Origin of the sequence: Wenzhouxiangella limi (assembly GCF_010499265.1) — a bacterium.
Lineage (GTDB): Bacteria > Pseudomonadota > Gammaproteobacteria > Xanthomonadales > Wenzhouxiangellaceae > Wenzhouxiangella > Wenzhouxiangella limi.
In genome coordinates this window covers 295661-379492 of record NZ_JAAGSC010000043.1, presented here as the reverse complement: position 1 = coordinate 379492, position 83832 = coordinate 295661, and the positions used below count along the sequence as shown (strand labels likewise).

Below are 83832 nucleotides of genomic sequence, written 5' to 3'. Positions count from 1 at the left end.
TCGCGGATGGCGAAACGCAGGCCTTCTTCCATCGCGATCGGCGCGATCAGCTCAACCTGCATCTGCACGTTGTCACCCGGCATCACCATTTCCACGCCTTCCGGCAGCTCCACCGAACCGGTCACGTCCGTGGTCCGGAAGTAAAACTGCGGCCGGTAGCCCTTGAAAAACGGCGTATGACGACCGCCCTCTTCCTTGCTCAGGACGTAGACTTCGGCCTCGAACTTGGTGTGCGGGGTGATCGTGCCCGGCTTGGCCAGCACCTGGCCGCGCTCGACGTCGTCGCGCTTGGTGCCCCGGAGCAAAACGCCCACGTTGTCACCCGCCTGACCCTGGTCGAGCAGCTTGCGGAACATCTCCACGCCGGTGCAGGTCGTCTTGGTCGTGTCCTTGATCCCGACAATCTCGATCTCGTCGCCCACCTTGACAATCCCGCGCTCGACGCGACCGGTCACCACCGTGCCACGGCCGGAAATCGAGAACACGTCCTCGATCGGCATCAAAAACGCCTTGTCCAGATCACGCTCCGGCTCCGGCACGTAGGTGTCGAGCGCCTCAACCAGCTGCAGAATCGACGGCACGCCAATCTCGCTGTCGTCGCCTTCCAGCGCCTTGAGCGCAGAGCCCGTGATGATCGGCGTATCGTCGCCCGGGAAGTCGTAGTCGCTCAGCAACTCGCGAACCTCCATCTCCACCAGCTCCAGCAGCTCGGCGTCGTCAACCATGTCGGCCTTGTTCAGGTAGACCAGAATGCACGGCACACCCACCTGGCGGGCCAGCAAAATGTGCTCGCGCGTTTGCGGCATCGGACCGTCGGCGGCAGAGACCACCAGAATCGCACCGTCCATCTGGGCCGCACCAGTGATCATGTTCTTCACATAGTCGGCGTGACCAGGGCAGTCCACGTGCGCGTAGTGACGAGCATCCGACTCGTACTCCACGTGCGCCGAGGCAATCGTGATCCCGCGTTCGCGCTCTTCGGGCGCATTGTCAATCTGGTCGTAGGCACGAAACTCGCCGCCGCGGGCCTCCGCGCACACCTTCGTCAGCGCCGCCGTCAGCGTCGTCTTGCCGTGGTCCACGTGACCAATCGTGCCCACGTTCACGTGCGGCTTGTTGCGTTCAAACTTTGCCTTGGACATGCCTCTTAAACTCCGTTCCCTGTTGATATCGACCTGTAAATCCGGACCTGGTGCCCACGACTGGACTCGAACCAGTGACCTCTCCCTTACCAAGGGAGTGCTCTACCGCCTGAGCTACGTGGGCGCGTTCAAATTGTTGGAGCGGGTGATCGGGATCGAACCGACATCATCAGCTTGGAAGGCTGAGGTTCTACCATTGAACTACACCCGCAAAGCGTTCCGGTTCACCTCCAACTTGATGCCGAATGATGGTGGAGGGGGCAGGATTCGAACCTGCGAAGGCATAGCCAGCAGATTTACAGTCTGCCCTCGTTGACCGCTTGAGTACCCCTCCGCACGCTTCGACGCTTCAAAACCAGCAAAATACGTCAAATCCAGACGAAGCCCGCAATTGTCGCGTATTGCTCAATGCGAGTCAACACCTGTTTTGCAGATCCTGGCGCGAGACCGACGCGTCTCGCTGCAGGCAGACGCTTCAGACGTTGAATCGGAAATGCATGACATCGCCCTCGACCACCCGGTAATCGCGGCCTTCGAGGCGCAGCCGGCCCGCCGCCCGGGCGCCGCTTTCGCCGCCGCAGGCGACGAAATCCTCGTAGCCGGTCACTTCGGCCCGGATGAAACCTTTCTCGAAATCGGTGTGGATACGCCCGGCGGCCTGGGGCGCGGTCGCACCCCGACGCACCGTCCATGCCCGCACCTCCTTCGGTCCGGCGGTAAAGAACGTCAGCAGGTCAAGCAGCGCATAACCGGCCCGGATCAGGCGATGCAGGCCCGGCTCGGTCTGGCCGAGATCAGCCAGGAATTCGGCCTGCTCCTCGGGGTCGAGCTCGGCCAGTTCGGCCTCGAGGGCGGCACAGAGCACAACCACTTCGGCCCCCTCTGCGGCCGCATGGCGCCGGACCGCTGCAACCTGTTCATTGTCTTCGGCCGCGCGGTCGTCGACATTGGCCACATACAGCACCGGCTTGGCGGTAATGAAATGCCAGGATTTCAGCACCTCGCGCTCCTCGCTTTCGGTTGCCAACGTGCGCAACGGCTGTCCGGCGCCGAGATGCGCAACCACCCGCTCGAGCACCGCCTCCATTTTTTTGGCTTCCTTGTCGCCTGATTTCGTCTGACGACTCGCGCGCTCCAGCGCCCGCTCGGCCGACTCGAGATCGGCAAGCACCAGCTCGGTATCGATGGTCTCGATATCGGCCAGCGGGTCGACCTTGCCCGCCACGTGGGTGACGTCGTCGTTGACGAAGCAGCGCACGATATGGGCAATCGCGTCGGTTTCCCGAATGTGGGCGAGAAACTTGTTGCCCAGGCCCTCCCCGCGCGAGGCCCCGGAAACGAGCCCGGCAATGTCGACAAACTGCATCATGGTCGGCACAACCTTTTCTGGCCGGGCGATGCCGGCCAGCGCCTCGAGCCGTGGATCGGGCACCGCGACCATTCCCACGTTGGGCTCGATGGTGCAAAAAGGGTAGTTTTCCGCCGCGATTCCAGCCCGCGTCAGGCAGTTGAACAGGGTCGACTTGCCCACGTTCGGCAAACCAACGATGCCGCACTGAAAACCCATTAGCGTTTTTCTCCTTTGTGCTGTTCGGGATCGGCTGCCGCGGGATCCGGCGGCGCGGTATGCAGGGCCTGCAGCGCACGGTCGGTCTCACCGCGCAGCAGCGTCGGCACGATATCAATCGCCCGATCAATCGCCTCAATCATGCCCCGCTCGTCCTCGGCTCCGGCCCGGCTGAGCACCCAGGGCGTGACCGCCTCGCGCACGCCGGGGTGACCGATACCGATCCGCAGCCGCCAGAACCCCGGATCTCCGAGGTGCGAGAACAGGCTGCGCAGGCCGTTGTGCCCGCCATGGCCACCGCCCAGCTTGAGCCGCACCGTTCCCGGCGGCAGATCGAGATCATCGTAGGCGACCAGGATGCGGTCGATTGGAATGTCGAAATAAGCGGCCACCGCGCGCACGGCACGGCCCGAGTCGTTCATGAAGGTATCCGGCTTGAGACCGACGACATCGACAGCGCCCAGGCGCGTCTTGCCGGCATCGCCGTGGAACTTGCGCTCCGTCTTCAACGCCAGGCCAATTCGGCGATCCAGGGCATCCAAAAACCAGAACCCGGCGTTGTGCCGGGTTCTGCTGTACTTGCTGCCGGGATTACCCAGCCCGACGATCAGCCAGCGGGTGCTCACTCCGGATGCGCCCGAACGGTGAGCGCCCTAGTCCGGCTTTTTCTCGTTTTCAGCATCCGCATCGTCGGCCGACTCATCGCCTTCGCCTTCACCGGCCTCATCGGCCGCCTCGGACTCTTCGATCGTTTCCACCTCAGGGGCAATATCGGCGGCCGCGTCAGCCTCAGCGGCCAGCTCACCAGTGCCCTGTCCTTCGCGGATGTAGATGGCAGCGACGACGGCAGCATCGTTGTCTTCGGAAACCTCGAGGGTCGGAATGGTCACGCCGGCCGGCAAGCTAATCTGGCTGAGCAGGACGCTCTCGCCGGGCTCCAGATGGGTCAGGTCGATTTCGAGATATTCGGGGAGATTTTCCGGAGTGGCCGCAATCTCGACCTCCGTGATCTGGTGCGAAACCACCACGCCCGCCTGCCGCGCCGCCGGGGACTTGTCCTCGTTGACGAAATGCAGCGGCACATCGATCCGCAACTCCTGCCCGGCCGAGACCCGCAAAAAGTCCACGTGGGTCAGCAGCGGTTTGAATGGATGGGTCTGCAGGTCTCGCAGCACCACGCTCTGGCGCTTGCCGTCAGCAACCACAATGTCCAGCACCGAGGAGCGAAAAGCCTCGTCCTCGATGGCGTGGATCAGGTAGTTGTGGTCCACGATCAGATTGACCGGATCACGATCGCCTCCGTACAAAACAGCCGGCACTTTGCCCGTGCGACGCAGGCGGCGGCTCGCACCTTTCCCCACATCGGCACGCAGTTCGGCCGAAATTTCAAAATTCTTGCTCATGAGTGCACTCACTTCGGTTGCAACAACCGGTTGCGACAGGATTGAAAAACCCGAACGCCCGCGACCAGGCAATCAGGACAGCCGCCTATTATAGCCCGGACTGTCCGACGATGGAACCACTGGAAGCATTTCCACGGCGGCCATGAAACCTTCCTGCTAGGATAACGGTCAATAGACGCTGCATGGATGACCCGTCCGCGCGTTATCCACAGCAGACTGTTTCCACTAACCCTCAACTTCAAAGGATTGGTTGACCGAAGATGAACGATCGACTGAGAACCGTTTCCATTCCTCGCAGCAGCGGCGCCGAGATCGATGAAGATGCCCGTAAGGTTTTGCGCAACACCTGGAATCTGCTGGCGTTGACGCTGCTGTTCAGTTCGTTCATGGCGTATCTGGCCATGACCAACAACTGGCCGTATCCCGGCGTCCTGATCACGCTGGTCGGATATTTCGGGTTGTTGTTTCTGACCACCGCGCTGCGTAATTCGGCCTGGGGTCTGCTTGCCGTCTTTGCCCTGACCGGCTTCATGGGCGCCACCTTCGGACCGATCATCAACAGCTACCTGACGGTCTTCAGTAACGGCCACGAGCTGGTCATTGCCGCCTTTGGCTCCACGGCCGTGGCCTTCGTCGGCCTGTCGGCGTTTGCAGTCACCACGCAACGGGACTTCAGCTTCATGGGCCCGTTTCTGTTTGTCGGGATCCTGGTGGCCTTTCTGGCGGGCCTGGGCGCCATCTTCTTCGAAATGAGCGCTCTGGCGCTGGCGGTGTCGGCCATGTTCGCGCTGCTGATGTGTGGGCTGATCCTCTACCAGACCCAGCAGATCGTGCGCGGGGGCGAACGCAACTACATCATGGCCACCGTCACCCTTTTTGTATCCATCTACAACCTGTTTTCCAGTCTGCTGCACCTGTTCGGCTTTTTCATGGGCGAAGAATGAACCGATGGACGGCGGCGCCGGCAAGGCCGGTGCCGTCGCCCGATCAGCTTAAAGCAGCTCAGGACGGGTCTTGCACTGAGACCTTGCGCGGGATGAAACCCTCGATCAGCAGCAGTATCACCCCCAGCACGATCGCGCTGTCGGCGACGTTGAACGCCGGCCAGTGCCAGCCCTGGTAGTGCACATCGATAAAATCGACCACGTAGCCGAGGCGGATTCGGTCGATCATGTTGCCCAGCGCTCCGCCCAGCACCAGCGCCAGTGAAACCGGTAGCAGGCGCGCCCGATTGGGCAGGGTCTTGAGCCAGACCAGCAGCACAGCGCTGACCAGAACGGCGACGACCGTGAAAAACCAGCGCTGCCAGCCACCGGCGCCGGCCAGAAAACTGAAAGCCGCACCGTCGTTGTGGGCCAGGGTCAGGTTCAGCCAGTCGGTCACGACCCGGGGACGATAAAGTTCCAGCGTCTGTGTCGCCAGATGCTTGGTCCACAAGTCGAGCATCACGAGCAGCGCGGCCAGCGCCAGCCACAGCAAGTATCGGGGCCAGCCCATGCCGCTTGCCGCGCTCAAGCCCATTCCCTCGTCTCGGGATCGCCGCTGATGTTGCCGATACAGCGACCGCACAGTTCGGGATGGGCAGGATCCTGCCCCACGCTGTCGCGATGGTGCCAGCAACGAACGCATTTCGGGTTCCCGCTGGCGCGCACGCAAAATTTCAGTTGCTGACCATCGATCACGGCATCGCCAGATTCGTCCTCCACCGTTCCCAGACGAACATCGGACGAGATGAACAGAAACCGCAGTTCGTCTCCCATGCGGGCCAGATCGTCGGCGAGCCGCCCCCCGGTCTCCAGCGTGATCTCGGCGGCCAGTGACGAACCGATGGCCTTGGACCGACGCAGCTCTTCCAGGCGCGGGCCGACCACTTCACGCACGGCCCGAAGGCGGGTCCAGAACCCTCGCTGCTCCGACGGCATCTCGACGAGATCGTCGTACCAGGTCGCCAGCATGACCGAATCGGCCCGCTCGCCCTGCATCTGTGCCCAGATCTCCTCGGCGGTAAAGCAGCACAACGGAGCCAGCCAGCGCACCAACGCCTCAAGGATATGCTGCATGGCAGTCTGCGCCGAACGACGGGCCGGATGATCGGCCGGCAGCGTGTAGAGGCGGTCCTTGATGATGTCGAGGTAGAACGCGCCCAGATCCACGCTGCAGAAATGGTGCAGGCGCTGGTAAATGGAAAAGAATCGATAGTTGGCGTAGGCCTCGGTAATCTCGGCCTGCAGGCGGGCGGCCATGTCAACGGCATAGCGATCCAGCGGCAGCAGCTGGTCCGAAGGCACACCGTGGACGATCGGGTCGAAGCCGTCGAGGTTGCCGAGCAAAAAGCGCGCGGTGTTGCGAATCCGGCGGTAGGCGTCGGCGACGCGCTTGAGAATCTCGTCAGACACCGACATTTCCTGGCGATAGTCAGCCGCCGCGACCCACAGGCGGAGAATGTCAGCACCCAGCGTGTTCATAATCTGCTGCGGCGCGATCACGTTGCCCTGCGACTTCGACATCTTGCGGCCTTCGGCATCGACCGTGAAACCGTGGGTCAGCACCTGGCGGTAGGGGGCGCTGCCATGCATCGCCACCGAGGTCAGCAGCGAGGACTGGAACCAGCCGCGATGCTGATCGGAGCCCTCCAGGTACAGGTCGGCGGGCCGGGCCAGGCGCTCGTCCTGCTCGAGCACGCAATAATGCGTCACCCCGGAGTCAAACCAGACGTCGAGAATGTCGCTGACCGGCTCGTAGCGCTCGGGGTCGGCGCCCAAACGTTCGACGATACCGGCCCGGTACCAGACGTCGACGCCTTCTTGCGCCACAATTGCGGCGAGCTTTTCCAACAGCTGCGGCGTATCGGGATGGGGTTGCTGGCTGTCACGGTCGATCAGCAGTCCCAGCGGCACACCCCAGGTGCGCTGGCGCGAAATGCACCAGTCGGGACGGGTTTCGATCATGCCGCGGATACGCGCCTTGCCCCACTCCGGCACCCAGCGGACCCGATCGATTTCGGCCAGGGCATCGGCGCGCAGACCGGCCTGATCCATGGAGATGAACCACTGCGGCGTTGTGCGGAAGGCGGTGGGGGTCTTGTGGCGCCAGCAATGCGGATAGCTGTGCTCGAAACTCTCGGCCGCCAGCAGACTGCCGTTGCCGCGCATATGCTCGACCAGAACTTGATTGGCTGCCCAGACGAACTGACCGCCGACCACCGGCGTGTCATCGACGAAAATGCCGCGTCCGTCGACCGGATTGTAGACCTCCAGGTCGTAGTGCCGGCCGACTTCGAAATCCTCCTGGCCGTGACCGGGCGCCGTGTGCACCGCGCCGGTACCGGTCTCGGTCGTGACGTGGTCGCCGAGAATCACCGGTACGCGCGCGCCGTTGTAGGGGTGCTTGAGTTCCATATGTTCCAGCGTTGCTCCCGGGACCCGACCCAGTATCTCGATCTGGTCCAACTGCAATCGGGCGCAAACCGGCTCGTGCAGCTCGGCCGCCAGTACAATCTCGACCGTGCGGGTTCCCTGGCGGGCGCGCACCAGCTCGTACTCCAGCTCGGCGTTCAGGCAGACCGCGCGGTTGGCCGGAATCGTCCACGGTGTAGTCGTCCAGATGACCACCCCGGCACCGGGCTGCAGCCCGTGGACGCCGAAGCGCTCGCCCAGCGACTTTTCATCGACCGCCGGAAAGAGTACGTCGATCGCCGTCGAGCCCTTGTCCTGATACTCGATTTCGGCTTCGGCCAGCGCCGAGCCGCAGTCGAAACACCAGTGGACCGGCTTGACGCCGCGCTTGAGATGACCACGCTCGACGATGCGCGCCAGCGCGCGCAGCATGTTGGCCTCGTAGCTGAAATCGCGGGTTGCATAGCGCTGTGACCAGTCGCCCAGCCCGCCCAGGCGCTGGAAATCGGCCGACTGATTCTCGATCTGGCGATCGGCGTATTCCCGGCATTTCTGGCGGAATGCCGCAGCGTCGATCTTGTGTCCGACCTTGCCCACCTTCTTCTCAACCTGCAACTCGATCGGCAGACCGTGACAATCCCAGCCCGGCACATACGGCGAACGGTAGCCGGCCAGCAGGGCCGAACGGACGACGATGTCTTTGAGAATCTTGTTGACCGCGTGTCCGATATGAATATCGCCGTTGGCGTAGGGCGGACCATCGTGCAGCACGAAGCTCGGCCGATCGGCCGTCGCCTCCTGAATCCGTTCATACAGGGCCTGTTTCTGCCAGTCGGCAAGCATCTGAGGCTCACGGGCAGCCAGCGAGGCCTTCATCGGAAAAGCCGTTCGCGGCAGGTTGATCGTATTTTTGTAATCCATGGGATTGGGCTCGAGATTCAGGAGATTCAGGAAACGACGGTATCGGCCGCCAGCACTCGCCGGGCCAGCGCGGCATCGACCTGCATCTGGCGCGTCATGGCGGCCAGATCGGCAAATTTTTCCTCGCCGCGCAGACGCTGCCGGAACTCGATTTCCAGCTGCCGACCGTACAGATTGCCATCGTAATCGAACAGGTGGGCTTCGAGCAGCCATTCGGTACCGTTGACGGTCGGCCGGCGACCCAGGTTGGCCACACCGGGATGGTTATCCAGCCCGGCACCGCTGATGCGAACCGCAAACACGCCCTGCAGCGCCGGTGGCACCGGCGGCCGCAGATTGACCGTCGGAAAACCCAGGGTGCGCCCCAGCTGCTGACCGCTCAAGACCCGCCCACCCAGCGCGTAGGGTCGTCCCAGCAGGGCAGCGGCCGCGTCCAGCTCACCGGCGGCGAGTAATCGTCGAATCCGGCTCGACGAGATCTTTGCCGAATCCCGACAGACCGGCTCGATGACCTCAACGCTGAAACCCAGCTCCTGGCCCAGCCGGGCCAGCAGATCCACGTCGCCGGCCGCACGCGCGCCGAAACGGAAATCCGCGCCGACCACGACGTGCCGGGCACCCGCACCCTTGACGACCACATCGCGCACGAAGAGCGCCGGATCGAGCGCGGCGAAAGCGCGGTTGAAGCGCAGCATGAACAGCCGCTCCAGACCCAGCCGACGGCAGCGGCGAATCCGGTCGCCAGGCCCCATCAGCCGGGGAACGGGTGCCTCGGATCGAAACAGGGTGGCCGGAAGCGGCTCGAAACACATCAGCGCGGGCACCAGATCCGGCGCGCGGCCGAGCACCGCGGCAATCAGCGCCTGGTGACCCAGGTGCAAGCCATCAAAGTTACCGATCGTCAGCGCGACCGGCTCACCGGGCTGAACACGCGGGTGGAGGTTTCGAATGAGGTCCATGGCAGGGGTCAAATTCTACCGGGTTTAGCGACAAGGTGAGTTGGCGAAAGAGGACCCGGCCGCCGGCGCTGTCATCGCGAGCCTTGCTCCGGACCGTTGTTGATCAGCGGCCGCGCAAGCTGCCCAGGGCGCATTCCCAGCGCCAGCATTGACCCGCCGTAGACCGCGGCACCAGCCGCCACCGCCAGCGCAAGCCACCCGGCCCGGCCGCCGGGGCCGTAAGTTGCCAGCACGACGGCGTCGGGCACGATCCATTTCACCGCCAGCATCATCAAAAAGCAGGCCGGCAGCACCTGACCCAGACGAGCCCACGGCAACCGCGGTGCCAGGCCGGGTTCGCGCAGATTGCGCCACAGCAGGCTTGCATTGAGCCAGGCCGAAGCGCTTGAGGCCAGCGCCAGGGCCACGTGTGCCCCCGGATGAGCGGCCAGGGTCGCCAGCAGACCGGCCGAGAAGTCGCCCCCGGCCAGATAATGCGTCAGCGCCAGCACGAAAACCACATTGAGCAGCATGTTGGCGACCAGCGCCATGACCGCGATGCGCACCGGCGTGCGCGTGTCCTGGCGCGAGAAATAGGCCGGGGCAAGAATCTTGACCCCGATGAAGGCGGGCAGGCCCAGGCAATAAACCATCAGCGCCAGGGCGGCCATGCGCACGTCGGTCATCTCGAAAGCGCCGTAGTGGAACAGGGTGACGTTGACCGCCTCGGCCAGCACCGCCAGCCCGCCGGCGGCCGGCAGCCCGACCACGATCCCCAGCAGCACCGCCCAGTCCAGCGTGGCCCGAAACTCGCCGACCCGCTTGCGCGCGTAAAGCCCGGCCAGACTGGGCAGGATGACGGTCGACAGGGCCACCCCGAACAGGCCCAGCGGGAACTCCATCAGCCGGTCAGCGTAATAAAGCCAACTCAACGAGCCGGAAATGAGCAGCGAGGCAATCAACACGTCAAGCAGCAGGTTGATCTGCGCGACGGAAGAACCGAACAGGGTCGGCACCATCAGGCGCAGGATCCGTCGGACCCCGGGATGGGTGAAACCGGCCCGGGGCCGCGGCAGGACACCGTGCCGGGCCAGCACCGGCAACTGCACGGCCAGCTGGACAACGCCGGCGACCAGCACCCCCCAGGCCAGTGCCTTGACCGGCTCGGCGAAATAAGGGCTGACCGCCAGGGCGGCAACGATCAGCGACACGTTCAGCAAGGCTGGCGTCAGCGCCGGCAACGCAAAGCGGCCAAAGGTGTTGAGAATGCCGCCGGCCAGCGCCGTCATGGCAATGAACAGCAGGTAGGGGAAGGTCACCCGAAGCATGTCCGCGGCCAGCGCCAGCTGCTCCGGCTCGGCCGCAAACCCGGGCGCAAAGATCCGCACCACCCACGGTGCAGCAGCCACGCCCAGCGCTGTGATCACCAGCAGAACGGCCAGCAGGGTGCCGGCCGTGGCATCGATCAGCGACTTCAACTCGGCCCGGTCTCCGCGCTCCCGGTACTCCGCCAGCACGGGCACGAAAGCCAGGGAAAACGACCCTTCGGCGAACAGGCGGCGCAGAAAATTGGGGATCTTGAAGGCAACGAAGAAGGCATCCGTCGCGGCGCTGGCGCCAAACCCGCGCGCCAGCACGACATCGCGGGCAAACCCCAGGATGCGCGAGACCAGGGTCATGGCACCGAAGTTGAACGTGGATCGCAGCAGGCTCACGCGGTCCTCCGATCCGTGTGCAGCTCAGGCCCCGTCGCACCTTGACTCCGCCACCGTTCCGTTGGACAATACTCTGCTAGCTTTTTTGACACCAGACCCAATCAGGAGTAATTCGTGGCCAATAGCGTTTCCGCCCGTAAACGGGCCCGCCAGGCCGAGCGCCATCGTCAGCGTAATGCCTCTCTGCGCTCACACGTTCGGACCCGGATCAAGAAGGTCGTGCGAGCCATCGAGAGCGGCGACAAGGCCGCCGCCGAAGTCGCCTACAAGGACGCTGTGCCGGCAATCGATCGTTCCGTCTCGCAGGGCATTATGCACGCGAACAAGGCAGCCCGGCACAAGTCGCGGCTCAATCAGCATCTCCGCGGCATGACCGGCTGATTGCCGCATTCCGATCTGCGGCCGGCGTCTTAGCGGGCGGCCGCAATCGCTTCACCTTCCATGAATGCCATGAGCAAAAAGATCCTGGTCGGGATCGACGGGTCGCCGCAGGGCGACAAGGCTTTCGCATTCGCTCTGGATCTGGCCCGTCAGGCAGGCGGCCGGCTTCATTGCTGCGCCGTGGTCTACGGTGCAGAAATCGAGATGGCCGAGGCCAGCGAGCGTGAGCCCCTGGTCGAGCGGCGTCGCCAGCGAGTGAACAAGCACCTGCAGGCGCTTCTTGAAAGCACCAGCGGGCAGGTGTCCACCCCCGTTGCGCACGTGCTCGAAGGCCATCCGGTCGAGCAGCTGCTCGAGCTGGCCGAACGGGAGAAGGTGGACCATATCGTCGTAGGTCACCGCAGCAAGGGACTTTTCGAACGGCTGCTGATGGGCTCTGTCGCCAAGCGGGTGGTCGATTTCGCCCGCTGCACCGTTACCGTTGTCCGCTGACGCTGCCCCGAACCGACATCAGCTGCCTTCGCGATAGCGCTGGTAGAGAATTCGCACCCTGCGCACGTATTCCTGTGTTTCCGGATAGGGCGGCACACCGCCGTGACGCTTCACGGCGTTCTCGCCGGCATTGTAGGCCGCAACGGTCCGGCTGAAATCCTGCTCGAACTGTTCACCCAGCCACGCCAGGTAGGCCGCGCCACCGGTAATGTTGTCGACCGGATCGAACACGTCGATCACTCCGAATCGTCGCGCGGTATCCGGCATCAATTGCATCAGCCCCTGGGCACCGGCATGGGATACGGCATCGGTCTCGAACCAGGATTCGGCGTGAACCACCGCCCGAATCAGCGCGGCCTCGACCCCGAAGACTTCGCTGGCAGCCTCGATTTCGGCATCGAAGCGCCCCACCAAGAGCGGAGTGCGCTCCCAGTCCACCCCCGTTCGGCAGGTGCCATAGCAGCCAAGATTTCGCACCCGGTACCGGGCGGTGTCGGGCTTTCGGTCAGTGAAGACGGTGATCCCGTTCTCGTCCACGTAGGTGTAGATCTGGCCGACCGCCGGCCCGGCCAGCACCAGCAGGACAAGCAACCAGAACAGCGGGAGTCCGCGCCTCATGCCTTTTCAGAACCCGCCGGTCACCGACAGCCCGCCGTCGGCCGTGATGACCTGACCGGACAGCCAGCCCGAATCCGGACCGCACAAAAAAGCGATGACGCGGGCAATGTCAGCCGGCTCGGCCAGCCTGCGCAGCGGCGTCGTGGACTCGAAGTAGCGAACCATGCGCTCATCGGCCAGCAGCGCCTGCGCGAAATCGGTCTTGACCAGCCCCGGCGCCACGGCATTGACGCGAATGCCGTCGCCACCAAGCTCCAAGGCCAGATTGCGGACCAGCTGGTTTTCCGCCGCCTTCGACATACCGTAGACGCCGATCTGGCGATTACCGAACAGGCCGGCGATAGAAGACACCAGAACAACCGCGCCGCCGCCGGCCTTTTTCAGGTGCGCTCGAGCGCAGTGCGCCATCCGCATCGCGCTGTAGACGTTGTTACCCATGATCAGGTCAAAGGCCTTGCGGTCGACCTGGTCTGACGACCCGTAGACCGGATTACTGGCCGCGTTCATGACCACGGCATCCAGCCGTCCGAATCGCTCGACCGTCCCGAGGACCAGCTGCTCAAGCTGGTCTTCATGCCCGATGTGGCAAGCGATTGCATGCGCCTGGCCGCCAGCAGCGCGAATGGCCTCGGCGACAGGCTCACAGCTCTCGGCCGAGCGGCTGGACACGACCACCCGGTAGCCGCGTTGCGCCATGAGTTCCGCTGCGGCTCGTCCAATGCCGCGACTGGACCCGGTGATGACAACAACTGGTTCGCTCACTTGTCTCTCCCTGATAACTTCGTGCTTCCTGCCATCCGTCTGCCGACGCGCGGGACCGGGCACGGCTCAGGCCAGCGTACGCAGCCGCTTGCCTTCAAGATGCGCCACGCAGTTGACCCGGCCCAGCCGCCAACCGCCTCTTTCGTCCAGTTCCAACTCTGTTACCGAGGCATTGTACAAGCTGACGTTGAGCCGGCGCTGCCACCCCAGATCGTATCCGCACAGCGAGGCGGTCAGCGTGCTGATCACGCCGGCCGAGGTGACAACCGCGAGCGACTGCCCCCTTTCCAGCCGCGCGCGCCAGCCGGCTGCCGGTTGCTGAACGCGTTGCTGAAACGCCTGCCAGGAGCCGTTGCAAGGATCTTTGAGTTCGGCGCGCTGCCAGCGCTCCAGGACCTCTGGAAACCAGTTCAGGAAGGCGTCGAGAAACCCGGCCGGATCCATCAAGGCCTGGTCCGGCGGGCGAAACAGGCCGAGCGCGTCAGACTGGTTGAGGGCATGCGCGACCATCCGATCCACGCGGTACTCGTTCAAACAGGGATCAATGAAAACGGTGCCGGGTGCGCAAAGCGCGTTTACGGTCTGTCGCTGACGCCGCAGCGCCCCGCTCCAGGCCAGCCAGTCCTCCCCCAGTTCGTCGGCAACGCGTTGACCGAGGCGGTCGGCCTGGTCCAGACCCAGCGCCGAGAGGCGGTCATAATCTGCAGTGCCCAGCATGCCCTGGGCATGGCGCAGCAACAGCAGGCGCGGCCGCCGCGGCCCCGCACCCGGTTTTGCGGCGCTGCCGTCAGAGAGCGCAGCTGCCGCCACGTCGAGCCAGGTACTGCTGGTGATACTCCTCGGCTTCCCAGAACGCATCCGCCGGTTCGATGCGGGTGGCGATCGGACCGGGGAAGCGGCCTGATGCATCCATCTCGGCCCGAATCTGCTCGGCAAGTTCGCGCTGCTGGTCGTCGTGGAAAAAGATGACCGAGCGATACTGGGTACCGGTATCCGGACCCTGGCGATCGACCTGGGTGGGATCGTGCATGGAAAAGAACGCGCGCAGCAGGCGCTGGTAACCGACCTCAGCGGGATCAAACTCGACCTGGACGACCTCGACATGGCCGGTCCGACCGGTACAGACCTGTTCATAGCTGGGCTGCTCCACGTGCCCGCCCATGTAGCCGACGCGCGCATCGACGACACCCGGCACCTGCCGGAAGCGCGCTTCCACGCCCCAGAAACAGCCGGCACCGAAGGTTGCTTTGCTGGTCATGATCCGTTCCTGCTTTTCGGGAAAGGCGCCATACTACCCGAGCCCGCCCGCCGATCGTGCGAAGATTCCCGCATGAACGAGACCTTTCTGTGGCACGACTACGAGACATTCGGCGCCGACACCCGACGCGACCGGCCAGCTCAGTTCGCCGCCGTGCGCACCGATACCGATCTGGAAGCGGTGGGCGAGCCGCTGGTGCTCTACTGCCGGCCTGCCGACGATGTCCTGCCCCACCCCGATGCCTGCGTGATTACCGGGATCACGCCCCAGCAGGCGCGCGCCCGCGGCGTGCCCGAAAACGAGTTCGCTGCCGCGATCGCCGAGGTCATGCAGCGACCCGGCACCTGTAGCGTGGGCTTCAACAACTTCCGCTTCGACGATGAGGTCACGCGCCACCTGTTCTGGCGTAACTTCTTCGACCCTTATGCCCGCGAGTACGCCAACGGCAACAGTCGCTTCGACCTGATCGACCTGGCGCGCATGACCCGGGCGCTGCGCCCGGAAGGACTGAACTGGCCCGACCGCGAGGACGGCACCCCCAGCTTCAGGCTTGAGGATCTGGCCGCCGCCAACGGCCTGGATACCCGCCGGGCGCACGATGCCCTGGCCGATGTGGAGGCCACCCTGGGTCTGGCCCGAAAGATCCGCAATGCGCAGCCCAGACTGTGGCAATGGGCCCTGCAACTGCGCCAGCGTCATGTCGTCAGCAAGCTTTTGGAGCCAAAACAGCCGCTGCTGCACAGCAGCGCCCGTCTACCCGCCCGCCGTTACGCCACAGCGGCCGTGCTGCCTCTTGCCTGCCATCCGTCAATTCGCTCCCAGTGGCTGATCTGGAACCTGCGCGAAGACCCCGCTCCCTATCTGCACCTGACCGAAGAGCAGCTGGCCGATCTGCTGTGGACGCCAGCCGCTGACCTGCCCGACGGCCAGGAGCGCCTGCCGGTCAAGCTGGTGCGAACCAATCGCTGCCCCATGCTGGCACCGATCACCGTGCTCAACGAGGCAGCCGCAAAGCGCCTGGCCATTGATCCCCGACAGATCACAGATCATGCGCATCGGCTTGCAGCTGCGCCAGCGTTCATCGAGCGGCTGCAGGGGCTGTTCAACCAGCCGAGCGCACCGGCCGCTGACCCGGAACTGGCGCTCTATGCCGGGTTTGTGCCCAAGGCCGACCTGGTTCTACGCGACCGCGTCCGCACGATGGCGCCCGAGGCGCTGTTTGCGCTGAACGAGCCTTTTCAGGACGAACGACTCAACGAGCTGCTGTTCCGGTATCGCGCCCGGCTGTGGCCCGACCGTCTCGACGACGAGGAACGCATTCGCTGGAAACACTACTGTCGCCGACGCCTGATTGACGACCCGGAGCTGGCCGGTCTTCGCATCGACGATTACCGCCAGCGCGTCCAGGCACTGCTGCAGGACAGCCCGGCACAGCGCGAGGTGCTGGAAGCCCTGATGCACTGGCCCGAAGAGATCGGACTGAATGAACTGCAGAACCAGGTTTCAGGTACTTGAAGCGTATTGATCAGGTAAATACTGCGGTTGTTATACACAACTGCCTGATTTTTATTTTGACGTTTTCATGACAGGACCCGGAGCGCGCCAGATTTCCTTTTATATACGCAACATACTGATATGAAAGGATTTAATGCGTGTGTACAAAATCTGCCCAAAGCGCAGCATCGGCTCTGCCGACGACCATCGCGCCGCTTTGCCCACAGACTTTTCCACAGCTTGTGTGGATAACCGGAATCAGCAGGACGAAAACCCGCATCGACCCGATGCCTCATCGATCGACCCGGTCGCCAGCAAGCCGTCGAGCGTCAGCTGAGACTCGTTCCGATCCGGTCCCGCCGAGGCCTCGGCAACCGCTGAAACCGACCGCCGGAGCGAGCGCTTGAGCAGCCGGTCGCTACGCGGAGAAACAAACTCGATCACGCTGCCGTCGTCGAAGCGCATCATCAGTACGACCGGCGGCTCACCTCCGCGACCCGGGCGCGCGATCACGCCGGCGATGGTCCGGCCAACGATCTCGTCGCGAAATTGTCTTGGGCTCGAATCATGGCTCATGGCAAATCTCCTACAGGTTCGTGGTCAGTTCACCCGTATTCCAGCACGGCGATTTCTCAAAACCTGAGAAGCGTTTCGATCCCGGCCCGCGGCCGGTTTTTCGTACGGCTCTGCGGGCGCTTTAGCCGATGTGCGGCCAGGGTCGGTTTTTCTAAGCTGTTACCAACGTCGGACGACGCGTCCGGCGGACTTCGAAACCTTCTCACACCAGGAGATTTGAAATGATCAAGAAAACCATTGCTGTATTGCTCCTCACGCTGGCTCTGACCGGCTTCGCTTCGGCCGAGGAAATGAGCGTCAACGTCAACACCGCCACCGCCGAGCAGCTGGCTGAAGCCCTTACCGGTATCGGTGAGGCCAAGGCTGAGGCGATTATCGAGTATCGCGAAGAACACGGCCCGTTCCAACACCCGGATGAACTGGTCAACGTGCGCGGCATCGGCCTGGCCACGCTGGACCGCAACCGCGACCTGATCCTGGTCGAAGAGCCCACGCGCGATTAGCGTCGGCCTTCCCCAGTACCTGAAGACAGGCCGCCGGCAGCTGCGATCCGGCGGCCTGTCGCCGTGTGCAACAAAGGATCTAGTGGGCCATGCGGCTAATTAGGTAACGCTCAGAGTCACTATGCTGGCGCGAATCAAGGCGCGTTCCGCCGGGAATGGCCAGCCCTTGCCAAGGAACGCAACGCCGAGTCGCGCCAGCACAGTGGCTCCCGCAGGGCCGCCGCACAAGCGCCGTGGGCTGCGTTCCACTCGCTTGAATTGGCGAAGGCCAGTCCTGCGCTCGCGCGCCTTGCCCACAACGCTTGTGCGACGGCTGAGCGTTACCTAATTAGCCGCATGGCCCACTAGGAGTCCAGGTCGGAGGGCTGGATACCACCGCCGCCCTGGTACCGACGCTCTCCGGCCTCGACACGAACGTCCAGCCGGTTCTCCGGTGGCGGCAGCGGGCAGGTCGTATATGCGTTGAAAGCGCAGGGAGGATTGTAGCTGCGGTTGAAATCCAGCACCACGCGACCATCCTCGGGCATGGCCGAATACAGGAATCGACCCAGGCCGTAAGTCTCGCGGCCCGAGGTGCGATCAGCCAGTATGAAGAACAGCTGATCCTCGGCGGCCAGGGCCTCGAGGGCAAATTGTTGCCCATTGACCTCGAAAACCGCGCGCCCCGGATTGGGCTGATCGCGCAGCTCGCCAAGCACGTCGGCGATCGGGATGGTCGCGCCTTCAGGATGCGGCTCCCAACGCGCCTCGACCCGCCAGGCCGGGTCAAACTCGAAATAATCGAGGCCGAGGAAATCGGTTCGCGTCTCGGCCTCGCTGTCGCGCGCCCGCAGCACCAGACGATCGCCTCGACTGGCCATTTCGAACCAGCCGGTGCCGGCACTGACGCGGGTTGCCGGCTGGTCCCCGGCAACCGTCAGATCGATGGCCGTATCCAGCGCCCGATCACCAACAAAAACCTCCGCACCGCGTGCCGGCGCGAAGCGGGCCTGCGCTCCCTGAAGCCTCAGTGTGCCCCACCGATCCGGCCCGGAAATCAGGCGTACGTCGTTGTCGGCTCCGGCCCCGACCGTCCACTCCCCGTCCCCCAGAAACTCCAGTGCGACCAGGCTGAGCCAGCCAAATGGAGCGGTCAAACGCGCCAGTCGCTGCTCGCGCCATTCCATGGCTTCGGCTTCCCAGCGCGGCGAATCCGCCTCATCGGCCGCGACGGAGGATGCTCCGAGCACCCAGCCGGCCAAGCACAACAGCATCAACAAGCCTGACGGCCAAGCCGTGCGATCACGTTCTGCCATAAATATCCTCCAGACGCTCGATGTCGTCTTCGCCAAAATAACTGCCAGTCTGCACTTCGATGATGTGGACATTGTCATCGCCGTGATTTTCCAGTCGGTGCAGCTGACCCGCCTGAATCTGCGTGGCCTCGCCCGGGCTCAGGCAGAATTCCCGATCTTCGATCCGCACGGTGGCCTCTCCCGAGACGACCGTCCAATGCTCGCTTCGCTTGCGATGCCGCTGCAGCGACAACACGCCGCCGGGGCGCACGACCAGGCGCTTGACCTTGCAGTCCTCGGCGTCTTCGAGCACCGTGTAGCTGCCCCATGGCCGGTGAACGGTGCGGTGATGGATCGCCGAGTCGTGTTCGGTGCGCCGGAGTTCGTCGACCACCGCCTTGACCTCCTGGGCGCGATCGCGGCTGGCAACGAGCACCGCATCGCCGGTATCGACGATCACCAGGTTATCCACACCCACCGCCGCAACCAGACGCTGTTCGCCCTGGACGAAGGTGTTACGCGAGTCCACCAGCACGGCTTCGCCGCGCACGCGGTTGCCCAGAGCGTCGCCTTCATAGAGTTCGCTGATCGCCTGCCAGGAACCGATGTCGCTCCAGCCGCACGATACCGGCACCACGGCGCGCCGCTGGGCCTTTTCCATGACCGCGAAATCGATCGAGTCGGCGCGCACCGCGGCGAAGGATTCGGGTTCAAGCTCGACCGGCTCGGCGTCAGATGCGCTTGCCCGCCACACCTGTGCGATGCCGACACTGATGTCGGGGACATACTCTTCCAGCGCGGCGAGAATCGCCCCGGCGCTAAAGCAGAACATCCCCCCGTTCCACAGGTACTGGCCGGACTCGTAATAGCGCTGCGCGGTTTCCGCGTCCGGTTTCTCAACAAAGGCGGCGATCTCGAGGCCGTCAGACAGCGGCTCGCCGGCGCGAATGTAGCCGTATCCGGTTTCGGCATGGGTTGGGCTGATACCCAGGCAGGTCAGCCAGCCCTTGCTGGCCAGCTCGGCTGCAGACGAAACCGCCTGGGCAAAGGCCGCATGGTCGCGAATCAGGTGATCGGCCGGCAGCACCAGCATGAGGGTCTCCGGCCCGAAATGATCGCGCACCCAATGAGCCGCCGCGCCAATCGCCGGAGCCGTGTTGCGACCTGTCGGCTCAAGCAGGAAATGATGTTCGCCCTCCGGCGCTGCTTCGCGGTAAAGGTCGCGGGTCAGAAAGTAATAGTCGCGACCGGTCACGGTCAGCGACACCCCCCCTGAAGCAACCTTCAGCGCACGACGAATCGTGCTCGAGGCCAGCGTCTGGCCGTCGGCCAGCCGCATAAAGGGTTTCGGGTGCGCCTTGCGCGAAACCGGCCACAATCGTGTTCCGGCGCCGCCGGACAGAATGACGGGTATCAGCATACGGCTCATTTCCATTGATCCAGGCAGGCAGACAGTGCCTGCTTCGTAGTTGGCAACTGCCGGCCACAGGCGGCTTCCATGGCAGCGACGTCCAGCACAGACCAGCACGGGCGAGCCGCCTTCTGCGGCCACTGCGAGGAGTCGATTGGTTCCACCGGCACCGCTTCATCGATCAGACCGCGCTCGGCCGCCATCGTCACGGCCATGCCGGCAAAATCATGCCAGCTCATGCAGCCGCGGTCGGCGGCATGCAGGATACTGCCGCCTGGGCGGGCAAGGTCATTGCGCAGCAGGTCGGCCGTCATCTCGGCCAGGCTGCCGGCCCAGGTCGGCGATCCGATTTGATCACTGACCACGCGTAACCCTTCACCCCGACCAGCCCGGGCCAGGATCGCCGAGAGAAAGTTTCCCGGGCAGGCGCTGTAAAGCCAGGCGGTCCGCAAAACCACAGCGCGCGCCCCGGAGCCCAGAACCGCCCGTTCTCCAGCGCGCTTGGTATAGCCGTAGACGCTGACCGGGTCGGTCACATCCCGCTCTGTCCACGGCCGCCCCGGGGCGCCATGAAAGACATAGTCAGTAGAGTAATGAACCAGCAAGGCCCCATTGTGACGGCACCAGTCGGCGAGCGTTTCCGGCAGCCAGCGGTTAAGCCGATCGGCCGCTTCGGGCTGCTCTTCGGCAGCATCGACGGCCGTCCAGGCAGCAGGATTGACAATCACATCCGGGCGCACCGCGTCCAGCAATCTGCTCAGCGCAGCCGGATCCGTCAAATCCGCAGGCCTGTCACCGCTCCGGCGCGATGTGGTCACGAGTTCGCCCAGCCTGGCCAAATAAGGGACCAGATGAAACCCCAGTTGGCCCTCAGCGCCAGTCAGGAGCAGCTTCATTGCGGCAGGTGTTCGGGCGCCAGATCGGCCAGCCGCGGTGCAGCCGCGTCCTTGGCCGACAGCTCGACCGGCTGCAGCGGCCAGTCCACAGCAATGTCCGGATCATTCCAGGCGATCGAGGCATCGCAATCGCCCCGGTACGCACGTGTGCACAGGTAATGAAAGGTCGCCTGCTCGCTCAATACCTGGAAACCGTGGGCGAAACCTTCCGGTATCCAAAGCTGCTGATGGCTTTCGGCATCCAACTCCATGGCCGTCCAGCGCCTGAAGTGAGGCGAGTGAGGACGAATATCGACAGCAACGTCCAGCACCCGGCCTTCGCTGACCCAGACCAGCTTGCCCTGTGGCTCTGGCCACTGGTAGTGCAAACCCCTGAGCACGCCGCGGGCGGAACGCGAGGCGTTGGCCTGGACGAAGGAAGGGCCGATGCCGTGCTCGGAATATCGCTCGGCGCGCCAGGTTTCCAGAAACCAGCCGCGCTCGTCGGCAAACACCTTCGGCGAAATCAGCAAGACCCCGGGTAGATCGGTGGCCTCGACCTTCATGGGCCGATCCGACTGTCGGCGACCATGTGCAGGTAGTCGCCGTAGCCGCTCTTGGCCAGGGGCTCGGCCAATGCCAGCAGCTGGTCACGATCGATCCAGCCCTGGCGGTAGGCGATTTCTTCCGGGCAGGCCACGCGCAGGCCCTGGCGCGATTCCAGCGTTTCAATGTAGCTCGATGCCTGCTGCAGCGAGGCGTGGGTGCCGGTATCCAGCCAGGCATAGCCCCGGCCCATGCGCTCGACGGTCAGGTCGCCGGCATCGAGATAGCAGCGGTTGAGGTCGGTGATTTCCAGTTCGCCGCGGGCCGAGGGTTCGAGTACCGCGGCAAAATCACAGGCCCGTTCGTCGTAGAAGTACAGGCCGGTGACGGCGTAGTTGGACTTCGGACTCGCCGGCTTCTCCTCCAGCGACAGCGCCCCACCCTTGTCGTCCATTTCGACCACGCCGTAGCGCTCCGGATCGCCGACCCAGTAGCCGAACACGGTCGCACCGCGCTTGCGGCCGGACGCCCGCGCCAGCAGCTCGCGCAGCCCGCCGCCGTGGAAAATGTTGTCGCCCAGGATCAGGCAGGAAGGCCCGCTGTCGACGAACTCGCGACCGATCACAAAAGCCTCGGCCAGGCCGTTGGGTTCCGGCTGGACGGCATACTCAAGCCGGATTCCCCACTGGCTGCCGTCGTTGAGCAATTGGCGGAACAGGTGCTGCTCGTGCGGGGTGGTGATCAGAAGGATTTCGTCGATGCCGGCCATCATCAGCGTGGTCAGCGGGTAGTAAATCATCGGCTTGTCGTAGACCGGCAGCAGCTGCTTGCTGATCACCTGGGTCAACGGGTACAGCCGGGTGCCGGCGCCGCCGGCCAGGATGATGCCTTTTCTCTTGCTCACGTTTCGGTCAGGACGCTTGGAGAGTTGAAGATTAACGCAGATCAGGCCCGCAGGGGGATTGCTGGAAGCCCAGACTCGAACACAAGGGGCGGTGGATGATCGCGAAAAGGGGCGCGGGTGCGGTGGCTACGGCTGAAGGCCTCGCTACGCGTCGAACTGAAGCCGCAGCCAGCGCGCTCGCGCCACGCCCGCGACCATGACGACACCCCACCGGGGGACGGCGCTGCGATGGTGGCTTTGACTTTGGTTCGACGCGTGGCGAGGCCCTCAGTCAAAACCACCACCGCAGCGCCTTGTGCCATGCCCTCTTATGCAAGAGACGCTGAATGACTGCGAAAGGGGCGCGGGGGCGGTGGCTGCGGCTGAAGGCCTCGCCACGCGTCGAACTGAAGCCGTAGCCACCGCGCTCGCGCCCCGTCCCAACTACAACCACACCCCACCGGGGGACGGCGCTGAGATGGTGGCTTTGACTTTGGTTCGACGCGTGGCGAGGCCCGCAGCCAAAACCACCACCGCAGCGCCTCGTGCCTGAAACGCTTGATGAACAGCGACGCTGAATGACTGCGAAAAGGGGCGCGGGTGCGGTGGCTGCGGCTGAAGGCCTCGCTACGCGTCGAACTGAAGCCGTAGCCACCGCGCCCGCGCCCCGTCCCAACTACAACCACACCCCACCGGGGGACGGCGCTGAGATGGTGGCTTTGACTTTGGTTCGACGCGTGGCGAGGCCCGCAGCCAAAACCACCACCGCAGCGCCTCGGGCCTGAAACGCTTGATGAGCAGCGTCGCTGAATGACTGCGAAAAAGGGGCGCGGGTGCAGTGACTGCGGCTGAAGGCCTCGCCACGCGTCGAACTGAAGCCGTAGCCAGCGCGCTCGCGCCACGCCCCGGATAGGACCACTCACCCCGTCCCGGCAGCTGATTCCATCAAGACGTAGTGGAAAACCCCGCTAAGCCCGGGCGATGCCAAGACGCTCCGAGCGATAGCGCCCGTCGCGGATGCGCTGCCACCAGTCGCGGTTGGCCAGATACCAGTCCACGGTCTCGGCCAGACCCTGGGCGAAATCCACCGACGGGGTCCAGCCCAGCTCGCCGCGGATGCGCTCGGCGTTGATCGCGTAGCGCCGATCATGGCCCGGGCGGTCGGTGACGTATTCGATCAGCTCGCGCCGCGGCCGCGTTCCCGGCACGCGTTCGTCGAGCAGGTCGCAAAGCAAATCGACCACGTCCAGGTTGGCCATCTCGGCGTTGCCGCCGATGTTGTAGACCCGGCCCGGCGCGCCGTCTTCGAGCACCCGCAGGATCGCCCGGCAGTGATCGGTCACAAACAGCCAGTCACGCCGCTGCTGGCCGTCGCCGTAGACCGGCAGGCGCTCGCCCTCGAGCGCATTGATCAGCATCAGCGGGATCAGTTTTTCCGGAAACTGGAAGGGCCCGTAGTTGTTCGAGCAGTTGGTGATCATTACCGGCAGACCATAGGTGCGCTGCCAGGCCCGGGCCAGGTGATCGGCGGCGGCCTTGGAGGCCGCATACGGGGAGTTGGGCGCGTAGCGGTGCTGCTCGGTAAATTCGGGCTCGCCGGCTTTGAGGCTGCCGTAGACCTCGTCGGTGGAGACATGGACGAAGCGGAATTCGTGCGCCCCGCCCTTCCAGTAATCCAGCGCGGCATCGAGCAGCGACTGGGTGCCGACCACGTTGGTGCGGATGAATGCGCCCGGATCGTCGATCGAGCGGTCGACGTGGCTTTCGGCGGCAAAGTGGACCAGGCCGTCGGGCCGGTGCTCGTCGAGCAGGCGCCTGACCAGCGCCGTGTCGCAGATATCGCCTTGAACAAAGAGGTGGCGGTCCGCAGCAAGCCCGGCCAGCGACTCGCGGTTGCCGGCATAGGTCAGCAAATCCAGATTGACCACCGAATGCGTGGTGGTCTCAAGCACGTGACGGACAAAGTTGGAACCGATGAAGCCAGCGCCGCCGGTGACGATCAGGGTCGACATGGGCAGTAGACGGTCAGCGGCCAGCCGCGATCCTGATCAAAACGGGATGTCGTCTTCCAGGTTATCGGCACCGCCACCGGGCGGAGAAGCCGGCTCAGAAGACCGGCCGGGGTCGCCGCGGTAGCTGTCACGGCCTTGGTCCATGGGCGCGCTGCCGCCGCGGCTGTCGAGCATCTGCATCTCGTTGGCGATCACCTCGGTCGTCCAGCGATCGTTGCCGTCGCGGTCCTGCCACTTGCGGGTCTGCAGGCGGCCTTCAAGATAGACCTTGCTGCCTTTCTTCAGGTATTCACCGGCCACTTCCCCGAGGCGACCGAACAGCACCACGTTGTGCCATTCGGTATTCTCGCGCTGCTCACCGGTCTGTCGATCGCGCCAGGTCTCGGAAGTCGCGACGCGCAGATTGCTCACGGCGTTGCCGCCGGCCGTGTGCCGGGTCTCGGGATCCGCCCCCAGGTTCCCGATCAGAATCACCTTGTTGATGCCTCGCGCCATGCCGTTACTGCTCCTGGTACCTGTCCGATGATGGCGAAAAGTCTAGCACAGGGACGCCGGCGGACCGGCGCGCAAATTTCTTGTCTTGCCGTAGGAATCCGGCTCGTATAATGCTGGTCCATGAATGATGTCAGCACGACCACACCCCCCCGGACTCTCGACGATGTTCTGGCCCTGAGCCACGACGATCGGCGGGCGATCGATGAGCTGATTTCCCGGCGACTGGCCTCTGACGTGGTGCTGGTCAACCAGATCGGGCATCACATCATTCACGGTGGTGGCAAACGGCTCAGGCCTTTACTGCACGTTCTGTGCGCGCGCGCTGCCGGCTACCGCGGCGCCAGCCACATTCAGCTGGCGGTGGTGATCGAATTCATCCACACCGCCACCCTGCTCCACGACGACGTCATCGACGAATCGGGCCTGCGCCGCGGCCGCGAAACCGCCCACCGCATCTGGGGCAATGCCGCTTCGGTGCTGGTTGGCGATTTCCTCTACTCCAGGAGTTTCCAGCTGATGGTGGAACTCGATCGGCTGGCGATCATGCGCATTCTGGCCGACACCACCAACACCATCGCCGAGGGTGAAGTCCTGCAGCTGATGCAGATGGGCAACCTGGATCTGACCGAGCAGGACTACTTCCGCGTCATCTCCGACAAGACCGCCTGCCTGTTTGCCGCCAGTGCCAGGCTGGGGGGCGAGATCGCCGAAAGAGACGAAGCGACCTGCGACAAAATGGAACAGTTCGGCCTGATGCTGGGCCAGGCTTTCCAGATCGCAGACGATGTTCTTGACTACCAGGCCGACGGCAATGAACTGGGGAAGAACCTCGGCGACGACCTGGCGGAGGGCAAAGTGACCCTGCCACTGATTCTGGCGCTGCAACAGGCCGGTAGCGAGGACGCTGCACGGCTGCGCGACATCATCGCCGAAGGCCATGCCGACGGCCTGGAAGAAGCCCGAAGGATTCTCGAGGCGACCGGTGCATTGGAACAGTCGCTGGAGCGGGCCCGCCTCCTGGCCCGCCAGGCCGAGGCCTTGCTGGAGGCGCTGCCGCACTCACCTTACCGGTCCGCGCTTTCGGTTCTGACGCGCTATGCAGTCGACCGCTCCCTGTAGGTCCGCACCGCCTCTCGAAACCGTTCTCCGCGATCTTCGAAGTTGCGAAAGTGCGGGAAACTGGCCGCGCCGGGGCTGAGCAGAATGGTGCCCTTGGTGCCGGCAAGGCTCGCCGATTCGGCGACCGCTTCGTCCAGATTGCTGACAGACCTGATCTCGCCGCGGCAGGTTTCCGGTTCGGCGACGAAGGCAGCGGCAATGTCACAACCGCTGTCCGGCAGCACCACCAGCCCTGCCAGCGGCCAGCGTCGGCAATGCTGCAGCACCACGGACCAGTCGGCCGGGCGCACGTAACCCCCGGCGATCAGGACGACCGGCCGCCCCTGCAACGCTTCCAGCGCGGCCAGGGTCGCGTGCGGTGTGGTGGCAATCGAGTCATTGATCCAGCCGCGACCCTGATCTTTGCCGGCGACAACCTCCAGCCGATGGGCCAGGGGCCGAAACGTCCGCAGCGCGGCCACCCCTTCTTGCAGATCGACCCCGACGCGCGCTGCGGCCTCCAAGGCAAGGGCAGCGTTGTCAAGATTGTGCTGGCCCAGCAGCGGCCACTGCGCAGATTGAAGCAGCGTCTGACCGTCGCGCACCAGCGCTGAATCCCTGCGATGCGTCAGCGGTGGCTGGTTCCCAAGAACCCGCGCCGGGACCAGCTCGGTCGCCTCAAGTAGCACCGGATCGCGTGCGTTGATCAGCAGGGGTAGGCCATGGAGCAATTCAACCATGCGCAGCTTGCTGGCAAAGTAATGATCCACGCCACCGTGCCAGTCGCCGTGCTCGGGAAACAGGCGCGTAAAAAGTCCCAGATGCAAACGACCTTCCAGATCAGCCAGCTGGTAACTCGATAGTTCCAGCACGGCCATCTCGGCATCGGTATCAAGGTGCTCAAGCACCGGCACGCCGATATTGCCGGCCAGCAGTACGGTGCGACCGCAGGCATGAAGCATATGCGCAAGCAGCGAGGCCGTCGTGCTCTTGCCCTTGGACCCAGTTACCGCCAGCACCCGGACATCCGGTCGCTCGGCCAGCCAGATCGAGGTGGGATTGACAATCGGACCGCCGACGCTGCGAAAATGCTGTAGCGCCGGATGCAATACCGGAATGCCGGGCGAACGAATCAGAACATCAAAATCCAGCAGTCCGTGATCGAAAGGGCCCGTTCGCGAGGGCACTTTCACGGGCACCGCACCGCTCTCGACCCAGACCACCGGTTTACAGTCGGGCACCCTCGCCAGCAATGCATCCAGCGCTGCAGCACCTTCGCGCCCATACCCCAGAATCCCGATCCGGAGACCGCGAAGCTGCTCAAGACGCATGCAGCAGCCCCTCCGGAATCAGCTGGGAACCACCGGGTTGGCACAGCGCTTCCAGTTCCGGCACGTCCACTGCCTTCAGCTTCGGCGCCAGCGATCGGACCACGGCATGATCACGCCAGTCCGGGCGCCGGGAAAGCCACTGAATCGCGGCCCGCGCCTCGTTGGACTCTCCGACGCATTCAAACGGTTTCTGGCCATCCAGCGCGAGCAGGCGCTCGAAACCGTCGATCTGGCGCTCATCGTCGAGCAGGTCGGCACCGAAGATCGCCCGCAACTCAGCCGGCGGCAGAAATGGTGCCAGCCCGAGATAGACAAAGCGGCATTTCGGGCAGTCGCCGCACCAGCGGGGCGTGCGCGGTCCGTCCAGATGAAAATTGCGGTTGCACGAAGAAAAAACATCATGAAACTGCCGGAGACCGGCAAACTCCCTGCAGACTGCCAGTTCACGATCCTGCCTGAGCAAAGAAAAAACCGCGAGGTCGGGGGCCAGGTAATGACGCACCCAGGCATCGAGCATCCTCTCGAAAGCAAGGGTCTTGGCGAACTGGTGATTCACCGGGGTTCCACTGTCATCGAACAGGGTCGGTTCGTCGGCGGAACGCTCGTTGGCAAAGGCGATTCCGCCGTGGCCGTGAAGCAGTGCCAGCACGACCGCGGCAGCGGCATTGATTGCGGTGATGGGCACGTGGCCGTTGTAGGCCCCGGCCGCGTTCAGTTCAGCCAGCCGCGGGTCGATCCGACGCTCGATACGCCAGTGTGACGAACCGGTGCGCGCAGCCACCGAACCGATCAGGCCGGCCTGACCGACCTGCAGCGTCGCCGCAACACGACCCAGGCGCTCCAGCCGCGCCCAGGCGACGAGTGAATCCTTGCCGCCGCCCATGGGGACCAGAAAACTATCGTCCAGCCCCTGACTCGGTGCCGCCGGCGGCCGCGGCCGATCCGATTCAAACACTTCGAATTTTTGCGCCGACAAGCCCTGGCGATAAGCGAACTCCGCCAGGCCCTCCCGATAGAGCCGGTTCAGCCACGCCGCCTGCCAGGCATCGGGGCTGCGACCGGCAAACACCACCTGGATCGGACAACCGGCTTTCCAGTAGCTGATGCCCGCCGTCCAGTGCAGCAGGTCGAGTGCCGCCCCAAGGGCTTCGGTTTTCGAACGTCGCTCCGCCCCCTCCGCCAGCGGGAAATCGAACCGTTCCGACAGGGTCATGCCGTCGAGCTGATACCGAAACACGGCCCTGCCCTGCTTCGGACACCATTCGTAACCGTCAAAGACGAACGTCTCGCTGCGCTGCCGCTGCCAGCCGACCGGGCCATCCTGCTGCATGCGGTCAGTCCATTGCGGCCGACGCGGCCCCGTGGTCGGCATCGCTGCGAACCCGCGGCCAGGCTCGGAGCACGGCATTGACCAGGGTTGCCAGGGGAATGGCGAAAAACACCCCCCAGAACCCCCACAAGCCGCCAAAGACAAGGATCGCGGTGATGATCGCCACCGGGTGAAGGTCGACCACTTCGGAGAACAGAATCGGCACCAGCACGTTGCCGTCCAGGGCCTGAATGATGGCATAGGCAATGATGACCGACCAGAACGCCGCGGTCAGTCCGCCGAAAGCGATCAACGCCACCAAAGCCACCGGAATGGTGACGACCGCGGCGCCGATGTAGGGAATGATCACCGAGAAACCCACCACCATCGACAGCAGCATGGTGAACGGCATGTTCAGCAGCGAGAACACGACGTAAGTCACGATCCACACAATCAGGATTTCCAGCGCCTTGCCGCGAACATAATTGGCGATCTGAACGTCGACTTCCTTCCACACGGTTGACACCAGCCCGCGGTCGCGCGGCAGGTAGCGGGCGAACCAGGCAATCAGCCGGGCCTTGTCCTTGAGAAAGAAAAACACCAGCACCGGCATGATGACCAGAAACACCAGCAGGCTGGCTACCCCGACGACCCCGGAAAAAGACACCAGCTGGGTCCCGTAGCGCCCCAGTTCAACGCCCAGGTTGTCCAGCATCTGGGACAGCTGTTCCTGTGAAATCAGGGCGAGATTCTCGCCTTCCTCTCCCATTGGCGAGTCCGGTTCGATCACCGCCGTATCCGAAGGTGATGAGACGATCTGAGGATACCTGTCCGGCAGTGTTTCCAACCAATCCTGGGCGATCCGGATATAGCGCGGCAACTCGGCCACGATCGCCGTCAACTGTCGAGTCACCATCGGCAACAGGCCGAACAGGAGAAAAAACAATGCGGTCATGAACCCCGAAAACACGCTGATCACGCTGATCAGCCGCGGCAAACCGAATCGCTCCAGCCGCTGCACGGCTCCTTCAAGCAGGTAGGCAATGATCAGGCTGGCGAATACCGGCGTGAGAATACGACCGAATATCAGAACAAGCACCAGGCCCAAGACCAGGAACAGCGCCAGAATGACGACCTGAGGGTCCGAGAAGTTGCGCTGGAACCAGTCGTTCAGTCGACTCAACATGGCATTCAGTATAAGGCTTGATTCCCCTCAACCCCACCCCCGGCGGACCTCTCCCCACGGGAGGCCACCGGGCAAACCATCAAGCAGGAGTGTTGTGTTGCGGGGAAAAGGCTAAAAATCGAGTCGCCAGGTCGCCTGTAATTCCAGGCTCTGATCAAGTTGATCGGAGACCACGCCAAGCACATTGCCGCCAAACACAAACTCCGGCGGGGCATAGGCGGCATTGAACAGCAGCCTCGAACGTCCCGACAGGGACTTGTTGACACCGAACATCAGCGCGTTCTGGGCCAGTTCCGGCGCCAGCGCCGACGATAGCGCCGGCGAGCTTGGCTGCGGCTGTGCCCGCGTCCTGTAGTCGAGGTGAAGCTGAAGATCGCTTACCGGCTGCCAGGTCCAGCCGATGCTGGCAACCAGCAGATCTTCCCAGCCGAACTGGGGACTGGTGCTGTCGCCGAGCAAAGCATTGAAGCGCGCGGGCAGCGCGCGCGACGGGAAAGCGCCGACTTCGCTGTAGAAAATCTGCGCCAGCCCAACCTGGAAAGAGCTTGCCTGTCCGGGCTTCCACTGCATCCCCAGCTGAATGCGCGACGGAATATCGAGCTCGGCCTGGCTGCCGTGGACTCCGCGCAAAGAGGCGAACTCACTCATGCCAATACGCGACTGAAACGCCGCTTCCACGGTCAGACGATCGAGCAACTCGCTGCTCAGCGCCAGTCGAACGCCGGCGCCACTCGAGGAATCCGGCCGACGCCAGTAATCGGGTGAGCGCACCGATTCCGGCCCGCCCTCGCCGGCGTCGGCAAAGTTCATTCCGGGTGCCACGAACTGCTGGGTTGCCAGAATCGCAGAAACCGTCAGCGCGCCGCGATCGCTCATCTGCGCGGACAGGCCGGGCATGATCAGCGAGCGTTCGAGTCGGCCGAGCTCATTACCTGCAGCGCCAGAGAGTTCGGCCGCCACGTTCTGTCGGATCAGACTCAGCGTTGGAGCCTGCCTGCGGAGCAGCATCAGAGAGGCCGCGAAATCCGGCAGAATCAGCGACTCCTCCAGCGCCAGCCAACTCACTTCAGGCACCGGTGAAGTGCCAAGCTGCTCCAGTTCCGGGGTCAATTCATGGATCAGGTAGTCTTCCCAAGGTCCAAGCTCGAAGCCGACCAGGAACCAGGCCATGTTGCTGTAGGAAGAGACCAGCGGAGCAGACAGCGGACGTGGCACTGCACTAGCGCCGGCCGAAGCCAATACACCTATCGTCAGCATCAGGGCGATGAACGATCGTCTCACCGGAATTTCTGTCTGTGCAGTCCGGGGTTCAGTGTACTCACTTTCTTGGCGTCGATACAACGCGAATCTGAAATTATTGTAAAGGCGCTCCTGCAAATACTGCAGTGACTGGGGTACTGCCCTAGACCGAATCAGGCGAACTGTTGCGGATTCGCTACATGCGACAACGTCAGCGGACCCGCTCACAGAGGGCATCGGCAAAGGTCTCGGTGGTGCCCTGGCCGCCCAGATCCGGGGTCGTCCGGTCACCGTGGCTGATAGCATCGCCGATGGCCACCCGCAGACGACGCGCCTTGTCGTGTTTTTCCATGTGCTCGAGCATCTGGGCGGCCGCCAGCAACAACGCGCAGGGATTGGCGATCCCGCGGCCGGCAATGTCCGGCGCCGAGCCGTGCACGGCCTCGAACATGGCGGTCTTTTCGCCGATGTTGGCCCCGGGCGCCAGACCGAGACCGCCGACCAGGCCGGCGCACAGATCGGAAAGGATATCGCCGAACAGGTTCGTGGTCACGATGACGTCGAATCGCTCCGGGCGCATGACCAGCTGCATACAGGCGTTGTCGACGATCATGTCGTCGCAGTCGATATCGACGTAATCCGACGCCACCTCCCGGGCCACGCTCAGGAACATGCCGGTCACGTCCTTGAGAATGTTGGCCTTGTGCACCACGGTCACCCGCTTGCGCCCGGCCCGGCGCGCAAGTTCGAAGGCGAAGCGCACAATGCGCTCGCAGCCGGTTCGGGTGGCGATCATCTTTGACTCGGCCCGGCTGCCGTCCGGTGCCGTGAACGCGCCTTCACCGAGGTAGGCGCCCTCGGTGTTCTCGCGCACGGTGATCAGGTCGACGTTCTCATAGCGCGACATCGAGCCGCGAAAGCTGATCGCCGGGCGGACATTGGCATACAGGTCGAAGTGCTTGCGCAGCGCGACGTTGAGCGACTTGAAGCCGCCGCCCACCGGCGTGGTCAGCGGCGCTTTCAGAGCGATCCCGGTGCGCTCGATCGAGTCCAGCGTGGCCTGGGGCAGCAACTCGCCGGTCTCGTCCTGGGCGGCCAGTCCGGCGAGCTGGAAATCGACGGCCAGGTCAGCACCCAGCGCGTCGAGCACCCGCAGCGAGGCGTCCATGATTTCCGGTCCGATGCCGTCGCCGCGGATCACGGTGATCTGCTCTGTCACTAGCTTGTCCCTGTCATTCGGTTGGCCGACCGGCCATTATAACCGCCCGATTTCACTCGCCGCTTGCAGCCAGCCAGCGATCGAGCTCGCCGCGCTGCTCGAGCTGGTTGAGCTCGTCGAAGCCGCCCACGTGGCGGTCGCCGATAAACACCTGCGGGACAGTATGGCGGCCGCTGCGCTGCATCATCTCGGCGCGTTTTTCGCTTTGCTGGTCGATCGGCACTTCGGTCCAGCTCACGCCCTTGGCCTGCAGCAGATGGCGCGCGGCCACGCAGAACGGGCAGACCGAGGTGCAGTACATCACGACGGGTTGATGGTCCATGAAAAGTCTCCTTGCGTGAAGATGAATAAAAGGGATCGGAAGTGGTTCAGATGCACCAGTCCGGCTTGGGCAGCCCGCCGTACTTGCAGGCAAGGCGTACCGGGCCGTCCGGGAACAGCCGATACAGATCGCGGCTGCCGACATCATCACCGCGCTCGGCGCGCAGCGCCGCCACCAGCGTGCGCATCAGCGGCGGATTGCCGTAATCTTGATGGTAGCGGCGCACGAATTCAATCAACCACCAGTGGCCGTCTTCGAGCTCGATGCCGTCTTCGGCGGCAAGACGCCGCGCCAGCTCCGGCGTCCACTGCGCCGGATCTGAAAGGTGGCCGTCGGCATCCCGCTCGATTGTCATGCTCGAATGACCGTCGCTTCGCCGACAAGTTTCGCCAGCTGGTGTTCATTCCAGATCGCCACGCCCGCGGGCAAGGCCGCGCCATCCGTTGGTCCGGGCACGCCGACATCGGCCAGTCCCTGGTCGATGAGCTGGCGCCAGGCCCGGGTCGACGGCAGCGTGAGCAGCTCGGCCGCGTTTCCTCTCAGGAGCACGCTGAAGGCCATCTCCAGACTGGCCGCCGCCAGAATCAGCTCCAGCAGTTCGGGCCGATCGGCCGGCTCGGGCAGACCATCAACTTCGATCACGAAACGCCGCTCAGCCATTCGATCCGGCGCCGAAAGACTCGACCTCGACAGCTTCCAGGGCCGCGCTCCAGAACTGAACCAGGCTGCCAGCGGTAAACGGCGCCGGCAACGATCCCTTCTCGAGCCGCTGCCAGCCCGACCGGCATACCCGCAAATCCAGTCCCGAGGCAGCAAGCGCCGCAAACTCGGATACCTCGCCTGGCACGACATGTTCCAGCCCCGGCCCCTGAAAGAAAACCAGGCTTGAGGCCGGCGCCTGCGCCCAGCGCCGGGCAAGCTCAAGCGCCTGGCGCGCCGCGCAAGTGCCCGAGCGTGACCGGATCAGCATCACGCGCTGATGGCTCACGCGTTATCCTCGAGCGCCTGCCGAAACATTCCGTCTGTGCATCGGTCCTAGATTGATGATGATTCGTTTACCGACCCAACTACTGCTGATGATCGGCGTGCTGTGCCTGAGCATGAGTGTAGCGGCTCAGCAGTCGCTGCGCCTGCCGGAGATGGGAAGCACCACGACCCGGGTGCTCAGCCCGGAAGAGGAGCGAACGTTCGCGCGGGATTTCGAGCGCTACCTGCGCGCCAACAAGCTGCTGATCGAAGATCCGCTGATCAGGGATTATTTCGACGAGATGGGCTTTCGGCTGGTGTCGTTTTCCACCCGCAACAACGCCCCTTTTCGCTTTTTCGTCATTCGCGATCCCAGCATCAATGCCTTCGCCGCCCCGGCCGGTGTCATCGGGCTGCACTCCGGGCTGATTCTGACCGCCCACACCGAAGCCGAAATCGCCGGCGTGGTCGCCCACGAAATCGCGCACGTCACCCAGGACCACCTGGCCCGCGCCATGGAGGCGCAGCAGTCGACCTCGCTGCCGACCATGCTGGCCACGCTGGCGCTGGCGGTTGCCGCCGGGGCGGCGGGCAGTCCGGATGCCAGCCAGGCAGTGCTGCTTAGCGGCATGGGGCTGGCCCAGCAGTTTTCCATCAACCACACGCGCCAGAACGAAGCCGAGGCTGACCGCGTCGGTATCGGTCTGCTGGCGACGGCAGGCTATGACCCCAAGGGCATGGCCGCCTTCTTCGAGCGTCTGAACATGGCCAGCCGGGCCATGGGGCAAGGACCACCGGAATACCTGCGCACCCACCCGCTGACCATCAACCGCGTCGCCGAAGCGCGCAGCCGGGCCCAGCAGATGACGGTTCGCGACCCGCGCAGCGACGAGCGCTTCCATTTCATTCAGGCGCGGCTGCGGGTGCTGATGAGCCGGCGCGCCCACCAGGCCATCGACTGGTTCCGCCTGCGGCTCGAACAGGAGGACCGACCGGCCGACGCGATGCGCTACGGACTGACCCTGGCCCTGGCGCGGGCCCGGCGCTTCGATGAAGCCCATTCTGTCCTGGGCGAGCTGCTGGAGGCCGGGCCCGAACGCCAGCTTTACCGACTGCTTGAAGGTGAAGTGCTGCTGTCCGAGGGGCGGGATGATGAAGCCCTGGAAACGCTGGCCGAGCTGTACCGCTCTTTTCCCGGCAGCCGGCAGGTCACGACCCAGTACGCTGAAACACTGATGTACGGCGGCGACAGCGATCGGGCGGCCCGGGCGGCCACGATTATCCGCGCCCATCTGCGTGACCACCCGCACGATCTCCGCATGACCGAACTACTCGCCCAGGCCGCCGATCGTTCCGGCGACGAGGTTCGCGCCACCGAAGCGTTGGCGGAGAGCTACTATCTGCGAGGCGGCGTTTCCGAGGCGATCGAACAGCTGGAGAAAGTGCTTGAGCGTAACGACCTCGACTACTACCAGCGCGCTCGCATCACCGCGCGGCTGAACGAATTCCGAAGCCTGCATCTGCGCCGAATGAACACCGGCCGCTGACTCCCGCAAGCACCCTGCCCCGGACGTCCGTTTGGTGTACAGTCAAATCCATCAAACCCACTTGATAAAGGCCTCGGCGAATGGCGACCCTCGCTTCCGCTCACCTTCGGTCCGTGACCCAGCAGGCGCCGGAACTGGCCGAATGGCAATCAGCTGATCTGGATGCGCCCGAGCTGTTATTGAACCGCGAACTGAGCCTGCTGGCCTTTACCCGGCGCGTTCTGGAACTGGCCCGCGATTCGCGCATTCCTTTGCTTGAACGCGTGCGTTTCCTGTGCATTTCCTGTACCAATCTCGATGAATTCTTCGAGGTTCGCGTGGCCTCGGTGCGCCAGCGCATGCAGCACGGGGCCAACCAGCCCGGCCCGGACGGGCTGACGCCGGCCGCGGCGCTGGAGGCTATTCGCGCCGCCGTGCTCGAAATGGTCGAGCAGCAGTACTGGGTAATGAACGAAGAGCTGACGCCTGCGCTTGCCGAACAAAACATCCGCATCCTGCGCCGCTCGGTCTGGAAACGCCGCCAGCGGCGCTGGCTGCACCAACATTTTCGCCAGGAAATCCTGCCCGTGCTGAGCCCGCTGGGGCTGGATCCTGCCCACCCGTTCCCGCGCATTCTCAACAAGAGCCTCAACTTCGCCGTCTCCCTGGAGGGTCAGGACGCCTTCGGACGCGACAGCGGCATGGCGCTGGTGCGGGCCCCGCGCTCGCTGCCGCGCATCATTCGCATCCCGAAAAGCTACAGCCGCGGACCCAACGATTTCGTTTTCCTGTCATCGGTTGTCCACGCCTTCATCGACGAACTGTTTCCCGGCATGACGGTGCATGGCTGTTACCAGTTTCGGGTCACGCGCAACAGCGAACTGTTCGTCGACGAGGAAGAAATCGAGGACCTGGCGCGCGCGCTGGAAGGTGAACTGATGGAACGCGGCTTTGCAGAAGCAGTGCGACTGGAAGTGGCAACCAACTGTCCAGACACCATCGCCCGCTTCCTCGCCAGCAAGTTCGGGCTGGGCCAGGACAGCATCTATCGCTGCGCCGGCCCGGTCAACCTCAACCGCATGAGCGCGATCTGCGACCAGACCGACCGCCCTGATCTGAAGTTTCCGGCCTTTCAGGCCCGATCACCCAAGGCGCTGGCGCCCACCGGCAACCTGTTTGCCGCCATCCGTCGGCGCGACTGGCTGCTTCATCACCCCTACGACAGCTTCCAACCGGTCGTTGATCTGTTACGCCAGGCCGTCAATGACCCTTCGGTCCTGGCCATCAAACAGACGCTTTATCGAACCGGCGTGGACTCCGCTCTGGTCGGCCTGCTGGTCGAGGCGGCGCGCGCCGGCAAGGACGTCACCGTAATCGTCGAACTCAGGGCCCGATTCGACGAGCAGGCCAACATCACGCTGGCCACGCGGCTGCAGGAGGCCGGCGTCCAGGTCGTCTACGGCGTGGTTGGCCACAAGACCCACGCCAAGATGATGCTGATGGTGCGACGCGAACGCGGCCACCTGCATCGCTATGTCCACCTCGGTACCGGCAACTACCACCAGGGCACAGCCAAGGCCTATACCGACTGGAGCCTGCTCAGCGCCAATCCGGACCTGGCCCAGGACGTCCATCGCGTCTTCCAGCAGCTGTCCGGCCTCGGGCGCGCCCAGACGCTCAACTTGCTGATCCAGTCACCGTTCGACCTGCACCGATCCCTGCTTGAGCGGATCGAGCGCGAGACCGAACACGCCCGGGCGGGCAAAACAGCCCGGATCTACGCCAAAATGAACTCGCTGACCGAGCCGGAGATGATTCGCGCCCTGTACCGCGCCTCGCGCGCAGGCGTCGAAGTCCGACTGATCGTACGCGGCATCTGCTGCCTTCGCCCCGGGGTACCCGGCCTGTCTGACAACATCCGCGTGCGTTCCATTCTGGGCCGTTTTCTTGAGCACAGCCGGGTCTATCATTTCGCCAACGACGGCCACCCCGAAACGTATGGCGCCAGCGCCGACTGGATGGAACGCAACCTGTTCCAGCGGGTAGAAACCTGCTTCCCCATACTGGAGCCGCGCGCAGCAGCCCGCGTGGTGCGCGAATCCATCGAGCTGGCCTATGCCGACAACCGGAGCGCGTGGGAACTGGGCCCCGGCGGCGACTACGCGCTGGTCTACCCTGCCGACGACGAGGATGAAATAGCCATCCAGGACCTGTTGATAGCCGAAGCCGGAGATGCCTGAACGCCAAGTCTTCGCCGCCGTCGATCTGGGCAGCAACAGCTTCCACATGCTCGTGGCCCGGGCTGAGCACAACGAACTGCGCGTTATTGATCGAATCAAGGAAATGGTGCGTCTTGGCGGCGGCCTGGACGAGCAGGGAAATCTTGACCGGGCAACGCGGGAAGCCGCCGTGCTGTGCCTGGCCCGTTTCGGGCAGCGCCTTGCCGGCATTCCCGCCGCCAACATGCGCGCCGTCGGAACCCAGACGTTCCGCCGGTTGCGGCATCCGGCCGGCTTTCTGGTCGTTGCCGAGACCGCCCTGGGCTGCCCCATCGACATCGTCAGCGGACGCGAAGAAGCCCGCCTGGTCTATACCGGCGTCAGCCAGGGTATGCCGGCGGCGGCGGCGCGCCGGCTGGTGATCGACATCGGCGGCGGATCAACCGAGCTGGTGGCCGGCGAAGCGGTCGACCCGGAACTGGCCGAGAGCCTGGCCTTCGGCTGCGTGGCCACCACGCGCGAGGCGTTTCCCGACGGCCGCATCACGCCGGGCCGATGGCGACGCGCGAAGCGCAGGATCATGGGTGCCCTGCGTCCCTACACCGCGCGATTTCGTGCCTACGGATGGGACCAGGCCGTGGGCTCCTCCGGGACCATGCGGGCCGTGGATTCCATGATCCGGAAACGGCATCCGGACCGACCCGCCGGTTTCTGCCGCGATGACTTGATCGAACTGCGCTCCTGCCTGTTTTCTGCCGGTCACATCGACAGGATTTCGCTGGCGGGGCTGTCGGAGCGCCGGCGGCCCGTGATCGCCGGCGGCCTGGTCATTCTCGATGCGCTGATGAAGGCGCTGTCGATCGAACGTCTGCAGACCTCCGACTTCGCGCTGCGCGAGGGACTGCTCTACGACCTGATGGGCCGGCTCGGTCAACAGGATCCGCGCGACAAGACCATCAACGCCATGGCAGTCCGCTACGAGTGCGACCAGGACCAGGCCGACCGGGTCTGCGACTGGACCCGGGCCGCGTTCGAACAGGTCGGGCCGGACTGGGAGCTGACCGAAGAACACCGCGATCTGCTGATGTGGGCGGCTCGCCTGCACGAGATCGGCCTGGCCATTGCCCACGAGCACTACCCTGCCCACAGCGCCTATATCGTCGAGCACGCCGATATGCCCGGTTTTGGACGCCACGAGCAGGCGCTGATGGCGACCCTGGTCGGACAGCAGCGTGAGCGGCCGGATCTGGAGCGCATCCAGCGACTGCCGCCGCGTCTGCATCAAAGCAGCACCCGGATGCTTGCCCTGCTGCGTCTTGCGGTGCTGATGTCACGCGCTCATTCCGATGCCGACTTCTGCGACTTTGCGCTGAAAGTCGACAAAAAGCGCCGCCTGAATCTGTCGCTGCCGCCGGCATGGCTGGAATCGCATCCCCTGACCGCGCAAGACCTGACCGAAGAGGCGGAGCATTTGCAGGCTCTCGGGTTCTCGCTGCGGCTCGGCGTGCTGCAGACCGCCATTCAGGAATGAGCCACTGGCAACCCAGCGCCCGGCCCGACCTGCTGCAAATGCGCGCGGCCATTCTGCAGCGCATCCGTCATTTCATGGCCGCGCGCCGAACGATCGAGGTGACTACACCGGTGATGACACCCACCGGCGTGACCGAACCGCAGATCGAAAGCCTGGCCCTGGATCACGGCCAGGGCTACCTCCGGACCTCGCCCGAATATTTTCACAAGCGCATGCTCGCCGCCGGACTGGGCGATCTGTATGAAATCGGCCCCGTTTTCCGGGCCGGAGAAAAAGGCAAGCTGCACCGCCAGGAGTTCACCCTCCTTGAGTGGTATCGAACCGGCCGCGACTGGCAGCAGATGGCTACCGAAACGCTGGAGCTGATCACCGACTGCAGCCCGCAGCAACATCCCGGCTGGCAGATCCACAGGGTGGCCTGGACGGAGTTGTTCCGGCAGCAGCTCGACTTCGACCCGCTGACCGAGCCGGCTGCAGCGATCAGGTTGACCGGTGATGAGCTGCCCGCCGACTGCGATACGGACATGCGGCTGGATTACCTGTTTTCCACGCGCATCCAGGATCGTTTTCCGAACCAGCAGCTGACGTTGGTTCACGGCTACCCCGCCGCGCAAGCCGCGCTCGCCTGCCTGGATCCAGACGATAAACGCCTGGCCTGTCGCTTTGAAGTCTTTGCCGGCTCGCTGGAACTGGCCAACGGCTACCAGGAATTGACTGATCCGGTCGAACAGCGCCAGCGCTTCGAGCGTGACAATGCGCGCCGCGCCCAACTGGGACGAGCGGCCATGCCCATCGACGAGACACTGCTGGCGGCCATGGAGCACGGCCTGCCCAGCTGCTCCGGCGTCGCCCTGGGCATTGAGCGTTTGCTGATGGCGCTTAGCGGCGCTCGCCAGATCAGCGAGGTGATGGCGTTTGGCTGACCGCTCGCCGTTTCAGGCGCGCCAGTGCCAGCTCCAAGCGCTGACCGAGGCGCATGTCGTTGGGATAAAAAGCGAACGCCAGCGCCGATTCCGGCACGATCCGCTGGCGCTTCGGGCCTGTCTGGAGAATCAACACGCCGTCCGGACCGGCCGTTCGGTCAACCACGTAACCGCGCTCGCGCGAGCCATCCTCGAAATGCACCTCGAGCACGCTCAACGGACGCGATCGCGCCTGGACCTCGTCGCCGCCTGCTGGCTGAAGACCCCAGCGCGCCGGCTGCAAAATCCAGCGTCCATCAGGCAAGACAAGCTCTTCAACCGATGCCGGCCAGACCGCCGGCAGGAGCGTCCTGGCCGGCACTGCGCCAACGATCAAAGCGAGCCCGAGCAGCAACACCATTGTCACGAGTCGCTGCAAAATTGACACTTCAGGGCTTGGCAACACACCGAAAATATAGCACGATGAGCCGTGGCGGCCTGGTCGTGACTTATCGCGATCGCAATGCCGCACTGTCCGCGCATGGATTTGCCACGGCATGGAAAGCTTCACCTCAGTTCGACCCATCCGCCTCAGCGAGGTCGAAAAGCTGGTTGCCCTGATTCGGGCAAGACTGCCCGATGTCGTACACGCCGGTCCGGCCCCGGAGTTGCTGGAACGCCGGCTTTCCACCCTGATCGAAGACGGCTGCCTGATTGCGGCGATCAAGGACGGAGAGTATGCCGGCGTTCTGGCCCTCGATCTCTACGACCGCCAGGTCATCGCCTGCTACCTCAGCCCGGCCCTGGCCAGCGCCGGAACGCCGCGCAAACTCTTCACCGCCGTCGAGCAGCGTGCGCTGGCCTACGGACTGCGTTCGCTGCAGTGCTGCATTCTGGCCCCGGCCTTGTCGCTGATGTGGGAGCTGGGCTACGCGCCGGAGGAATCCGAACCGGATACCGACCGCCCCATCCTGGTGCGCAAGGCGTTAACCGGGCTGGCAGATCGCTGGACTCGGCATGTGTTTGACTTGCACGACGAGCTCGGCATCAGCCAGGACTACGGCCCGCGCCATCGCCTCGAGATGGTTCGCGAATGCAGCCAGCGGATATCGATCGGCCTGGACGCCTACGAACGCGAGCAGTGGATGGCGCCCGAAGCAGCCAGAGCCTGGGAATCCATGCATTCCGCGGCCAGCAGTAACGGCATCCGACTGCAGGTCGTGTCAGCCTATCGAGCCGTGAATTACCAGGCCAATCTCATTCGGAACAAACTGGAAAAAGGCCAGAACATCGCCCGCATTCTTTCGGTCTCGGCAGCTCCGGGCTTCAGCGAGCACCACAGCGGCAGAGCGCTGGACCTGAAGACCCCGGGCGAGCCGCCGCTGGAAGAGAGCTTCGCCGATACACCCGCCTACCGCTGGCTGAGCGACAACGCCCGGTTATTCGGTTTTCGCGAAAGCTTTGGCCGCGGTAACCGGCACAGCATGACCTGGGAACCTTGGCATTGGTGTTTCCACGCGACCGGCGGCGTTGCCGGCCAGTGAACCAATAGTCAGGTCTTCTTGATCCGGTCGTAGGCGGCCAAAGCCCTTTTGCGGCTATCCTTGAGATCGACAATCGGAGCCGCGGTTGCCTCGACTTCCCCAGCGCTCGGTTCGTGCAAATCCCGATCAGATTCTTCCGCCAGTTCCGGACACCATCGCCGGACGTAGTGGCCCTGCGGGTCGAATTTCTGACCTTGCAGGACGGGGTTGAAGACCCGGAAGTACGGTGCGGCATCGGCGCCGCAGCCGGCCGTCCACTGCCAGCCGGCCGTGTTGTTGGCCAGGTCGGCATCGACCAGGGTCTCCCAGAACCACCGTGCGCCCTCGGTCCAGGGAATGAGCAGGTTCTTGGTCAGGAAGGAGGCGACGATCATGCGCACGCGGTTGTGCATCCAGCCGGTTTGCCACAGCTCGCGCATGCCTGCATCCACCATGGGAACGCCGGTCCGCCCCCGCTGCCAGGCGGTCAGATCATCGGCGTAGTCGATCTTTTCTCGCCAGGGGAACGCTTCGAACTGCGCTTTCAGAGGACGATCGGGCAGAGCCGGATGGTGGAACAGCAGATGCGCGGAAAACTCGCGCCAGGCGATCTCGCGCAGAAACGACCAGCGGCCCTGCCCGACCGGCAGCTGCCCCGATTCATCCAGGGCGCGAACCACCTGGCCCGGCGACACCTCGCCGAAGTGCAGGTGCGGCGACAGGCGCGATGTACCATGGCAGCCTGGTCGATCCCGATCCTTCTCGTAGGACGCGACCGCCTCGGCGACGAAAGTATCCAGACGCCGCCGGGCCGGCAGTTCACCAGGCTCCCAGCGCCGGGAAAAATCTTTCGCCCAGTTGTCTTCTGCCGGCAGCTTCAAGTCTGCAACCGGCATGCTGGCGGGCCAGCGCGCCGGTGGCGGAAGGGTTCGCGGTTCCGCAAACGCGCCGGGCGCCGACCAGCGTTTTTGCATCTGTTTCCAGAACGGCGTGAAAACAAGGTAGGGGCTTTCGTCGGGCTTGAGGATTTCCCAGGGCTCGAACAGCAGCGCCCCCGCGCAACTAACGGCCCGCATGCCGGCCGCGCGAAGGTTGGCTTTCAGCGTCCGATCGCGCTCGACGAAAGCCGGTTCGTAAAGCCGGTTCCAGTAGACCGCACCGGCACCGGTCACCCGACGAATGCGTTCCAGCTCGGTGGCGGTATCGCCGCTGGCGATGATCAGCCGGCTGTCGCGCTGCCCGAGCCGCTGGTCAAGATGACAGAGCGCGTGATGCAGCCACCATCTGCTGGCCGCGCCCGGCGCCCAGGCGCCCTCGGCATCGGGATCCCAGACAAAAACCGGTACGACTCGATCGTGTTCCTTGCGGGCCCGATCCAGGGCAGCGTTGTCGGCCAGGCGCAGATCGCGTCGGAACCAGACGATCGCGGTCGAGGTCATGTCGCCAGCCTCAGGAGCCTGTCCGCCGTTCCTGGCGCACGGCGTCTGCGCGCCGGGCCTCGAGCTCTTCCAGGTAGCCGTCGGCCAAGCCGGTGACGTAGCGGCCGCTGAAACACGAGCTGTCGAATCCGGCCAGACGACGATTCTTGCCCCGCACCGCCTTTTCCAGGTCGGGCAGTTCCTGGTAGATCAGGCGATCGGCGCCGATTCGCTCACGGATTTCACTTTCGCTTCGGCCGGCAGCAACCAGCTCGCTGGCAGCGGGCATGTCGATACCGTAAACATTGGGATAGCGCACCGGCGGCGACGCCGAGGCCAGGTAAACCTTACGCGCACCCGCCTCGCGCGCCATCTGGATGATCTGGCGCGAAGTCGTGCCGCGCACGATCGAGTCGTCGACCAGCAGCACATTCTTGTTGCGGAACTCCAGCGAAATCGTGTTGAGCTTGCGGCGCACCGAGCGCGCCCGCTCTTCCTGACCGGGCATGATGAACGTCCGCCCGATGTAGCGGTTCTTGATCAGGCCTTCGCGGTACTTCACGCCCAGCATCTGCGACAGCGGCAGGCAGGCCGTGCGGCTGGTATCCGGCACCGGAATGACAGCATCGATGTCGTGGTCGGGCCACTCGCGCAGGATCTTCTCTGCCAGCGCTTCTCCCATGCGCAGGCGGGCCTTGTAGATCGACAGGTCATCAATCATGGAGTCCGGACGGGCAAAGTACACGTATTCGAACAGGCAGGGCGTATGCGGACGAGCCTGGTCGCTGACGTGGCGATGCAGTTCACCGTCCAGGGTGATCAGCGCGCTCTCACCCGGGGCCAGATCGGAAATCAGATCGAAACCCAGCAGGTCCAGCACCACCGACTCCGAGGCCATGATGTACTCGCGGCCATCGCGGGACTCGCGCTGCCCGAGGACGATGGGGCGAATACCGTGGGGGTCACGAAAGCCAAGCAGGCCGACCCCGGCGATCAGGGCCACGGTGGCGTAACCGCCCCGGCACCGCCTGTGGACCCCGTCAACGGCGCTGAACACGCGCTCCGGCGTGATCCTGGCGCTACCGTGGGCGGCGACCTCATGGGCCAGGATATTGAGCAGAACCTCCGAGTCCGACTCGGTATTGATATGACGACGATCGCGGGCAAACAGCTCGGCGCTGAGCTCTTCGGAGTTGATCAGGTTGCCGTTGTGACCCAGCGCGATACCGCACGGGGCGTTGACGTACATCGGCTGGGTCTCGTCCGGCCGGTCGCAGCCAGCAGTCGGATAGCGGACGTGGCCGATGCCGATCTCTCCGGTCAGACCCGCCACAGAGCGCTCGCTGAACACGTCGCGAACCAGCCCGATGCCGCGCGCCGAGCGCATCCGGTTGCCGTCCAGGGTCGTCATCCCGGCCGCGTCCTGACCCCGATGCTGAAGAATGGTCATGGCGTCATACAGACGCGCCGCAACCTCGGTTCGACCAAAAATTCCCGCGATTCCACACATGGTTCAGATTTCCTCGGACCCGGACTCCGACGGCACGTGTTCCTGCACCGTTTCCGGGAAATAACGAACCGCTACGACCGCGAGGCGCTCGAATTCAGGCAGCAGCCGGGACTCGCGCCACCACGGATCCTCGGGAAACGGCGTGAAGCGCGCGATGATGACGGCTACCAGCACGATCGCCGCGCCGCGCAGCGCCCCGAAGAGCGCGCCAACCAGCCGGTCTGTGCCGCTCAGGCCTGTTCCGGCAACCAGCTTGCCCAGGAGATAAGTGACCAGACCGCCGACGATCAGCACCAGTACGAACACGCCGATAAAGGCGACCATCACTCTTACCGAGGGCATCTCGATCCAGGGTGTCAGGCGCTCGGCAAAGGGCTTGGCGGCCAAAAGCCCTGCATACACTGCCAGAAACCAGACCACCAGCGAGAACGCCTCGCGGACAAAACCCCGGAAAAGGCTGACCAGCATCGAGATCCCGCAGATGGCCAGGATCACAAGATCGGCGGTACTCATGGCAATCGCGTCACGGGTGGCTGACCACCAGGCCTTCCAGCCCGGCCTGCTCGCGCAGCGTGCGCTGCAGGGCGGACGCCTCTTCACGCGTGGCCACGGTGCCGACACGCACCCGCCAGATCGACCGGGAGCCGGTTTCATCGGCGTGGATGAAAGCATCAAAACCGCGATCAAGCAGCTGGTTCATCTGGCGGTCGGCGTTGGACTCCTCGGCGAAGGAACCCACCTGGACGGCAAAACCGGAGCGCGCCGGCGATGGCGACGCTTCATCGCCAGCACCGGGTATTTCTCGCACCAGCGGCTCGACGCCCGCAACGGTCGCAGCGATCTGTGCCCTGGCGCGATCGGCCGCTTCGCGGTCTGCATAAGGCCCGGTCGATACCCGGTGCAGACGGGTCTCGCCGCGCACCAACAGGTCGGTGTTTGCCGCGTGTCCCAGCTGCTCCAGCTGCGAGGTGATGCGCTCGGCCGTTGCTGCTGAACCAAAGCTGGCCACCTGGACCTGCCAGCTGCCGGCCGGCGCCGCGCTTTCCTGAGGCCCGGGCGTCGTTTCCGGCGTCGGTTGGGGAGTCGGTTCGGGCGTTTCTGGCGCCGGTTCCGGTTCCGGCTCGGGGTCAAGCTCCGCTTCAGGCTCAGATTCTGGTTCGGGTTGTGGCATTGGTACGGGCGGCTCGGTGACCGGCGCCGCCGACTCGGCCGGCGACTCGTACGCTGCAGGCTCCTGCGAATCGATCTCTTCCGGCTCAGCCACCGGCTGGCTGTCAGCAGGCTCTGCTTGACGCGGCTCGGAGGCCGCCCCGGGGTCAAGCGGAAGCCTGCGCACCTCGCGACGATCGGCCGGCGGTGGCGGCAGGTCGATGGAGGCGTCACGCGGCCCCTCGCGCCGATCGGATCCGTCAAACAGCATGGGCACGAAAATCACGGCCAGGGCAATGAGAATGGCCGCGCCAACGAGTCTTTGCTTGAGCACCTTGTCCATCTGCTGTCAATTCCGTTGCTGGATCATCGGCCAGGCTTCCGCCACGGTCCGAAACGAGCCGAAGATCACAACGCGACCCTCCGGCGGTGTTGCGGCCAGCGCGATCTTCAGCGCCTCGCCAACAGATTCTACCGTTTCGACCGCGCTCCCGACAGGCGCATGTCGCAAAGCATCGGCGACTTCGCCCGAATCGCGGGTCCGGTCACCGCGCAGGGCGGGCACCAGCCAGCGCTCGAAATCGCCCGCAAGCGTTTTACCGATGGCAGGTATATCCTTTCCAGCCAGGGCGTTGAAGACTGCCGTGGTCGTCTTCGATTCCGCGCTTAGCGCGGCCGAAAGCACACGCGCGGCCTGCGCGTTGTGGGCGACGTCGAGCCAGATCTCGGGCTGACCCGGGATGCACTGCAGGCGACCGGCCAGCTGCACCGCCTGTAGACCCTGGCAAAGTGCGCGGTCGGAAACCGGCAGGCGAGCGGCCAGCGCGCGCGCCGCCATGACCGCGCAGGCGGCGTTGCCCCACTGATGCGCGCCGGCCAGCGCCGGCGGCGGCAAATCCAGCACCGCTTCACCTGCGCTCAGCCGAAGCGATCGACCGGCCCGTCGCCAGCGAAAATCTCGCCCGGCCAGCCACAGTTCGGCGCCGCTGGCGTCCAGATCCGACACCCAGCCGCGCGGCGGCCGCCGCTCGCCGACGATGAGCGGTTTTCCGGGACGCGCGATTCCGGCCTTCTCAGCCGCAATCGAGCGCCGGGTTCCGCCCAGCCATTCGACGTGATCGAGACCGATGGAGGTAATCACGGAAACGTCCGGATCGATCGCGTTAACCGCGTCCAGCCGCCCCCCCAGACCGACTTCCAGCAAAACCACGTCCGGTCGGACCGAGGCGGCCACGACCAGCGCCGCCAGGGTCACGTGCTCGAAATAGGTCAGCTCGGTTGATTGGCGATAACGTTCGACCCTGGCGAGAGCCTCGGCCACGGCTGCCGGATCGGTCGGCTGGGCATTGACCCGGATCCGCTCGCCAAAATGCAAAAGGTGGGGAGAGGTATAGGCGAAGGTTCGGTAGCCCGCCGCGCAGTAGATGGCCTCGAGCATGGCCACGACCGAGCCCTTGCCGTTGGTGCCGGCCACCGTGATCACCGGGCACCTCGGACGGCGTTCCGGCAAAGCGTTCAGTACGGCCCGCACCCGATCCAGTCCCAAACGAATTTGCGACTCGGGCGTCCGGCGTTCCAGCCGATCCAGCCAGGCCTGCAGAGGCTCAGTCAAGCAGCCGCTCTACCCGGTGGGTTCCGGCTCGCCGGCATCGTCGTCGGGCGCCAGGAGCTCGCCTTCCTGCACGGGTGGTGGGCGATTGCCCAGCAACAGTGAAAGCAGCCGGTGAATTCGCTGGCGCAGCTCACGGCGATCGACAATCTGGTCAATGGCTCCCTTGCCCAGCAGGAACTCGCTGCGCTGAAAACCTGGCGGCAGTTTTTCGCGCACGGTCTGCTCGATGACCCGGGGCCCGGCAAAACCGATCAATGCGTTGGGTTCGGCCAGGTTGATGTCGCCGAGCATGCCCAGGCTGGCCGAGACGCCACCGGTGGTGGGGTGGGTCAGCACGGAAATATACGGCAGTCGCTGCTCACCCATACGCGCCAGGGCGGCCGCCGTTTTCGACATCTGCAGCAGGGAATACAGGCCTTCCTGCATGCGCGCGCCGCCGGATGCGGAAAAACACACCAGCGGCAGGTCGTTGGCAAGACAGGCATTGACACCGCACACGAAGCGCTCGCCCACGACCGAACCCATGGACCCACCCATGAAGCGGAAATCGAACGCGCAGGCGACCAGGTCCAGATCCAGCAAGCGACCCCGCATCACCACCAGCGCATCCTTTTCGCCGGTCGCCTTCTGGGTCGCCGCAAGACGATCCCGGTACTTGCGCGTATCGCGGAATTTCAGCGCGTCAACCGGGGCCAGGCCCGTTCCCAGTTCAGCGCCGGAATCTTCGTCCAGGAAGGCCAGCAAACGGGCCCGGCCGGTCAGCGTCATGTGATGATTGCATTTGGGGCAGACGTGCAGATTGCGTTCAAGTTCCGGCTGATAGAGCACGCCGTCGCAGGCCTTGCATTTGGTCCACAACCCGTCGGGCACCCTGCGGCTGCTGCCGCCCTCGGTGCGAATCCGGCCGGGCATCAATTTCTGGAACCAGCTCATCTCAGGCATTGACCGCGGTTTCGTCGAGGGCGGTGGCGGCATCCATGGCCGCGCGTACCGCACCCAGGAATTGCTGCGTGACCCGAACGGCATCGGCCGCAGAACAACAGCGGTCCAGCCGGTCCACCAACGCCGAGCCAATCACTACGCCGTTGGCGCAGCGGGCCACTGCAGCCGCCTGCTCCGGCTCCCGAATACCGAACCCGACGGCCACCGGCAGATCCATGGCTTCGCGAATTCGGCCGACCGCCGGGGCCAGGCTGTCCAGATCCAGGCTTGCCGCGCCGGTCACGCCCTTGATCGAGACGTAGTACACGAACCCGCCGGCGAGCGTGGCGGTGCGCTCCAGCCTGCGAGCCGTGGTCGTCGGCGCGACGAGAAAAATCTGGTGCAGTTCGTGCTCGGCCAGATCAGACCTGAGCTCTTCGGCCTCGTCGGCCGGACAATCGACGATCAGCAGCGCGTCAACACCGGCTTCGGCCGCTTCGGCGGCAAACCGGGCCGATCCGCGTCGCTCGATCGGATTGGTGTAGCCCATCAGGACGATGGGGGTTTTTGCATCTTGCTGGCGAAAGGTCGCCACCATCTCAAGCACCCGGTCCAGGTTCATGCCCTGCTCCAGCGCGCGGGCACAGGCGTTTTGAATTACCGGGCCGTCGGCCATGACATCGGAAAACGGCATGCCCAGTTCAAGCAGGTCCGCGCCCGCGGCCACGGCCGCGTGCAGAATATCCACGCTCGCTTCTGGGCTGGGATGACCGGCGGTGACGTAGGGAATCAGAGCCGTCCGGCCGCTGTCCGCAAGCTCTCGAAAACGCTGATCGATACGATTGGCTGAATTCAAAACTCGATTCCTTCGATTTCGGCCACGGTGTTGATGTCCTTGTCGCCGCGCCCGGACAGGTTGATCAGGATCAGTTCGTCACGCGGCCGCTCGGCGGCCAGCCGCATGCCGTATGCAACTGCATGGGCTGTCTCCAGAGCCGGCATGATGCCCTCGCTGCGGGTCAGGGCATGGAACGCCTTCATCGCCTCGCGGTCATCGATCCCGACGTACTGCGCTCGACCCGTGTCCTTGAGCCAGGCGTGCTCCGGACCGACGCCGGGGTAGTCCAGGCCGGCGGAGACCGAATGGGTCTCGCGAATCTGCCCGGCATCATCGTCGAGCAGGTAGGTTCGGCTGCCGTGCAGAACCCCGACCCGACCGGCGCACAGGCTGGCGGCGTGATCCAGCCCCACCAGCCCTCTTCCCGCCGCCTCGACGCCGTACATGGCCACCTGGCAGTCGTTGACAAAGGGATGGAACAGACCGATCGCATTCGATCCGCCGCCGACGCAGGCAACCAGCGCATCGGGCAAGCGACCGTACTCGGCGAGCATCTGGGCGCGCGCCTCGCGACCGACCACGGCATTGAAATCTCGCACCATCGCCGGGTACGGATGTGGACCGGCCACCGTACCGAGAATGTAAAAGGTGTCGTCGACGTTGGTGACCCAGTCGCGCATGGCCTCGTTGAGCGCATCTTTGAGCGTGCGCGAGCCGGCCTCCACGCTCACGACCTCAGCGCCCAGCAGCTTCATGCGAAACACGTTGACCGACTGCCGGCGCACGTCTTCGGCACCCATGTAGACCACACACTGCATGCCCAACCGGGCCGCTACGGTGGCCGAGGCAACGCCGTGCTGACCGGCCCCGGTCTCGGCAATCACACGCCGCTTGCCCATCGCCCGCGCCAGCAGTCCCTGCCCGACCGTATTGTTGATCTTGTGGGCGCCGGTGTGGTTAAGGTCTTCGCGCTTGAGCAGAATGCGCGCCCCGCCGACCTGCCGGGTCAGGTTTTCGGCGAAATACAGCGGCGAGGGTCGACCGACGAAATGGGTCAGATCGCGGTCCAGCTCGGCCAGAAAATCCGGATCCTTGAGGTGATGGCGCCAGGCCTCGTCAAGTTCTTCCAGCGCCGGCATCAGCGTTTCGGATACGAATTTACCGCCAAAAATCCCGAAATGCCCCGAATCATCGGGCACCTGGGTTTCCGGAGACGTTCGCTGCAGAGCTTCAAGCATGTCTGACTGCCTTGATGAATTCATTCATCGCTGTATGATCCTTGATTCCGGGCCCAATCTCCACCCCGCTGGATACATCCACTGCATCGGGCCGCAGGCGGCGACAAGCCTCGCCGACATTGCCGGGATTCAGGCCGCCGGCCAGGATCCACGGTTGCCCGAGGGCAGGCACCCGCTCCCAGTCAAACGTCTTTCCCGACCCACCCAGCTTGCCTCCGCCGTGTGAATCCAGCAGCAAGGCGTCGGCAGCGGCGAAAGACTGCCAGTCCGGCGCCTCGTCGCCGCCCATGGCCACCGCCTTGAACCAGGGACGGCCGAAGCTCAGGCAGTACTGCGATGACTCGCTGCCGTGAAACTGCAGGCAGTCAAGCGGTACCTGTCGCAAAACTTCTTCGACCTGCGCCGGCGGGGCGTCCACGAACAGTCCCACCCGCGTAACGAACGGTGGCAGCGCCCGGCAGATGGCCCGGGCCTGTTCGAGACTCACGCAGCGCCGACTCGCCTGCACGAACACCAGGCCGATCGCGTCGGCGCCGGCGGCCGCGGCGGCCACCGCGTCTTCGGGTGAGGTGATGCCGCAAATCTTGACTCGGGTCATGAAGAAAAACCGATTTCCTCGTGGGTCGGCAACTTGGGAAAATCCGGGTAGCTGGGGGCAACGAAATAAAGTCCGGCGGCCGGTGCGGTAATGCCGGCCGCGGTGCGGTCACAGGCATCAAGCAGTTCGCCAATCCATCCCGCGGGTTGCTGTCGACGACCCACGGCGATCAGCGAGCCCGCGACGTTCCGAACCATATGGTAAACGAAGGCATTGGCCTCGATGTCGAACCACAGCTCCGAACCATGCCGGACCACGCTGGCCGAGTACACGCTGCGAACCGGCGAGCGGGCCTGACATCCCACGGCTCGGAAACTGGAAAAATCGTGTTCCCCTTGCAGCAAGCCGGCCGCCTCGTCCATGGCCGCGGCGTCCAGAGGATGCCGAACCCAGGCCACCCGGCAGCGATCGATCGCCGGGCGCACCCATCGGTTGAGAATGCGATAGCGGTAGCGCCTGCGCCGCGCCGAAAAACGCGCGTGGAAATCATCTGGCACGGGCCGCACCCAAAGGACTGAAATACCATCGGGCAGGTGGCTGTTGGTGCCCAGCACCCAGGAACGCTCGTCGCGTTCGGCCCGGGTGTCGAAATGCACAACCTGGCAGTGCGCGTGTACCCCGGTATCGGTGCGACCAGCACAATGGACCTGGAGCGGGTGGTTGGCGACCTGGCTCAGCGCATGCTCCAGGCAGGCCTGCACAGTCGGGGACTGGCGCTGGCGCTGCCAGCCGAAAAACCCGCTGCCGTCATATTCCACACCGGCAGCCAACCGCATGTGCTTATTGGAGCGAGTCCAGCAATTTTTGCGCCTGCTCCTGATGGACCGGTGAACCGTCGCTGATGATCTCTTCGAGCAACGTGCGCGCCGAATCCGGGTCTTCCATCGAAATATAGGCCCGTGCCAGATCCAGCTTGACCTCCGCGTCCTCGTCGCCAAGGACAGCGGGCGGCTCGGCGGGCTCGGAAGGCTCTTCGCCGGCCGCAGCATCGGCTTGCGCCTCGACTCTGTCCTCGTCCGCTGCATCAGCCGCCTCGTCGTCCTCTTCCAGGGCAAACCCGTCGAGGTTTTCGGCCTCTGTCGGAGATGCCGTGGGTTCCGGAGCACTGCCGACGGGGCTGGATTCCAGGCTGCTGTCTTCCAAGCGTTCAGAAGCCTCCGCCTCGGTGGGGGAGGCATCGTCTTGAACTGTCCACTCGAAAGTCGATTCCGGTTCGGGTTCTACCTCCGCGTCGGCCCCGCCAGAGGTGGCATCCGACGGCTCCTTCCCGCTCGGCTCGCCCTCCTCGTCAAGCTCGGTCTCCGGGAGATCGAAATCCAGCGTCAGCGGGCCGGCTTCTTCCTGTTCGGGAGCTTCGGTGGGCATGCCAGCCGGATCGTCGGCGGTAAACAGCGTTTCGACTTCCTCGTCTTCCAGCGCCACTGACTCGGACCCGCTCGGCGAGGACTCGGGTCGGTCCCTTTCCTCTGGATCAAGGCGATTGGACAGGCGCGCCAGATCCGGCGTCTCATCGTCTTCCGCCTCCTCATCGCGGCGGCCGCCCCAGTCATCTCCGGACGCGGCCTCCGTTTTTGCGGGCGCTGGCTCAGCCGCTTCGTCGTCCTCATCCTGGCGGCTGAGAATACCCATCAATGCCGCTGCTTGTGCGCCCTGGTCGTCGTCGGCCCGATCAGACGAATCCGGTGTCGTTTCGGCCTCCGGCCCGACCGGCGAGGCGGCTGCAGCTGATGTCTCGGATTTGTCCGCCGCGGCTGCATCGCCCTGCTCTTCAAGCGCCTGCGCCTCATCGGACCGTCCTGCCCGTCTTCGGACAAGCACAAACAGCACGATCAGCAACAGAACGAGGCCAACCGCAACCAGCGGCCACAGCCAGCGCTCGAAAAAGGATGCCGGCGCGGTCGCCAGCGGCCCTGGCGCCACGGCTGCCGGAGGCTCCACGGGTGGCTGGACCGCCTGGGCGGCACGCTGCTCCGCCTCGCGCGCTTCACGCGCCTCACGCGCCTCACGCAGCTGCTCTTCCAGCGTTGCCAGGTCTTCGCTGGCAACCATCATGCCGCCGGCATCGGCCGAATCGATGCCCTGGCGGATCTGATCGACCAGCGCGTCGGTTTCCGCGCTTTGCAGACCCTCTACCTCGATTTCCGTCTCCAGTTCGGAAAGCTGCCCGCTCAGGCGCTGACGCTCGACATCAATCGCCGCCGTCTCGGCAACCAGGTCCTCTTCCGGTGGAGCCAGCTCCAGGCGCGGCTGCGATTCGGGCTCGGCTTCGAGGGTTTCTTCCGATTCAGCGACCTCAGGCACGGCGGATTCCGGCTCGGTGGGCGCCGAATCGGCCTCGGGGGCACTCGGCTCCGGCGCAACCTCCTCGACCGGTTCGGGCGACTCTGCAACCGGGGGCGTTTGTCCGGCCTCCCAGGCCTGGATCTGTTCACGAAAACGCCGTGCCGCTTCGGCGGCCGGGATCGCCCGCGCATCTTCGGCGCCCGGCAGGTTCAGCCGCGCACCCCGGCGCAGCCTGTTGACGTTGCTACCGATAAAAGCCTCGGGATTGCGGTCAAAGATGGCCAGCATGGCCTGATTCATGCTCACGCTCGCATCCGGTCGCCAGTCGGCCGCGATTGACCAGAGCGTGTCTCCGCGCTCGACGACCACCGCAGAACCTGCCGCTTCCTGCGCTTCGGAGGGCGCTGGCGCCTGTGGCTGCGGCTCGATTTGCGGTTCCGGCTCCGGCTCCGACAGGGGCTCGCCGTCGGCAACAGATGGTGGCGCCGACGCTGGATCCGATGGCGCCTCGGCCTGCGCCGGCTGCCGATCTTCCGAGCGGCGGATCGGCGGAGCAACCGGAACGGCCGGGGGATCGATAAACAGGGTGTATTCGCGCAGCATGCGTCCGCTGTCCCAGCGTGCGTTGATCAGCACCTGGACGAACGGGTCGGTTACCGGTCGACTGGAGCGCAGGCGAATGACCGGCGGGTCCGCACTGAGGTCAAGAGTGGCGCTCAAATCAAGGGCCAGCGCCTCGGAGGGCACCCCCAGGCGGGCATGGTCTTCCGAAGAAGCCACCGAGACTTTCAGCGAATCCAGGCTGGTATCGCCGGCCTGCACCAGCGCGATGCGCACGTCGAGACTCTGTCCCAGGAACGACTCCACTCGGCCCTCTCCCAGCCCGAGACTGGCAACCGCCGTCTGGCAGAGGAAAAGGGTGGCGACCAGCAGGACGGGGGCGCTCCGATTTGCGGTGGCAATGCTCATGGTGCGTTAACCCTCGTCTGCAGACCAGCCTCGAATAGCTCCGAGTATAGCAATCCTGCCAATGCCGGCGCAGAGCAAGCTGCGCTGTGCTTCACGGCCGATTCAGGACCGCCCGGCGAGGTACTCGGCAATCTGAACTGCGTTCAGCGCGGCGCCCTTGCGCACGTTGTCGGCCACCACCCACAGATCCAGGCCCTGCGGATGCGACAGGTCGCGCCGAACGCGTCCGACGAAAACCCCGTTCTTCCCGGCCGCGTGGGTCAGTGGTGTGATCCGTTCAGGCACGTCGGCCAGCTGCAGGCCCGGCGCGTCGGCCAGGATCTGGCGCACCTCATCGAGCTTAAAGGGATCGCGCGTTTCCAGGTGCACGGCCTCACCGTGGCCGACGAAGACCGGCACCCGCACGGCGGTGGCGTTGACCGCGATGTCGGCGTCATCGAAGATGCGGCGGGTCTCGTTGTGCATCTTCATTTCTTCTTTGGTGTAGCCATTGTCTTCGATGACGTCGATTTCGGCGATCACGTTGAAAGCGATCGGCGCCGCGAAGGCCTTGGGCTCGGGGTCGCGAAAATTGAAACGATCCGCGCTCTGCCGACCGAGCTCTTCCATGGCGCTTTTGCCGGCCCCGGAAACCGACTGATAGGTTGCGACATTGATCCGGCGAATGCCGTAGCGGCGGTAAATGGGCGCCACGGCGACCAGCATCTGGATGGTCGAGCAGTTGGGATTGGCGATGATGCCGCCGCCGGAGAAATCATCCAGCACCGCGCCGTTGACCTCAGGCACCACCAAGGGCACGGCCGGATCGAGGCGAAAATGCGAGGTGTTGTCGATGACCGTGCAGCCGGCTTTGGCCGCGCGCGGGGCATGCTCGGCCGACACCGAACCGCCGGCCGAAAACAGCGCGAAGTCCCAGCCGGAAAAATCGAACGTCGCCAGGTCGTCGACGATCAGTGACTTGCGACCGAAGCTGACCTCCCGACCCACCGACCGACTGCTGGCCAGCGCCGCGATCTCGCTGATCGGAAATTTGCGCTCGGCCAGAATCTCGAGCATGGTTTCGCCGACCGCGCCGGTGGCGCCAACCACGGCAACGCGATAGCCGTCTTTGCGGGATGTCATAGCAGTTCCTTAAAGCGTCGTGTTGAAACAGAGCCAAAGCGATCGTCAAGCTCAATGAGATTAACGCAGATCGCCGCAGATTGTCGCGGCAGACCGGGATCACGCTCAACGCGCCCATCTCAGCCTGGAATGCGCGGCTGCTGGGGCGGCACGTCGCCGCACTGGGCGCGGTGGAGCAGGTAATGATCCATGATGGTCAGGGCCAGCATGGACTCGACGATGGGGATGGCGCGGATCCCGACGCAGGGATCGTGACGCCCGGTGGTCACGATCTCGACCGGCTCGCCCGCCGCGTCGACCGTGCGCCCGGGCAGGCGCAGCGACGAGGTCGGCTTGAAGGCCACCGCCAGCTCCAGCGGCTGACCGGTGGAAATCCCGCCGAGCACGCCACCGGCATGGTTGGACTCGAAGCCTGTCGGGGATATTTCATCGCGGTGCTCGGTGCCTTTCTGGGCCACCGATCCGAACCCGGCCCCGATTTCCACGCCCTTGACGGCGTTGATGCTCATCATGGCCGCGGCCAGATCGCCGTCGAGCTTGGCATAAACCGGTGCGCCCAGACCGACGGGGACAGCGGTGGCGCGCGCCTTGACCAGGGCGCCGACCGAATCGCCCGATTTCCACAGTCGTTTCATGTACTCCTCAAGCACCGGCACGCGCCCGGCATCGGGGCAGAAGAACGGGTTGGTATCGATCACCGCAGCGTCGAAATGCTCGTCGCAGACTTCTTCGCCGAGCTGGGCCAGCCAGCCGGTGATCTCCACGCCCAGCTGCTGCTTCAAGTACTTCCTGGCCAGGGCTGCAGCGGCCACCCGCATGGCGGTTTCGCGCGCCGAGGAGCGGCCGCCGCCACGATAGTCGCGAATGCCGTACTTGTGGTGGTAGGTGTAGTCGGCGTGCCCCGGGCGGAACTGCGCCGCGATCCGGCTGTAATCCTTGGAACGGGCGTCGGTATTGTGGATCAGCAAGGCGATCGGCGTGCCGGTGGTCCGGCCCTCGAAAGTGCCCGAGAGGATCTGCACGTCTTCGGCTTCCCGGCGCTGGGAGGTCCAGCGACTCTGCCCGGTCGCCCGGCGCATCAGGTGGGCGTGAATTTCGTCCGCGCCAATCTCCAGCCCCGGGGGAAAGCCGTCGATCACGCAGCCGATCGCCGGGCCGTGACTTTCGCCGAAGGTGGTCACGCACAGCACGCGCCCGAAAGTATTGCTCATGCTCGAGCTCCGAAAGCAGGATAAAAGCGCCGGTTCACAGGTTGGAGTAGTTGGGTCCGGAGCCGCCCTCCGGGGTGACCCAATTGATCACCTGGTAGGGATCGGCGATGTCACAGGTCTTGCAGTGCACGCAGTTGGCGGCGTTGATCTGAATGCGCTTGCCGTTTTCGTCTTCGACTTTCTCGTAGACGTTGGCCGGGCAGAACCGCGTACACGGGTTGCCAAACTCGGTCTCGCAGCGCGAGAAGCACACGTCGGGGTCAATAATTTTCAGGTGCACCGGCTGGTCTTCGTCGTGCTCGGTCGAGGCGAAATAGACCGAGGCCAGACGATCGCGCGGCGCCAGGTCGCGCTCGACCCAGTCGTACTCGAAGCCTTCCTGGTCGAGCTTACGGTACTGGGCATGATCGGCGTGGTTGCTCAGCGTGCGGGGAAGCTTGCCGGCGGTGGCGGTTTCGATCGCGGCGGTGGTCATGCCGCGCCACAGCCCTTTCTGGAAGCCGGGTCGGATATTGCGGACTTTCTTGAGCTCGGCGACGACGGCGGAGTCCCGAAGGCGGGCATCGAAACCCTCGCTGCTGAGCTTTTCGGCCAGGTGTTCGGCGGCCATCATGCCGGAGCGCAGGGCCTGGTGGGTACCCTTGATTTTCGGCACGTTCAACAGCCCGGCGGCATCGCCGATCAACAGGGCACCCGGCATTTCCACGCGCGGCAGCGACTGGTATCCGCCCTCGACCAGGGCGCGGGCGCCGGCCGAGAGAATCTCGCCGCCTTCGAGCAGCGCGTGCACGGACGGGTGGTGCTTGAACTGCTGAAAGGCCTCGAAAGGGGTGAACTTCGGGTCCTGGTAGTCCAGGGCGCAGACGAAGCCGACGGCGACCCGATCCTTGTCGAGGTGGTAGACGAAACTGCCGCCGTAGACCTGTTTGGGCAGCGGCCAGCCAACGCTGTGCTGGATCAGGCCGGGCTCGACGCGTCCGGCCGGCAGCTGCCACAGCTCTTTCATGCCGATGGCATAGGTCTGCGGGTCGCTATCGCGATCCAGGCCATATTTCTTGATGGCGCGCTTGCTCAGATGACCGCGGCAGCCTTCGCCCAGCACCGTCACCGCCGCGCGAATCTCGATGCCCTGCACGTAGCCTTCTTTTTCGCCGCCTTCGCGGTCGACGCCCATGTCGCCAATGATCACGCCACAAACGGCGTCACCGTCATCGTAGGCCAGGTCGGCCGCGGCGAAACCCGGAAACAGGTCCACTCCGAGCGCTTCGGCCTTCGGTGCGAGCCAGGCGCAGGTCGCGCCCAGCGAGACGATGAAGTTGCCGTGGTTGTTTTGCTGCGGCGGGGTGGGCAGCTTGCGCTTCCCCGTCCTGGACAACAAAAGAAACTCGTCGCGCTTGGCCGAAACGCAGATCGGCGGTGGCTCTTCCCGCCAGCCAGGGACCAGCTCATCCAGCGGTTCGGGCTCGATCACCGCACCGGACAGAACGTGTGCACCGATTTCCGAGGCCTTCTCGATCACGCAAACGCTTAAGTCAGCGTTGAGCTGTTTCAGTCGCATTGCGCAGGCCAGCCCGGACGGCCCGGCACCGACCACGACCACGTCGTACTCCATGATCTCGCGTTCAGTCATACAGCCCCTATGCAGTGAGGAAAATCTGTCCGGCCACTTTAGTTCAATCCGGCACCAGACGGTGAGTCGACATCCAGCCAACCCTGCAGCGCCGGCCAGACCTGTTCGAGCATCAGCGGTTGCGCCGACTCGGTGGGATGGATGCCATCGTCCATCATCATACCGGGGCGGTCGAACAGGCTTTCGAGAAAAAACGGCAGCAAGACCACGTCGTGCCGGTCGGCCAGCGTAGGATAGACGGCCTCGAAGCGCCGAAGGTAAGCCGGTCCCAGGTTGGCCGGCAAGCGAATCTGCATCAGCGCGACGTCTACCCCGTATTGCTTCGCCTGCCGGATCATTGCGTCGAGGTTGGCCTGCAGCTGCGAAGGGTTGAGTGCCCGTAGCCCATCGTTGCCGCCGAGAATGATCAGTAGCCGGTCCGGGTCATGATTGTTCAGCAATTGCTCCAGACGGCTCAGTCCGCCGGCGCTGGTCTCACCGGAAATACTGGCGTTGACGACCTCGTATCGCGCACCCAGGCGGCGGGCCAGAAGGTGAGCCCAGCCCGATTCACGCGGCATCTGGTAAGCATCTGACAGACTATCGCCGATAATCAACACCCGATCGGCGTCCTCGGCCAGCGCCGAGGGCCCGGCGCCTAAAATCAACATCAGGCCAGCAAACAGGGCATTGCGAAAGTTTATGAGCACTTCAAGTTCATCCATTCTGGTGTGCCGCAAGGTCAGCTTTTCGGTTCAGGCGCCGGGCGGCCAGCTCGACATACTCAAAGATATCAGCCTTGACCTGAAGACCGGGGAAACGCTGGCCATCGTCGGCGCCTCGGGTTCCGGAAAGACCACCCTGCTGGGCCTGCTGGCCGGCCTGGAGACGCCCACCGGCGGCGAAGTCTGGCTGACCGGAGAAAAACTCAATTTCCTCGATGAAAATGCGCGCGCACGGCTGCGTCGCCGAAAAGTCGGATTCGTGTTTCAGTCGTTTCACCTGCTGCCCAGCCTGACCGCGCTGGAGAACGTGATGCTGGCGCTGGAAATTGCGGGCATGGAGCCGGCAAAGAAGCAGGCTCTCAACGCGCTTGAGCAGGTCGGACTCCAGCACCGCCTGGACCATTATCCGCGGCAGATGTCGGGCGGTGAACAGCAAAGAGTCGCCATCGCCCGCGCTTTCGCCAGCGATCCGGACATCTTGTTTGCCGATGAGCCGACCGGCAACCTGGACCGCCAGACCGGCCAGGCCATTGCCGACCTCTTGTTTGGCATCAACCGGGATCACGGTACCGCTTTGGTGCTGGTGACCCATGACCTGACGCTCGCCAGCCGCTGCGCGCGGGTCGAGGAAATCGAGGACGGCCGGCTGGTGCATGCTGCGAACCCGTCCGCCAATCGGCGCCTGCAGCTGGTCGAGGGCGGCCAGGTCAAGTGAATGCCTTTGCCCTTTCGGCGCGGCTCCTGCTCCGTCAGGGCCGATCCGGCGCGCTGCTTATTCTGGCCTCGGGTCTGATCGTGGCAACGGCGGCGCTGGTGGCCGTGGGCAGCTTTACCGACCGGGTGGGGCGAGCACTGGAGCGCCAGGCCGGTGAAGCGCTGGCCGCAGACCTCGTGGTTGCCGGCCGCGAGCGGATCCCACCGCGTTTTTTCGAGCAGGCGCGCGAGCTGGGGCTGGAGACGGCCGAGGTGATCAGCGTCAGCACCGCCCTGTTCGTCGGCGAGGACAGCCAGCTGGTCGACGTCAAGGCCGTCAGCACGACATACCCCCTGCGCGGGCAGCTGCGCGTGGCTGCATCAGCCGGGGACGACGACAAACCGCGGTCCCGTGGGCCCCAACCCGGCAGCGCCTGGATGGACCCGCGCGCTCAGCGTGCGCTGACGGCAGCCGTCGGCGAGGTGGCAGAAATCGGTTCACTGACCGTACCGCTGAGGGGCATCCTGACCTATGAGCCAGACCGCGCCGGCGGCGGCTTCAGCTTTGCCCCGCGCTTGATGATGCATATCGATGACCTGCTCGCCAGCGAGCTGCTGGGGCCGGGCTCTCGGGCCCGCTACCGGCTGCTGCTGGCCGGCGAGGAGCGCGCCCTGGCCCGGTACCGGCAATGGTTTGCCGAGGAACGCGAGGAGCGCCAGCGCCTGATCACCGTAGCCGACGCCGAGGACCGCACCGGCCTGGCCCTGACCCAGGCCCGGCGCTTCCTCGGGATAGCCGCGCTGACCGCGGTCATCCTCGCCGCAGTCGCCATCTTATTGGCGGCGCTTCGCTTTTCAGCTGCTCAGCGTGACCTGGTGGCCCTGCTCAAGACCTTCGGCGCCAGTGCGGGCGAGATCATGAAGGCGTTGAGTCTGCTCCTGCTTTACCTGTTGCTGGCGTCGGTCGCCATCGGCGGCGCGCTGGGCTGGGCCGCGCAGGGACTGATCGCCGAGATTCTTGCCGAAGGCCCCGAAACCGCCCTGCCCGCGGCCCGGCTTTGGCCGGTGCTGAGCAGCGGCTTGTTCACCTTGCTGCTGGCCGCCGGGTTCGCCTTGCCGCCATTGCTCAGCCTGCGCAAGGTGCCGACGATGCGGATTCTCAACCGCTCGCTGGACACAAGGCCGGGACTGGCGGGGCTGTTGTGGCTGATCCCGGTCGCTGGCGCCCTGACAATCCCGGTTGTTCAGCTGGGTGATGCCCGGCTGGCCGCGATCGTGCTGGGAGGCAGCGCCGCGCTGGCGGCCAGCCTGGCCCTGGCCGGCTGGCTGGCGATGCTGGGCTCGGGCCTGCTGGCGCGGCGGGCGCGCGCCTCGTGGCGCTTTGGCCTCGCCGGTCTGCAGCGGCGGCGCGGTGGCGGCATCGTCCAGGTCACGGCGCTGGGCCTGGGTCTGATGGCCCTGCTCTTGCTGGTTGTGGTCAGGGCCGAGTTGATGGAACAGTGGCGAGGCAGCCTGCCGCCGGACACGCCCGATCACTTCATCATCAACATCCAGCCCGATCAGGTCGATAATGTCCGACAGGCATTGGTCGATCAGGGCGCGCAGAACCTCCAGCTGGGCCCGATGGCCAACGCTAACCTGGTCGCCATCAACGGCGAACGTCCGCCGGATCACCGCATGGCCGGACAAGTCAACGTCTCCTGGATCGACGCGCTGCCGCCGGCCAATGAAATCGTCGCCGGCGCGTTTTTTTCACCCCAGGCCCGCGGCGAAGTCTCGCTGGCGCAGATGTGGGCCGAGAACCTCGGCGTCGATCTTGGTGACGAGCTCACCTTCGAGTCCGGCGCCAGTCGCTTCAGCGCCACCGTGACCAGTATCCGCGAGGTCGACTGGAACTCCTTCAACGTCAACTTCTTCATTCTGCTTACCCCGGAAGCTGCCGAGACCCTGCCGTACCAGTACATCGCCAGCTTCTATCTGGCCACTCCAGGGCAGGCCGATCTGCGCACCGTGACGCGCGAATTCCCCAACCTGTCCATCATCGACGTTGGCGCCATCATCGAGCGGGTGGGCGAGATCATCGATCAGGTCAGCCGCGCCGCCCAGGTGGTCTTTGCGTTCACCTTGCTGGCCGGCCTGGTGGTTCTGCTGGCTGCCCTGGAGTCCACCCGGGATGAGCGTCGCCAGGAATCCGCCCTGATCCGGACGCTGGGCGCCGATAATGCCATGGTCCGGCGAGGGCTGCTGATCGAGTACGGGGTGATGGCCGTGATTGCCGCACTGCTGGCAACCGCGGGTTCGGCCTTGACCGGCTGGCTGCTCGCCAGGGAAATGTTCGAATTTGCCTATCGACCCTCACCCCTGCTGTTCGCGCTCGGATTCCTGGGGGCCGCGGTGCTGGTCGTGGGCAGCGGCTGGATCGGCAACCGCTCCGTGCTCGCCACGCCGCCGGTGCGCATCCTCCGCACCGGCGCCTGACGCCGGCGCGCCGTTCCGGCATGGCGATTCTGCGCGACGATCCCCAGGCGGATCTGATTCTCAACGGCCATCCCTGGCGCGTGGCCTGGCAGATGAGCTGGCCGGCTGTGGTCGCGATCACCCTGTTCGGCCTCAACGCCATGCTCGACGCGATCTACATCGGCCGGCTGCTCGGTCAACAGGCCCTGGCAGGCGCGGTCATGGCCTACCCGCTGACCCAGATCACGCTGGGCCTGGGCTCGCTGGCCGGCATCGGCGGCGGCGTGGCGCTGTCCATTGCCATCGGCAAAGGCGACCAGGACACCCTGCGGCGCCTGCCCGGCACCGCGCTGACGATCACCGCCGCGCTGGCGCTGGTGTACGGGCTGGTCGGCGGCCTGTTGACAGAGCCCCTGGTGCGCGCAATGGGTGCGCGCGACGCGCTGGTGCCGATCGCCGCCGACTATCTGCGCGCCTCCGCCATCGGCAGCATCGGCGCACTGGCCGGCATGGCCCTGAACATGCTCCTGCGGGGCGAGGGCCGAATGAAGCTGGCCGCGCTCTACATGGGGCTGGGGCTCATGGTCAATATGGTGCTGACCCCGCTGCTGATCGTGGTCTTCGACCTGGGCGTGGCCGGCGCAGCCTGGGCGACCAACATCGGCAACGCGGTCGGCGCCTGGCTGGTCTGGCGCCGCTATGCCCGCGGCCGGGCCAGTTACCCGGTGGATCCTTACTACCTCGGGCTGCCGCCGGCGCTGACCCGGCGCATCCTCCGCCTGGGCACACCGGCAATGATCATGAGCAGCATGGGCGTGGTCCAGGCCATCGTCGTGTTCAACGTCCTCAGCCGGGTCGGCAGCGAAGCCGATATCGCTTTTTACGGGGCGGCGTGGCGGATCATGATCTTCATGCTCACGCCCCTGTTTGGAATCATGCGGGCCTTTCAGCCGGTGGCCGGATTCAATTACGGGGCCGGTCAGTGGGAGCGGGTGAGAACCTGCTTCTGGACTTTCGTTCAAGCCGGTGCTGCGCTGATCGTGCCGATCTGGGCGCTCATGGCGATGTTTCCCGGCCAGACGCTGTCGCTGATGCTGCCAGGCGCGCAGTTCAGCGACCATGATCTCGGGCTGTTTCGTATCCTGATCCTGCCGCTGCCGTTGCTGCCGCTGGTCTTCACCGCCCTGGCGCTGCTGCCGGCAATCGAGCAGCCGGGCAAGGCGACCATCGTATCGGTTTCTCGGCAGCTGCTTTTTTACGTCCCGGTCATGCTGCTGCTGCCACCGATCGTCGGGGTGCGCGGCGTCTACTACGGCTCCATGGTGATCGAGCTGATCTGCGCCACCTGGCTGTTTTTGACGGTAACGCGGGTTTTTCGCCGCGCCGGAGGCCTTCAGGCATCGGAGGCCAGGCAGCGACCGGTGGGCTGATCCTCAGCCGCGACGCACGTCCTGGAGAATGTCGAAAATGGCGAAGAAACGTTGCGCCTGGTCGGATTCGCGCCAACCTTGCCGTCCGGCCTGAATGCGTCCGATGTAGCGTCGATGGTCTCCCGGTGCCACATTGAACACCAGCAGACCGTTGCCGGTTGCCGGAATCTGGTCGTCACTGATCACGGTCAACCAGGGCTGACCGCCGATGTCGGCCACAGTCACTTGATACTCTCGGTGCGCAAGCGAGTCCAGATCAACGAACGCGCCGCGGTAGAAAGCAGCCTCGCCGCGCTTGTCGATACTCAGACCGCTCGACAGCGAACTGCACAACTCATCGGCCTTGCGCAGCGTCGCTGCGCTGAGCAGATCGGTCGGCTTCAGGGCATCGTCGTCTTTTTTCATCGGCGTTTCGCCTCCTGCCCCGGTCAAGGGCCGACTCGACGCTCAGTCATCGATTTCGCGCTCGACGTTGAGAGTGGTTACGAACAGGTCGGCCGGGTCTTCGTCGCGGAGTCCAGGTCGGGACGCCTCGAGACGACCCAGGACCTTGTGAGTGCCACCGTCGGGCCGCCGGTATACCAGGAGAACCTGCGCCCGATCGGGCAGCGGGTGGCGCGTGAGCACGGTGGGCCAGGGATGGTCCGGCGTCAAGACCACCTCGACCGACTCCGCCTGCTGATCCATGGACTGCAGATCGTCCAGCATGGCCGGTACCACCAGGCTCTGTCCCCGCTTTTCAATGGTTACCGAGAGTGAAAGACCACTGCACATCTCCTCCGCCCTGGCGAGGGTTTCCTCACTCATGGCGACATCGACCCGGCGATCCTTGTTAATCGGCATCTTTGTCCTTCCGACAGTACCTGGCCCCATCATATAGCACTGCCTCGATATCTTCCAACCCCAAAGCCGACTGCAGCACAAAATGCAGCTGAAAGTGACGGCGCGAGCACGCCATCACTTTGATTCGAGCAACTGCCGCCGGACGCGAACGGCCGTGGCAGCCGGGCGCAAGGAAACGCCCCGGGCTTCGCAGTGCGCCCGGGTAAGGGCAGCGCCAAACAGCAGGATCAGCGAGGAATAATTGACCCACAGCAACAGCAGGACCAGCGAACCGGCCGCACCATAGGCCGAGGACGTCGCGCCGTGGGCCAGATAGATCGCGATCAGCGAGCGGCCCAGGGTAAACAGCACGGCGGTGATGAACGCGCCCGCGAGCACGTCGCGCCACGACAAGATCACGTCGGGCAGAATTTTGAACATGGCGGCAAACAACCCGCTGACCACGGTCAGAGACAGCGCAAGCTCCAGGCTGACCATCGCCCAGCCGGGCACCGGCAGCCACTGGTCGGCAAACTCCATGACCGTTCGCAGCACGATGCTGAGCAGCAGCGATACCAGCAGCACAAAGCCCAGCGCCAGCACGATGGTCAGCGACAGCACCCGGGCGCGAACGAACTGCCAGATGCTGCTGCGAGACGGTTTCGGCGCCACGTCCCAGATCTGGTTGAGCGACTGCTGCATTTGCGCAAAAACCGTGGTCGCGCCGACCACCGTGGCCACCAGGCCCATCAAGGTGGGCAACAGCCCGCTTTGATCGATCTGCGAGTTGACGACCGCGGTTTGAACGACTTCGGCCGCCTCGGGCCCGAGCGCCTCGCTGAGCTGGTCGAAGATCTGGCCCCGGGCCGCCATTTCGCCCAAGAAAATACCGGCGATCGCGACCACCATGATCACCACCGGTGCCATCGAGAAAACGGTAAAAAAGGCCAGCGCCGCGGCGTAAATAAAGGCCTGACTCTCCAGCCAGTTGGCCGCTGCGGCCCGAAAGATGCCGGCCCAGCGGCGCGCCGGCTGGACCAGGGCGTTATCGATTCGGCTTTTCACAGCGGGCAGTATGCCCCATCGCCCCATCCGCCCGAGGCGGCAAGCGCTCAGTCGGTCAGACCCATCGACCGACGCGTCATGACCGCCGCGCCCGGCTGCGGCGCGAAGCGGCGGTCACCGCCCAGCTCGCTGTGGCCCGCCAGGCCGGCCAGCACCTGCTCGATCGCCAGCCAGCCGTAGGGCAGAATCGGGACCAGCTGATCGGCCACGCCGGGCACGTTGAGCAAGGCGTCGAAGTGCTGGGCGCGCTCGACCTCCCAGTAGGCGAGGGTCTCGGCGCCACGCTCGCGGGCGGCGGCCACGTACGGCCGGCTGGACAAGGAGGCCGGAATCAGACCGTCCTCGCGCCCGTGCACGATCAGCACCGGTATCGACGGCAGACGAGCGCTGGCGCGGGTCGCCTCCACCGCCCGACGCAGCGCGACGCTGTTCGGACCCTCGCCCGTCCACAGCGCGCGCAGGCACTGCAGGCCGGGCAGCGTCTCGTCCTCGCCCTGGGCCAGACCGTCGTCGAGGCTGATCCCGCCGCCGGGACCGACCCCGGAATGGGTGGCCCACCAGGCCGCGCGCTGCTGCAGTCCGGCCTCGGCGGCGCTCAAGGCGTAGCCGCAGGGCATGTCACCGGGACCGCGCCGCAGGTAGGCCGAGGCGTAGCCGCTGGCAACGACCCGCCACAGGTCCAGTGCCACGCTGGAGGCCGCCAGGCGCAGCGCGCCCTCATCGAAGCCGGCTTTGACCAGCACCTCGGTGGCGGCCGCGGCGCTCGCCTCCTCCAGCAGTCCCGCGGCGGCCAGACTGTTGCAGCGCTGCTGGCCGGCCATCGCCAGCAGCGGATTGCCCAGCGGCAGGGTCTGGGTGCGCTCGGCGTCGGCCAGCGTGCAGGGCTGATAGAGGGCGGCCAGCGTGGCGTAGTCGTAGAGCGGCGGCTGGCCCGGTGGGGTGATGTTGGGCATCACCGCCACCACGCCGTCGAGCAAGCCGGCCGTATCACGCTCGGCCGCGCGCAGGGCGGCCCCGCCGCCGTTGGACAGGCCCACGGCAACAATCCGCACCGCTGTCTGGTCGCCCAGTTGCTGGCGCAGCTGCTCGCGCCCGAAGTGCGCGGCGGCGAGCACGTGCCGGCCCCAGTCAGCCTCGGGATGATCGCCGGAGTGGAGGTGCTTGATCGCCACGCTGGCCGCGTCGGGCACCTCCTCGGCGCTGAGCTTGAACGGCAGGTCTGCATCGTCGATTGCGACCCGAGTCCCCGCCAGGTCGGTCGCCCGGCCGTCATCGAAGGTCTGGAAATCGGTGCCGGCACCCTTGTCGGTATAGGCCACGGCGCAGCCGCGCATCAGGCCGCCGGGCCCGGCCAGCTGGATGGCGCCGTAGACGCCGCGCGAACCCGACGCCGGCGCCACCAGCAGGCAGGCCGGATCCCGCGCCGCCCGGGCCGGGATCTGGACCAGGACGCGAAACGGCTGCGACGCGCCTGGCAGGCGCAACAAGGCCGAGATCTCGCGCCCGCCGATCTGCGGCAGTTCGGCCAGCACGGCCTCTTCGCCCACGCCGCCGGAGGGGCCGAGAATCGCCAGCGCATTCCAGGCGTTGTGGATGGCCAGGCGGCGAAGCTCGCCCGCGGTGGGCGCGCGCGCATCGGCAAAGCCCGGCGGGCTTGCCTGCAGGCCGGAAAGGCCTAAGCCGGCGCTGAGCAGATCGGACTCGGCCGCCTGCGCCACGCGCTCGGCGGCAAGCACCTCGTAATCATCGAACGATTCAGCCGCAGCCGGCCCTAACGCGGCGGTCAACAGCCAGCCGACCAGCGCCCAGCGCCTGTTTCTATGGCTCTGCATTCTTTTCCATCCGAATTGTTTTTGAACAGTCAGCCGGAGCCTATCAGACTCCCCCGGCCCGACAATGGACTTTGGTACAGGCCCGCCAGGCCTTGAGCCCTGCTAGTCTTGCAAGCTCCTGAACAGCCGGTCCAGCCCATGACACTGCCCCAGCATTCCAATCCTCGACGCATCCTGATCACCGGCGCCGGCAGCGGCATCGGCGCCGGGATCGCTAATGAACTGGCCGCTCAGGGCCATCATCTGCTGGTCACCGATCTTGACCTGGATGCGGCGCGCACCGTCGCCGAACGCATCAATGAGTCCGGCGGTCTTGCCACGGCAATGAGCCTGGACGTCACCTGCGACTCATCCGTCGATGAACTGGTCCGGCGTCTCGATCAGCCGGTCGAGGTGCTGATCAACAACGCCGGGCTACAGCACGTAGAGGCACTGGAATCCTTTCCCATGGAGAAATGGGAGCAACTGGTCCAGGTGATGCTCATCGGCGTCGCCCGCCTGACGCGCGCGCTGCTGCCGGGCATGCGCCAGCAGGACTTCGGGCGCGTCATCAACGTCGGCTCCATTCATTCGCTGGTCGCCAGCGCCTACAAAAGCGCCTATGTTTCGGCCAAGCACGGCCTGATCGGATTTTCCCGGGTGCTGGCGCTGGAGACGGCCGACAGCGATATCACCATCAACACCATCTGCCCGACGTATGTCCGAACGCCTCTGGTGGACCGTCAGATTGCCGATCAGGCGCGCGCGCACGGTATTTCCGAAGATGAAGTCGTCGACCGGATCATGCTCAAGCCCATGCCCAAGGGCGTTTTCATCAGCTTTGAGGAACTGGCCGGCATCGCCGCTTTCCTGATTGCGCCGGCAGCGCGCAACATCACCGGACAGGCCATCGTCGTTGATGGCGGCTGGACCGTGCAATGACCCCGAGCCCACCATGTCCACCCGCGTTCTGATCGCCGACGACCATCCGCTGTTTCGCAGCGCCCTGGTCCAGGCCCTGCGCAGCTGCCTGGCCGATGCAGAGATCCTCCAGGCGCGCGACCTGCCCGAAACCTTTGCCTGCCTGGAACAGCAGGAAGACCTCGACCTGGTTCTGCTCGATCTGCACATGCCCGGCAACCACGGCTTGACCGGTCTGGCCTCGATCCGCTGCCGATATCCATCGGTTGCCGTGGTCGTGGTCTCGGCCAACGAGGACCCACAGGTCATCCGGCGTGCGCTGGACCACGGCGCGGCCGGATTCATCCCCAAAAGCTCCGGCCTGGACGAACTGACGCATGCCCTGAACGTGGTGCTCGACTGCCGCGAGTATGTGCCGCACCACCTGGCCCGGACCGTTGCTGGCATGACCGATGACCAGGGCGACCGCCGGCTGGCCCGCCGCATGGCGTCATTGACTCCCCAACAGTTTCGGGTGCTCGAGATGGTCGCCGACGGCCGGCTGAACAAGCAGATCGCCGACGAGCTCGACATACAGGAGCGTACCGTCAAGGCGCACATGAGCGAGATCTTTCACAAGCTCGACGTTCGCAACCGGACCCAGGCCGGTATTGCTTTCCGGCGCCTGGAGCTGGTCGACCCCGCCAGCCGGGTGTAGCAATGGGGCAAGCCATTGACGTCCAACCATCCCTCGTTTAGCCTTGCGCCGCGCAGCTGGGGACGGCCTGCACTCCAGGAATCGATTCATCGGATGGGGACAAAAGCACCGTTGCAGCTGCTGATCTTCGGATCGTGGCTGGTTGCCTTCGGAGCAGCCGCACTGCTCGAATACGCGCCGAACGCCAGCCTCTGGTTCCCGCCGGCTGCCGTCACTTTCGCCGCAGTGATGGTGCTCGGGCTGCGTGCCCTGCCCGTGCTGTGGCTGGGCTGCCTGGTCGTGACCCTCCTCGCCGACCAGATTTATCAGCGCGGACTGGCCTGGCCTGAACTGCTGCTGGCCGGCCTGGCGTTCGCGATCACGCATACCCTGGCCTACGCCGCCGTCGCGCTGGTGCTGCGGTCCCGTGACGACGTCCTGTCACCGGGCGCGTACCGGGGCAATGTGACCCTGTTCCTGATGGGCGGCATGCTGGCCACCGGACTTTCCTCGGCGCTTGGCGGCCTGTCGCTGGCGGCAACCGGCATGACCGAGTTCCGTGAATTGCCGGCGCTGATCCCCACCTGGTGGATCGGTGATTACGCCGGGCTGGTGACCGTTGCACCGCTGTTCGCCGTGCTGCTGACGCAGCTGGCTGAGGCGCTGGAGGTGACTCCGCGCAAACGCCTGGAGCCGCTCCTAGGCCCCAGACCCTGGCACGCCCTGTGGCCCGGTGCCGCCCTTAAACTGCTCGGCCTGGCGGCGTTGACCCTGACGATCCTCGCTATCGCCGTGGTGTTCGCCGCGCCTTTTGTCCTGGTGCTGTTGTTGTTGGCCTGCCTGCCGGTCCAGTTATGGATCGCCCGGAACGAGTCCCCGCTGGTCACCCTGCTGGGCGTATTTGGATTCACTTTGCTGCTGGCCATCGCGACAAGCGCGACGGGCCTGCGAGAACAAGCGCCGACGCTGCAGTTTATGGTCATCAGCGTGGCGATCGGCAGCTACCTGGACCTGGCGGCAGACCGCCGGACCGAGCGAGATACCGCCCGACCTTAAGGCTTGCGCTCAGGCGCGTCCTTCCAGCCACTGCGCAATTGCATCGATGCAGGCGCGACCCATGTGCCGACTGCGTTCCGGACTCCAGGCCGTCGCCGGCAACGGCGTGATGTCGGAATCCTTGAACGGCATTTCCAGGGTCATGGCCAGGCAGCCGAAGGTCTCGCCCACCCAGTCGGTGCACTTGCGCAAATCAGCGCTACCGGGCTCACCGACCGCGTATCCATGCCGGGTCTGGAAATCAGGACTGATCGTGGCCAGCAGATCCTTGAAATTATCGAGCTCGATCTGGCGCGAAGCGTTCCAGCTCGCGATGCCTTCGGACCCGGCGATGAAGTTGTAGGGCAGCTCTTCGTCACCATGCACGTCAAGCGAGAAATCGACCCCGGTCTGTCGCATGCGCTCGATGACGTAATAAACCTCCGGCGAGAACTCGGCCGATGGCTCACGCCACTCGCGGTTGAGGTTGCGGCCGTGGGCGTTGCATCGCAGGTGACCACGCACCGACCCGTCAATGCACATGTTGGGCACCAGATACACCACGGCCTGCTCGAGCAGGCGCCGGGCGACCGGATCCTCCTCGTCGAGCAGGCGATCGAGAAAGCCTTCCACCCACCACTCGGCCATGGTTTCACCGGGGTGCTGGCGGGCCGTGATCCACAGGCACTGGCGGCCGCTGTCGGGCTGGCCGATCGTGAGCAACGTGTGGGCATGGCCGTCGGGCGTCGTGCACAGGCTTTCGGCGCGCACCAGCGACGAGTCCAGCGCATCGGCGATGAGCTGGCGATGGCGATCCAGGCTGTAGGGGGCAAAGTAGGCGTACTCGACGACGTCAACATCGGGCGTATCCTCGATGATCAATCGCTTGCCGTCGAACCGGGTCGGTACCCGGCGCCACTGGATGCGGTCACTGGAGCAAACCGCCCGGTAATTTTCGAAACCGGCCGGATAGGACACCTCGCCCGCGTTCTCGATGGTCATCCGACAGGACTGGCCGGCCGCGTCGCAGAGCTGAAAATAGAACCACTGCAAATGCTCGTCTCCGGCATCCGGCCGAATCTTGAGCACAATCGCGTCGGCGCTGTCGGCCGAGACAACTTCGATGTTGCCGCCGTCGAAGCGGCTGTGGATACTCAAGGCCATGCTGGTCTCCTGTCTGTCGGGTGTTCGAAAAGATGCGTGATCCATTATTGCAGCGAATGGCGCAGAAAGGCCTCCTCGATACGCCGAAAGCTGCCGCGGGTCGGAGCACGGATTTCCAGCCGCTGCTGCGTCCGGGGGTGCAGCAGGCCCAACTCGACGGCGTGCAGCAGCAGCCGATGACAGCCAAAACGTTGCCGGAACAATCGGTTGTGGCGACCCTCTCCATAGGTAGTGTCCCCAACCAGAGGATGAAACAGGTGCTTTAAATGGCGCCGGATCTGGTGGGTCCGACCGGTCTCGGGCTGAATCTCGACCAGCGAGTAGCGGGCAACGGGATAGCGCCCGACCGGCTCGGGCAGTTCCATGGTGGCCAGTCGCCGATAGCAGGTCACCGCGGCCTGGGGGAGACGCTGGTCGCCCGTTGACAGGGGATGGTCGATGCGGCCGGAGAGCTCGGTGAAGCCTCGGACCACCGCCAGGTAGCGCTTGGCGACGCTGCGGCTCATGATCTGATGGCCGACGACGGCCGCCGTCTCGGCGTCAAGGGCAAACAGCAAAACACCGGAGGTGGCCCGATCGAGCCGGTGCAGCGGCCAGACCCGCTGACCAAGCTGATCACGCAGACTCTGCAGGGCAAAAACGCGATCATCGCTGCGGACGGTTTTGTGAACCATCAGTCCGCAGGGCTTGTCGATCGCGCACAGCCAGCGGTCGCGAAACAGAATGGGCAGCGCGTTATCGGTCGCCGCTTCGGCCGCTGGACTCATGGCTCGGCGCGGCTGACCGCATCCAGCTTGTCCAGCAGGGTATTCAGCATGCGCCGCTCATCAGGCGTCAGCGCCGCCAGCAGTTTTTGCTCGTAGTCCAGCGCGGCCGGGGCAATGGCGGCGTGAACCGCCTGACCTTCGTCGCTGAGGCTCAGCGGCTTGGCCCGCCGGTCGCTGTGGTCGGACTGGCGCAGGACCAGTCCGGCCTCAAGCAGGCGGCGCACCGCCCGGCTGATGGCGACCTTGTCCATGGCCGATCGCTCGACGATCTGGCTGGCCGGGATGGCCGGAAAACGGCCGAGAATCGCGATCACCCGCCATTCGGTCACCGACAGCCCGAACCTTTCCGAATAGGTTCGGGCAATGCCCTGGCTGACCTGGTTGGAGAGCACCGACAGCCGGTAGGGCAGAAATTCTTCGAGCTTGAGCGGGGGAGCGGTCATGGGATTGCAGCGCGGTTGAAAATAGTTTCAAATGTAACTAATATCGATTGGCGTTACCAACAGTTTGCCTGCAAGGAGAGTCCCATGGCCACACATCATCCCGATCCGCTGGGTGTGGATCAGTTCGAGTTCATCGAATTCGCTGCACCCGACCCTGCCCTTCTGCACGACCTCTTCACTGCCCTGGGCTTTGTCGCCGTCGCCCGCCACCGCGAGCGTCCGGTCACGCTCTACCGCCAGGGCGGAATTCAGTTTCTGGTCAACGAAATGCCCGACTCCTTCGCCAGCCGCTTCGTCGCCGAACACGGGCCGTCCTGCACCGGATTCGCCCTGCGCGTGAGCGATGCCGACCAGGCCCGGCGCACCTTGCTCGAGCGTGGCGCCGAGGCCATCGACCCGCAGGCCGGGCAGCCGGCGCTGGATCTGCCCTGCATCCGCGGCATCGGCGGCAGCCTGCTCTACCTCAGCTCGGGCCTTGAGGACCTGGAGCGCGAGTTCGAGTTCGACCCGGACGTCGACCCCAACCCCACCGGCGCGGGTCTGAACTTCATCGACCACCTGACCCACAACGTGCACAACGGCCGCATGCGCCACTGGGCCGGTTTCTACGAGAAGCTGTTTGGCTTCTACGAGGTCAAGTACTTCGACATCAAGGGTGCCCAGACCGGGCTGCGCTCGCAGGCCATGACCGCGCCCAACGGCCGCATCTCGATTCCGATCAACGAGTCCGAAGACCCCAAGAGCCAGATCAACGAATACCTGGACCAGTACCGCGGCGAGGGCGTGCAGCACATCGCGCTCTACTCCGACGACATCTATGCCTCAGTCGAGAAACTGCGCGCCAATGGGATCGATTTTCTCAACACCCCGGACGCCTATTTCGACGTCATCGACCAGCGCATCCCCGACCACGGCGAGGACGTCGAGCGGATGCGCGCCAACCGCATCCTGATCGACGCCGACCGGCAGCAGCCCGACAAGCAGCTGCTGCAGATTTTCACCCAGACCAACATCGGGCCGATCTTTTTCGAGATCATCCAGCGCAAGGGCAACGAGGGCTTCGGCGAAGGCAACTTCCAGGCCCTGTTCGAGGCCATCGAACGTGACCAGCGTGAACGCGGCGTGCTGTAGGCTTGTTGACATGAAAAAATGGATCAATCACCCCAAGGTCGAAGGCAAGGCCAGCCGTCAGGCCCACTGTGACCTGCCCGAAGACACCTACGAACGCGAACTGGGCAAGGAAGGCTTTTTCGGCCCGGCCTCGCACATGTACCACCGCCACCCGCCCACCGGCTGGAGCGATTTCGAAGGCCCGCTGCATCCGCGCGCCTTCGACACCACAAAAATCGAGACCGAAAGCCCATCGCCCTGGGACGCCAGCGAGCTGATGCACAACGCCAGCACCCGCATCCGCAGCTGGACCTGCAGCGGCCGCATGGATGCACTGGCGCGCAACTCCGACGGCGACGAGCTGCTGTTCGTGCACGACGGCGCCGGCGATCTGTACTGCGACTACGGCCATTTGCGCTTCCGCGACGGCGACTACATCGTCCTGCCGCGCGGGACGATGTGGCGGATCGCGTCCGACGCGCCGGTCAGGCTCTTGCTCATTGAGGCCACCGGCTCGAGCTACATGCTGCCCGACAAGGGCCTGGTCGGGCCGCATGCCATCTTCGATCCGGCCATGCTCGACACCCCGGCCATCAACGACGCTTTCCGGGCCCAGCAAGGCGAGGACGAATGGAAAGTGGTGGTCAAGCGCCGCAACCGCTTATCGACCATCACCTACCCGTTCAACCCGCTCGATGCGGTCGGCTGGAAAGGCGACCTGGCGCCGGTGCGCATCAACTGGCGCGATATCCGTCCGCTGATGAGCCATCGCTACCATCTGCCGCCCTCGGCCCACAGCACTTTTGTCGCCAACCGCTTCGTGATCTGCACTTTCGTGCCGCGCCCGTTCGAGTCCGATCCCGGCGCGCTCAAGGTGCCGTTTTTCCACAACAACGACGACTACGACGAGCTGATCTTCTACCACGCCGGCAACTTCTTCTCGCGCGACAACATCCACCCCGGGATGATGACGCTGCACCCCTGCGGCTTCACCCACGGCCCGCATCCGAAGGCACTCAAGCACGCCTTTCAAGCGAAGGCCAAAGCCACCGAGGAGGTCGCGGTGATGATCGACACCCGCGATGCGCTGGACGTGACCGGCGCGGCCGAGGCCATCGAATGGACCGGCTACGTCGACAGCTGGAAAGGATGAAACTCAGCGCATGAAACTTGCCACCCTGAAACAAGGCGGCCGCGACGGCACGCTCATCGTGGTCAGCCGCGAGCTGACCCATGCCGTTCGGGCCGACGGCATCGCGCCCACCCTCCAGGCCGCGCTCGATCAGTGGGACCACCTGGCGCCGCGCCTGAACGCGCTCTACGACGAGCTCAACGCCGGCACCGTCGAGGACATTTTCGATCTCGACCTGGCCAGCCTGGCCGCGCCGCTGCCGCGCTGCTACCAGTTCGTCGACGGCTCGGCCTACCTGCCGCACGTCGAGCGCGTCCGGCGGGCCCGCGGCGCCGAAGTCCCGGAAAGCTTCCAGACCGACCCGCTGATGTACCAGGCCGTCTCCGATGGCCTGCTCGGACCCTGCGACGACATCGCCATGGCATCGACCGACTTCGGCATCGATTTCGAGTCCGAAATCGGCGTCATCACCGACGATATTCCCATGGGTGCCAGCGCCGCTGAATGCGCCGACCACATTCAGTTGCTGACCCTGATCAACGATGTCTCGCTGCGCAAGCTGATCCCGGGAGAACTGGCCAAGGGATTCGGCTTTCTGCAGTCCAAGCCGCGCTCGGCGCTCGCCCCGGTGGTCGTGACCCCGGACGAACTGGGCCAGGACTGGCGCGGTGCCAAGCTGCACAGGCCGCTCAAGACCTGGCTCAACGGCGAGTTGTTCGGCGAACCGGAAGCCGGCGAAGACATGCAGTTTTCCTTTGCCGAGTTGCTGGCCCATGCCGCGCACACCCGTCCCCTGGCCGCTGGCACCCTGCTCGGCTCCGGCACCATCGCCAACCAGGACACCGCCCGCGGCGCTTCCTGCCTGGCCGAAAAACGGATGCTGGAAATCATCGCCCATGGCAAGCCCAGCACCCCGTTCCTGCAGTTCGGCGACGTGGTTCGCATCGAGATGTTCAATCGCCAGCAAGCGTCCATCTTCGGGGCCATCGAACAGACCGTAATCGAATATCGACGCTGAGTCTGGCAAGGCAATGACGGAGTCCAGGCTAGAACTGTATTCCTACTGGCGATCATCGGCCAGCTACCGGGTGCGCATCGCGCTGAACCTGAAAGATCTGAACTACGTCGTCCATCCGATTCACCTGGTGCGCGACGGTGGCCAGCAGCACCGGCCGGACTTTTTGAAGAAAAACCCGCAGGGTCTGGTGCCGTGCCTGGTCCATGGAAAGACCGTCCTGACGCAGTCCCTGGCGATCATCGAGTATCTCGACGAGTGCTTTGGCGGTCCACAGCTCCTGCCTGACAATGTCGTCGACCGGGCGCGTTCAAGAATGATCGCCCAGGTCATTGCCTGTGACCTGCATCCGCTGAACAACCTTCGCGTGCTGCACTACCTCGGTACCAGCCTGGGCCTGAACGAGAAGGCAACAACGGACTGGTACCGCCACTGGACCGAAAGCGGGCTCCGTGCCGTCGAAACGCTGCTGCAGAAGAAAACCGCTCCGTCAAGGTTTTGTCTCGGCGAGCAACCCGGCCTGGCCGACTGCTGCCTGCTGCCACAGGTGTATAACGCGCGGCGCTTCGGCTGCAGCCTGGAGGGCTGCGAACGGATCCTGGCGATCGCCGAGCGCCTGGCGTCCGATGAACGGGTTCGCAAGGCCGCTCCAGAAAATCAGCCGGATGCGGAGTAAACTGTGGCGTGTGAACCGATTCGATCTCGTTGCCAGGAGCCGCAAAGACCCATGAATCGACGCCTTCCAATCGTCGCTGCACTGCTGGCACTGCTGGCGGCCTGCGCGACGACCCCGCCGGATCCGCGGTTGCTCAATAACGCCGAACAAGCCCTCCAGATCGCCCGTGAAGCCGGCGCCGAGGAGTATGCGCCGCTGGAATTGCGCTTTGCCCGTGAGCGTCTCGACGCGGCCCGTCTTCAGCTGGACAACAACAATGCTGCGCCGGCACGCCGGCTTGCCGACGAGGCCGAGATCGAGGCCCAACTGGCCCTGGCCCGCACCCGGGCAGCCCGGGCCCGGGCCGATCTGGCCCAGCACGAGCGCGAGCTTGAGAGCCTGAAAGCCGATCTGATCGAGGCCTTCGGCGACGAGGTCATCGAACCATGAATAAAGCCCGCGCCGTCCTGATCATGACGATCGCGCTGGTGCTGGCCGCCTGCGCCCCCCAGACCCGCGATGACGGCGCTCTGGACAACCTGCGAGCCGATCTTGACGCGTTCCGGGCCGAGTCCGAACTGGCCGAACTCGTTCCGCTGGCGGTGGCCGATGCCGAACGCGCCGCGCGCGCCGCTTCGGCCGACGGTCTGGACGAGGAGGAAAGAGCACACCGCATCCGAATCGCTGAAAAACGGATCGAAATCGCCCGTGCCGAAGCCTTTCGTGCCCGCGCCTCGGCGGGTGCCGAGGCCGTGGAAGCCGAGCGGACCCGACTGCTGCTACGGGCCAGCCGGCTGGAAGTCGAGCAGGCGCGCCGAGAGGCCGAGCAGGCCCGAATGCTCAGCGCAGCCACCAGTGAAGAAATCGAGCGAACCCGGCGCGCGGCCATGACCGCTGACGAACAACGCGATCAAGCCGCCCGACGCGAGCAACAAGCCCGCGAGGAAGCCGAGGCCGCGCGGCGTCTGGCCGACGCCCAGGCCAGCGAAATCGAACTGGCCCACCGCGAGGCACAGCTGGCCTCCGAGGCGGCAGAATCTCTGCGCCGCCGTTTGGAACTGATGGAACTGCGCGAAACCGACCGTGGGGTGGTCGTCACCTTGGGCGACGTGCTGTTCGAGCTCGGTCAGACCGAGCTCCAGGCGGGCGCCAAAGGAAACCTCGAAGACGTCGTCGACCTGCTGCAAACCGAGCCCGAACGACGCATTCGCATCGAGGGGCACACCGACAGCAGCGGTCCGGCAACCGTCAATATGCGTATTTCCCAGGAGCGGGCCGACGCGGTCCGCGACGCCCTGGTGGGCATGGGCATCGCGGCCGACCGGGTACAGGCGGTCGGCATGGGCGAGGAGTTCCCGATCGCCAGCAACGAAAACGAAGACGGCCGCAGTCAAAACCGGCGGGTGGACGTGATCCTGCTCAACGATTGATGCACGAGATCAGTCATGGAAATCATTCACCTGCAGTAAAAAGCGCCTTGCGCTACAACCGAGGATCAAGACCAGAGGAGTTCTATCCATGTTCGAAAACCGTCAGCAAGACCTGGAAAACCTGCTCAAGAAAGACGAAGAGTTCCGGCGGCTCTACAACCATCACCAGCAGCTGGAAAAACGCGTCATGGCGGCCGAAAACGGCACGGCCCCGATGGAAGACCTGGCGCTCAACCAGCTCAAGCGCGAAAAGCTCAAAACCAAGGACCAACTGACGCGAATCATGGACCAGGCCGACGCGGCCTGATGACCCACCCACCTGTTTGATCGTGGCCGTCCCGTCTGCAGCGCGGACGGCCGCTTTCGCGCCCTGAGCAATGCCATTGTGACGACCTACAAAAATGTCCTGGAGCTGATCGGCAACACGCCGATCGTGCGGGTCAACGCGCTCGATACCGGGCCGTGCGAGCTGTTCCTCAAGCTCGAAAGCGCCAACCCCGGCGGTTCGATCAAAGACCGCATCGCGCTGAAGATGATCGAGGCGGCCGAGCAGCGCGGCGATCTCAAGCCGGGCGCCACCCTGGTCGAGGGCACGGCCGGCAACACCGGCCTGGGCCTGGCCCTGGTGGCAGCCAGCAAGGGCTATCGGCTGATCCTGGTGATTCCCGACAAGATGAGCCGGGAGAAGATTTCCAACCTCAAGGCCATGGGGGCCGAGGTCGTGATCACCCGCTCAGACGTCGGCAAGGGTCATCCGGAGTACTACCAGGACCTGGCCCAGCGCATCGCCGGCGAAACCCCGAACAGCTACTTCATCAACCAGTTCGGCAACCCCGACAACCCGCTGGCCCACGAGACCATGACCGGTCCGGAAATCTGGCGGCAGATGGACGGCGATCTCGACGCCATCGTCATCGGGGTGGGCTCCAGCGGCACGATCACCGGCCTGTCGCGCTACTTCGCCGAGGTCGCGCCCGAGCTCGAGCTGGTCCTGGCCGACCCGGAAGGCTCCATCCTGGCCGAGTACATCGCCAGCGGCCGCGTCCGCGAGGACGCCGGCGGCTGGCTGGTCGAAGGCATCGGTGAGGACTTCCTGCCCTCGATCAGCGATTTTTCCCGGGTCAGCCAGGCCTACTCGATCTCCGACCGCGACAGTTTCCTGACCGCGCGCGAGGTGCTCAAGCGCGAAGGCCTGATGGGCGGATCGTCCACCGGCACGCTGGTCGCCGCCGCCCTGCGCTACTGCCGCGAACAGACCCAGCCTAAAAAAGTGCTGTCGCTGGTCTGCGATACCGGGAACCGCTACCTGTCCAAGGTCTACAACGATCACTGGATGCGCGACCACGGCCTGCTGCAAGGCAGCAACCACGGCGACCTGCGCGACCTCATCGCCCGGCCCACCGCCAGCCGCGACGCGGTCATCGTCGGCCACAGCGAAAGCCTGGCCAACGCCTACAAACGGATGATGCTCTACGATATCTCGCAGCTGCCGGTGATGGACGGCGAGCGCATCGTGGGGCTCGTCGACGAGTCCGACATCCTGCTCCACGTCTACGCCGACGAAAGCAGGTTTGCCGAGCCGGTCACCGCGGCCATGGTGGATGAACTGGAGTTCGTGGACTACCGCGCCGCGCTCGACGACCTGCTGCCGATCTTCAACCGCGACCATGTCGCCATCGTCATGGACGGCGAACGCTTTCTGGGCCTGATCACCCGCGTCGATCTGCTCAACCATCTGCGCCGGCGTGCCGCCCGCGGCTGAAACATGACGCCTGCGCCCCGCTGCGCCAATGCAGCTCGCCATGCCTGTTGCTATGATGCGCGCTTGCCCCAGCCCCACTTTCACCTGCGGATCGCCACGTGAGCACTAACAGCCCGGACACCGTCGCCCAGCGCAACTGGTTTACCCGCTTTCTCGATGTCGTGGAGTGGCTGGGCAACCTGCTGCCGCATCCGGTCACGCTGTTTGCGGCACTGGCGGTGGCTATGGTGTTCGTCTCCGGCTTGTTCGGCTGGCTCGGGGTGGGCGTGACCGACCCGCGCCCGGGCGCCGACGGCGCGACCATCGAAGCGGTCAGCCTGCTCAACGCCGAAGGCCTGCGCATGATCTTCGGCAACCTGGTATCGAACTTCGTCAACTTCGCCCCTTTGGGCGTGGTTCTGGTGGCCATGCTGGGCGTCGGCGTGGCCGAAAAATCCGGCCTGCTGTCGGCGCTGGTGCGCGGCATCGTACTCAACGCACCCAGGCACCTGGTGACCGTGGCCCTGGTCTTTGCCGGCGTTTTGTCCAACACCGCCTCGGAGATGGGCTACGTCGTGCTGGTGCCGCTGGGCGGGGCGATCTTCCTGGCTCTGGGCCGCCATCCGCTGGCCGGCATGGCGGCCGCTTTTGCCGGCGTTTCAGGCGGCTACAGCGCCAACCTGCTGCTCGGCACCATCGACCCCTTGCTGGCCGGCATCACCACCGAGGCCGCGCAACTGATCGACCCGGACTACGAAGTCTTTGCCACGGCCAACTGGTTTTTCATGATCGGCAGCACGTTCATGATCACGGCGGTTGGATCGTTGGTGACGATTTTCATCGTCGAACCCAAGCTCGGGGCCTACGACGACTCGCGCGCCGACCCGCACGTGCTCGACGACAGCAAGATGACGCCGCTGAAGTCCGAGGAAAGGCGCGGCCTGCTCATGGCCGCCCTGGCCATGCTGGGAGTGATTGGACTGATCCTGGTACTGGTCCTGCCCGAAACCGGCGTTCTCCGCGACCCAGCGGCGGCGGGGGAAGGCTTCCTGGCCTCGTCCACGCCTTTCTTCCGATCGATCGTGGCCTGGATTTTCGTGTTCTTCCTGGCCACCGGCATCGCCTACGGCCGCACCGTGGGCACGATCAGAAACGACCGCGACGTGATCGACGGCATGGCCTCGGCCATCGCCACGCTGGGGCTGTACATCGTGCTGGTGTTTTTTGCCGCCCAGTTCGTCGCCTTTTTCGGCTGGACCAACCTGGGGCTGATCACCGCCATCACCGGCGCTGACTTCCTCCAGGCCATCGGTTTGACCGGCCCGCTGGTATTCTTCTTTTTTATCATCATGTGCGGCATCGTCAACCTGAGCCTGGGTTCGGCCTCGGCCCAGTGGGCGGTCACCGCGCCGATCTTCGTGCCCATGCTGATGATCATCGGCTACTCGCCGGAAGTGATCCAGGGCGCCTACCGCATTGGTGATTCGACCACCAACATCATCACCCCGATGATGAGTTATTTCGGGCTGATCCTGGCCTGGGCCACCCGTTACGACAAGAACTTCGGCATTGGTACACTGATCGCAACCATGCTGCCGTACTCCATCTTTTATTTTATTTGCTGGACCGTGTTCTTTTTCATCTGGGTCTTCGGGCTCGGTTTGCCCGTGGGTCCCGGCTCCCCCACTTATTACCAAGCGCCCTGACTTCACCATGCCTGAGCCCACCGAAATTCGCCTCGAAAAGGCGCGCGCCATGCTGATCGTCGAGTTCGACGACGGGCAGCACTTCGAAATGCCGTGCGAATACCTGCGCACCCATTCACCCTCGGCCGAGGTTCGCGGCCATGGCCTGAGCGAACCCATCCTGCTGACCGGCAAGGAAAACGTCAACATCGACAAGATCACCCCGGTCGGCAGCTACGCCGTGTGCCTGCATTTCGACGACGGCCACAACACCGGCATCTATTCCTGGCCTTTCCTTTACGAACTTGGCGCTAACATGGAAGCCAATCAGGCGCGCTACGACGAGCGGCTGCAAGAGGAAGGCCTGAAATAATCTCGTTGAATAATCTCGTTCGCCTCCGGCCAAGCAAATGAAGGATTTCTAGGGACCATGACCGATTTCGGCTACAAGGAAGTTGATGCCGACGAAAAGACCCGGCTCGTCGGCCGGGTCTTCGACTCCGTGGCCCGGCGCTATGACGTCATGAACGATCTGATGTCGCTGGGGGTGCACCGCGTCTGGAAGCGCCGCTTCGTCGCCGGTTGTCGGCTGCGCGAGGGCGAGCGCCTGCTCGACCTGGCCGGCGGCACGGGTGACATCGCCAGACTGGCGGCCGGACGCGGCGCCCGGGTCAGCGTCGGCGACATCAATCGGGCCATGCTGTCTGTAGGGCGCGAACGAATGGACGCCGAAGGCAAGGTCGACGGGCTGGACTGGCTGCAGGTCAACGCCGAGCGCTTGCCTTTCGCTGACGCCAGCTTTGATCATGTCACCATCACTTTCGGTCTGCGCAATGTCACCTTTCGCGATCGCGCCCTGGCCGAAATGCATCGCGTGCTGCGGCCCGGTGGGCGGGTTCACATCATGGAGTTCTCCAAGGTTGGCCTTCCGGTTCTCGGAAAAGTCTACGACGCGTGGTCGTTCCAGGTGCTCCCGCGCATCGGTGCGGCGATCGCCGGCGACAAGGAAAGCTACCAGTACCTGGCCGAATCCATCCGCCGCTTTCCCGACCAGGAAACACTGGCCGGCATGCTCGAATCGGCGGGCTTCGAGGAAGTGCGCTGGGACAATCTCAGCGGTGGAATCTGCGCCATCCACCGCGGTGTCAAGGTCTAGTGGGCCATCAGCACGTCGTTCGTCTGCCGTGAGCCGCTATTTCACTCCCCTGCCCGGTTTGTTTGCCGGCGCCGTCGAACAAGCCATTGGCCAGGCCTTGAGCGCCGACGTCAGGTCTTCGGAGCGGCTGTCGGCGCTGGACGGACGCTGCATCCAGCTTGCGCTCCAGGGAACGGGCATCGATCTGTTTTTTATCGGTCAGGACGATCGCCTGCAGGTCATCGCCGAATCCGATCTGCCGCCCGATACCGTCATCCGGGGTTCCCCGTCGGCGCTGCTGGCGATGGCCGTGCCGGACTGGCTGGACGCCAACAGCGGCGTGCGCATCGAAGGCGATGCCGGAGCGGCGCAGGCGCTTGAGAAACTCATGCGTCGACTCGATCCGGACTGGGAGGGCCTGCTGACCGAACAGCTTGGCGACGTATTGGGCCACCAGGTCTGGCGTCTGTTGCGCGACAGCCTGTCCGGCAGCCGGCGCCTTGCCGGCGTGGCCGGTGACCAGTTCAGCCATTTCCTGCGCGAAGAAAGCGGGCTGCTGGTCACCCGGTCCGAAGGCCAGGCCTTCACGCGTGACGTCGATGAACTCCGGGAAGCGGTGGATCGACTGGAAGTCAGCCTGCGCCGGAAGGGGCGGGCATGATTCGCCACTCACTGCGTCTGGTCAGCATTGTTCTGATCTTGAGCCGCTATCGCCTCGATGATCTGCTCGAAGAGGTGCCGGTTTTCCGAATGACGCGTTACCTGCGCCTGCTGACCGGGACGCGCAAGCCGGTCGCCAGCCTCCCCCGCGGCACTCGAATCCGTCTGGCGCTGCAGGAACTCGGCCCGATCTACGTCAAGTTCGGCCAGATCCTCTCGACCCGCCGCGACCTGCTGCCGCCGGACATCGCCGATGAACTGGCCGGACTACAGGATGCGGTGGCACCGTTTCCGTCCGCCCAGGCCCGGGCGATTATCGAACAGCAGCTCAAGAAACCGATCAGCGAGCTGTTCGCTGAATTCGAGGCCGAACCGCTGGCCTCGGCCTCGATTGCCCAGGTCCACGGCGCGCGCTTGCAGACCGGCGAGTCGGTCGTCGCCAAGGTTGTGCGTCCCGGCATCGAGGCCCAGATCGAACGCGACCTGGCGCTGCTCAAAAGCCTGGGTGCCCTGGTCCGCCGCTACCACCCCGAGGGCGATCGGATTCGGCCCGACGATATCGTCAGCGAGTTCGGCCGGGTCATTCATGACGAGCTCGACATGCAGTCCGAGGCCGCCAATGCCTCGCTGATACGGCGCAATTTCGAGGACTCGACCGAGCTCTACATCCCCTCCATCTACTGGCAGTTGACCGCCAGCCGGGTGCTGGTGATGGAACGCGTCAGCGGCGTGCCGGTGCGCGACATCCCCGAACTCAAGCGCCGCGGTGTCGATCTGGAAAAACTGGCCCGGCGCGGTGTTCGCCTGTTCTACACTCAGGTCTTTCGCGATAACCTGTTTCATGCCGACATGCATCCGGGCAACATCCTGGTCGATGCCAGCGATCCGTCAGACCCCACGCTGATCGCGCTGGATTTCGGTATCGTCGGCAGCCTCACGCCCAACGACCTGTACTACATCGGCGAAAACTTCCTGGCCATTTTCAACCGCGATTACCGTCGGGTGGCTGAACTGCACGTCGAGGCCAGCTGGGTGCCGCCGGACACCCGCATCGACGAGCTTGAAGCCGCCACCCGCACTGTTTGTGAGCCCGCCTTCACCCGGCCGCTGGAGGACGTGTCTTTTGCCGAGACCGTGATCAGCCTGTTTCAGGTCGCCCGACGCTTCAAGCTGACCCTGCAACCGCAGCTGATCATGCTGCAGAAAACGCTGCTCAACATCGAGGGCATGGGACGGGATCTCTATCCCAAGCTCAATATCTGGGAGGTGGCCAAGCCGGAGCTGGAGGGTATTTTTCGCGAGCGCTACGGGCTGCCGCGAACGGCCGAGAAACTCGCTCGCCAGCTGCCCAGCCTGCTTGCCCGCAGCCCAGAAATGCCGCACTTGATCTACGAGGCGCTCAAGCTGGCCAGCGCCGGCAAGCTGCGCACGCGCATCGATTCCAGCGATCTTGAACAGATGGGTCAGGCAGTGAGCCGGCACAACCGGCGTCTGCCCGGCTCCATCCTGGCCGCGGGCTTCATCATCGCCAGCGCGGTACTGGCGGGTTACGAGATCCCGCCCATGCTCGCAGAGTATTCCCTGCCGGCACTGACCAGTCTGGCTTTGGGGCTGGGCATCGCGTGGAGAGCCTTGCGCAGCTGATTGCCGATCCCGCGGTCAGGGCACACCAAGCTCGAGAACGTGGGTCAGCACGGACCAGCCTGGCTCGGCAACGGCAACGGCTCCGACCAGACCGGCAGGCAAGGAC

General features: G+C 64.7%; 83 protein-coding genes and 3 tRNA genes (1 of these 86 running past the window's edge). 30 read left to right on the top strand and 56 right to left on the bottom strand.

The window, feature by feature from the left end; all coding sequences use genetic code 11:
• From tuf to G3I74_RS13575, 7 genes are all read right to left on the bottom strand, one after another.
• Positions 1 to 1142, bottom strand: a 1142-nt coding sequence (tuf, locus tag G3I74_RS13605; protein ID WP_164209414.1) for an elongation factor Tu, incomplete at its 3' end; no start/stop codon positions are given.
• A 48-nt stretch (positions 1143 to 1190) separates the two neighbouring features.
• Positions 1191 to 1266: transfer RNA gene (locus tag G3I74_RS13600), tRNA-Thr, on the bottom strand.
• 13 nt (positions 1267 to 1279) lie between these two features.
• Positions 1280 to 1353: transfer RNA gene (locus G3I74_RS13595), tRNA-Gly, on the bottom strand.
• Positions 1354 to 1391: 38 nt separating this feature from the next.
• Positions 1392 to 1476 (bottom strand) — tRNA-Tyr (locus G3I74_RS13590).
• Positions 1477 to 1617: 141 nt separating this feature from the next.
• Positions 1618 to 2709, bottom strand: a complete 1092-nt coding sequence (gene ychF / locus G3I74_RS13585) for a redox-regulated ATPase YchF (RefSeq protein ID WP_164212137.1) — start codon at positions 2707 to 2709, stop codon at positions 1618 to 1620.
• Positions 2709 to 3335 (bottom strand): aminoacyl-tRNA hydrolase, encoded by a 627-nt coding sequence (gene pth, locus G3I74_RS13580; RefSeq protein ID WP_164212136.1) that lies wholly within the window; start codon positions 3333 to 3335, stop codon positions 2709 to 2711. The genes ychF and pth overlap by 1 nt, the downstream gene beginning before the upstream one ends.
• A 27-nt stretch (positions 3336 to 3362) precedes the next feature.
• Positions 3363 to 4112 (bottom strand): 50S ribosomal protein L25/general stress protein Ctc, encoded by a 750-nt coding sequence (locus G3I74_RS13575; RefSeq protein WP_164212135.1) that lies wholly within the window; start codon positions 4110 to 4112, stop codon positions 3363 to 3365.
• A gap of 260 nt (positions 4113 to 4372) precedes the next feature.
• Between G3I74_RS13575 and G3I74_RS13570 the strand changes: the two genes are divergently transcribed.
• Complete coding sequence (locus tag G3I74_RS13570) at positions 4373 to 5056, top strand: Bax inhibitor-1/YccA family protein (protein WP_164212134.1); 684 nt, start codon at positions 4373 to 4375, stop codon at positions 5054 to 5056.
• A gap of 58 nt (positions 5057 to 5114) precedes the next feature.
• Here G3I74_RS13570 and lspA read toward each other — a convergent pair whose 3' ends face one another.
• The 4 genes from lspA to murJ form a co-directional block, all read right to left on the bottom strand.
• The gene (gene lspA / locus G3I74_RS13565) at positions 5115 to 5609 is read right to left on the bottom strand and encodes a signal peptidase II (RefSeq protein ID WP_203594758.1); all 495 of its coding nucleotides are present in this window, start codon (positions 5607 to 5609) and stop codon (positions 5115 to 5117) included.
• Between the two features lie 14 nt (positions 5610 to 5623).
• Complete coding sequence (ileS, locus tag G3I74_RS13560) at positions 5624 to 8428, bottom strand: isoleucine--tRNA ligase (protein ID WP_164212132.1); 2805 nt, start codon at positions 8426 to 8428, stop codon at positions 5624 to 5626.
• A 26-nt stretch (positions 8429 to 8454) separates the two neighbouring features.
• A complete protein-coding gene (locus G3I74_RS13555; RefSeq protein WP_164212131.1) occupies positions 8455 to 9387 on the bottom strand; it encodes a bifunctional riboflavin kinase/FAD synthetase in 933 nt (310 codons plus the stop codon).
• Positions 9388 to 9458: 71 nt separating this feature from the next.
• Positions 9459 to 11081, bottom strand: a complete 1623-nt coding sequence (gene murJ, locus G3I74_RS13550) for a murein biosynthesis integral membrane protein MurJ (protein WP_338063115.1) — start codon at positions 11079 to 11081, stop codon at positions 9459 to 9461.
• Between the two features lie 114 nt (positions 11082 to 11195).
• Between murJ and rpsT the strand changes: the two genes are divergently transcribed.
• A complete protein-coding gene (rpsT, locus tag G3I74_RS13545) occupies positions 11196 to 11462 on the top strand; it encodes a 30S ribosomal protein S20 (RefSeq protein WP_164212130.1) in 267 nt (88 codons plus the stop codon).
• 69 nt (positions 11463 to 11531) lie between these two features.
• Complete coding sequence (locus G3I74_RS13540) at positions 11532 to 11954, top strand: universal stress protein (RefSeq protein WP_164212129.1); 423 nt, start codon at positions 11532 to 11534, stop codon at positions 11952 to 11954.
• An 18-nt stretch (positions 11955 to 11972) separates the two neighbouring features.
• Here G3I74_RS13540 and G3I74_RS13535 read toward each other — a convergent pair whose 3' ends face one another.
• From G3I74_RS13535 to msrA, 4 genes are all read right to left on the bottom strand, one after another.
• Positions 11973 to 12572, bottom strand: coding sequence for a transglycosylase SLT domain-containing protein (locus G3I74_RS13535; protein WP_164212128.1), 600 nt, complete (start codon positions 12570 to 12572; stop codon positions 11973 to 11975).
• A gap of 6 nt (positions 12573 to 12578) precedes the next feature.
• A complete protein-coding gene (locus tag G3I74_RS13530; RefSeq protein WP_338063114.1) occupies positions 12579 to 13334 on the bottom strand; it encodes an SDR family NAD(P)-dependent oxidoreductase in 756 nt (251 codons plus the stop codon).
• A 66-nt stretch (positions 13335 to 13400) separates the two neighbouring features.
• Positions 13401 to 14144 carry a histidine phosphatase family protein gene (locus G3I74_RS13525; RefSeq protein ID WP_164212127.1) on the bottom strand — a complete coding sequence of 248 codons (744 nt, stop codon included), beginning with the start codon at positions 14142 to 14144 and terminating at the stop codon, positions 13401 to 13403.
• Positions 14122 to 14592 (bottom strand): peptide-methionine (S)-S-oxide reductase MsrA, encoded by a 471-nt coding sequence (gene msrA, locus G3I74_RS13520; protein WP_164212126.1) that lies wholly within the window; start codon positions 14590 to 14592, stop codon positions 14122 to 14124. Before msrA ends, G3I74_RS13525 begins: the two co-directional genes overlap by 23 nt.
• A 72-nt stretch (positions 14593 to 14664) precedes the next feature.
• Between msrA and sbcB the strand changes: the two genes are divergently transcribed.
• Entirely contained in the window at positions 14665 to 16107 is a 1443-nt protein-coding gene (sbcB, locus tag G3I74_RS13515; RefSeq protein WP_164212125.1) for an exodeoxyribonuclease I, read from the top strand.
• Between the two features lie 237 nt (positions 16108 to 16344).
• Here sbcB and G3I74_RS13510 read toward each other — a convergent pair whose 3' ends face one another.
• Positions 16345 to 16662 carry a hypothetical protein gene (locus G3I74_RS13510; RefSeq protein ID WP_164212124.1) on the bottom strand — a complete coding sequence of 106 codons (318 nt, stop codon included), beginning with the start codon at positions 16660 to 16662 and terminating at the stop codon, positions 16345 to 16347.
• A gap of 221 nt (positions 16663 to 16883) precedes the next feature.
• Here G3I74_RS13510 and G3I74_RS13505 point away from each other — a divergent pair, with 221 nt between their 5' ends.
• Positions 16884 to 17165 carry a ComEA family DNA-binding protein gene (locus G3I74_RS13505; protein ID WP_164212123.1) on the top strand — a complete coding sequence of 94 codons (282 nt, stop codon included), beginning with the start codon at positions 16884 to 16886 and terminating at the stop codon, positions 17163 to 17165.
• Positions 17166 to 17509: 344 nt separating this feature from the next.
• Here G3I74_RS13505 and G3I74_RS13500 read toward each other — a convergent pair whose 3' ends face one another.
• The 7 genes from G3I74_RS13500 to ssb form a co-directional block, all read right to left on the bottom strand.
• Positions 17510 to 18460, bottom strand: coding sequence for a DUF1684 domain-containing protein (locus G3I74_RS13500; RefSeq protein WP_164212122.1), 951 nt, complete (start codon positions 18458 to 18460; stop codon positions 17510 to 17512).
• A complete protein-coding gene (locus G3I74_RS13495) occupies positions 18447 to 19868 on the bottom strand; it encodes a mannose-1-phosphate guanylyltransferase/mannose-6-phosphate isomerase (RefSeq protein ID WP_239056902.1) in 1422 nt (473 codons plus the stop codon). The genes G3I74_RS13500 and G3I74_RS13495 overlap by 14 nt, the downstream gene beginning before the upstream one ends.
• Positions 19865 to 20746 (bottom strand): dTDP-4-dehydrorhamnose reductase, encoded by an 882-nt coding sequence (rfbD, locus tag G3I74_RS13490; RefSeq protein ID WP_164212121.1) that lies wholly within the window; start codon positions 20744 to 20746, stop codon positions 19865 to 19867. Before rfbD ends, G3I74_RS13495 begins: the two co-directional genes overlap by 4 nt.
• On the bottom strand, positions 20743 to 21291 hold the full coding sequence (gene rfbC, locus G3I74_RS13485) for a dTDP-4-dehydrorhamnose 3,5-epimerase (protein WP_164212120.1): 549 nt from the start codon (positions 21289 to 21291) through the stop codon (positions 20743 to 20745). The genes rfbD and rfbC overlap by 4 nt, the downstream gene beginning before the upstream one ends.
• The gene (gene rfbA, locus G3I74_RS13480; protein WP_164212119.1) at positions 21288 to 22175 is read right to left on the bottom strand and encodes a glucose-1-phosphate thymidylyltransferase RfbA; all 888 of its coding nucleotides are present in this window, start codon (positions 22173 to 22175) and stop codon (positions 21288 to 21290) included. Before rfbA ends, rfbC begins: the two co-directional genes overlap by 4 nt.
• Before the next feature lie 947 nt (positions 22176 to 23122).
• Positions 23123 to 24166 (bottom strand): dTDP-glucose 4,6-dehydratase, encoded by a 1044-nt coding sequence (rfbB, locus tag G3I74_RS13475; RefSeq protein WP_164212118.1) that lies wholly within the window; start codon positions 24164 to 24166, stop codon positions 23123 to 23125.
• Between the two features lie 36 nt (positions 24167 to 24202).
• Entirely contained in the window at positions 24203 to 24661 is a 459-nt protein-coding gene (ssb, locus tag G3I74_RS13470) for a single-stranded DNA-binding protein (protein ID WP_164212117.1), read from the bottom strand.
• A 120-nt stretch (positions 24662 to 24781) separates the two neighbouring features.
• Here ssb and G3I74_RS13465 point away from each other — a divergent pair, with 120 nt between their 5' ends.
• Positions 24782 to 25780 carry a polyprenyl synthetase family protein gene (locus G3I74_RS13465; protein WP_164212116.1) on the top strand — a complete coding sequence of 333 codons (999 nt, stop codon included), beginning with the start codon at positions 24782 to 24784 and terminating at the stop codon, positions 25778 to 25780.
• Here the strand turns inward: G3I74_RS13465 and murD are convergent.
• From murD to G3I74_RS13420, 9 genes are all read right to left on the bottom strand, one after another.
• On the bottom strand, positions 25756 to 27090 hold the full coding sequence (gene murD / locus G3I74_RS13460; RefSeq protein ID WP_164212115.1) for a UDP-N-acetylmuramoyl-L-alanine--D-glutamate ligase: 1335 nt from the start codon (positions 27088 to 27090) through the stop codon (positions 25756 to 25758). The genes G3I74_RS13465 and murD overlap by 25 nt on opposite strands.
• Positions 27080 to 28420, bottom strand: a complete 1341-nt coding sequence (locus G3I74_RS13455) for a MurL-like N-terminal domain-containing (RefSeq protein ID WP_164212114.1) — start codon at positions 28418 to 28420, stop codon at positions 27080 to 27082. Before G3I74_RS13455 ends, murD begins: the two co-directional genes overlap by 11 nt.
• A gap of 4 nt (positions 28421 to 28424) precedes the next feature.
• Positions 28425 to 29585, bottom strand: coding sequence for an AI-2E family transporter (locus G3I74_RS13450; protein ID WP_164212113.1), 1161 nt, complete (start codon positions 29583 to 29585; stop codon positions 28425 to 28427).
• A 111-nt stretch (positions 29586 to 29696) separates the two neighbouring features.
• The gene (locus G3I74_RS13445) at positions 29697 to 30866 is read right to left on the bottom strand and encodes a hypothetical protein (RefSeq protein ID WP_203594744.1); all 1170 of its coding nucleotides are present in this window, start codon (positions 30864 to 30866) and stop codon (positions 29697 to 29699) included.
• A gap of 169 nt (positions 30867 to 31035) precedes the next feature.
• On the bottom strand, positions 31036 to 32043 hold the full coding sequence (locus G3I74_RS13440) for an isocitrate dehydrogenase (RefSeq protein ID WP_164212111.1): 1008 nt from the start codon (positions 32041 to 32043) through the stop codon (positions 31036 to 31038).
• A 52-nt stretch (positions 32044 to 32095) separates the two neighbouring features.
• Positions 32096 to 32365: a glutaredoxin 3 gene (grxC, locus tag G3I74_RS13435; protein ID WP_164212110.1), complete on the bottom strand. Its 270-nt coding sequence runs from the start codon at positions 32363 to 32365 to the stop codon at positions 32096 to 32098.
• Positions 32366 to 32411: 46 nt separating this feature from the next.
• Positions 32412 to 32720: a TusE/DsrC/DsvC family sulfur relay protein gene (locus G3I74_RS13430; protein ID WP_164212109.1), complete on the bottom strand. Its 309-nt coding sequence runs from the start codon at positions 32718 to 32720 to the stop codon at positions 32412 to 32414.
• On the bottom strand, positions 32717 to 33025 hold the full coding sequence (locus G3I74_RS13425; protein ID WP_164212108.1) for a hypothetical protein: 309 nt from the start codon (positions 33023 to 33025) through the stop codon (positions 32717 to 32719). The genes G3I74_RS13430 and G3I74_RS13425 overlap by 4 nt, the downstream gene beginning before the upstream one ends.
• Positions 33018 to 33353, bottom strand: coding sequence for a hypothetical protein (locus tag G3I74_RS13420; protein ID WP_164212107.1), 336 nt, complete (start codon positions 33351 to 33353; stop codon positions 33018 to 33020). Before G3I74_RS13420 ends, G3I74_RS13425 begins: the two co-directional genes overlap by 8 nt.
• Before the next feature lie 58 nt (positions 33354 to 33411).
• On the opposite strand from G3I74_RS13420, the gene G3I74_RS13415 reads away from it, so the two are divergent.
• The 4 genes from G3I74_RS13415 (at position 33412) to epmA (ending at position 39530) form a co-directional block, all read left to right on the top strand.
• Positions 33412 to 34878, top strand: coding sequence for a M48 family metalloprotease (locus G3I74_RS13415; RefSeq protein ID WP_164212106.1), 1467 nt, complete (start codon positions 33412 to 33414; stop codon positions 34876 to 34878).
• 113 nt (positions 34879 to 34991) lie between these two features.
• The gene (gene ppk1 / locus G3I74_RS13410) at positions 34992 to 37097 is read left to right on the top strand and encodes a polyphosphate kinase 1 (RefSeq protein WP_338063113.1); all 2106 of its coding nucleotides are present in this window, start codon (positions 34992 to 34994) and stop codon (positions 37095 to 37097) included.
• The gene (locus tag G3I74_RS13405) at positions 37090 to 38607 is read left to right on the top strand and encodes a Ppx/GppA phosphatase family protein (RefSeq protein WP_164212104.1); all 1518 of its coding nucleotides are present in this window, start codon (positions 37090 to 37092) and stop codon (positions 38605 to 38607) included. Before ppk1 ends, G3I74_RS13405 begins: the two co-directional genes overlap by 8 nt.
• Positions 38604 to 39530 (top strand): EF-P lysine aminoacylase EpmA, encoded by a 927-nt coding sequence (gene epmA / locus G3I74_RS13400; protein WP_164212103.1) that lies wholly within the window; start codon positions 38604 to 38606, stop codon positions 39528 to 39530. The genes G3I74_RS13405 and epmA overlap by 4 nt, the downstream gene beginning before the upstream one ends.
• On the opposite strand, the gene G3I74_RS13395 is transcribed toward epmA, so the two are convergent.
• A complete protein-coding gene (locus tag G3I74_RS13395) occupies positions 39505 to 40080 on the bottom strand; it encodes a hypothetical protein (protein WP_203594743.1) in 576 nt (191 codons plus the stop codon). The two genes, epmA and G3I74_RS13395, sit on opposite strands and share 26 nt — an antisense overlap.
• Here G3I74_RS13395 and G3I74_RS15755 point away from each other — a divergent pair.
• Positions 40067 to 41053, top strand: coding sequence for a M15 family metallopeptidase (locus G3I74_RS15755; RefSeq protein WP_203594742.1), 987 nt, complete (start codon positions 40067 to 40069; stop codon positions 41051 to 41053). The two genes, G3I74_RS13395 and G3I74_RS15755, sit on opposite strands and share 14 nt — an antisense overlap.
• Before the next feature lie 8 nt (positions 41054 to 41061).
• Here G3I74_RS15755 and G3I74_RS13385 read toward each other — a convergent pair whose 3' ends face one another.
• The 15 genes from G3I74_RS13385 to G3I74_RS13315 form a co-directional block, all read right to left on the bottom strand.
• Complete coding sequence (locus G3I74_RS13385) at positions 41062 to 42471, bottom strand: cryptochrome/photolyase family protein (RefSeq protein ID WP_164212101.1); 1410 nt, start codon at positions 42469 to 42471, stop codon at positions 41062 to 41064.
• Between the two features lie 10 nt (positions 42472 to 42481).
• A complete protein-coding gene (purF, locus tag G3I74_RS13380; protein ID WP_164212100.1) occupies positions 42482 to 43960 on the bottom strand; it encodes an amidophosphoribosyltransferase in 1479 nt (492 codons plus the stop codon).
• 3 nt (positions 43961 to 43963) lie between these two features.
• Positions 43964 to 44473 (bottom strand): CvpA family protein, encoded by a 510-nt coding sequence (locus G3I74_RS13375; protein ID WP_164212099.1) that lies wholly within the window; start codon positions 44471 to 44473, stop codon positions 43964 to 43966.
• 10 nt (positions 44474 to 44483) lie between these two features.
• Positions 44484 to 45452, bottom strand: coding sequence for an SPOR domain-containing protein (locus tag G3I74_RS13370; RefSeq protein WP_164212098.1), 969 nt, complete (start codon positions 45450 to 45452; stop codon positions 44484 to 44486).
• Positions 45453 to 45458: 6 nt separating this feature from the next.
• Positions 45459 to 46721, bottom strand: a complete 1263-nt coding sequence (locus tag G3I74_RS13365; protein WP_164212097.1) for a bifunctional folylpolyglutamate synthase/dihydrofolate synthase — start codon at positions 46719 to 46721, stop codon at positions 45459 to 45461.
• A gap of 9 nt (positions 46722 to 46730) precedes the next feature.
• Entirely contained in the window at positions 46731 to 47654 is a 924-nt protein-coding gene (gene accD, locus G3I74_RS13360) for an acetyl-CoA carboxylase, carboxyltransferase subunit beta (protein ID WP_164212159.1), read from the bottom strand.
• 1 nt (position 47655) lies between these two features.
• Positions 47656 to 48498, bottom strand: a complete 843-nt coding sequence (gene trpA, locus G3I74_RS13355) for a tryptophan synthase subunit alpha (protein WP_164212096.1) — start codon at positions 48496 to 48498, stop codon at positions 47656 to 47658.
• The gene (gene trpB / locus G3I74_RS13350; protein ID WP_164212095.1) at positions 48495 to 49718 is read right to left on the bottom strand and encodes a tryptophan synthase subunit beta; all 1224 of its coding nucleotides are present in this window, start codon (positions 49716 to 49718) and stop codon (positions 48495 to 48497) included. Before trpB ends, trpA begins: the two co-directional genes overlap by 4 nt.
• Positions 49711 to 50316, bottom strand: coding sequence for a phosphoribosylanthranilate isomerase (locus G3I74_RS13345; protein ID WP_164212094.1), 606 nt, complete (start codon positions 50314 to 50316; stop codon positions 49711 to 49713). Before G3I74_RS13345 ends, trpB begins: the two co-directional genes overlap by 8 nt.
• A complete protein-coding gene (gene truA / locus G3I74_RS13340) occupies positions 50313 to 51092 on the bottom strand; it encodes a tRNA pseudouridine(38-40) synthase TruA (protein WP_164212093.1) in 780 nt (259 codons plus the stop codon). The genes G3I74_RS13345 and truA overlap by 4 nt, the downstream gene beginning before the upstream one ends.
• Before the next feature lie 4 nt (positions 51093 to 51096).
• Positions 51097 to 53568, bottom strand: coding sequence for a FimV/HubP family polar landmark protein (locus tag G3I74_RS13335; RefSeq protein WP_164212092.1), 2472 nt, complete (start codon positions 53566 to 53568; stop codon positions 51097 to 51099).
• Positions 53569 to 53670: 102 nt separating this feature from the next.
• A complete protein-coding gene (locus tag G3I74_RS13330; protein WP_164212091.1) occupies positions 53671 to 54690 on the bottom strand; it encodes an aspartate-semialdehyde dehydrogenase in 1020 nt (339 codons plus the stop codon).
• A gap of 119 nt (positions 54691 to 54809) precedes the next feature.
• Complete coding sequence (gene aroC, locus G3I74_RS13325; protein WP_164212090.1) at positions 54810 to 55901, bottom strand: chorismate synthase; 1092 nt, start codon at positions 55899 to 55901, stop codon at positions 54810 to 54812.
• 34 nt (positions 55902 to 55935) lie between these two features.
• On the bottom strand, positions 55936 to 57531 hold the full coding sequence (locus tag G3I74_RS13320; protein ID WP_164212089.1) for an electron transfer flavoprotein-ubiquinone oxidoreductase: 1596 nt from the start codon (positions 57529 to 57531) through the stop codon (positions 55936 to 55938).
• Positions 57532 to 57569: 38 nt separating this feature from the next.
• On the bottom strand, positions 57570 to 58220 hold the full coding sequence (locus G3I74_RS13315; RefSeq protein WP_338063112.1) for an arylesterase: 651 nt from the start codon (positions 58218 to 58220) through the stop codon (positions 57570 to 57572).
• Here G3I74_RS13315 and G3I74_RS13310 point away from each other — a divergent pair.
• Genes G3I74_RS13310 through G3I74_RS13300 form a run of 3 tightly spaced genes read left to right on the top strand, consistent with a single transcriptional unit; the run spans position 58213 to position 62815 of the window.
• A complete protein-coding gene (locus G3I74_RS13310) occupies positions 58213 to 58950 on the top strand; it encodes an ABC transporter ATP-binding protein (RefSeq protein WP_164212088.1) in 738 nt (245 codons plus the stop codon). The genes G3I74_RS13315 and G3I74_RS13310 overlap by 8 nt on opposite strands.
• Complete coding sequence (locus G3I74_RS16235; RefSeq protein ID WP_164212087.1) at positions 58947 to 61406, top strand: FtsX-like permease family protein; 2460 nt, start codon at positions 58947 to 58949, stop codon at positions 61404 to 61406. Before G3I74_RS13310 ends, G3I74_RS16235 begins: the two co-directional genes overlap by 4 nt.
• Positions 61407 to 61426: 20 nt before the next feature.
• Positions 61427 to 62815, top strand: a complete 1389-nt coding sequence (locus G3I74_RS13300; RefSeq protein WP_164212086.1) for an MATE family efflux transporter — start codon at positions 61427 to 61429, stop codon at positions 62813 to 62815.
• Between the two features lie 3 nt (positions 62816 to 62818).
• Here the strand turns inward: G3I74_RS13300 and G3I74_RS13295 are convergent, their stop codons facing one another.
• The 4 genes from G3I74_RS13295 to G3I74_RS13280 all read right to left on the bottom strand — a co-directional run bounded on the left by G3I74_RS13295 (position 62819) and on the right by G3I74_RS13280 (position 66534).
• Positions 62819 to 63220 (bottom strand): hypothetical protein, encoded by a 402-nt coding sequence (locus tag G3I74_RS13295; RefSeq protein ID WP_164212085.1) that lies wholly within the window; start codon positions 63218 to 63220, stop codon positions 62819 to 62821.
• Positions 63221 to 63262: 42 nt separating this feature from the next.
• Positions 63263 to 63658, bottom strand: coding sequence for a hypothetical protein (locus G3I74_RS13290; RefSeq protein WP_164212084.1), 396 nt, complete (start codon positions 63656 to 63658; stop codon positions 63263 to 63265).
• Between the two features lie 114 nt (positions 63659 to 63772).
• On the bottom strand, positions 63773 to 64702 hold the full coding sequence (locus G3I74_RS13285; protein ID WP_338063111.1) for a YihY/virulence factor BrkB family protein: 930 nt from the start codon (positions 64700 to 64702) through the stop codon (positions 63773 to 63775).
• A 47-nt stretch (positions 64703 to 64749) separates the two neighbouring features.
• The gene (locus G3I74_RS13280; RefSeq protein WP_164212082.1) at positions 64750 to 66534 is read right to left on the bottom strand and encodes a 3-hydroxybutyrate oligomer hydrolase family protein; all 1785 of its coding nucleotides are present in this window, start codon (positions 66532 to 66534) and stop codon (positions 64750 to 64752) included.
• A 138-nt stretch (positions 66535 to 66672) separates the two neighbouring features.
• Here G3I74_RS13280 and G3I74_RS13275 point away from each other — a divergent pair, with 138 nt between their 5' ends.
• From G3I74_RS13275 to G3I74_RS13265, 3 genes are all read left to right on the top strand, one after another.
• Positions 66673 to 67455, top strand: coding sequence for a 3-hydroxybutyrate dehydrogenase (locus G3I74_RS13275; RefSeq protein WP_164212081.1), 783 nt, complete (start codon positions 66673 to 66675; stop codon positions 67453 to 67455).
• Positions 67456 to 67468: 13 nt separating this feature from the next.
• Complete coding sequence (locus tag G3I74_RS13270; protein ID WP_164212080.1) at positions 67469 to 68131, top strand: response regulator transcription factor; 663 nt, start codon at positions 67469 to 67471, stop codon at positions 68129 to 68131.
• Between the two features lie 93 nt (positions 68132 to 68224).
• A complete protein-coding gene (locus G3I74_RS13265) occupies positions 68225 to 69166 on the top strand; it encodes a diguanylate cyclase family protein (RefSeq protein WP_164212079.1) in 942 nt (313 codons plus the stop codon).
• A 9-nt stretch (positions 69167 to 69175) separates the two neighbouring features.
• On the opposite strand, the gene G3I74_RS13260 is transcribed toward G3I74_RS13265, so the two are convergent.
• The 3 genes from G3I74_RS13260 to G3I74_RS13250 are packed head-to-tail and all read right to left on the bottom strand — an operon-like array spanning position 69176 to position 71519.
• Positions 69176 to 70309 carry a M14 family metallopeptidase gene (locus G3I74_RS13260; protein WP_164212078.1) on the bottom strand — a complete coding sequence of 378 codons (1134 nt, stop codon included), beginning with the start codon at positions 70307 to 70309 and terminating at the stop codon, positions 69176 to 69178.
• A 44-nt stretch (positions 70310 to 70353) separates the two neighbouring features.
• Positions 70354 to 71076, bottom strand: a complete 723-nt coding sequence (locus G3I74_RS13255) for a pseudouridine synthase (protein WP_164212077.1) — start codon at positions 71074 to 71076, stop codon at positions 70354 to 70356.
• A complete protein-coding gene (locus G3I74_RS13250; RefSeq protein ID WP_164212076.1) occupies positions 71073 to 71519 on the bottom strand; it encodes a MarR family winged helix-turn-helix transcriptional regulator in 447 nt (148 codons plus the stop codon). The genes G3I74_RS13255 and G3I74_RS13250 overlap by 4 nt, the downstream gene beginning before the upstream one ends.
• Before the next feature lie 84 nt (positions 71520 to 71603).
• On the opposite strand from G3I74_RS13250, the gene hppD reads away from it, so the two are divergent.
• The 13 genes from hppD to ubiB all read left to right on the top strand — a co-directional run bounded on the left by hppD (position 71604) and on the right by ubiB (position 83726).
• Complete coding sequence (hppD, locus tag G3I74_RS13245) at positions 71604 to 72650, top strand: 4-hydroxyphenylpyruvate dioxygenase (protein WP_164212075.1); 1047 nt, start codon at positions 71604 to 71606, stop codon at positions 72648 to 72650.
• Between the two features lie 10 nt (positions 72651 to 72660).
• Positions 72661 to 73782, top strand: coding sequence for a homogentisate 1,2-dioxygenase (locus G3I74_RS13240; RefSeq protein WP_164212074.1), 1122 nt, complete (start codon positions 72661 to 72663; stop codon positions 73780 to 73782).
• Between the two features lie 10 nt (positions 73783 to 73792).
• Positions 73793 to 74779 carry a fumarylacetoacetate hydrolase family protein gene (locus G3I74_RS13235; protein WP_164212073.1) on the top strand — a complete coding sequence of 329 codons (987 nt, stop codon included), beginning with the start codon at positions 73793 to 73795 and terminating at the stop codon, positions 74777 to 74779.
• Between the two features lie 13 nt (positions 74780 to 74792).
• Entirely contained in the window at positions 74793 to 75452 is a 660-nt protein-coding gene (gene maiA / locus G3I74_RS13230; protein WP_164212072.1) for a maleylacetoacetate isomerase, read from the top strand.
• A gap of 51 nt (positions 75453 to 75503) precedes the next feature.
• On the top strand, positions 75504 to 75881 hold the full coding sequence (locus tag G3I74_RS13225; protein ID WP_164212071.1) for a DUF4398 domain-containing protein: 378 nt from the start codon (positions 75504 to 75506) through the stop codon (positions 75879 to 75881).
• Positions 75878 to 76861: an OmpA family protein gene (locus G3I74_RS13220; protein ID WP_164212070.1), complete on the top strand. Its 984-nt coding sequence runs from the start codon at positions 75878 to 75880 to the stop codon at positions 76859 to 76861. The genes G3I74_RS13225 and G3I74_RS13220 overlap by 4 nt, the downstream gene beginning before the upstream one ends.
• Positions 76862 to 76949: 88 nt before the next feature.
• Positions 76950 to 77168: an HP1242/YdcH family protein gene (locus G3I74_RS13215; RefSeq protein WP_164212069.1), complete on the top strand. Its 219-nt coding sequence runs from the start codon at positions 76950 to 76952 to the stop codon at positions 77166 to 77168.
• A 78-nt stretch (positions 77169 to 77246) separates the two neighbouring features.
• The gene (locus G3I74_RS13210; RefSeq protein WP_164212068.1) at positions 77247 to 78623 is read left to right on the top strand and encodes a pyridoxal-phosphate dependent enzyme; all 1377 of its coding nucleotides are present in this window, start codon (positions 77247 to 77249) and stop codon (positions 78621 to 78623) included.
• A gap of 98 nt (positions 78624 to 78721) precedes the next feature.
• Positions 78722 to 80308 carry an AbgT family transporter gene (locus G3I74_RS13205; RefSeq protein WP_164212067.1) on the top strand — a complete coding sequence of 529 codons (1587 nt, stop codon included), beginning with the start codon at positions 78722 to 78724 and terminating at the stop codon, positions 80306 to 80308.
• Between the two features lie 7 nt (positions 80309 to 80315).
• Entirely contained in the window at positions 80316 to 80660 is a 345-nt protein-coding gene (locus G3I74_RS13200) for a gamma-butyrobetaine hydroxylase family protein (RefSeq protein WP_164212066.1), read from the top strand.
• A 57-nt stretch (positions 80661 to 80717) separates the two neighbouring features.
• Positions 80718 to 81443: a bifunctional demethylmenaquinone methyltransferase/2-methoxy-6-polyprenyl-1,4-benzoquinol methylase UbiE gene (gene ubiE / locus G3I74_RS13195; RefSeq protein ID WP_164212065.1), complete on the top strand. Its 726-nt coding sequence runs from the start codon at positions 80718 to 80720 to the stop codon at positions 81441 to 81443.
• Positions 81444 to 81471: 28 nt separating this feature from the next.
• Positions 81472 to 82083, top strand: coding sequence for an SCP2 sterol-binding domain-containing protein (locus G3I74_RS13190; RefSeq protein WP_164212064.1), 612 nt, complete (start codon positions 81472 to 81474; stop codon positions 82081 to 82083).
• Positions 82080 to 83726, top strand: coding sequence for a ubiquinone biosynthesis regulatory protein kinase UbiB (gene ubiB, locus G3I74_RS13185; RefSeq protein ID WP_164212063.1), 1647 nt, complete (start codon positions 82080 to 82082; stop codon positions 83724 to 83726). The genes G3I74_RS13190 and ubiB overlap by 4 nt, the downstream gene beginning before the upstream one ends.
• Positions 83727 to 83741: 15 nt before the next feature.
• On the opposite strand, the gene G3I74_RS13180 is transcribed toward ubiB, so the two are convergent.
• Positions 83742 to 83832: the 3' end of a 4'-phosphopantetheinyl transferase family protein gene (locus G3I74_RS13180; RefSeq protein ID WP_203594741.1), read on the bottom strand. Its footprint extends 614 nt past the window's final position; 91 of the gene's 705 nt are visible here — the last part of the coding sequence; the start codon falls outside the window, past its right edge; its stop codon occupies positions 83742 to 83744.

Coding starts and splice junctions, on each gene's coding strand:
- G3I74_RS13375 (WP_164212099.1), bottom strand. CDS start 44,473: ATGAGTACCGCCGATCTTGTGATCCTGGCCATCTGCGGGATCTCGATG.
- murD (WP_164212115.1), bottom strand. CDS start 27,090: ATGCGTCTTGAGCAGCTTCGCGGTCTCCGGATCGGGATTCTGGGGTAT.
- maiA (WP_164212072.1), top strand. CDS start 74,793: ATGACGGAGTCCAGGCTAGAACTGTATTCCTACTGGCGATCATCGGCC.
- G3I74_RS13330 (WP_164212091.1), bottom strand. CDS start 54,690: ATGACATCCCGCAAAGACGGCTATCGCGTTGCCGTGGTTGGCGCCACC.
- G3I74_RS13200 (WP_164212066.1), top strand. CDS start 80,316: ATGCCTGAGCCCACCGAAATTCGCCTCGAAAAGGCGCGCGCCATGCTG.
- G3I74_RS13310 (WP_164212088.1), top strand. CDS start 58,213: ATGAGCACTTCAAGTTCATCCATTCTGGTGTGCCGCAAGGTCAGCTTT.
- G3I74_RS13265 (WP_164212079.1), top strand. CDS start 68,225: ATGGGGACAAAAGCACCGTTGCAGCTGCTGATCTTCGGATCGTGGCTG.
- G3I74_RS13335 (WP_164212092.1), bottom strand. CDS start 53,568: ATGAGCATTGCCACCGCAAATCGGAGCGCCCCCGTCCTGCTGGTCGCC.
- aroC (WP_164212090.1), bottom strand. CDS start 55,901: ATGAGCAATACTTTCGGGCGCGTGCTGTGCGTGACCACCTTCGGCGAA.
- G3I74_RS13280 (WP_164212082.1), bottom strand. CDS start 66,534: ATGCAGAGCCATAGAAACAGGCGCTGGGCGCTGGTCGGCTGGCTGTTG.
- G3I74_RS13255 (WP_164212077.1), bottom strand. CDS start 71,076: ATGAGTCCAGCGGCCGAAGCGGCGACCGATAACGCGCTGCCCATTCTG.
- G3I74_RS13505 (WP_164212123.1), top strand. CDS start 16,884: ATGATCAAGAAAACCATTGCTGTATTGCTCCTCACGCTGGCTCTGACC.
- ubiB (WP_164212063.1), top strand. CDS start 82,080: ATGATTCGCCACTCACTGCGTCTGGTCAGCATTGTTCTGATCTTGAGC.
- G3I74_RS13535 (WP_164212128.1), bottom strand. CDS start 12,572: ATGAGGCGCGGACTCCCGCTGTTCTGGTTGCTTGTCCTGCTGGTGCTG.
- G3I74_RS13250 (WP_164212076.1), bottom strand. CDS start 71,519: ATGACCGCTCCCCCGCTCAAGCTCGAAGAATTTCTGCCCTACCGGCTG.
- ubiE (WP_164212065.1), top strand. CDS start 80,718: ATGACCGATTTCGGCTACAAGGAAGTTGATGCCGACGAAAAGACCCGG.
- sbcB (WP_164212125.1), top strand. CDS start 14,665: ATGAACGAGACCTTTCTGTGGCACGACTACGAGACATTCGGCGCCGAC.
- lspA (WP_203594758.1), bottom strand. CDS start 5,609: ATGGGCTGGCCCCGATACTTGCTGTGGCTGGCGCTGGCCGCGCTGCTC.
- G3I74_RS13215 (WP_164212069.1), top strand. CDS start 76,950: ATGTTCGAAAACCGTCAGCAAGACCTGGAAAACCTGCTCAAGAAAGAC.
- G3I74_RS13345 (WP_164212094.1), bottom strand. CDS start 50,316: ATGACCCGAGTCAAGATTTGCGGCATCACCTCACCCGAAGACGCGGTG.
- G3I74_RS13555 (WP_164212131.1), bottom strand. CDS start 9,387: ATGGACCTCATTCGAAACCTCCACCCGCGTGTTCAGCCCGGTGAGCCG.
- ssb (WP_164212117.1), bottom strand. CDS start 24,661: ATGGCGCGAGGCATCAACAAGGTGATTCTGATCGGGAACCTGGGGGCG.
- G3I74_RS13260 (WP_164212078.1), bottom strand. CDS start 70,309: ATGGCCTTGAGTATCCACAGCCGCTTCGACGGCGGCAACATCGAAGTT.
- G3I74_RS13240 (WP_164212074.1), top strand. CDS start 72,661: ATGAAAAAATGGATCAATCACCCCAAGGTCGAAGGCAAGGCCAGCCGT.
- rfbC (WP_164212120.1), bottom strand. CDS start 21,291: ATGAAGGTCGAGGCCACCGATCTACCCGGGGTCTTGCTGATTTCGCCG.
- G3I74_RS13575 (WP_164212135.1), bottom strand. CDS start 4,112: ATGAGCAAGAATTTTGAAATTTCGGCCGAACTGCGTGCCGATGTGGGG.
- G3I74_RS13295 (WP_164212085.1), bottom strand. CDS start 63,220: ATGAAAAAAGACGACGATGCCCTGAAGCCGACCGATCTGCTCAGCGCA.
- trpB (WP_164212095.1), bottom strand. CDS start 49,718: ATGCTTGAAGCTCTGCAGCGAACGTCTCCGGAAACCCAGGTGCCCGAT.
- G3I74_RS13225 (WP_164212071.1), top strand. CDS start 75,504: ATGAATCGACGCCTTCCAATCGTCGCTGCACTGCTGGCACTGCTGGCG.
- G3I74_RS13320 (WP_164212089.1), bottom strand. CDS start 57,531: ATGACTGAACGCGAGATCATGGAGTACGACGTGGTCGTGGTCGGTGCC.
- purF (WP_164212100.1), bottom strand. CDS start 43,960: ATGTGTGGAATCGCGGGAATTTTTGGTCGAACCGAGGTTGCGGCGCGT.
- grxC (WP_164212110.1), bottom strand. CDS start 32,365: ATGGACCATCAACCCGTCGTGATGTACTGCACCTCGGTCTGCCCGTTC.
- G3I74_RS13510 (WP_164212124.1), bottom strand. CDS start 16,662: ATGAGCCATGATTCGAGCCCAAGACAATTTCGCGACGAGATCGTTGGC.
- truA (WP_164212093.1), bottom strand. CDS start 51,092: ATGCGGTTGGCTGCCGGTGTGGAATATGACGGCAGCGGGTTTTTCGGC.
- G3I74_RS13235 (WP_164212073.1), top strand. CDS start 73,793: ATGAAACTTGCCACCCTGAAACAAGGCGGCCGCGACGGCACGCTCATC.
- rfbB (WP_164212118.1), bottom strand. CDS start 24,166: ATGTCGACCCTGATCGTCACCGGCGGCGCTGGCTTCATCGGTTCCAAC.
- G3I74_RS13385 (WP_164212101.1), bottom strand. CDS start 42,471: ATGACCTCGACCGCGATCGTCTGGTTCCGACGCGATCTGCGCCTGGCC.
- G3I74_RS13405 (WP_164212104.1), top strand. CDS start 37,090: ATGCCTGAACGCCAAGTCTTCGCCGCCGTCGATCTGGGCAGCAACAGC.
- G3I74_RS13415 (WP_164212106.1), top strand. CDS start 33,412: ATGATTCGTTTACCGACCCAACTACTGCTGATGATCGGCGTGCTGTGC.
- G3I74_RS13450 (WP_164212113.1), bottom strand. CDS start 29,585: ATGTTGAGTCGACTGAACGACTGGTTCCAGCGCAACTTCTCGGACCCT.
- msrA (WP_164212126.1), bottom strand. CDS start 14,592: ATGACCAGCAAAGCAACCTTCGGTGCCGGCTGTTTCTGGGGCGTGGAA.
- accD (WP_164212159.1), bottom strand. CDS start 47,654: ATGAGCTGGTTCCAGAAATTGATGCCCGGCCGGATTCGCACCGAGGGC.
- G3I74_RS13290 (WP_164212084.1), bottom strand. CDS start 63,658: ATGCCGATTAACAAGGATCGCCGGGTCGATGTCGCCATGAGTGAGGAA.
- G3I74_RS13495 (WP_239056902.1), bottom strand. CDS start 19,868: ATGAGCCGTATGCTGATACCCGTCATTCTGTCCGGCGGCGCCGGAACA.
- G3I74_RS13300 (WP_164212086.1), top strand. CDS start 61,427: ATGGCGATTCTGCGCGACGATCCCCAGGCGGATCTGATTCTCAACGGC.
- hppD (WP_164212075.1), top strand. CDS start 71,604: ATGGCCACACATCATCCCGATCCGCTGGGTGTGGATCAGTTCGAGTTC.
- epmA (WP_164212103.1), top strand. CDS start 38,604: ATGAGCCACTGGCAACCCAGCGCCCGGCCCGACCTGCTGCAAATGCGC.
- ileS (WP_164212132.1), bottom strand. CDS start 8,428: ATGGATTACAAAAATACGATCAACCTGCCGCGAACGGCTTTTCCGATG.
- G3I74_RS13270 (WP_164212080.1), top strand. CDS start 67,469: ATGTCCACCCGCGTTCTGATCGCCGACGACCATCCGCTGTTTCGCAGC.
- rfbD (WP_164212121.1), bottom strand. CDS start 20,746: ATGAAGCTGCTCCTGACTGGCGCTGAGGGCCAACTGGGGTTTCATCTG.
- G3I74_RS13220 (WP_164212070.1), top strand. CDS start 75,878: ATGAATAAAGCCCGCGCCGTCCTGATCATGACGATCGCGCTGGTGCTG.
- G3I74_RS15755 (WP_203594742.1), top strand. CDS start 40,067: ATGGAAAGCTTCACCTCAGTTCGACCCATCCGCCTCAGCGAGGTCGAA.
- G3I74_RS13275 (WP_164212081.1), top strand. CDS start 66,673: ATGACACTGCCCCAGCATTCCAATCCTCGACGCATCCTGATCACCGGC.
- G3I74_RS13570 (WP_164212134.1), top strand. CDS start 4,373: ATGAACGATCGACTGAGAACCGTTTCCATTCCTCGCAGCAGCGGCGCC.
- G3I74_RS13425 (WP_164212108.1), bottom strand. CDS start 33,025: ATGGCTGAGCGGCGTTTCGTGATCGAAGTTGATGGTCTGCCCGAGCCG.
- G3I74_RS13370 (WP_164212098.1), bottom strand. CDS start 45,452: ATGGACAAGGTGCTCAAGCAAAGACTCGTTGGCGCGGCCATTCTCATT.
- G3I74_RS13465 (WP_164212116.1), top strand. CDS start 24,782: ATGAATGATGTCAGCACGACCACACCCCCCCGGACTCTCGACGATGTT.
- ychF (WP_164212137.1), bottom strand. CDS start 2,709: ATGGGTTTTCAGTGCGGCATCGTTGGTTTGCCGAACGTGGGCAAGTCG.
- G3I74_RS13540 (WP_164212129.1), top strand. CDS start 11,532: ATGAGCAAAAAGATCCTGGTCGGGATCGACGGGTCGCCGCAGGGCGAC.
- G3I74_RS13500 (WP_164212122.1), bottom strand. CDS start 18,460: ATGGCAGAACGTGATCGCACGGCTTGGCCGTCAGGCTTGTTGATGCTG.
- G3I74_RS13430 (WP_164212109.1), bottom strand. CDS start 32,720: ATGACAATCGAGCGGGATGCCGACGGCCACCTTTCAGATCCGGCGCAG.
- G3I74_RS13455 (WP_164212114.1), bottom strand. CDS start 28,420: ATGCAGCAGGATGGCCCGGTCGGCTGGCAGCGGCAGCGCAGCGAGACG.